We start from the raw sequence: 115,343 nt of genomic DNA on the forward strand, positions 1-115,343 counted from the left end.
GGGTCGCTTCGACGCGACATCGTGTCGCGACGAAGCTCTGGCGGACATCCTGTCCGCCTGCCCCCTGCGCGCGCCACTCCAGCCGGCGCTGCCAGGGGTTGAACGTCAACGGCTATTGGCTCGCTACGCCTCGCTGCTGGTCTTGAATTTAGAGCTGCCCAATGCAGTCCCCTCTCCCGCGTGCGGGAGAGAGTCCCGCCGAAGGCGGGGAGAGAGGGTCAGCCCGATAGAAAAACATGCTGGCCGATGCAAGCCGCCGGGCGCGGTAAAATCCAGCCCGTCACCTCCGAGAGGCTCGCCATGACCACCCCCGCAACCGACCGAGGCCGCAGCGCGATGCTCGGCATGCTGTCCGATTCGCTCGCGCTCAAGCAGCGCATGCTTGCGGATGTCCAGCTGCAGAACACGCTGCTCGACGTGGTCGATCTCTGCATCGAGTCGTTGCAGGCCGGCGGCAAGATCCTGATCGCGGGCAACGGCGGCAGCGCGGCCGATGCGCAGCACATCGCGGCCGAACTCGTCGCGCGCTTCGAGTTCGATCGCCCGGGGCTCGCGGCGATCGCATTGACCACCGATACCTCCGCGCTGACCGCGATCGGCAACGACTACGGCTACGAGCGACTGTTCTCGCGCCAAGTCGAATCGCTGGGCCGCGCGGGCGACGTGTTCATCGGGCTGAGCACTTCGGGCAATTCGAAGAACGTGCTCAAGGCGATGGAGATGGCGCGCAGCAAGCAGATTCATTGCGTGGCGATGTGCGGTGAGGGCGGGCGCATTCACGAACTCGCCGATCACGTGCTCGCTTCTCCGTCTTCGCATACGCCCCGCATCCAGGAGGGGCACGGCCTGATCGGCCACATCCTGTGCGCGCTGATCGAAGAGCGCCTGTTTGCGGCGGAATATCGCAGATAGCGCGAGCGGTTCGAGCCGCGCGTCCTTCGCAATGATCGAATCGAGCTCCGTTTGAATCCTTCATCGAATCGCTCTTCGCGTCTTCGGCGTTTCCTGCCGCGGTGTGCGCTGCTCGTGGCGATGCTGCTCGCGGCCTGCGGCGGTTCGCGCTCCGATGCTCACGAGTCGGCCGAAGCCTGGAAGGACTGGAACCGCTTCGCCGAGCATTACATCCAGGCCGATGGCCGTCTGATCGACTGGACCTTCGAGGAGAAGAGCACGTCCGAAGGCCAGTCCTACGCGCTGTTCTTCTCGCTGGTCGCCAACGACCGTGCGCGTTTCGACCAGGTGCTGCGCTGGACTTCGGAGAACCTCGCGGGCAATGCGCTCGGCGACAAGCTGCCGGCCTGGCATTGGGGCAGGAAGGACGATGGCAGCTGGGGCGTCAAGGACGGCAACTCGGCGGCCGACGGCGATCTGTGGACCGCGTATTCGCTGCTCGAAGCGGCGCGGCTCTGGAGTGCGCCCGAGTACGAGGCGATCGGCCGCAAGCTGCTCGCGCAGGTCGCCGCGCAGGAAGTGGTCATGGGCGTTGTGGGCGGGGCCGTGCTGTTGCCGGCGCCGTATGGTTTTCGCATCGGCGAGCAGCGTTTCAAGTTCGATCCGTGCTACGTGCCGCCGTTCCAGTTCCGCTACTTCGGCACCGTCGATCCGAAGGGACCGTGGTTGTCGATTCTCGACGGCTACATGACGCGCTCGGCGAAGATTTTCCACGCCGGTGTCGCGCCAGACCTGATCACGCTCGACGCCGGCGGCGGCGTCGAGGCCGATCCGGATCGGCCGACCGCGAGCTACGACGCGATCCGCGTCTACCTGTGGGCCGGTATGTCGGAGCGCGACGGTCCCGGGCAGTTGCAGCTGCTGCGCCCGTTCGCCGAGCTGATCCGCAAGAACGGCGTGCCGCCCGAGAAGGTCGATACGCGCACCGGCCAGGCGGTGCCGCAGGATTGGACGCCGAGCGGCTTCATGGCCGCGAGCCTGCCGTTTCTGCGGGCGCTCGGCGAAGACGATCTGCGCAAGCAGGTGCAGTCGCGCATGGAGCGCGAGCGCAGTCGCGCCTGGGCCATGAACAAGGCGAACTACTACGACGAGGTGCTCGTGCTGTTCGGTCTCGGCTGGATCGAGAAGCGCTTCCGCTTCGATCGGGAAGGGCGCCTGCAGCCGGCCTGGGCGAAGCAGCCCGCAGCAGGCTGAGCCCGGCCGGCTCGAAGCACCCGGGACGGCATCCGCTGGCTTGCGCTCGTCGCCAGGACGCGCAAAAAAAACCGGCTCAGCGCGTGGCGGCCAGCACGGTGTTGTGCATGAGCATGGTCACGGTCATCGGACCGACACCACCCGGGACCGGGGTGATGCGGGCGGCGCGCTGGCGCGCGACGTCGAACTCGACGTCGCCGCAGAGCTTGCCGTCGGGCAGCCGGTTGATGCCGATATCGACCACCGTCGCTCCCGGCGCGATCCAGTCGCCCTTGATGAAGCCCGGTTTGCCGACCGCGACGATGACGATCTCGGCGCGCGCGACCTCGTCGGCCAGGTCGCGAGTGAAGCGATGGCAGACCGTGGTGGTGGCGCCGGCGAGCAGCAGTTCGAGGCCCATCGGCCGGCCGACGTGGTTCGAGGCCCCGACGACGATTGCCCGGCGCCCGTAGAAGGTCTCGCCCGAGCGCCGCAGCATCTCGATCACCCCGAACGGCGTGCAGGGGCGCAGCACCGGTTGGCGCTGGGCCAGGCGGCCGAGGTTGTAGGGGTGGAAGCCGTCGACGTCCTTGTCGGGGCGGATCGCCTCGATGATGGCGGTCGAATCGATCTGCGCGGGCAGCGGCAGCTGGACCAGGATGCCATCCACTTCGGGATCGTTGTTCAGGCGCTCGATCTCGGCGAGCAGCTCGGCCTGGCTGATGCCGGAGCCGAATTCCAGCGGCAGGGAGCGAACGCCGATGCGCTCGCAGGCCAGGCGCTTGTTGCGCACGTAGACGTGTGAGGCCGGGTCGGCGCCGACCAGCAGCGTCGCCAGCGCCGGGGCGCGGCGGCCCGAGGCGGTGATTCCGGCCACGCGGCTGCGGAGCTCCTGCTGCAGGGTGTCGGCAATGGATTTGCCGTCGATGAGTTTCGCGCTCATGAGTCCGGAGTTCGGCTGCCTGCAGTGGCCAGATTGCGGGAGTAGATGATGCCCGTGCGGCGCCAATAAAAAAGCCGGCACTGGCCGGCTCTAATGGTACAGACAAGTGGTGGGCTGCCAGGGACTCGAACCCCGAACCTACTGATTAAGAGTCAGCTGCTCTACCATTGAGCTAGCAACCCACTTGTTGAAACTTGCCTCCACCCACTGATTGTGGGGTGACCGACGGGGCTCGAACCCGCGACAACCAGAATCACAATCTGGGACTCTACCAACTGAGCTACGGCCACCGCTGAGGGCGCGCATCATACCAAAACATTTTCGTAAAGAAAGGGGTTCGCGAAAGTTCGTGAGGGTTTTTGCGAGGCGCGGCCGGGTGCCGGGCCGCAGCGGGCGTCGCGAAAAGGGGTGGCTCCCGTCCGACCCCAGGAGCCACCAAAGCGCTCTGTACTCCGGGAGACGGAGAACGGGAGACGGCAGACGCAAAAACTGCATCCTGCTGCGGTCGAGGCGGCGCTCGCACCGCCTGCTTCGACGTCTCCCGTTCCGCGTCTCCCGGCCTCTCAAGCCTTCAGCACGCCCGATGCCTTCGCCACGTGGGTGGAGATCGCGTCCATCAGCGGAGGCGACAGGCAGTCGTAAGGCGTCAGCCCGAGTTCGGTGAGCCGGCTGCGGACCGCGCCCATGTTCGCCGGGTCGGCTCCCGATTCGATGATCGAGGAGACGAAGGCTGCAAAGGTCGGGGCCGACCAGCCCGACTCGGATGACAGCTCGGTGTGCACGAAGTCGAGACCGTAGAACGGATGGTTGGTGTTCTCGATGCGACCGTACAGGTGAACGCCGCAATCCTTGCAGGCGTGGCGCTGGATGGTGGCCTTGCTGTCGACGATCACGAGCTTGTCGGCGTTCTCGATGACTTCGACTTTATCGCGCGGCACCACCGCGACCACCGAGAACAGCGCGCCGGCCGGCTTCCAGCACTTGGTGCAGCCGCAGGCGTGGTTATGCGCGGTCTGCGAGGACAGCTTCACCTTGACCGGATTCTGCGTGCACTTGCAGCTCAGCGTGCCGCCGGTGAAGTTCGGCGAGGTCGGCTTGATGCCGTTGTCGATGGACGGGTGTAGCGAAAGGGCGCCCATGGCTCAGCGTCCCGAAAGATCGGCGTGAGCGCGCTCGGCGCGGGGTGCTCCTGAAATCATGGCAACTCCTCCAATGGATCGTCGTTTGAGTGATCACTTGAGCGATCACTGCGTGGATTGACTGCATTGCAGTCTCCCGGCGCCTGCTTTCGCCAGGGTCTTGCTCGATGGCCGGCACGGATGCGTGGAGGCGCGCACCCATGTCGATAGCATTGGCCGATCGAGCATGGATGCCTCTAGCTGGGCGTGAGCCCGGCTCCGGCGTGAGGGGGGTCGCCTTCCGCGCCCTGAAGCGAATCAAGGCGCTGGCCATGGCGAATCAGGCCGTGGCGATGCATTTTTCGGTAGAGCGTCTTGCGGCTCACGTGCAGGCGTACGGCTGCTTCGCTGACGTTCCAGCGACAGGCTTCGAGCGTGCGCAGCAGTGCGGCGCGTTCGGCGTCGGCGAGCACGTCATCGTCGTCTTCATCGTCCGCGTCGGCTTCGTGATTCAGGCGCGTGACGGCATGGGCTTCGATGCGGGCCTCGGCCGGTGCGCTCGCGCCGAGTAGCCAGCGCTCGTCGAAATCGGTCAGCGAGAGCTCGTCGGTTTCGCTCAGTGCGAGCAGGTTGCGGATCACGTTGCGCAACTGGCGCAGGTTGCCGGGCCAGCTGCAGCGTAGCAGCCGCTGCATCAGCGCATCGCCGATACGGATGCTGCGGTCGCCCGCTTCGAGCTTGATCAGCGCCTGCACCATCTCGGGCAAGTCCTGGCGCTTGCGCAGCGGCGGCATCGTCAGCGTGATGCCGTTGAGACGGTAGTAGAGATCGTCGCGGAACTGGCCGCGCGAGGTCATTTCGATGAGGTCGCAGTGCGTGGCGCTGATGATGCGGATGTCCACCGGAACCGGCTTGCTGCCGCCCAGCGGCATCACCTCTCGATCTTCGATCACGGTGAGCAGTCGAGCCTGCAGCGACAGCGGCATGTCGCCGATTTCGTCGAGGAACAGGGTGCCGCCGTTGGCCTGCAGGATGCGGCCCGAATGGCCTTGTCTGGCCGCGCCCGTGAACGCGCCGGGCTTGTAGCCGAACAGCTCGCTCTCGATCAGCAACTCCGGAATCGCGGCGCAGTTGACCGAGACGAACGGCTTGTCAGCGCGTTCGCTGGCCGCGTGAATGCTCTTGGCGAAAAAGCCCTTTCCGGTACCGGTTTCGCCGAGCAGCAGAATGGAAATGTCACGGTTCATCACCCGCCGCGCGACGTGATGGTTCGAAGCCACCACCGGATCGCGGGACGGCGTCGGATCGGTGTTCCTGAGCGTCAGCACGGGGCTGCCGCTCGGCCTGTTCGCGCCGAAATCGGAGGCCGGAGCCTGCACCACGCCGAACAGGCGCAAATGGCCCAGATGCGCCGCGATCGGCTCGGGCCTCATGCCGGGCCGCGAAGCGAGCTGCATCAGGGTGCCGAGACTCGTTTCGAGGACGCTGCCGATGTTCTCGCCGCAAAGCTCGCCATGTTCTCGATAGTTGAGCAGGTCGAGTGCCGCGCGATTGCAGCCGACGATCAGGCCGGCTTCGTCGAAGGCGATCACGCCTTCGCCGGGTGTGCTGACGAACTCCGGAAACGGATGGAAGCGCAGCGCGTGATACCCGCGCGCCGCTTCGAGCACCGCGCGGTTCTCGATGTTCTTGGCTGCGATCTCGACGAGCGCGAGCGTGTGCATCTGCGGCTCCGACGAGCTGCCCGAAATATCGAGCGCCGCGAGCAGCTTGCCCTGCATGTCGAAGATCGGCGCGGCGGTGCAGGTCAGCGCGGTGTTCTGCAGCAGGAAGTGCTCTGAGCGATGGATGATGATCGAGCGCCGCATCATCAGGCAGGTGCCCATGCCATTGGTGCCGAGTTCGCGCTCGCTCCAGACCGCGCCTTCGCGAAAGCCGCTGCGGCGCGCGGTATCGGCAAACGCCGGGTCGCCCGTGTAGCAGAGGATCACGCCGTCAGCGTCGGTCAGCATGATGCCGAATTCGGAATGCTGCATCTGTCGCGCAAGACCGAGCATCTCGATGCGTGCGATCTGCAGCATCGTGCCGAGGCGTTCGCGCCGGGCTTGCAGATCCACGCGTTCGACCACGATCGGCTGCTTGGTCTTGAGCGGATCGAGCGAGTAGTTGCCCAGACAGCGGCTCCACGAGTGGCGCACGCTCTGGTCGATGTCGATCGCGGTGGGCTGTCCTTTGACGGCCGATTGGATCAGGCGTGCATGGCCCGTTCCGTCCTGTCTCAGAACCATGATTTTCTCCTCCATCATGTGGTCCTCATGCAATCCTGCACGGGATCGGTCTTGCCGATGGAGAAAACCGCGCGATGCGGGTCTGCGGCCCGCTTCGGGTACGCGCGGCAGCACCATCGCTGCCGAGCGCTGAGACTACTGAACAATTGCGCCGCAGAAAAGCGGCCGGTAAGTGGCCGTTCCCTGAAAAATTCTTCATGAGCGCGCACGGCCCCGCGGCCGAAGCCGCGATGCATGAGTGCAGGGTCGTGCATGTTCACGAAACAGGCGCTCGATCAGTAGCGGATGACCGAGCGGATCACCTTGCCCTCGTGCATGAGATCGAAGGCTTTGTTGATCTCGTCGAGCGGCAGAACCTCGGTGATCATTTCGTCGATCTTGATCTCACCCTTGAGATAGAGATCGACGTAACCCGGCAACTGCGAGCGACCCTTGACGCCGCCGAAGGCCGAGCCGCGCCACACACGACCGGTGACGAGCTGGAAAGGACGCGTACTGATCTCCTGTCCGGCGCCCGCGACGCCGATGATGATCGACTCGCCCCAACCCTTGTGACAGCACTCGAGCGCCGAGCGCATGACGTTGACGTTGCCGATGCACTCGAACGAAAAATCCACGCCGCCATCGGTCAGATCGACGATGACCTGCTGGATCGGCGTATCCGGGTAATCCTTCGGGTTGACGAAATCGGTCGCGCCGAGCGCTTTGGCCATCTCCCACTTCGACGGATTCATGTCGACCGCGATGATGCGCCCGGCCTTGGCCATCACCGCGCCTTGCACGACCGAGAGTCCGATGCCGCCCAGGCCGAACACCGCGACACTGTTCCCGGGCTGCACCTTGGCGGTGTTGAGCACCGCGCCGATGCCGGTCGTGATGCCGCAACCGAGCAGACAGACTTTTTCGAGCGGCGCCTTCTGATTGATCCTGGCGACCGAAATCTCCGGCATCACCGTGTATTCGGAGAAGGTGCTCGTACCCATGTAATGCAAGATCGGCTTGCCCTTGTACGAGAAGCGCGAGCTTCCGTCGGGCATCAGGCCCTTGCCCTGCGTTACCCGAATCTTCTGGCACAGATTGGTCTTGCCCGACAGGCAGAACTTGCATTCGCCGCACTCGGGCGTATACAGCGGAATCACGTGATCGCCGGGCTTGACGCTGGTCACCCCCGGTCCGACCTCCTGCACGATGCCACCGCCCTCGTGGCCGAGAATCACCGGAAACAAGCCTTCGGGGTCGGCACCCGACAGCGTGAACGCATCGGTATGGCAGACGCCGGTCGCCACGATCTTGATCAACACTTCACCGGCCTTTGGCGGAGCCACATCGATCTCTTCGATCGACAGCGGCTTGCCGGCCTCCCAGGCGACTGCTGCTCTTGATTTCATGTCGTCTCCTCTTCGATGTGCTGGGCTTCTGCGACCTTTTGCTTCCGAAGCGCCGCCTTGTTCGGCATTCGATTCAGTTGGTGGCCGGCGCGTCTCCGTACTTCTTCGCCTCGCTGCCGCGATAGTTGGAGCGGATGAAGGTGATGATCTTCCACAGGTCGTCGCTGCTCTTGACGATGGCTCCGTGCGGCGGCATCGGTCCGACCACGTTCTCGCGGCCCTTGCGCGCGTAGCCGTCCTTCTGCAGTGCGTCGGTGCCTTCGGAGATCAGGCGGAACAAGGTGTCGTCGTCACCACCGTAGACCCAGGTTTCGTTCGACAGCGGAGGGCACATGCCGCCACCACCGGTTCCGCCGTGGCAGCCGTTGCAGCTCGTGCGCATGTAGAGCTTGCGGCCCTGTTCGACGATCTCCTTGTCGGTGTCCTGGTAGGGATTCTTGAGCTTGCCCTTGGGCGTCGCCTTGACGGTATCGAGCGGCTTTTCCGCGGCAGCGGAAGCGGGGGCGGCCGAAGCCTCGGCCGGGGCCGCAGCGGCACCATCGCCATCGGCGAGGACGTGGAAGGAAAATGCGCTCGTCAGCAGGGCCAGAGACGCGGACACCAGCTTGAAAGTGGTGCTGCCGAATACGGTGTTGCTCCTCATTGCGGGGTTCCTTTGTATGAAATGAAAGGTCTGGCTGATCCTGCTCAGACTTTGTCGTGCGTATCGGCAACCGAAGCGCCGGCTCTCGATGCTTTTTGCTGCAAGACCTCGACGACGTCGTCGTTGCCGCGCTCCTGCGCGATGCTCAACGCGGTGGCGCCGGCATCGTCGCGCGCATCGAGCTTGGCGCCCGCTGCGATCAGCGCCTTGGCGGCCTCGGCCCGGTTGCTCGCGGCCGCGATCATCAGCGCGGTGATGCCGGCTCCGTTGCGAGCTTCGACGTTGGCTCCGCCTGCGATCAGCGCTTGCACGATCGAGTCCCAGCCGCCGGCGGAGGCCAGCATGAGCGGCGTGTAGCGCGCGCCACCGACGGCGTGGTCGAGGTCCGCACCGGCCTTGACGAGCGCAGCCGCCGAATCGGATTTGCCGTACTGAGAGGCGATCGAGAGCGCGGTCATGCCGCGGCTGTTGCGCGCCTCGCGATCGGCACCCTTGCTCGCGAGCAGGTTCACCGCATGGGCGTTGTCGCGCCAGGATGCATGCATCAGCGGCGTCCATTGATCGCTGTCGCGCACCTCGATGTTCGCCTTGTGATCGAGCAGATAGGCGGTGATCTCGTCGAAGCGCATGCGTACCGCATTGTGCAGTGGAGCATAGCCTTCGCCGTCGAGCCGGTTGATGTCGGCCTGTGTCTGTTCGACCAGATAGCGCACGCGCACCAGATCGCCTGCGAGCGCCGCATTGGCGAGTTCGCGCGTCGGATCGGCGCCGTCCTTGAGCCACTGCTTGAGCTGGGCCAGCGTGGCGTCAGGACCGTAGCCCGCCGGCTGCGCCGCAGTCTGGTAGCGGTGCTCGAACCGGTAAGGACCGTGCGAGGGCAGGCTGCCCTGGATCACGCAGGCCTGGCACTGCACGAGTGGAACACCGTAGTCGTTCAGTATCCGCTCGATCTTGTCTCTGTTGTCCACGAGCGCCTGGTTGAGCCGCTGCTGCAGGCCCTTGTCGCCGCGACGGACCGCGAGCGCCATGTCGAATTCGAGCTGGCGGTCGTCGTCCATGAGATTGACCGGCTGCAGCGTGATGTCGGCCTTCTTGATGGTCTTGTAATAGCCCGCGAACGGGCCCCAGATCGCCGCCATGTCGAGCTTGCCGTCAACGACCTGCTGCACCTGATACGAAGGCTGGTTCTCGGGAACGCGGTCGCCGTCGTAGCTCAGGAAATGCGTGACCGTGTTGTTCTTGACGTCGCGCTGGCCCAGCGACTCGCGAATCGCCGAGGTCTGGTAGACGCCGATCTTGAGCTTCTTGAGCAGCGGGTCTTCGAGGCTGTTGACCTGATAGTGGCGATCGCTGCGATACGCGAGCACGAAGGCGCTCCTGTAGAGCGGCTGGGTGACGAGCACGCGCTCCATGTCGGTGGGCACGTCGAACATCACGTCGCAGGCGTTGGCGTCGAGCGTGCCACGCAGCAGTCCGCGTTCGATCGAGCTGCGCCAGTCATACGAAACGCCGGTGCCGAGTGCTTCGCCGAGCACTTCGGCGATCTTGTTCTGGTAGCCCTCGCCACGCTGGTTCGACAGCGGCATGTTGCCGGGGTCGGCGCAGACGCGCAGGCTGCGGATTTCTCCCGCTTGCGCGGGCAGGGTGAAGAGCGTCGCCACCGCTGCGAATGCAGCCAGGGCGAAGCCTGTGGAAACTCTTGCAGCGATGGTCGATGCGATCTTCTCGTGTCGATTCACGATGATCTCCTTGCGCTGTTGGAACCTCTGGCCGGGATGCTCGTGTCCGCGGCGGAACACGAGCATCCGGCGTTTATTGGCGGTCTATCCGCCTTGTGTGTGCATCTGCAGCGATCAGTTCACGCGGAAGGTATAGAGCGTGCCGCCCTGCGGAATCTTGTCGAGGTTGGCCGCCTTGGTCATGGCGGTTGCACCGATGGCGCCGAACTTGTCTTCGAGATCGAGACCCGCGGTCACCGGCAGGCCGATCCAGCCGCCGATGCCGGACCACACCGACACGTACTGCTTGCCGCCCACCTTGTAGGTGATCGGGTTGCCGATGATTCCGGAGCCGAGCTTGCGCGACCACAGCACCTTGCCGGTCTTGCGATCGACGGCGCGGAAGTCGCCGCCGAGGCTGCCGTAGAAGGCCAGGCCGCCATCGGTGACGAGCGCGCCGCTCCAGTTCGGATACTGATCCGGAATCTCCCAGACGGTCTCGCCGGTCAGCACATTGAACTTCTTGAACTTGCCGGTGGTGCCGGGCTTTTCGGGATACATGAAGACGTTCGCGAACACGTACACGGTGCCCTGCTGCGTGTGCGAGCGCTCCTGCGGTTCCAGTTCCATGCACCAGTTGTTGGTCGGGCAGTAGGCGACGCCGGGTTCGTTCGGATCGAGCGCGCAGGGCTGCTGATCCTTGCCGCCCATGGCGGACGGGCAGGCCTGCACGTTGTTTTCGAGGCCGAACGGAGAGTGCTCCTTGACCTTGACCGGACGGCCGGTCTTCATGTCGATCTTCTCGGCCCAGTTCGCGGTGACGAACTTGTTGGCGCGCAGCAGCGTGCCATCGGTGCGGTCGAGCACGTAGGCGAAGCCGTTGCGATCGAAATGCACGAGCACCTTGCGCTTCTTGCCGTCGATGGTCCAGTCGGCCAGCATGTTCTCGTTGATGCCGTCGTAGTCCCACTGGTCGAACGGCGTCATCTGGTAGGCCCACACCGCTTCGCCCGTATCGATCTTGCGCGCGAAGATCGTCATCGACCACTTGTTGTCCTGCTTGCCGGTGTTGCACTCCTCGTGCGTCTTGAACGAGCAGCGATAGAACGGGCTCCACAGGCCGGGGTTGCCGGTCGAGTGATAGACGAGCTTGAGTTCCGGGTCGTAGCTGTAGAAGCCCCAGCTGGTTCCACCACCGCGCTGCCATTCGTCACCCGGATAGCTCTTGATCGAAGCGTCCGTGGTGCCGTAATGCGGGTTGGCCTTGTTGGTGTTCTTGGTGATGCAGATGTCCTTGTCGGTGCCGGTGGAGCTGCACTCCCAAAGCTTCTTGCCGTCCTTGATGTTGTAGGCGGTGAAGCGGCCACGAGCGGCGAATTCGTTGCCGCCGAAGCCGATCAGCACCTTGTCCTCGGCGATCAGCGGAGCCGGCGTGATGGTCTCGCCCTTGTCCGGGTGCGCGTGCTTGACGACCCAGGCTTCCTTGCCGGTCTTGGCATCGAGCGCGATCAGAAAGCCGTCGAGCGTGCCGAAGATGACCTTGCCCTGCGCATAGGCCAGCCCGCGATTGACGGTATCGCAGCAGGCGCGCGGAACCGCGGATTCGTCGCGGTCGGACTCCTTCACGTATTTCCAGATCGCCTTGGGATTGTCCGGGTCGGACAGGTCGAGCGCCTGCACGATATTCGGCCAGCCGCTGATCATGTACATCATCGGCTTGCCGTCGTCGGTGATCACGAGCGGCTGGCCTTCGTGGCCGCGCAGCGTGCCGCTGGATTGCGACCAGACCATCTGCAATTTATCGACGTTGCCGGTGTTGATGTCGGCCAGCTTGCTATGTCGCGTCGATGCGAGATCGCCGCTGGGCGATGCCCAGTTCGCCGGGTCGCCCTGGCGCTTGATGATCTCCGAATTCCCCGTCGCACTTCCGCAGGCCGCCCCCAAAATCAAGGCGGCACAGACCAGCCTGAATCTCTGGACATTCATGTGCTTACTCCTCGCTACGCGTGTGTGTCGTTCTGTTCTGGTTCGCCCGTCTCCGTTGCGGAGGCGGGCGCCGTTTCCGTTCTTGTGAGTCAAGGTCGAACGGTTCGCGATAGAAGGAGCAGTGGTCGTGCCAGCCTGGGCACTGCTTATATGTATTTAAAAATCAATTATTTGGGGCTGCCATGTTTTGCTGCGCCGCGGCAGGCGGGTGTGCGCGGGTCGCCTGCGCCACGGCCCTTGTGTCGCATGTGACCCATCGGAGCGAGAGCCGACGGCCGCGGCTGCGAATCGCAGGCACAAAAAAAGCCGCAGCCCGGAAGATCGCTTCGGGGCTGCGGCGGGTAGCGGCAAACGCCGGATCGGCGTTGCGGCGCGGTGGCGTGTGGCTGTCGCCTACAGTTTGACTTCGCTGATCTGCAGGATCGGCTGCACGTTCGTGTAGTTCGGAATGTCCGCCATGATCTCGGGCGCGTGCGGGCCGAAATGGGTCTGGAAGGATTCGACCGAATCGAAGTACAGATGGCACAGCGCGACGAACGGCGGCTCGCTGCCCGGTGCGCCACCCGACAGGCCCAGTTCGCCGTCGACCTTGCGCAGCGCGGCGCCGACCTTCCGCTGCACGAGCGGAAGATGCTTTTCGAAGTAATAGGTGGCGTCGAACTTCGTGTCCTTGCCGCCCGGGTACAGCACGTTCACCTTGATCATCTGCGCTCCTCGATTGTTGATTTGTTGCTGGACTGCTTGATGGGACCGAACGCGGTCGCCCGCTACGGTAGCCGTAGTCCGTGCCTCGCACAAACGGAAAAAATCCCGGCCGTCGATCGGGACTTTCGATCGTGCAACAAGTGTTGCAGCGCGCGCCCGCTCAGTGCACGGCCGCTCGCAGATCGCCCTGGTCATAGCGCGCCGCCATCGTGTCGAGCGCGAGTGGGCGGATTCTTGAGGCGTGCCCGGCACTGCCGAAAGCCTCGAAGCGCAGCCTGCAGACGTCCCGGGCCGCGGAGGTCGCTGCCTTCAGAAAAGCCCGCGGATCGAACTCGTCGGGCTTTTGCCCCATCTTCTGCCGCATCGCGCCCGTCATGGCGAGCCGGATATCGGTATCGATGTTGACCTTGCGCACGCCGTGGCGGATGCCCAGGCGTATCTCCTCCACCGGGACGCCGTAGGTTTCCTTGATCCGGCCGCCGAATTCGCGAATCACCGTGAGCCATTCCTGCGGCACGCTCGACGAGCCGTGCATGACCAGATGCGTGTTCGGAATGCGCGCGTGGATTGCCTTGACGCGGTCGATCGCGAGGATCTCGCCGGTCGGAGGCCGCGTGAACTTGTAGGCTCCGTGGCTCGTGCCGATGGCGATCGCGAGCGCATCGACGCCGGTCGCCGCGACGAACTCGGCGGCCTGCCCAGGGTCGGTCAGCAGCTGCGAATGATCGAGCACGCCGGCCGCGCCGACGCCGTCCTCTTCCCCGGCTTCGCCGGTCTCCAGCGAGCCCAGGCAGCCGAGTTCGCCCTCCACCGACACGCCGACCGCGTGCGCCATCTCGGCGACCTTGCTCGTGACCTTGACGTTGTAGTCGTAGCTCGCCGGCGTCTTCATGTCTTCGCGCAGCGAGCCGTCCATCATCACGCTCGAAAAGCCGCTGCGGATCGACGCCTGGCACACCGCAGGCGAGGCGCCGTGATCCTGGTGCATGCAGATCGGAAGATGCGGGTAGCTCTCGACCGCGGCCTCGACGAGACGACGCAGGAAGGCTTCCCCGGCGTACTTTCGCGCCCCGGCGCTGGCCTGCAGGATCACCGGACTGTCGCATGCGTCGGCGGCCTGCATGATCGCCTGGATCTGCTCGAGATTGTTGACGTTAAACGCGGGCAATCCGTAGTCGTGCTCGGCGGCGTGATCCAGAAGCTGGCGCAGCGATATCAAGGCCATGATGCGGTTTCCTCGTGTTGTATCGGAGAGTCGGTCGAGCCGGCATCGCAGCCCTGTGCGGCGCGGGCAACCGAGGACAAATCGTCGATGAGCCGGTCGGGCGCGCAATCGCGAATCGGCACGCCGCCGTTGTAGCCGTAAGGCACCACCCAGCAGCGTACGCCCGAGTTGCGGCCGGTGATGATGTCGATCGTCGAATCGCCGACCAGCAGGGCTCGCCGTGGTTCGACCCCATGCTCGCGCAGGCAATGCATGACCGGCAACGGATCGGGCTTGCGCGCAGTCAGCGTGTCGCCGGCGATCACCGGATCGAAGAAATCCTGCAACTGGTGGCGTTCGAGCACGAGGCGGGCGAAGCGGGTTTCCTTGTTCGTGAGCACGGCAAGGCCGATGCCCAGATCGAGCAAGATCTGCAAGGTTTCGCGCACTTGCGGGAACACGCGGCTGTGCTGGCCGCAGCGCTGTGCATGAAAGCGCGAGAACACCTCCATCAGCGAATCGCCGCCGGCGCAGCGACGTACCGCGTCGAGCGATGCGCCGCTGGCGTGCGAATACGCATGAACCATCAGCTCGCGGCTGCCGTGGCCGATCCAGTTTCGAAGCTGCGCATGCGGCAGCGGTGCGTAGCCGATCGATTCGAGCACGTCGTTGGCGGTGTTGGCGATGTCGGTCGCGGTATCGACGAGCGTGCCGTCGAGATCGAACATCACGAGATCGAACATGTGATTTCCCCTGGCTCCGCCGATGTGGTGGCGTGCGGTTTCATTGATTCGGCGAACTAGTTGCAGGACAGCACGATCTCGAAGTCCTCGACCGGCGCGCGGGGATGGGCCTTGGCGTGTTCGAGCACCAACTCGTGTGCGCTCGTGGCGACGTCGCCCGCGGTGAGCTTGAACCACCGATAAAGCTCGGCCGCCGGTGCGGATTCACCGAAGCGATCGACGCCCATCACCGCGCCGCAGCGACCGACGTACTTGCGCCAGAAATCCGGATGCCCGGCCTCGATCGCGAGCGCCGGAAGCTCGGGCGGCAACACGCGACGGCGGTAGTCCGCGCTCTGGCGATCGAAGCGGCTCGTGCACGGCATCGACACCAGCCGCGAGCCCACGCCCTGTTCGAACAGCAGCTGCTGTGCCGCGCTGGCGATGCCGACTTCGGAGCCGGTGGCCATCAGCAGCACGCGCGCGGTGCCGAGCTCGCGGAGCACGTAGCCGCCACGCGCGATCGAGTCGGCCGCGTCGCCTGCATGTTCGAGCACGGCGGTGTTCTGACGCGACAGCAGCAGGGCGCTCGGCGCCTGGCGTTGCTCGATCGCACAGCGCCAGGCCACCGCGGTTTCGACCGCGTCGGCCGGACGCCAGACATCGAGCCCCGGAATCAGCCTCAGCGAAGCCGCGTGCTCGACCGATTGATGTGTCGGCCCGTCTTCGCCGAGGCCGATCGAGTCGTGCGTGAAGACGTGGATCACGCGCAGCTTCATGAGCGCGGCCATGCGCACGGCATTGCGGCTGTAGTCGCTGAAGGTCAGGAAGGTGCCGCCGTACGGAATGTATCCTCCGTGCAGCGCGATGCCGTTCATGGCCGCGGCCATGCCGAATTCGCGCACGCCGTAGTGCAGATAGTTGCCGGCATGGTCGCGCGTGAGCGAACGGCTGCCCTTGAACTGCGTGAGGTTCGAGCCGGTGAGGTCGGCCGAGCCACCGAGCAGCTCGGGCAGATGAGGGCCGAGCGCATCGAGCGCCTGCTGCGAGGCCTTGCGCGTCGCGGTTTCGGTCGTCGCGGCCAGCTGGCGATCGAGCAGGGCCTGCACCTGATGCCCGAAATCTTCGGGCAGCTCGCCGCGCTGGCGGCGCATGAAGTCTTTCGCAAGCTCCGGATGGCTTTTCTCGTAGCGTGCGAACAGCCGCTGCCACTGCGTCCGGGCATCGGCGCCTCGTTCACGAGCGTCCCAGGCCCGCCGCAGGTCGTCCGGTATTTCGAACGCCGCATGCGGCCAGCGCAGTTGCCCGCGCGTCTGCGCGATCTCGTCGGCCCCGAGCGGCGCTCCGTGCACGGCCTCGGTTCCGGCCTTGTTCGGCGAACCCCGGCCGATGATCGTGCGACAGCAGATCAGCGTCGGCTTGCCGTTCGCATCGCCGGCTTGTGAGCGCGCCTGCCGCAGGGCCGCATCGATGGCGTCCGGATCGTGGCCATCGACATCGGCGATCACGTTCCAGCCGTAAGCCTCGAAGCGGCCCTGCGTGTCGTCGTTGAACCAGCCGTCGACTTCGCCGTCGATCGAGATGCCGTTGTCGTCGTAGACCGCGATCAGCTTGGAAAGCCTGAGCGTGCCGGCGAGCGAGCAGGCCTCGTGGCTGATGCCTTCCATCAGGCAGCCGTCGCCGACGAAGACGTAGGTGTGATGGTCGACGATGGCCAGGCCCGGACGATTGAATTCGGCCGCGAGCAGCTTTTCGGCGAGCGCCATGCCGACCGCGTTGCCGAGCCCTTGCCCGAGTGGCCCGGTGGTGGTTTCGACCCCGGGCGTGATGCCCACCTCGGGATGCCCGGGCGTCTTCGAATGCAGCTGGCGAAAGCGCATGAGCTCGCTGATCGGCAAGTCGTATCCGCTCAGGTGCAACAGCGCGTAGAGCAGCATCGAAGCATGGCCGTTCGACAGCACGAAGCGATCGCGATCGGGCCACTGCGGCTCGCCCGGGTCGTGCTTGAGATGCCGGGTCCACAGCGCTTGCGCGATGTCGGCCATGCCCATCGGGGCGCCCGGATGTCCGGAGCGGGCACGCTCGATCGCATCGACGGTGAGCAGGCGCAAGGCATTGGCCATGCGAGTCTGCAATGCGATGTCGTTCATCGTCTTTCTCCTGGTGTGGCGCGTCTAGGCGCGCCGCTTGAGATCCATCAGCCGCAGGATCATCGGCGTGAAGATCAGCTGCATCGCCAGGCCCATCTTTCCGCCCGGAACCAGAATGGTGTTCGGGCGCGTCATCATCGAGCCGTGCAGCATCGAGATGAGATAGGGGAAGTCGATGCCCTTGGGGTTGGTGAAGCGAATCACCACCATGCTTTCGTCGGGCGATGGAATGTCGCGCGCGATGAACGGGTTCGAGGTGTCCACCGTCGGCACGCGCTGGAAATTCACATGCGTGCGCGAGAACTGCGGGCAGATGTGCGTGACGTAGTCCGGCATGCGCCGCAGGATCGTCTCGACCACCGCTTCCTGCGAATAGCCGCGCAGGTTCTGGTCGCGATGCAGCTTTTGTATCCATTCGAGATTGATGATCGGCACCACGCCGATCAGCAGGTCGGGGTGCCGGGCGATGTCGATGCCGTCGTATTTCGCGGCCCCGTGCAGGCCTTCGTAGAACAGCAGGTCCGAGCTGCCCGGTTCGATATCGCGCCAGGGCGTGAAGGTGCCGGGCGGCTGTCGGTACGGCGCGGCTTCCTCTTCGTCGTGCAGATAGTTTCGCAGGCTGCCGCTGCCGTTTTCGCTGTAGCGCGCGAACAGCTCGTGCAACTCGGGCAGCAGATTGGCTTCGGGGCCGAAGTGCGAGAAATGCGTGTTGTGAGCCGCGTCGGCCTCGCGCATCGCCTCGCGCATGGCCTTGCGATCGTGGCGATGAAACGCATCCCCTTCGACGATCTCGGCGCGAATCTTCTCGCGCCGGAAAATATGCTTGAAGCTCTGCAGCACCGTGGTCGTGCCCGCTCCGGAGGAGCCGGTCACCGCGATGATCGGATGTTGCTTGGACATGGCTGTTTCCCTCAAGCAGGCTCGGGCCGGTACAGCGATCGCTCGTTGAACAGCGGGGAGATGTAGGGACGGTCGGCTCCAGAATCGTGCTCACGGTGATAGCGCTCGATGCGCTCGACCTCGCTGCGCGAACCCAGAATCACGCTGCATCGCTGGTGAATGTCTTCGGGCTCTACATCGGACAGACGCTGGCGTCCCGTGCTCGCCAGGCCCCCGGCTTGTTCGATCAGCATCGCCATCGGCGCGGCTTCGTAGAGCAGCCGCAGGCGTCCGGCGCGCAGAGGTTGGCGGTTGTCACGCGGATACAGATAGACGCCGCCTCGCATGAGGATGCGATGCACGTCGGCCACCATCGCCGCGATCCAGCGCATGTTGAAATCGCGCTCGCGCACGCCGCTGCGTCCGGCCTTGCACTCGGTGACGTAGCGCATCACGGGCGGCTCCCAGAAGCGCTCGTTCGATACGTTGATGGCGAATTCGCCGGTGTCGGCCGGCACCATCAGGTCCGGATGCGTGAGCACGAAATTGCCGGTTTCGCGATCGAGCGTGAAGCCGTGCGTGCCGCGGCCGACGGTCATCACGAGCATCGTCGAAGGGCCGTAGATCGCATAGCCCGCGGCGACCTGCTCGCGACCGGGACGCAGGAACGATGCGGTCGTCGGCGTCGTGGCCTCGCGCTGGTGCAGGATCGAGAAGATGGTGCCGACGGCGGCGTTGACGTCGATGTTCGACGAGCCGTCGAGTGGATCGAAGCTCAGCAGGTAGGCGCCGCGCGGGCGGTCGCCCGGAACCACGAAGGCGTCTTCGAGCTCCTCGGACACCATGCCCGCGAGCAGGCCGCCCCATTCGCATTGGCGCAGCATGATCTCGTTGGTGATGACGTCGAGCTTTTTCTGCTGCTCGCCCTGGACGTTCTCGGTTTCGAGCGTCCCGAGATGATCGCCGAGCGCGCCCCTGGATACGACGGCCGAAATCGCCTTGATCGCAGCCGCGATGTCGACGAGCAATGCCGACAGGTTCTTGCTGTCGGCGTTGCCGTCGAGTTGTTCGATCAGGAATTTCGACAGCGTGGTCTTGGCTTTAAACATGTCCGTTCTCCTCCGGCCATGGACTACTTGAGTGTCTACATCGGCGTCATCGCTCCGCTGTCGCCGTGACCGGATTCGAGAACACGCGGCTCGCACGGATGTCGCGGCCCTCGATCGTCATGAGCGCTTCGCGTCCGGCGTCGCCGCTGCGCGCTTTCATCGCCGAGCGGAACAGGCGCGCGGCCTGGCGCAGGCGTGCGCGATCGAGCGCGTTGCGGATCGAGCGTGCGTTGGCGAAGTGCGCCTGTCGCATGCGCCGTTCGATGTAGTCGCGCATCGCGCTCGCGGCATCCGCGTCGAAGCGATAGTCGATGCGCGAGACCATCAGGTTCGCGATCTCGAGCAGTTCGTCGGCCGAGTAGTCCGGAAAGTCGATGTGATGCGCAATGCGCGAGGCCATGCCCGGATTGCTCTGGAAGAACACGTCCATGCGCGACTTGTAGCCGGCCAGGATCACGACGAGATCGTCGCGCTGGTTCTCCATCACCTGCAGCAGGATCTCGATCGATTCCTGCCCGTAATCGCGCTCGTTCTCGGGGCGATAGAGGTAGTAGGCCTCGTCGATGAACAGCACGCCACCCATCGCCTTCTTGAGCACTTCGCGCGTCTTGGGCGCCGTGTGGCCGATGTACTGGCCGACCAGATCGTCGCGCGTGACCGAGACGAGCTGATGGTTCCGGATGTAGCCGAGCCGGTGCAGGATGTCGGCCATGCGCTGCGCGACCGTGGTCTTGCCGGTGCCCGGATTGCCGGTGAAGCACATGTGCAGGCTCGGCGCACCCGTACGCAGGCCTTGGGCCCGACGCGCCTTGTCCACGATCAGATAAGCCGCGATCTCGGCGATGCGCTCCTTCACGGGCGCAAGGCCGATGAGCTCGTCATCGAGCTGCGCGAGCACCTCGGCGATGCCGGTTTGCTCGTAGAGCGCGCGCAGGTCTTGGGCGTTTTCTCCGCTCGCGGGTTCGAGATTCGTACTTGATTGCCCTCTCCCGCAAGCGGGAGAGGGGACGGCCGATCGATGGTGGTGATCGACATGCGTACGCTCAATACCGCTCGCCGGCCGGCTTGTCGGCCGCGTACGAATGCACCGAATAGCGCTGCACGCGGCCGGCCATCTCGGTGCGATCGAGCCTGAAGCCGGGCTCTTCGACCGGGCGATTGACGATGAAGGACATGCGCGGCGTCTCCCAGCCTCGCGTCGCGTCGAAGGCGGTCACGCGCACGTAGTGGTTCGCGAAAGTCTTGCGGCAGGCGTCGATTTCCATCATCACGCCGGCCGGATCCTTGAGGTCGAACATCGGCAGGCCGAACATTTCCCAGTAGGTGTTGCGCGGATGCGGATCGTCGGTGTACTCGACGTTGACGGCCCAGCCCTGATGCAGCGCATACGCCACCTGAGCCTTGATCTGCGCATCGCTCAGGTCGGGCAGGAACGAGAACTGGCCCTGCGTGAGGCGGTTGCCGTAGTTGGTCATCATGATGTGTTCTCCTTACGCGCTCGCGGTGGCGGTCGGAACGAAATCGGCCGTGTCGGTCGATTCGTAGTTGAAGGTGATGTCGCCCCAGGTATCGAGCGCGGCCTTGAGCGGCGAGCAGTGGCGCGCCGCGGCCTGCAGGATTTCCGGGCCTTCGCGCAGATAATCGCGGCCTTCGTTGCGCGCCATGATCATCGCTTCGAGTGCCACGCGATTCGCCGTCGCGCCGGCCTGGATGCCCATCGGATGGCCGATGGTTCCGCCGCCGAACTGCAGCACCACGTCTTCGCCGAGATAATGGATGAGCTGGTGCATCTGTCCGGCATGGATGCCGCCCGAAGCCACCGGCATCACGCGGTTGAGCGAGGCCCAGTCCTGCTCGAAGAACAGGCCATGCTCGAGCGACTGCCGGGTGTGCGATTCGCGCAACGTGTCGTAGAAGCCCTTGATCATCAGCGGATCGCCTTCGAGCTTGCCGACCACGGTTCCTGCGTGAATGTGATCGACGCCGGCCATGCGCATCCACTTGCAGATCACGCGGAAGTTCATGCCGTGGTTCTTCTGCCGCGAGTACGTGGAGTTGCCCGCGCGATGCAGATGCAGGATCACGTCGTTCCTGCGCGCCCACTTGGCCATGCTTTGAATGGCCGTGTAGCCGACCACGAGGTCGATCATGATGATGCCGGTGCCGAGTTCCTTGGCGAAATCGGCGCGCTCGTACATGTCCTCCATCGTGCCCGCGGTCACGTTGAGGTAATGGCCTTTGACTTCGCCGGTTGCCGCGCTGGCCTTGTTGACCGCTTCCATGCAGTAGAGGAAGCGATCGCGCCAGTGCATGAACGGCTGGCTGTTGATGTTCTCGTCGTCCTTGACGAAATCGAGTCCGCCCTTGAGCGCCTCGTAGACCACGCGGCCGTAGTTGCGGCCCGACAGGCCGAGCTTGGGCTTGGTGGTGGCGCCCAGCAGCGGACGGCCGAACTTGTCGAGTCGCTCGCGCTCCACGACGATGCCGGTCGCCGGTCCCTGGAAGGTTTTCAGGTAGGCGACCGGAATGCGCATGTCTTCGAGGCGCAGCGCCTTCACGGCCTTGAAGCCGAACACGTTGCCGATGATCGACGCGGTGAGATTGGCGATCGAGCCGGGCTCGAACAGGTCGAGGTCGTAGGCGATGTAGGCGAAGTACTGCGCCTCGGTCTTGGTTCCCGGTCCGGTGTTCGGCACGCGGTCCACGCGATACGCCTTGGCGCGATACAACTCGCAGGCCGTCAGGCGATCGGTCCAGACCACCGTCCAGGTCGCGGTGGACGATTCACCGGCGACCGCAGCGGCGGCTTCTTCCGGATCGACGTTTTCCTGCGGCGTGATCCGAAACAGCGCGATCACGTCGCTGTCCTTGGGCACGTAATCCGGCTGCCAGTAGCCCATCTTCTTGTAGGGGATCACGCCGGACTTGTAGCGGGCGTTGGTATTGCCGGTCACGCGTTGGCTGGTCGCTGCACTCATCTGATGTCTCCTCTCCGTGCGGTACGCGATGTCGTTGTGGAGCCATCCTTGCGTTCGGCGTATCCAAAGTAAATTCAAACTTTCTTTCGTTTTATTAAGCGATCGCTTATGGTTTGATCGTCATGAAACTCACCCGGCGCATCACGCTGCGGCAGCTCGAGGTGTTCTGCGAAGCTGCGCGCCAGCTCAATTTCTCCGATGTCGCGGAGACGCTGTCGCTGACGCAGCCGGCGATCACGATGCAGATTCGGCAGCTCGAAGACGCGATCGGTCTGGCGCTGTTCGAGAGGAACGGGCGGCGCAAGACCTTGACCGAAGCGGGCAGGCGCATGCTCGAGCATGCGTCGCGCATCCTCGGTGAAGTGCGCGACACCGAGCAGTCCCTGCTCGCGCTGAAAGGCCTGTCGGACGGCAGCATCACCGTCGGTCTCGTGAGCACCGCGAATCACTTCGCCCCGAGGTTGCTGGCTGCCTTCAGCCAGTTGCATCCGGGCATCGAGGTGCGCTTCGTCGTCGGCAATCGCGAAGCGCTGGTGACGATGCTCAAGGAGAACCAGACCGACCTCGTGGTGATGGGCCGGCCACCGGAGGAGCTCGAAACCGTTTCGGAAGCGCTCGCGAAGAATCCGCATCTGCTGGTTGCGCCGCCGACGCATGCGCTGTGCGGCAAGCGGCGCCTCGCTTTGCAGCGCTTGCGCGACGAGACTTTTCTGCAGCGCGAATCCGGGTCCGGAACGCGCGGCGTGATGGAGGAGTTTTTCGCCGCGCAGGGCTTCAGGCCCCGGCGGATCCTGTCGCTGGGCAGCAACGAGACGGTGAAGCAGGCGGTGATGGCGGGTTTGGGACTCAGCGTGCTGTCGCTGCATACGTTGGCCCTGGAACTGCGGTCCGGTGAGATCGCATCGCTCGACGTGGCGGGCCTGCCGCTGCAGCGCACCTGGCATGTGGTGCATTTGCGAAGGCGGCCCTTGTCGCCGGCGGCGGCTGCGTTTCGGCAGTTTCTGATTGCGGAGACGGCGCGCTATCTGAAGCGCGAGTTCGCGGAGTTGCTCTAGCGGCTTCGGCCGCGGGGTGTCGCGGCGGAGAGCCCGCAGCAAGTGGCCTATCGCCGCTCCGGAAACGCCTCGCTCACCGTCATCACGGTTCCGGCCTGCATGCCGTCGTATCCCGCGAGCGCATTGATCGCAGCCTTGAGTTCCGGGCTGCGCAAGCTCGCGAGCACTCTGGTCATCGTTGCGCTCGACAGGAACTCCGCGCTGCAGGCGAAGAAGTAACGCTCGCTCGCGAGCGGCAGGAACTCCAGCCCGAAGCGCTTGGCCGGCGTTTCGACGCCGAATCCGGCGTCGGCCATCCCGCTCGCGACGAAGGCGGCGACCGCGGCGTGGGTGTATTCGCTGGTGTCGTAGCCTTCGATGTGCTGGGCCTGCAGTTGCTCTTTGCGCAGCAGAAGGTCGAGCAGCATGCGCGTGCCGGAACCGGTCTGGCGATTGACGAAGCGAACGTCGCCGCGCACGAGATCGGCAAGGCCGCGTACGCGCTTGGGATTGCCGGGCGCGACCATGAGTCCCTGGCGGCGCGTGGCGAGCAGCACGAGCCGATGAGTGGGCTGCAGCCACTGGCTGTACTGCTGCAGGGCCTCGCGCTGGAACTCACCGAGGGGCACGTGAAAGCCGGCGAGGTCGCAAGCGCCCGCGTTCAGTGCGGCGAGTGCCTCAAGGCTGCTGCGGTACTTGAGATCGAGCGGAATCTGCTGGCGCGCGAACCAGTCGCGCAGCAGCTCGACCGCGAAGCCGTGGCTGGCCTGCAGCCGCAGGATGCCCTGCGCATCGGAGAGCGCGCGTTCGAGTTCGACTTCGAGCTCGGAGGCGAGGCTGTCGAGCACCGGCGACAACCTCGCGGCGATGCGACGGTCGGCCCAGACCAGTTTTTCGCCGAGCGGCGTCAGCGCCGCGCCGCGACCGCGACGACTGTCGACCAGCGGCACGCCGAAAGCCTGATGCCCTTCCTGGAGAATGCCCCAGGCGTAGCGATACGAGAGGTTCATGCGCTCGCAGGCGCCGACCAGCGTGCCGGTCTCGTCGATGCCGACGAGCAGCTCGACGACGCGCGGCAGCAGATGGCGGGCGTCGCCACGCACCAGTTGCCACTGCGGCTTGATCGAGAGCTTGAACATCGGCCTTGAGGGTCTCCAGGTGCGCAGATTAGGCTTTTATGAGCCGATTTAAATGGATATTGAAAGCCGATTGTTCTGGCTATCGGCTCCCCAATGCTAGCGTATCCACCACCAAAGTCTGCTTCGCTTGTCCAGCTTCATATGTTCTAGTCAACCTATAAGGCTAGAGCCGGTCCGGCAAGGCCGCCCGTGCGACGACGCCGTGCGAAAACTGAGGAGCGAGAGCAGACATGGCCAGCCCATCCAACGCCAGCCGAGATGTCGACAGCACAACGCCAGCGCCCTTCCTGTCACGACTTCTGTCGAAGGAAGCCAGCATCGCCGGGCCGGGCTACAGCCGCTGGCTGGTGCCGCCCGCGGCGCTGTGCATTCATTTGTGCATCGGCATGGCCTACGGTTTCTCGGTGTTCTGGCTGCCGCTGTCGAAGGCGGTCGGCATTGCGCAGCCGATCGAATGCGAGGCCGGCATGAGCTTCGGCGCGCTGCTCGTCGCCACGCATTGCGATTGGAAGATCAGCCAGCTCGGCTGGATGTACACGCTGTTCTTCGTGTTCCTGGGCTGCTCGGCCGCGATCTGGGGCGGCTGGCTCGAACGGGCAGGGCCGCGCAAGGCCGGCGTGGTGTCGGCGCTGTGCTGGTGCGGTGGCCTGCTGATCTCGGCGCTCGGCGTGTATCTGCACCAGCTCTGGATGCTGTGGATCGGCTCGGGCGTGATCGGCGGCATCGGGCTCGGCCTCGGCTACATCTCGCCGGTGTCGACCTTGATCAAATGGTTTCCGGATCGGCGCGGCATGGCGACCGGCATGGCGATCATGGGCTTCGGCGGCGGCGCGATGATCGGCGCGCCGCTGGCCGACCAGCTCATGGCGCATTTCGCGAGCGCGCATTCGGTCGGCGTCTGGCAGACCTTCGTCGCGCTCGCCGCGATCTACTTCGTCTTCATGATGGCCGGTGCGCTCGCATACCGCGTTCCGCCAGCGGGCTGGCAGCCGCCGGGCGCAGCGCCGCCCGCGAACGCGGCGGGCGCGATGATCACGCGCCGGCCCGTGCACCTGCGCGATGCCCACAGGACGCCGCAGTTCTGGCTGGTCTGGGCGGTGCTCTGCCTCAACGTCAGCGCGGGCATCGGCGTGATCGGCATGGCTTCGCCGATGCTGCAGGAGGTATTCGGCGGCCGGCTCATCGGCATCGATGCCGGCATCAACGAACTCGGCGCCGGACAGAAGGCGCAGATCGCGGCGATCGCGGCCGGTTTCACCGGCTTGCTGAGCCTGTTCAACATCGGCGGCCGGTTCTTCTGGGCCTCGATGTCCGATCGCATCGGTCGCAAGGCCACGTACTGCGTGTTCTTCGCGCTCGGCATCGCGCTGTACGCAGCCGCCCCGTGGGCAGGACATGCGGGCAGCGTGGCGGTTTTCGTCGCGATCTTCTGCGTGATCCTGTCGATGTACGGCGGCGGCTTCGCCACCGTGCCGGCCTATCTGGCCGACCTGTTCGGCACTCAGTTCGTCGGCGCGATACACGGGCGCCTGCTCACGGCCTGGGCCACGGCCGGCATTCTCGGGCCCGTGCTCGTCAACTACATCCGCGAATACCAGCTCGCGCACGGCGTCGCCAAGGCGCAGGCCTACGACAGCACCATGCTGATCCTCGCCGCGCTGCTCGTGCTGGGGCTCATCTGCAACCTGCTCGTGAAACCCGTCGACGCACGCTTTCACATGAGCGATGCGGACATCGCCGCGGCCAGGCAGGCGGCGCATGAGACGCGCCCCGCGCTGCTGGCGCAGCCCGGCGCCACCGCTGCGCAATCGAGCCTCGCGATCACGCTGGCCTGGCTCGCCGTCGGCCTGCCGCTGCTGTGGGGCGTGTGGATCACGCTGCAGAAGGCGGCGCTGCTGTTTCATTGAACAAGAAAGCAAAGGACCCGCTCATGAAAGCGCGAAGCATCATTCCGATCCAGCCCGAGCCCGGCTCGAAGCTGCTGCCCGCGCAGCGCGCCGCCGTGCGTGCGGCCGTCGATCGCCATCGTGAAACGCCCGGCGCCTTGCTGCCGGTGCTGCACGCGGTGCAGGACGCGCTCGGCCATGTGCCGAAGGATGCGGTGCCGCTGATCGCGTTCGAACTGAATCTGTCGCGCGCCGAGGTGCATGGCGTGGTGAGCTTCTATCACTACTTCCGCCAGCAGCCGCCCGGCCGCCATGTCGTGCATCTGTGCCGCGCGGAAGCCTGCCAGTCGGTCGGAGCCGTCGCGCTCGAAGCGCATGCCAAGCGCAGCCTCGGCGTCGACTACCACGAGACGACGCCAGACGGCGCGATCACGCTCGAACCGGTTTACTGCCTCGGCAATTGCGCGCTCGGCCCTGCATTGATGATCGACGGCCAGCTGCAAGGCCGGGTGACGCCGCAGCGTTTCGATCAGCTGATGGCGCGGGCTCGCGTTGATGCGGAGGCCAGCGCATGAGCATCGTTCGGATTTACGTGCCTTGCGATGCGTCGGCGCTGTCGGTCGGGGCGGACGAGACTGCGGACGCGATCGCGCTCGAAGCGTCCAGGCGCGGCATTGCGATCGAACTCGTGCGCAACGGAACGCGCGGCATGCTCTGGCTCGAGCCGCTCGTCGAAGTGCAGACGCCGCACGGACGCATTGCCTACGGCCCGGTGCTGAGCGAAGACGTCGGCTCGCTGTTCGATGCGGATTTCCTGCAGGGCGGAGCGCATGCGCTGAGTCTCGGCGTGACCGAAGAGATCGCCTACTTCAGAAACCAGCAGCGGCTGTGCTTCGCGCGCGTGGGCTTGAACGCGCCGACCGATATCGAGGCGTACCGGGCCAATGGCGGCTACGAGGGCCTGCGCAAGGCGCTCGCGCTCGAGCCCGCCGAGATCGTCGCGGCGGTCAGCGAATCGGGCCTGCGTGGTCGCGGCGGCGCGGCGTTTCCGACCGGCATCAAGTGGAAGACCGTGCTCGATGCGCAGGCCGATCGGCCAGATGACCAGAAGTACATCGTCTGCAACGCGGACGAGGGCGATTCGGGCACGTTCTCGGACCGCATGCTCATGGAAGGCGATCCATTCACGCTCGTCGAGGGCATGACCATCGCCGGCATCGCGGTCGGCGCGACGCAGGGCTATATCTATCTGCGCTGCGAGTATCCGCATGCGCGGCGCGCGCTCGACGCGGCGATTCTGAAAGCCTACGAACACGGTTTTCTCGGCGACAACGTCGGCGGCAGCGGCAAGCACTTTGATCTCGAAGTGCGGCTCGGCGCGGGCGCCTACATCTGCGGCGAAGAAACCGCGTTGCTCGAATCGCTCGAAGGCAAGCGCGGGCAGGTCCGCTTCAAGCCGCCGTTGCCCGCGCTCAAGGGCCTGTTCGGCAAGCCGACCGTCATCAACAACGTCATCACCTTCGCCTCGGTGCCGGTCATCTTCGAGCGCGGCGCGGACTGGTACAAGAACTTCGGCATGGGCCGCTCGCGCGGCAGCTTGCCGATCCAGCTCACGGGCAACATCAAGCACGGCGGCCTCGTCGAACTGGCATTCGGTGCGACCTTGCGCGAGCTGCTCTACGACTACGGCGGTGGAACGCTGAGTGGCCGGCCGATTCGCGCGGTGCAGGTCGGCGGTCCGCTCGGTGCTTACCTGCCCGAATCGACGTTCGACACGCCGCTCGACTACGAAGCTTTCGCCGCGATCAAGGGCATGCTCGGCCACGGCGGCATCGTCGTGTTCGACGACAGCGTCGACATGGCCGCGCAGGCGCGCTACGCGATGGAGTTCTGTGCCGCCGAATCCTGCGGAAAATGCACGCCCTGCCGCATCGGCTCGACGCGCGGCAGCGAGGTGATCGACCGGCTCGTCGCCGGGCTCGATGCGCCGAAGCAGGAGCAGCTGCTGCGCGATCTTTGCGAAACCATGACCTACGGCTCGCTGTGCGCGCTGGGCGGACTCACGCCGTATCCGGTGCTTTCCGCGCTGGATCATTTCCCCGAAGATTTTCAGCCGAAAGTCGCGCCCGTGCGCGTCGCCGGCTAGGAGCAGACATGCAATCGATCGCCGAAAAGGATTTGGGAACGCCGGCTCCGCGTTGGAAGAATGTAGGTCTCAAGACTTCCATCGCAGAACCCGCGCACAAGACCGTCACGCTGAACATCGACGGCCAGGAATGCACGGTTGCCGAAGGCACTTCGGTGATGCGCGCCGCCGCGCTCGCCGGCATCAGCATTCCGAAGCTCTGCGCCACCGATCAGCTCGAGGCCTTCGGCTCCTGCCGCCTGTGCCTCGTGCAGATCGACGGCATGCGCGGCTATCCGGCCTCATGCACGACGCCGGTCGCGCCGGGCATGAAGGTGACGACGCAGAACGCCAAGCTCGCCGAGTTGCGCCGCGGCGTGATGGAGCTCTACATCTCCGATCATCCGCTCGACTGTCTCACCTGTCCGGCCAACGGACATTGCGAGCTGCAGGACATGGCCGGCGCCGTCGGCCTGCGTGAAGTGCGCTACGGCTATGAAGGCGACAATCACGTCCACGCCAGGCGCAATGGCGAGGTCAACGAGCGCTTCGTCGCCAAGGACGAAAGCAATCCGTACTTCACGTTCGATCCGTCCAAGTGCATCGTCTGCTCACGCTGCGTGCGCGCCTGCGACGAGCAGCAGGGCACGCTCGCGCTGACGATCCAGGGACGCGGATTCGATTCCAAGGTGTCGCCGAGCGCGGCCGAGAATTTCCTCGAATCCGAATGCGTATCGTGCGGCGCCTGCGTGCAGGCTTGCCCGACCGCGACGCTGTCCGAGAAATCGCTGATCGCAATGGGGCAGGCCGAGCATTCGGTGGTGACGACCTGCGCGTACTGCGGCGTCGGCTGCAGTTTCCGCGCCGAGATGAAGGGCGAGGAGGTGGTGCGCATGGTGCCGAACAAGGACGGCCATGCGAACCACGGGCACTCCTGCGTCAAGGGCCGTTTCGCGATCGGCTACGCAACGCACAGCGACCGCATCACCAAGCCGATGATCCGCGCCAGGATCACGGACCCCTGGCGCGAAGTGAGCTGGGACGAGGCGATCGCCTATGCGGCCAGCGAGTTCAAGCGCATCCAGGCCAAATACGGTCGCGATGCGATCGGCGGCATCACCTCGTCGCGCTGCACCAACGAGGAAACCTATCTGGTGCAGAAGCTCGTGCGCGCCGGCTTCGGCAACAACAACGTCGACACCTGCGCGCGCGTCTGCCATTCGCCGACCGGCTACGGACTCAAGCAGACCCTCGGCGAATCGGCCGGCACCCAGAATTTCGATTCGGTGATGCAAGCCGACGTCATCATGGTGATCGGCGCGAATCCCACCGACGGCCATCCGGTGTTCGGCTCGCAAATGAAGCGTCGCCTGCGCGAAGGCGCCAGGCTCATCGTCGCCGATCCGCGCCGCATCGATCTCGTGCGCACGCCGCACGTGAAAGCCGAGCATCACCTGAAGCTCAGGCCCGGAACCAATGTCGCGCTCATCAATGCGCTCGCGCATGTCATCGTCACCGAAGGCCTGGTGCAGGAAGACTTCGTGCGCGAACGTTGCGACATGGAGTCGTTCGACAAATGGCGCAACTTCGTCGCCGATGCGCGTCATTCCCCGGAGAGCACCGAGTCGATCACCGGTGTTCCCGCCGCGACGATGCGCGCGGCCGCGCGCCTGTACGCGACCGGTGGCAACGCGGCGATCTACTACGGCCTCGGCGTCACCGAGCACAGCCAGGGCTCGACGATGGTCATGGGCATCGCGAACCTTGCGATGGCCACCGGCAACGTCGGCCGCGAAGGCGTGGGTGTGAATCCCTTGCGCGGGCAGAACAACGTGCAGGGTTCCTGCGACATGGGCTCGTTCCCGCACGAGTTTCCGGGCTATCGCCATGTCTCCGACCAGAGCACGCGCGACCTGCTGCAACAGGCCTGGGGCGTCAACCTGCTCGACGAGCCGGGCCTGCGCATTCCGAACATGTTCGAAGCCGCGCTCGACGGCGAGTTCATGGGCCTGTACATCGAAGGCGAGGATATCGCGCAGTCCGATCCGAACACGCAGCACGTCACCGCGGCACTCACGGCGATGGAATGCATCGTCGTGCAGGACCTGTTCCTCAACGAATCGGCCAAGTTCGCGCACGTGTTCCTGCCGGGCAGTTCCTTCATGGAAAAGGACGGCACCTTCACGAACGCCGAGCGCCGCATTTCGCGCGTTCGCAAGGTGATGAAGCCCAAGTCCGGCTATGCGGACTGGGAGATCACGCAGCTGCTCGCGAACGCGATGGGCTACCCGATGAACTACGCGCATCCGGGCGAGATCATGGACGAGATCGCGCGGCTCACGCCGACGTTCCAGAACGTGAGCTACCGACGTATCGATGAACTCGGCAGCATCCAGTGGCCCTGCAACGACGAGCATCCGCTCGGCACCCCGACCATGCATGTCGATGCCTTCGTGCGCGGCAAGGGCCGTTTCATGGTCACCGAGTACGTGCCGACGCAGGAGAAGGTCAACGCGCGCTTTCCGCTGATCCTGACGACCGGGCGCATCCTCTCGCAGTACAACGTCGGCGCGCAGACCCGTCGCACCGACAACGTCCACTGGCATGCGGAGGACAGGCTCGAGATTCATGCGGCCGATGCGGAAGCGCGCGGCATCGTCGATGGCGATTGGGTCGGCGTCGCAAGCCGTGCGGGTGAAACCGTGCTGCGCTCGCGCATCACCGATCGCGTACAGCCCGGCGTGGTATACACGACCTTCCATTTCCCCGAATCGGGCGCCAACGTGATCACCACCGACAACTCGGATTGGGCGACGAATTGTCCGGAATACAAGGTCACGGCCGTGGAAGTCACGCGCGTGAGCCAGCCGTCCGAATGGCAGAAGCGCTATCGCGAGTTTTCGCAGCGGCAGGACGAGTTGCTCAAGGCCAGAGACGCGGCCGATGCAAGCTGAGCCTTCGATCGCAAGCGTGCAGCCCGGGCTGGTGCGTCGTAGCGTTCGGCGTCTGGTCGGACGCGAGCTCATCGAGCGTGAGGAATGCATCGCCGAGGAGGTGGCGGTGGCGCTCGTGTACAACGAGCAGCCGCACGCGGTGATGATGCTCACGCCGCTCGATCTCGAAGCATTCGCGCTCGGGTTTTCGTTGAGCGAAGGCATCATCGAAAATGCGGACGAACTCCTCGAGGTTCGCGTGGTGCCGCTCGAGCAGGGCCTGCAGCTGGCGATGCGCATTGCGCCGCGGCGCCTCGAACGCCTGCTCGCCCGTCCGCGTTCGCTCGAAGGGCGCAGCGGCTGCGGTGTCTGCGGTACGCGGCACATCGGCGATGTCTTGCGCGCGCCCCGGCATGCCTCGGCCGGTTTCGTCGTCGATGCGGTGGCTTTGCGGCGGGCTTTGCAACAGCTTTCCGAGATGCAATCGCTCAACGCGATGACCGGTGCCGTACACGCGGCTGCGTGGGCGACGCCCGAAGGCGACCTGCGCTGGCTTTGCGAAGATGTCGGCCGTCACAACGCGCTCGACAAACTCATCGGCCGGCTCGCACGCGAAGGCGTGCCGGCGGCGCACGGCTTCGTCGTGCTGACCAGCCGCGCAAGCTTCGAGATGGTGCTCAAGTCCGCCAGCGCAGGTATCCCACTCGTGGTCGCGATCTCGGCTCCGACCTCATTGGCGGTCGAAGTCGCCGACGAGGCCGGCATCACCCTCGTCGGCTTTGCGAGAGACGATCGCTTTACGGTTTACACGCGGCCGGCGCGCGTCAGCGTTCCGGCGGTCGCGGTGGCCACGAACGGAGAAGGATCATGAGCGGCGAAGCAGGGCAGCTCGTCAAGATGGCGGACGACATCGCGCGTTTCTTCGCGGCCGATCCGGATCAGTCCGCCGCGATCGAAGGCGTGGTCGGACACATCCAGAAGTTCTGGGACCCGCGCATGAGACGCAAGCTCGTCGCGCATTGGCAACGCCATCCGAACGACTTGTCGCCATTGGCGGCCGCTGCCGCCGAGCGCTTGGCGCATTCGACGACGGCGGCGTAAAGCGCTCGTCGATGAGCCCGCCGCCAAACAGGCCGTCTCGTGCGCGAGGCGGTTGGCGGAGGCTTGCCGGCGTCGCGATGACGCGCGCTGAGCGACCCCTCGACCAGTCTGGAGCTGCGCTGTTCAGCGCTGCGGAAGCCGGCGCGATCTAGCGTTCGCGCACCGCCTGCGCGCAGAGGGTTCTCGATGGACGCACTCGATCTCGACATGTTCGCGAGGCTGGCCTTCGCCACGCTCGCCGGGGGCGTGCTCGGTCTCAATCGCGAACTCAAGAACAAACCCATCGGTCTGCGTACGCTGAGCATCGTTTCGCTGGCCTGTTGCACGCTCACGCTCGCAAGCCTGCGATGGGGTGAGCAGCATGGCGAGGCGCCCGAAACCGTCGGCCGCGCAATCCAGGGCCTGCTGGCCGGCATCGGCTTTCTCGGCGGCGGTGTGATCTTCCGGACCGGGCTCCATGATGTTCGCGGCCTCACGACGGCTGCGATCGTCTGGCTGACCGCGGCGCTCGGCATCGCGAGCGCGCTGGGGTCTTACTGGCTGGTCGGCTCGGCGGTGGCCATTGCGCTGCTGATCGTGATTCTGGGCGGTCCCCTCGAGAAGCTCTTGCACAAGAGCGACGACGATCGATCCTGAATCGAATGCAATCGGTGACTGGCGATGTCCCGATGCGGGCGCCTGGATTGGCTTTGCTGTTGATGCTGTTGGTCAGCCCGATCCGTCGGTTCTCGAATCGGGAGACGGGTTTCTCTTGAACCCGGGCATCGAAGATGGAAATGGTCGGGGTAGACGGATTCGAACCGCCGACATCCTGCACCCAAAGCAGGCGCGCTACCAGACTGCGCTATACCCCGATATACCGCTGAAGACTTGCAAGGCCCGGAACGAGCCGGGGCGCGATTATCCTCGTCGCTGGTGTGAGCGGTCAATCAAAAAGAAGGCCCCGCTCGGCGGGGCCTTCATCGTTTCTGCGTCAGCGGGCGACGATTACTCGACGATCTTGAGCTCCACGCGGCGGTTGAGCTCGCGGCCGTCGTCGGTCTCGTTGTCGGCGACCGGGTGGCTTTCGCCGTAGCCCTTGGCGCTCATGCGACCGGCGTCGATGCCCTTGCCGATCAGGTACTGCATGACCGACTGCGCACGGTTCTCGGAGAGCTTCTGGTTGTAGCTGTCGCTGCCGCGCGAATCGGTGTGGCCGCCCACTTCGACGCGAATCTCGGCGCGGGCGGTCAGCGCGTCGGCGACGCCGTCGAGGATGGTCTTGGCGTTGGCCGTCAAACGGGCCTGGTTGAACTCGAAGGTCACGCCCTGCAGCACGATGGTGTCGCCGGCCGCGCAGCCTTCGAGCGTGATCGCCTCGCCCGGCGCCGGGGTCTTGCAGCTCGGCGGCGGGGCGACCGGGGCCGGCAGCGGGCAGCCGTTCTCGTCGACCGTGGTGCCCGGTGCGGTGCCCGGGCAGCGGTCGAGACGGTCGACCACGCCGTCGCCGTCCTCGTCGCCTTCGGCCGCGACCGGAACCACCGCCGCCGGTTCGGTGTTGGAGGCGGTGACTTCGGGCTGCGGCACGCCGCCGAACGGAATCATCAGGCCGATGTTGCCGACGATGTCGCCGAAGTCCTTGTAGCCGGCGTCGCCGTCGTCATGAGTGTCCCAGCGGTACAGCACTTCCGTGCGCAGGGCGGTGCCGGCGTCGGTGAGCTTGTACAGGTAGCCCAGGCCCGCGCCGTAGACCACGCTGTCGTAATTCTTGAGCGAACCGGGCAGGTCGTCGGTGCGGCCGTACTGCACGCTGCCGATCGCGTAGAGATCGCGCAGGCCGCTGAACGGGGAGACCAGCAGCGACAGGCCGCCGCCGTAAAGGGCGGCCGAGCCGTTGCCCTGCACATTGTTCGAGAAGCGGTTGTAGTAGCCGTTCAATTCGATCGCCAGGGCCGAGCCGAGCTTCTTGCCGAGGGCCAGCGTGGCGCCGTAGCCGTCGTCGGTCGGTCGATCCTTGTCGCCCCAGACGTAGGTGAACATCGGGGCGACGTACCAGCGGTCGCCGATCGTGTCGTTGGCTCCGTTGCGGCCGCTGCGGCTTTCCTCGACAGGCGGATTGGCCGATGCCTCGTCGCTCGCGACGGTTTCGGCCGCGGGCGCTTCGGGCGCAGCCTCCATCGGCGCGGCTTCGGTCGCGGTGGCTTCGACCGGAGCGGTTTCGACGGGGGCCACGACGGCGGCGTCGGCCGGCGGGACCTCGGCTGCGAGCGTTTCCGCCGGAACGGATTCGGTGGCCGGCACGGCATCCTGGGCAAGCGCCGGTGTGGCGACGGACAAGGCGGCCAGGCCGCCCAGCAGTACGGAACGGATCATGTGTTGTTAACTCCCCTCGGAGGGTTTTAGTTCGTGTCGACGTTGGTGATGCTTTCTGAACGACCGCCGCGTCTACGGTCGCCCACCCTGATATGACGTTTTGTTCACGTCCGCCGGGCTTGTAGCACGCAGGCCCAGGCCCCTCAACCGCGGCCCCGGCGATCCGTCATGTCCCGATCGTGCGTTTAGCGAACGCGCGCCGGTATACTGCGCGCCCTCTGAAGTACCCCTGAATCCCCTTCCGCACACGCTCCCCAGCGAGCCCCGAGTGATCATGGAACTCAACCAGATCAAAAGTGAGATTACGGCCCTGCGAGCGCGTTTCGACGCGCTCCGGGGCTATCTTTGACTACGATGTGAAGAAGGACCGGCTCGTCGAAGTCAATGCCGAGCTCGAGTCCGCCGATGTCTGGAACAAGCCCGAATACGCCCAGAACCTCGGCCGCGAGCGCGCCAAGCTCGAAGCGGTCATCGAGCCGATCGACAAGGTCACGGCCGGCCTGAAGGATGCCGAGGAGCTGCTCGAACTCGCCGAGATGGAGAACGACACCAGCCTGATCGCCGGTGTCGAGCGCGACGTGCTCGCGTTCATCGCCATCGCCGAGGACATGGAGTTCAAGCGCATGTTCTCGGGCGAGCAGGACACCAGCAACGCCTTCCTCGACATCCAGGCCGGCGCCGGTGGCACCGAGGCGCAGGACTGGGCCGAAATGCTGCTGCGCATGTACATGCGCTGGGCCGAAGGCAAGGGCTTCAAGGTGGAACTGCTCGAGCGCTCCGACGGTGAAGTCGCCGGCATCAAGAGCGCGAGCATCAGCGTCGAAGGCCCGTATGCCTACGGCTGGCTGCGCACCGAAACCGGCGTGCATCGCCTCGTGCGCAAGTCGCCGTTCGACTCGGGCAACCGCCGCCACACGAGCTTCTCGGGCGTGTTCGTGTCGCCCGAAATCGACGACAACATCGAGATCGACATCAACCCGGCGGACCTGGAAGTGGACACCTTCCGGAGTTCCGGCGCGGGCGGCCAGCACGTCAACAAGACCGAGTCGGCGATCCGCATCAAGCACGTGCCGAGCGGCATCGTGGTGGCCTGCCAGACGCAGCGCAGCCAGCATGCGAATCGCGACAAGGCGATGAAGATGCTGCGCGCCAAGCTCTACGAGCAGGAGCTGTCCAAGCGCACGGCCGCCGCCAAGGTCGTCGAAGACAGCAAGGCCGACATCGAGTGGGGCAGCCAGATCCGCAGCTACGTGCTCGACCAGTCGCGCATCAAGGATCTGCGCACCGGTGTCGAAATCGCCGATACGCAGAAGGTGCTCGACGGGCACCTCGATCCGTACATCGAAGCCAGCTTGAAGCAGGGTTTGTGATGTAAAACCCCTCTCCCTCCGGGAGAGGGCGGGGTGAGGGCCTGGCCGTGACGGCGAACGTCGTTTTCGCGGCAAAGGGGGGGGGGGGGGGGGTCTTGGCCGTGACGGCGAACGTCGTTTTCGCGGCAAGGCCCTCATCCGGCGCTACGCGCCACCTTCTCCCGGAGGGAGAAGGCAACAGCGTTACGAGACAGACAGATGAGCGAAGAACACGCACCGCAGCCGGCTCCGGCCGCTGAAGAAAACCACATCATCGCCGGCCGACGCGACAAGCTCGCCAGGCTGCGCGCCGCCGGCAATGCCTTCCCGAACACCTTCCGCCGCGACACGCTCGCCGAGCAGCTGCACGGCTTCTACAGCGAGCGCGACGCCGCTTCGCTCGAAGGCGAAACGCAGGAATACAAGCTCGCGGGCCGCATCATGGCCAAGCGCGGGCAGGGCAAGGTGTCCTTCGTCGAGATCCAGGACAGCTCGGGCCGCGTGCAGCTGTTCGTGCAGATGAACGCCATCGGCGCCGAAGCCTACGAAGCCTTCAAGAGCTGGGACATCGGCGACATCGTCGGCGCCACCGGCACCGTCATGCGCACCAAGGCCGGCGAGCTGTCGCTGCGCGTAAGCCAGCTCGAGCTGCTGACCAAGGGCCTGCGTCCGCTGCCCGAGAAGTGGTCGGGCCTCACCGATACCGAGACGCGCTATCGCCAGCGCTATGTCGATCTGATCGTGAACCCCGAAGTGCGCACGGTTTTCGCCAAGCGCACGACGACGCTGCGTTTCATCCGCCAGTTCTTCGATGCGCTGGGCTTCATGGAAGTGGAAACGCCGATGCTGCAGCCGATCGCGGGCGGCGCTACCGCGCGGCCGTTCGTGACGCATCACAACGCGCTCGATCGCGATCTGTTCCTGCGCATCGCACCGGAGTTGTACTTGAAGCGCCTGGTGGTCGGCGGCTTCGAGCGCGTCTACGAGATCAACCGCAATTTCCGCAACGAAGGGCTGTCCACGCGGCACAACCCCGAGTTCACGATGCTCGAGTTCTACCAGGCCTATGCGGACTACAAGGACGCAATGGATCTGGTCGAAAACCTGATCCGCGACACCGCGATCGTCGTCAACGGCAGCGGCAAGCTGCGCTATGCGGATCGCGATTACGATCTCGATGCGCCGTTCAACCGCTGGACGATGAAGGAGGCGGTGCTGCGCTTCAATGCGGACGTGACAGCCGATCAGCTCGAAGACCCGGCCTTCCTCGCGAGCTTCGCGAAGAAAGTCGGCGGCGATGTGAAGCCCGCTTACGGTCCCGGCAAGCTGCTGACCGAGATCTTCGAGAAGACCGTCGAAGCCAAACTGCTCGATCCGACCTTCATCACCGAGTACCCGACCGAAGTCTCGCCGCTGGCGCGCCGCAACGATCACAACCCGGAGGTCACCGATCGCTTCGAGTTCTTCGCGGGTGGCCGCGAGGTGGCGAACGGCTTCTCCGAGCTCAACGACGCCGAAGACCAGGACGCGCGCTTCAAGGCGCAGGTCGCGGCCAAGGACGCCGGTGACGACGAGGCCATGCATTACGACGGCGACTACATCCGCGCGCTCGAATACGGCCTGCCGCCGACCGCGGGCGTGGGCATCGGCATCGATCGGCTGGTGATGTTTTTGACCGACTCGCCGAGCATTCGCGACGTGCTGCTTTTCCCGCAGATGAAGCCCGAGCATTGATCAGACCTTGCACGAGCGAGCCTTGAAATCCCCGGCTCACTCCCGCAGATGAGGCCCGAACATTGATCGAGCCGAACTAGGCACCCGGTTCGGCTCGCAACAAGCAGCCGGAGCTTGAGCGCTCACGCGCAAAGCTCCGGCACCGATGGAATCATGAAAGACCAGGCGGCGCATCGCCGTTTCATTCTGTCGCTGGGCGCGATCATCGCGCTCGGCCCGCTGTCGATCGACATGTATCTGCCGAGCCTGCCTGCGATCGGGCGGGCGCTCGCGGCCGATGCGGCTTCGGTGCAGATGTCGGTGTCGGCTTATTTCGCCGGCCTGGCGATCGGCCAGCTCGTGTACGGCCCGATCACCGATCGCTTCGGACGCAAGAAGCCGCTGCTGTTCGGGCTGGTACTGTTTTCGATCGCCTCGTTCGGCTGCGCGCTCGCGGGCAACATCGATCAGCTCATCGCGTTTCGCGGCCTGCAGGCGCTCGGCGGCTGCGCGGGTATCGTCGTGAGCCGTGCGCTCGTGCGCGATCACTACGCGGGCAACGAGATGGCGCGCGTGCTGTCTTCGCTGATGCTGGTGATGGGCGTCGCGCCGGTGCTCGCACCGATGCTTGGCGGCAAGCTGCAGCTCTGGTTCGGATGGAACAGCATCTTTCTGCTGCTCGCCGTGTTCGGCGTGGCGTGCCTGCTGATCACCGCGTTTCGGATCGCCGAGCCGCAACGCGAGCGTGCTCCACCGCTCAGCGTGGCGGGCATCGCGCAGGATTACGTGCGCATCCTCAAGCATCGGCGCTTCATGGGCTATTCGCTCGCGGGGGCCTGCGGCCAGGCCGGCATGTTTTCGTACATCACCGCATCGCCGTTCGTGTTCATCGACTATTACGGGCTGGCACCCGATCGGTACGGCATGCTGTTCGGAGCCAATGCCTGCGGGCTCATCCTCTGTACGCAGCTCAACGCGCTGCTGTTGAGGCGGCTGCGCGCCGAGAAGGTGATGCGCGGCGCCCTGCGGGTGCATCTGTTCGGAGCTGCGGTGATGGCGGTTTCGGCTTTCACCGGCTTGGGTGGAATCTGGGGCGTGGTGATTCCGCTGATCGTGGTGTCGAGCTGCATCGGTTTCACGTTCCCGAACGCGCAGGCCGCGGCGATGGAACCTTTCGGCGGTCGCGCCGGAACCGCTGCGGCGATGCTCGGGACTCAGCAGTTCGTGCTCGCGGGCTTTTCGAGCCTGGTTGTCGGCCAGCTGCATACGCCCGGTGCTTCAGGCATGGCGATCGCGATCTTCTGCTGGTCTCTGCTCGCGCAAGTGGCCTTGCGCGTTCTGGTCAAGCCGCCCCAACAGGCGGTTTGATCTTCAAGCTTCAGGCGGCTTCGCGCCCGTCTCTTGCAGCGGTCGGTGGTGCTGTCCGCCGCGCGGTCTTGCGGTAGAGGCTGATCTCGCCATCGGGCCGGCGCTTGAAGCGCATGTAGCCCCACCAATACTGCTCTGGATGCGCCCGCACGCAGGCTTCGGTGCCTGCATTGATCGCGGCGGCCGCCCGCTGCAGATCCTCGCTGTCGTAGCCGGCCGGCGGTTCGACGAAGTGCATGACGAAGCCCCGCGCCTTCGGCAAGCGCTCGCCGTAGCAGATCAGCACGCGCGCACCCGTGGCCTGCACGAGCTTGGGAATCAGCACCGGCGAATGCGCCTCGATGCCGAAGAACGGTGCGAACACGCCCTGACCACGCGGCGGATCGCGATCGGGCACCGCATAGATGATTTCGCCGCGCTTGAGCGCACGCAGCAGCTGGCTGCCGACCGCTCGCTTGCCGTTGCGCTTGACGATCGGCACCACCTGGCCGCCGAAGCGCGAGCGCCCCTTGAGCGCCAGATCGGACAGCGCCGCATACTTCACCGGCTTGAACAGGCCCGTCATCGTGTAGCGCTCGGACATCGGAATGGCGCTGACTTCGAACGAGCCGAGATGCATGGCGGCCAGGATCACGCCCTTGCCTTCGGCAAGCGCCTGATCGAGCAGATCCTGCCCGCGAATCTCGACCGTGAGTGCGCGCAGCCGGTCGGCATCGCCGAGATAGATCAGCGGGTACTCGGACAGGGTCTTGTAGTAGTGCCCGAACGAGCGGTAGACGATGCGCCGGCGTTCGGCGGCGGAAAGTTCGGGAAAGCACAGATCGACGTTGAGCAGCGACAGGCGCTTTCTCTCCCCGCCGAGGTGCCAGGCGAACCAGCCGACGATCGCGGCGAGTCCGTGCACGAGGCGCAAAGGCAGGCGAGCGACCAGCCTGAGGATGAAGTTCAACACGGTGGATGCGGTTCCGGGGCGGGGCGCCCCATGACGACGGCGGGAAAGCTAGTTTGCCAGCCTGTCATGCAATCGCAAACTGCCGCCGACTCTGGACGATGCGGGGATGCTTTGCGGCGTCGCGAGTCGCATGCGAGCGCCCCCGCAAGCGCCGTGGCCGGGATGCAGCCCGGGCGTCATGCTCTGGGCTGGGAGTTCCGTTCCGTCAGCCATGGCGCGCGCGCTCGCGATATTCCGCCGGCGCGTTCGGCACCACGTCTTCGAGCGTGCGCCGCGGCGTCGAGCCTGCGCGCAAAACGGCCGGAGACTCGGTCGGGGATGCAAGCGGAAATACGCTGAACTGGTTCAGGCGCAGGCGCACGTGCGCTCCGGCCAGCAGCGCGGGCACGTCGCGATGCAGATGCGGAAGCTCGATTTCGAGCTTGGCGCCCGAGGCGCTCGCGATGGCCTCGCTGCGTACGATCGGCCCGGTACGCTGGGTGCTCGAAACGATGGCTTCGATCCCCGGATCGCCGGGCTCGGCCAGGCGCAGATCGCTGGGGCGCACGTAGATTTCGACGGCCTCGTCGGCCTGAGTGCGCGCGCTCGCGATCGAAGGAATCAAGCCGTCGACATGCACCTTGCCGTCGCGAACCTGGCCGGGCAGCACGTTGGTGTTGCCGAGAAACTCGAACACGAACGGGGTCGCCGGCTTTTCGTAGACCTCGTCGGTGGTGCCGACTTGCTCGATGCGCCCGCGATTCATCACCACCACGCGATCGGCGAGCTCCAGCGCCTCTTCCTGATCGTGCGTGACGAAGATCGTGGTGTAGCCGGTCGTCTCGTGCAGCTCGCGCAGCCAGCGGCGCAAGTCCTTGCGCACCTTGGCGTCGAGCGCGCCGAACGGCTCGTCGAGCAGCAGCACGCGCGGCTCGATCGCGAGCGCCCGTGCGAGCGCGACGCGCTGGCGCTGGCCGCCCGAAAGCTGCGAGGGATAGCGCTTTTCGAGCCCGCCGAGCTGCACCAGATCGAGCAGTTCGAGCGCCTTCTTGCGGATCGCCTCCGCCGACGGCCGCTCCGAGCGCTTCTGCACGCGCAGCCCGAACGAAATGTTGTCGAGCACGGTCATGTGCCGGAACAGCGCGTAATGCTGGAACACGAAGCCGACGCGGCGCTGCTGCACCGGCAATCCAAGCGTGTCTTGGCCGCCGAACAGAATCCGCCCCGAGTCGGCGAACTCGAGCCCCGCAATCGTGCGCAGCAGCGTGGTCTTGCCCGAGCCCGACGGGCCGAGCAGCGCGATCAGCTCGCCCGAGGCGATGTCGAGATCGACGCCGGCCAGTGCCGGGAAATTGCCGAAGCCTTTGTGAATGCCGCGGATTTGGATGTCCATGTTCTTACGGGAGAGACGGGAGACGGAGGAAGGGAGACGCAGGAAGGGACCGAGTTTTGTGCTTCTGCGTCTCTCGTCTCCCGTTCCCCGTCTCCCGGCGTTTCAATGCCGCCGCGAGGCCGCGAGTTCGGCGCCATAACGCCATTCGAGCAGGGTCTTGGCGCCGAGCGTGACGAGCGCGAGGATCGCGAGCAGCGAGGCCACCGCGAACGCGGCCGCGAAGCTGTATTCGTTGTAGAGGATCTCGACGTGCAGCGGCAGGGTGTTGGTGAGCCCGCGAATGTGGCCGCTGACGACCGACACCGCGCCGAACTCGCCCATCGCGCGCGCATTGCAGAGCAGCACGCCATAGAGCAGGCCCCATTTGATGTTCGGCAGGGTCACGTGCCAGAACACCTGCCAGCCCGACGCGCCCAGCGACAGCGCAGCCTGCTCGTCGTCGGTGCCCTGTGCCTGCATGAGCGGAATCAGCTCGCGCGCGACGAACGGAAACGTCACGAACACGGTCGCGAGCACGATGCCGGGCCAGGCGAACAGAACCTTGATGCCGTGATCGGACAGCCAGGGCCCGGCCCAGCCCTGGGCGCCGAAGATCAGCACGTAGATCAAGCCCGAAACCACCGGCGAGACCGAGAACGGCAGATCGATCAAGGTGACGAGCAGCTGCTTGCCGCGAAAGCTGTGCTTGGTGATCGCCCAGGCCGCGACGATGCCGAACACGACGTTGAGCGGGACCGCGACCGCGCAGACCAGCAGCGTGAGCCGGATCGCGGCCATCGCATCGGGCTCGACGATGGCGTCGAAGTAGGCGCCGATGCCGTTGCCGAGCGCTTCGTAGAACACCGAGACGAGCGGCAACAGCAGAAAGCCAAGCAGGAACAACAGCGCGAACGCGGTCAGCGTGCGACGCAGCCACGGCGCTTCGGTGATGACCGCGTTCTTCTGGATCAGCGGCTCGAACGGGAGTTTGGGCGGGTCTTGCAGGCTGTGGTCGGTGGTGGTCATGAAAGAAGCTCACCGCTGGTTGCCGTTGCTCTCTCCCGCTTGCGGGAGAGAGTCCCTGCGAAGCAGGGGAGAGAGGGGTTGTGGGGAAGGAGCGCGCACTTTTCGGGCTGGCCCTCTCCCGGCGCTACGCGCCGCCCTCTCCCACCAGTGGGAGAGGGGACAGGCATGGAAGCGCTCACGCCTTCGCCCCCTGCCGCTTGCGCGTCCACGCCTGCAGCAGATTGATCAGCAGCAGCAGCCCGAACGAAATCACCAGCATCGTCGCGGCCACCGTGGTCGCGCCGGCGTAGTCGAACTCTTCGAGCTTGATGATGATCAGCAGCGGCGCGATCTCGGATATTCCGGGCAGGTTGCCGGCGATGAAGATGATCGAGCCGTATTCGCCCACCGCTCGCGCGAACGCGAGCGTGGTGCCGGTGAGCAGCGCGGGCAGCACGGCGGGGAGAATCACGCGCGTGATCGTCTGCCAGCGCGTCGCGCCGAGCGAGGCGGCGGCTTCTTCGAGCTCTTTTTCGGCTTCTTCGAGCACTGGCTGCACGGTGCGCACGACGAAGGGAAGGCCGATGAAGGTCATCGCCACGATCACGCCGAGCGGAGTGAAGGCCACCTTGATGCCGAGCGGTTCCAGAAACTGGCCGACCCAGCCGTTGCCGGAATACAGCGCGGTCAGCGCGATGCCGGCGACCGCGGTCGGCAGTGCGAACGGCAGGTCGATCGTCGCATCGAGCAGTTTCTTGCCGAAGAAGTCGTAGCGCACGAACACCCACGCCACGAGCAGGCCGAAGAAGGCATTGACCGTCGCCGCGACCAGCGCGGCGCCGAAGCTCAGTTGCAGCGCGGAGGCCACACGTGGCGAGGTGACCACGTTCCAAAGCTGCTGCGGCCCGAGATCGGCGGCCTTGAAGAACACGCCGGCGAGCGGAATCAGCACGATCAGGCTCAGGTACAGCAGCGTGTAGCCGAGGCTCAGGCCGAAGCCCGGCATCACCGAGCGCTGCCGGGGCGTCGATCGGTCGATGATCGACTCAGGTGCCGCCAAAAAGGTCATGGATCTGAGGTCCGTAGAAGCGGCCCGAAGCGAAAGCCGGTCGAATGGAGGCGAACTAGATGAATCGCAAATGCTCGGTCAGCAGGCTGCGCTCCTGGCGTTGTGGCGCCGCCGGAACCGCGAAGTGACGCTCGTCGATCCAGCGCGTGCTGCTGCACCAGAGCCCGTCGATCTCGGCTCCGTGCCGGCGATTGAACACGTGGATGCGACGGCTCGGCGCATGCAGCAGCACCGCGCGGTTCTGCGGCCCGAGCGCGAGTTCGACGAGCTGCGTGAACGCGGGCTGCTCGATCAGCGCCGGATCGCGTTTCAGCAGCGGACGCAGCACCGAAGTCGCCAGATGCCAGCTGTCCGAGCGCCCGCAAACCGGCGTCTCGAGTCCGTCGACGGTGCCGTTGTGCATCAGCAAGCTGTGCTCGTCGACCGGCAGCGGATGGAGGTTCGCCGCATGCGTGGAGCCGCGCGTGAGCATGCGCAGGTGCATCACGATCTCGACGTCGCGGTAGCGCTGCTCGGCTTCGAGCAGCTCGGCGACATCGACGCGTGGATTGCGCTCCAGCAGCAGGCCGCCGGTCGCATCGAAGCCCATCAATCCCCAGCCGTCGCGATTGAGCGAGGCCGAGGCGGCCAGCAGCGCGGGCGGAATCGCGACGCCGGCCGGTTTGTGGATGATCACGCACATCGCGAGAAGCGCCTTTGCAGTCGCCTGCGACTCAGCCCAGCTTGGCGACGAGCACGTCGGTGGCCTTGAACATGGCCAGCGCTTCTTCGCCGACCTGCAGGTTGATCAGGTCGATCGACGAGGTGGTGACGACCGCCGAGATGATGCCGTTGGGCGTCAGCACTTCGATCTCGGAGACGACGGAACCGCGGCGAATGTTGGCGACTTTGCCGCGGAACTGGTTGCGCGTGTTGACAGCTGCGATAGACATGGGATGAAGAACCTTCAGTCGTTATTGCGTGTGGCAGTAAAGGAAGAGGGCGCGGCCTGAAGCGTTATCTGGCGCCGTAGATCTGGTCGAACACGCCGCCGTCGGAGAAATGCGTGGCCTGCGTCTTGGTCCAGCCACCGAGGTCGGCGATGGTCTTGAGCTCGATCTTCGGGAACTTGTCGGCGTACTTGGCCGCCACCACCGGATCGATCGGGCGGTAGTAATTCTTGGCGATGATCTCCTGCGCTTCGGGCGTGTACAGAAACTTCAGATACGCCTCGGCGGCCTTGCGCGTGCCGTGCTTGTCGACCACCTTGTCGACCACCGCGACCGGCGGTTCGGCGAGCACCGAAATCGACGGCGCGATTATGTCGAACTTGTCGGCGCCGAATTCTTCGAGCGACAGGAACGCCTCGTTTTCCCAGGCCAGCAGCACATCGCCGAGACCGCGCTGGGCGAACGTGGTGGTGGAGCCGCGAGCGCCGCTGTCGAGCACCGGCACGTTCTTGTAGAGCGCCTTCAGGAAGTCGCGCGACTTGGCTTCGTCGCCGTTGTACTTCTGCAGCCCGTGCACGTAGGCGGCCAGGTAATTCCAGCGCGCGCCGCCCGAGGTCTTCGGGTTCGGCGTGATCACGCTGATGCCCGGCTTGATGAGATCGTCCCAGTCCTTGATCTTCTTCGGGTTGCCCTTGCGCACCAGAAACACGATCGTCGAGGTGTACGGCGAGCTGTTGTGCGGCAGGCGCTGCTGCCAGTTCGCCGGCAGCAGCTTGCCCTTGTCGGCGAGTGCGTCGATGTCGGCTGCGAGCGCGAGCGTGACGACATCCGCCTCCAGGCCATCGATGACCGCGCGGGCCTGCTTGCCCGATCCGCCATGCGACTGCTGGATCTTGAGGGTGTCGCCGCTTTGCTGCTTCCACTGGGCGATGAACGCCGAATTGATGTTCTTGTAGAGCTCGCGCGTCGGATCGTATGAGACGTTGAGCAGTTCGCTGGAGGCCGCCTGGGCGACCACCGGCAGGGCCGCGATGAGTCCAGCCGCGATGAGTTTCTTGAGCATGGTTGTCTGTCGTTTGGAAGGCGGACGCCGCGATTTCAGCGGCGTGGCGTGGTTGATTCTTCGTTGCGATCGAAGCGCACGCGTTCACGGCGCTCGAACTGCACCACCCGGCCGTCGTGGACCACGATTTCCACCGAGCCGTAACGCAGGCCGCGAATGGCTTGGACGATGCGCTCCGCGAGACGGGCTTCGGTTTCGTCCAGACGATGGATTTGAGCGTTCATGAAGGCAGCTTCTTCGGCGGGTGCACCCGGGATTGGCCTGCATCCTAGAAGGCTGGGGTTATTTCTAAAAAGAATATGTGGAGATTTAAAAAGGCCCTAAATGCATATGAAGGCCCGAATAGCACAACGCCCGCGCGAGGGCGGGCGTTGGCTTGCAAAACGGGCAGCGCGTGACGCGGCGACCCAGCCTTCGATGCTTACTGTGGTGGCGGCGCGGCGTCGTTGTCCGCACCCGACGCCTTGCCGACCTTGGCCAGCACGCCCAGACGAGGGCTGTCGAGGTGATGAATCTCGTCGCGGCGCATGCGGCGACGCTCGTCGAGCGCCCAGGCGCTGCCGTCCTCGACGTACTGCAGGTCGACATCGAGGTGCAGGTAGCGGCTCAGCAACAGGGCCACCGAGCCCTGGACTTGCGGGCCCGAGCCCGCCGAATCGACGGCGGCTGCGCTGGTGTCGCCACCGCCAGCTGCTCCGCCGACCTGGATGCGGATCGCCGGGCCGCGCTCGGTCGGCGGGTTCCTCTGCGTCCAGGCCAGCCGTACGAGCGGCTTGAACTGCTTGCTGTAGCGCAGGTTCTTCCACTCGGCGTCGAGTCCGAACTGCTCGTCCGGCAAGACCTCGATGCCGGCCGCACGCAGCGCGGCGACGTCTTCGAGCCGGATCGCGTTACTGAGGTTGGGCGAGCCGGGCGCAATGCCGGCTTCGTCGCCCGAATGCCAGAGGTCGACGAACACGATCAGGTCGACGCGATAGGTGGCGTCGGCGGCGATGGCGAAGTGGGGCAGCAGCGTCATCAGGCCGAGCAGGGCTGCGGCCAGCTTGCGTCTCACGTCTCTCGTCTCCCGTCTCTGGGTACTCGTCACGGCTTGTCGCCGAGTGTAGTCAGCAGGGCCGCGATCTGGTCGCCGCGGGCTTCGGGCGCTTCGAGCGGGGCGTTGATGTTGAGCCGCTTCTGGCCTTCGAGCTTGTAGACCTTGGGCTGCTTCTGGATCAGCTTGATGAGCTTCATCGGATCGATCTTCGGCTGCGTGCCGAAATCCAGCGTCGCGCCCTTGGCGCCCGCGCGGATGCGCGTGATGCCGAGCGCTTCGCCAATCACGCGCAATCGCGCGGCATCGAACAGGCGCTCGGCCGCCGGCGGCAGCAGGCCGAAGCGATCGATCATCTCGATCTTGAGTTCCTTCAGGCGCTCGTCGTCGCCGGCCTCGGCGACGCGCTTGTAGAACACCAGGCGCGTGTGTACGTCCGGAATGTAGTCGTCCGGCAGCAGCGCGGAGACCGCGAGGTCGACTTCGCAGGCCGCGACGCCGAAGGGCTGATCGTCGAGCTTGCCCGAGCGCAGCGCCTTCACCGCGCGCGCGAGCAGCTCGGCGTACATGGTGAAGCCCACTTCCTCGATCTGGCCGGACTGGCCTTCGCCGAGCAGCTCGCCGGCGCCGCGAATTTCGAGATCGTGGGTGGCGAGCGCGAAGCCCGAGCCGAGATCGCCGAGCGTTTCGATGGCCTCGAGGCGCTTCTCCGCATCGGCCGACAGCGCGCGCTTGCTCGGCACCAGCAGGTAGGCGTAAGCACGATGATGACTGCGGCCGACGCGACCGCGCAGCTGATGCAGCTGCGCGAGGCCGAGGTTGTCGGCGCGATCGATCAGGATCGTGTTCGCGGTCGGCAGGTCGATGCCCGATTCGATGATCGTCGTGCTCACCAGCACGTTGAAGCGCTGGTGATAGAAATCGAGCATCACCTGCTCGAGATCGCGTTCGCGCATCTGGCCGTGGGCGAAGCGCACGATCGCCTCGGGCACCATCTTCTGCACGTCGTCGGCGATGCGCGCGATGTCGGCGACTTCGTTGTGCAGGTAATACACTTGGCCGCCGCGACGCAGCTCGCGCTGGATCGCCTCGACCACCAGATTGCGTTCCCACTCGGCGACGAAGGTCTTGATCGCGATGCGCGACGCTGGTGGCGTGGCGATGATCGACAGGTCGCGCAAACCGGACATGCTCATGTTGAGCGTGCGCGGGATCGGCGTGGCCGTCAGCGTGAGCATGTCCACTTCGGCGCGCATGTTCTTGAGGCGCTCCTTGTGGCGCACGCCGAAGCGATGCTCTTCATCGACGACCACGAGGCCGAGGTTCTTGAAGCGCACGTCCTCCTGAAGCAGGCGATGCGTGCCGATGATGATGTCGAGCGAGCCTTCCTCGATCTGCTTGAGCAGCGCGGTCTGTTCCTTGGCGGTGCGCATGCGCGAGAGCGCGGCGACGCGGATCGGCCAGTCGGCGAAGCGGTCGCGGAAGTTCTTGGCGTGCTGCTCGACCAGCAGCGTGGTCGGGGCGAGCATGCAGACCTGGCGGCCCGAGCGCGCCACCGCGAAGCAGGCGCGCAGCGCGACTTCGGTCTTGCCGAAGCCGACGTCGCCGCAGACCACGCGGTCCATCGGCTTGTCGAGCTTCAGGTCGGCCAGCACGGCGTCGATCGCGGACTGCTGGTCGGGCGTGGTGTTGAACGGAAAGCCCTCGCAGAAGCGGCGGTAGTCGTCCTCCTCGAGCTCCAGCGCCATGCCGGGCTTGGCCGCGCGGCGCGCCTGGATCTGCAGCAGTTCGGCGGCGACGTCGTGCGCCTTTTCGCGCGCCTTGCTCTGCACCTTTTCCCAGCGATCCGAGCCGAGCGAATGCAGCGGCGCGGCCGCTTCTTCGGCGCCCGTGTAGCGGTGGATCATCTGCAGCGATCCGACCGGCACGTAGAGCTTGTCGCCGCCCGCGTATTCGAGCAGCAGGTACTCGGATTCGATGCCGCCCGCGTCGAGCCGCTGCAGGCCGCGGTAGCGGCCGACGCCGTGCTGCGCGTGCACGACCGGCGAGCCGATGGCCAGGCTCGACAGATCGCGCAGGATGGTTTCCGGGTCGCGCACCTTGGCGCGGCGTGCGCGCGATTCCACCGGCGCGCGGCGGCCGAACACCTGCGCCTCGGCGATCAGCGCGAGCTTTTCGCCGGCGAGTTCGAAGCCGAGTTGCAGCGGGCCGATGACGATGCCGTAGCGGTTCTTGTCGGTCTCGAAATCGAGCCAGCTTTCGTGCACGCGCGGCAGCACGCCGAAGCCCTTGAGCCAGCCGAGCAGCGATTCGCGGCGGCCGGCGGATTCGGCGACGAACAGGATGCGATCTTGCGTGGCCTTGATCCATTCCTTCAGATCGGGCTCGCCGGCCGGCAGCGGTTTGCTGAGCGTATTCGCACTGCCGCGCAGCGCGAGCGGCGCATCTACATGCGGCAGCGTCGCCAGTCGCGCCAAAGCCTGCGCAGGCTCGACGTACAGGTCGGCCGGCTTCATCAGCGGGCGTTCGATGTCGCCGCGATGGCGCTCGTAGCGCTCGTCGATCTGCGCCCAGTCGGCCGCGGTGGCGTGAATCAGATCCGCCAGTTCGACCACCTGGGTTTTCGCCGGTAGGTAATCGAACAAGGTCGCGGTCTGGCCGAAGAACAGCGGCAGCCAGGCCTCGATGCCGCCCGGCATGAGTTTCTTGCTGACTTCGCTGTAGATGCGCGAACGCGCCGGATCGCCCGGAAAATATTCGCGATAGCGGCGGCGGAAGGTATCGACGCCTTCCTTGTCGGTCGGGAAATCGCGCGCGGGCAGCAGGCGCACTTCGGGCACCTTGTCGATGCTGCGCTGGGTTTCCGGGTCGAAGCTGCGGATCGACTCGATCTCGTCGTCGAACAGATCGATGCGGTATGCGGTGTCCGAGCCCATCGGGAACAGGTCCACCAGCGCGCCGCGCACCGCGAATTCGCCCTGCGTCTGCACCTCCGAGACGCTGGTGTAGCCGGCGGCGACGAGCTTGTCGCGGAAGGCCTGCAGGTCCAGCTTCTCGCCGGCCTTGAGCAGGAAGGTGCGGCCCTCGATGTAGCTGCGCGGCGGGAAGCGCTGCAGCAGCGCATCGGCCGTGATCAGCAGAATGCCGCGCTTCTGCTGCGGCAGCCGGTACAGCGCCGCCATGCGGTTGCTGAGGATTTCCTGGTGCGGCGAGAACTGCTCGTAGGGCAGCACCTCGGAATCGGGCAGGTGCAGCACCTCGATCTCGCCGCCGGCGAAGAAGCGCAGCTCGTCTTCGAGCCGATAAGCCTCCTGCTCGTTGCCGGCGACGGCCAGGATGAGCCCGTCGTGCGCCTGCGCCGCGCGCACGGTGGCGAGCGCGGCGACGGCGAGGGGCGGAAAGGTCGGGTCCGTCGCGTTCGTAGTCATCGGGGCGTCAAATGCGAAGGGCGCCGCTGGCGCCCTTCAATGAGCCGCCATTTTACATGCGGACGCCCGGCTGTCGGTTCCGCGCCCTGCCCAGGCGCGAACCGACAGCCGGGCGGGGCGAGCCCCGTATCTGTTCATGCGCGCGAAACCGGCCGTGAAAGGGCGGGGTCACGACCTGCCCACCATTTCATCGGAGTGGCCGGCCTGATTCGTGGGAAAGCGGCGGGCGATACAAAAATTTTATCGCCAAAATATACACTGATGTATATTTCAGTAATGTAATATTTTGCGATGAAACCGAAAGCTCTCATCGCCGCGCTCTGCGCTTCGTCGCTGTTCGCGGCCTGTGCCGACACCGGCGGCATCGCCCCGCACCGCAAACCCGTGGAAATTTCGAGCCTCGACGGCGGCCGGGTGCTGAGTGCCTCGCTGCCTGCGGCGGGCTGGCCGCAGGAGCGTTGGTGGACTACGTTCGGCGACGCCCAGCTCGACGCGCTCGTCGCGCGTGCCGTCGCCGGCAACCCGAGCCTCAAGCTCGCGATGGACCGCGTCGAACAGGCGCGAGCCGCGGCCGAAGGGGCCGAATCGGCGATCGGCTGGGACCAGGACATCGAAGCGCTGAGCCGTCGCACGCATTACTCGGCCAATCACATTTTTCCGGCCCCGCTCGGCGGCGGATCGTTCTGGGAGAACCAGGCCAATCTCAAGCTGCGATACGCCTTCGATCTCTGGGGCGGCGATCGCGCGGCCTGGGATTCGGCGCTCGGCCGCGAGCGGGCGAGCGAACTCGAAGCGCGCACCGCCCGCCTCGCGCTCGAGAGCGCGGTGGTGCGCGCCTACGTGAACTACGCGCTGGCCTGCGAGCTGCACCACGAGCTGCAGGCCGAGGTCGAGCAGCGCCAGCAGATCATCGACATCACGCTCGAGCTGCGCGCGGCCGGCATGGTCGCCGAGTTGCAGCTGAGCCAGGTGAAAGCCCAGCTGCCGCTGCTCAAGGCGCGACTCGATGCGAGCCAGAGCGCGATCGATCGCGCGCGCTACGCGCTCGCCGCACTGGCCGGCGAAGGTCCGGGCGCGGGCGAGTCGCTGAAGGCGCCCGAACTCGCCCTCGACCGCGCGATCGAGCTGCCGCAGGCGGCTCCGGCGATGCTGATCGGCCGCCGCCCGGACGTGGTCGCGCATCGCTGGCGCGTCGAGGCGGCGAGCCGCGGCATCGATGCGGTGCAGGCGCGGTTCTACCCGAACGTGGATCTGCATGCGCTGATCGGCTTGCAGTCGCTCTCGTTCAACAAGTTCCTGCTCGCCGATTCGGCGGCCTGGGAAGTCGGCCCGGCGGTGAGCCTGCCGATCTTCCGCGGCGACGAACTGCGCGCCCAGTTGCACGGGCAAACCGCCGCATTCGACGCTGCGGTCGACGCCTACGATGCCTCGGTGATCGCGGCCCTGCATGAAGCCGCCGACGCGCTGTCGCAGCGCCGCAGTGCCGAGGCGCAGGCGCAGGACACCAACGAAGCGGTGGCGGCGGCGCAGCGCGCATTCGACCAGGCGCATGCCGGCTTCAAGGCCGGGCTCACCGGCTATCTCGACGTGCTGCAGGCGCAGACCGCGCTGTTCCTCGCGCGCGAAGCGCTGGTACGCAGCAGCGCGCAGCGGCTGGCTTCGCAGGCCGCGCTGATGCAGGCGCTCGGCGGAGGCTTCGATCCGGCCGAAGAGCCAGCAGGCGAAGTGTGGAGCAGCGTCGCCAAGCACGCCGACGCGCCGCCTCCGGCAACCGAGACGACCCGGAACGGAAGCGCCTCATGAGCACGAACGACGACATCGACGGCAAGGGAAACGAAGACAGCTTCAGCCCGATCGAAGCGCGTCTGCGGCATCGGCGCCAGCAGCTCGGCCGGCTGCCGTACGAGCGGCTCGCACTCATGCGCCTGCTCACGCATCTGCACAAGCGCACGCAGGAGGCGCTGTCGGTGGTGCTCGCTGCGCACGGGCTCACGCCGGCGACATACGAAGTGGTGATGGCGCTCTACGACCAACCCGATCAAACCCTCACCGCGAGCGAGCTTTGCCAGGCCAGCGGCGAAAAACCGGCGAACCTCACGCGCATCTGCGACGGTCTCGTCGCGGCCGGCTGGATCGTGCGCAAGCCCGACGATGCCGATCGCCGCGCGGTGCGCGTGAGCCTGACGCCCGCCGGTCACGAGCATGTGAGCCGGGTGCAGCCCGAGGTCTGGCCGGTCATCGAAAACCTCACGGCGATGCTCGACGCGCAGGACGTGCTGCGGTTGACCCGGCTGCTGCGCCCGATGGTCGCGCGGCTCGATAGCACGCGCGCGCCGAGCCGGGTCAGGTGAGCCGGCGATGAGCTCCGCATTACCTGGCCACTCGATCGCGCAACTGCGCCGTCTTGCGCAAGAGGCGCTCGCGGACTGGCGCAGCCGCGATGCCCTGCGGTTGCTGTTCGTGCTGCGCACGGTGCTCGCGGCGATCGTCGCGCTCGGTGTGTCGATGGCCTTGAGTCTCGGCGCGCCGAGCACCGCGATGGTGACCGTCTTCATCGTTGCCGCTCCGCGCTCGGGCGATGTGATCGCGAAAGGCTTTTATCGCATCAGCGCCACGCTGGTCGGTGCCGTCGCCGCGGTCACGCTGGTGGCCACGCTGGTCGAACATCGCACGAGCTTTCTGGTCGCGCTGTCGCTCTGGATCGGCCTGTGCACGACGGGCGCGGCCTACGTGCGCGGCTATCGGGCCTACGGCTTCGTGCTGGCCGGCTACACGGTGACGATCATCGCGGTGCCGGCGATCGCGGCACCCGACCTGGTCTTCAACATCGCGGTGATGCGCGCCACCGAAGTGCTCGTCGGCATCGTCAGCACCGCCCTGATCGCCGATCTGCTGCTGCCCGAATACGCCTCGCACACGCTGCGCGATGCGGTGAGCAAAGCCTACGCAGACCTGGCTGCGCACGCGCGTTCGGTCGCGAGCGGACGCTGGCAGCCACAGCAGCGGCTCGCGCGCGGACTCGCGCTCGCCGAAACCGCGATCGCGCTCGAACTGCGTCGCGAAGCCGCGAGTTTCGAAAGCGCGGAAATTCGCCTGCACGGCCCGCAATTGCGCCGTTTCGCCGATGCGATGAGCCGCGCCGATTCGGAGCTGCATGGCTGGAGCCTCGCGGTCGATCGCCTGCGCGCGGCGCAGGCGCAAACGCCCAACCCGGCCGCGATGACCGCGCTGAATCTGCTCGGCGGTCTCGCCGAAGAATTCGGCCGGCTCATCGCGCCGAACCAGAGGCTGCCGCGCTCGTCCGTCGATGCCGCCGCGATCGAGCCCGCACTGGCGGGCTGGCGCGAGCAGCTGAGCGAGCGCGCCGAACTGCTGCGTCCGCTGGTCGCCGATCCGCAGAACGACGAAGCGTCGAACCTGCGGGCGAGCATGGATTTCGATGCACTCGCCGAGCGGCTCGCGACCCTGGTCGATCGCTACATCGAGTTCACCAGCAGCTACGCGGATTTCACGCGCGTGCAAGCCAGAGCCAAGGGCGCGGGCATCGGCTGGCTGCCGCATACCGATGGCATCGAAGCGATCTTCATGGGCCTGCGCGGGGCGGTCGGCATCGGTCTGATGTCGATGTTCTGGATCGCCACCGACTGGCCGCGCGGGCCTTCGGCGCTCGTGCTGACCGCGGTGAGCTGCACGCTGTTCGCCACTTTGCCGCAGCCCAAGGCTGCGGTGCGCGGCCTGATGATGTCGGTCGTGCTCGCCGGCGTCCTCGCCGTCGTCGTCAAGTTCGGCATGCTGCCGCATGCGGATGACTTCGTCTCGATGGCCCTGGTGCTCGCTCCGTTCCTCGCGTTCTGCGCCTGGATCACGGTGATTCCGAAGACCGCGACGATAGGCCGCGGCGTCGGCATGTTCTTTCCGGTGCTGCTGGGCATGCAGTCCGCTCCGGACTATGACCTGGCTGGCACGATCAACGAAGTGCTCGGCGCGCTGACCGCCTGCGCGCTCGCGATCGCGGCGTTCACCGCGATCGTGCCACTGGCGACGGACTTCTCGGGCCGCCTGCGTCGCAGCCTCTGGCGCTATGCGGCGCGTACCTGCGACGGCGATATCGATCGGCGTCGCCATCGTCTCGATCACGGGGTGCGCGAACTGCTGACGATCCTCGTCGGCCGCAATGGCCCGCAACGCCCGGAGTTGCGTCCGCGCCTGACGGCCTGCGCGCTCGCGGTGCTCGAAGCCGGACATGCGGTGCTCGCGGTGCGCGAGGCGGCCGCGCGGCGCGTCGCTGCCGGCCTGTCAGCCGCCCTGCTCGAAGGGCTCGCCGAGTTTCTCGCCGACCCTCGCAACCGATCGCGCGCCCGCAGCATCGTCGAGCTCGAAGCGCAGGAGCAGGCGCTGCTGCGCTCGCAGCCGACCGATGCGTCGAAGCGGGGGGCGGCCCACGAGCTGCCTGCCGCGCTGCGTCAGTTGCGCCTGCTGCTCAGCGACGAGCGCTGGTACGCGGATCTGTGTGCACGATCCAGTCGCGATGCCGCCGACGCGCTGCACAGTCCTCTCGCCCACGACACTCAAGCCATCGGAGCCCCTCATGGCGCCTGAACTCGCATTCGACGGCGTGCTGTTTCCGTCGCTGCTGCCGGTCTTTCTGATCAGCGCGCTGATCTTCTGGCCGCTCGAAACCCTGCTCACCCGGGCAGGTGTCTATCGCTGGCTCTGGCATCCGTCGCTGGCCCGGCTGAGCCTCTTCATTCTGCTGTTCGCTGGCCTTGCGCTCGCGCGTGGTTTTTCCGGAGTTTGATGATGAACGCTTTGAAATGGATGCTGCGTCTGGGTTTGACCGCTGCGCTGGTCGCGGTTGCGGCGATCGCCGGGCTGCGGCTCTGGCAGCATGAGATGAAAGAGCCGTGGACGCGCGACGGACGCGTGCGCGCCGATGTCATCAATCTCGCGCCCGACGTCTCGGGCCTCGTCGCCGAAGTGGCGGTGCACGACAACCAGTTCGTGCGCAGGAACGAGGTGCTCATGCGCGTCGATCCGGAGCGCTACGAGCAGGCGGTCGCTCAGGCCCGGGCGACACTGGCCTCGCGGCGTGCCGAACTCGCGCAGCGCCAGGACGCTGCGCGTCGCCGTGCATCGGTACAGAGCATCGTCGTCGCCGAAGAGCAGGTTCAGGCCGCCAACTTCGCGCTGACCGCCGCACAGGCCCAGGTCGCGCAGGCCGAGGCCGCACTCGATGCGGCCGAGCTCGATCTGCAACGCACCCAGGTGCGTGCACCGGCCGACGGCTATGTCACCAACCTCACGACTTTCACGGGCGATTACGCGAGCGCGGGTCGTCCGGCGCTCGCGCTCGTGCGTGCAGATTCGTACTACGTCTACGGCTATTTCGAAGAAACGCGGCTCGCGCGCATGAACATCGGCGATGCGGCCGAGATTCGCCTGCTCGATGGACGCAAGCTGCAAGGCCACGTCGACAGCATTTCGCGTGGCATCACCGATCGCGACAATCCGAATGGCCCGGCGCTGCTGTCGAACGTGAATCCGACCTTCGACTGGGTGCGTCTGGCCCAGCGCGTGCCCGTGCGCGTCGCACTCGATGCGGAGTCGCTGAAGGCCACTCTCGTGGCCGGAACGACCTGCTCGGTGATCGTGCATCCGGGCGCCGGAGTATCTACGGCGCGGGCCGCGAGCGAGAAGCGCAAGAGCTGACGTTCTCAGTCAGCGGGCAATCGCTACACTCGGCGCTCCCATGCAAGGAGATGCGCCGACGTTTCGCTCGATGCCTTGGATTCTTGCTGCCGGCCTGCTCGGCTTCAGCGCCTTCGCGATGGCCGACGCGGTGGCCTTGCGCCATGTTCGCGTCATCGACGGGCAGGGCGGCGCGCCGGTCGAAAGCGCGACCCTGCTCATCCAGGATGGCCGCATCGCCGCGCTCGGTTCCGATGCGGGCGTGAGCATCCCCAAAGGCGCGCGCGAGATCGACTTGAGCGGCAAGAGCGTGCTGCCCGGCCTGATCTCCAATCACTCGCACGTCGGCCTGACCGACGGCGTCGTCGTCGGTCCGCAGAACTACACGCGAGCCAACGTCGAGCGCCAGCTCAAGCAATGGCAGCGTTTCGGCGTGACCACGGTGACTTCGCTCGGCATGAATGCGCCGGCCTTCCTATCCATGCGTGAAGCCGCGCACGAAGGCCGCATGCGCGGTGCCGATCTGTTCGGGGCAGACCGTGGCTTCGGCGTCGAACAGGGCGCCCCGCCGGTCAAGGTCGGCGCCGACCAGCTCTATCGTCCGCGCACGGTCGAACAGGCGCGCGCCTTCGTGCGCGACAGCGCCAGGCGCAAGCCCGATGTGCTCAAGATCTGGGTCGACGATTTCAATCACACGCTGGCCGCGAAGATGAAGCCCGAGATCTATACCGCGATCATCGACGAGGCGCACCGGCTCGGCCTGCGCGTGGCCGCGCACGTCTACTACCTCGACGATGCGCGCAAGCTCGTGGATGCGGGCGTCGACATTCTCGCGCACGGCATCCGCGATCGGGACGTGGATGCGGCGCTGATCCAGGCGATGAAAGCCAATGGCACCTGGTACATCGCCACGCTCGATCTCGATGAAGCGTTCTACATTTACGCGCAGCAGCCCGAGTGGATGCGCAGCGCGTTCTTCAGGGAAAGCCTGCAACCGGCGCTTTCGGCGCAATTCGACGATGCGGGCTGGCGGCAGAAGATTCTGGCCGATACCAACATGATCGAGCACGAGCGGGCTTCGCTGGCGACCAACCAGCGCAATCTCAAGGCGCTGTTCGATGGTGGTGTGAAGATCGGCTTCGGCACGGATTCGGGTGCGAATCCGCTGCGCATTCCGGGCTTCGCCGAGCATCGCGAATTGCAGTTGATGGTGGCGGCCGGATTGACGCCGATGCAGGCGATCGGGATCGCCACTAGCCAGGCTGCAGCCTTGCTGGGTCTGGACGATCGCGGCGTACTCGCGGTGGGCAAGCGCGCCGATCTGCTCGTCGTCGATGGTGATCCGAGCAAGCGCATCGAGGACTTGCAGCGCATCGATTCGGTCTGGCAGCGCGGAGCGCAGGTGGCGGTGCCGATTGCGCCGTAGTTGTTGCGCCTTGGTTGTGGTGGGGCGCTGTCGCACTTGAGCGGAATCGTTGTTCCTCTCTCCCGCGTGAGGGAGAGAGTCCCTCGCGAAGCGAGGGGAGTGAGGGGAGCGGATGGGAATGTGTGCGCTGCCGGAGTGTGCTCCCTCACCCGGCGCTGTCGCGCCACCCTCTCCCGCGCGCGGGAGAGGGCAAGGCAAGCCGCGTAGGTTGCTGTGAGTTCAGCCCTTCGTCGCACTCCGCGTGAACTGCCGCCCTGCCGCCTTCAGCGCCGGAGTCAACGACAAATCCACACGCAGGCCGGCGATGAACGCATTCGGCAAATCCTGCGTGCGATCCGGTTCGGCGAACTGGTCCGGATGGATCGCGTAGATCAGGTTCGGGGCGATGCGCAAGGCGGGCGTGAGCTGGATGCCGTAGCTCAGCTCCATCATGGTCTGTGAATGATGCGGACTTCCGCTGCCTCCATTGGCGGCGCGCGTGAGGCGCAGATTGTCGATGGCTTCGTCGCTGTAATGCTGCTGGGTGATCACGAAGGCGACACTGTCGAGCGGGCGGTTGCGGAAGGTGCCCTTCTGCACGAAGCCGAGGTCGATGAAGTAGTCCTCTATCGCTTCGCCGTCGACCTGCCGGAGTGCGTTGCCGAACACGATCAGGCCGCGATCGTCGTTCACCGAGGGCCGCGTGAGCTGTTGTTCGAAGCGCAGGTAAACGCCGCTGCGCCGGTCGTGCATCGCATACGGCAGGCCGCTGCTCTGCGCCGGATCGCCGTTGGCGTCGGCGAGCGGATCGGTGTAGTCGGAGCGATCGTGCCAGCCGCCGAATTCGACCATGGAGGGCAGGCGAGCGGTTTCGGGCGTGGTCTTGTAGCCGAGCGCGAACGGCAGGATCACGCCGGTGCTGTCCTTCGTGTTCCAGGTCAAGCCATGCTGGCCGTTGTCGGCCTGATGCGGGTTCACTTCATAGGCGCCGAGGTGCGCGTAGACCGTCGGCGTGATCCAGGCCTTGGCGTGCGCGCCCCAGCTCGACACCGGCCACCAGGTGAAGCTGCTGGTGCGGAACACGAAGGTCGGATTGCCGCAGGCCGCGTTGAGCTGGAAGTAGCTGCACAGATCAGAGCCGAGAAAGTGGATGTTCGCGACCGTGCGGCCACCTTCGAGCACGAGGCGGTCATCGAACAGTTTCTGTTCGAGCGTCAGATTGGCGAGCCGCTCGCCCTGTCCGCCGAAGATCTCCTGCACCGAGGTGCTGTTGCCGATTTCGTCGGTCGCCAGATTGTCTCCGTGGCGCGATGAAATGTTCAGGTGCACCGCCGCTCCGTTCCAGCCTGCCAATCTGGCGAGGTCGAGATCGGCCCCGACATGGAATTGCCCGGCGTAGGCATCGCCTCGATCCTCGCCTCCATCGAGCAACACGGCGAATTCGCCGGTGTAGCCGGCCTTGGGCGTGAGACTGTCGGCCAGCGTGGCCGCGAATGCGGAGCCAGGAAAAGCGGAGCAGGGGACGCAGAACGCCAATGCCGCCAGCGCGTGGCGACAAAACCGGGACGATGACATGGGGCACTCCTCGTGCGGATCGCGGTCCGCGTCAGCAGCAAAGCAAATGATTCAGGTGGTGGTGCCTGCGACGATCGGCGCAGGTTTCTTGAGCAGGCGCAGTGCAACGGCGGTCAACACCGTGCCGACGACGAGCGCGACGAGATAACCGCCCAGATGCGTGACCGCATTCGGAATCGGCAGCACGAACACGCCGCCATGCGGAACCTTGAGTTCGGCTCCGACAAGCATCGAGATCGCGCCGGACACCGACGAGCCGAGCACGAGGGCCGGAATCACGCGAAGCGGATCACGCGCCGCATACGGAATCGCCCCTTCGGTGATGAAGGCCAGGCCGAGCACCGCTGCGGCGTTGCCGGCTTCGCGCTCTTCTATCGTGAAGCGATCGGCGAAGACCTTGGTCGCGAGCGCGACGCCCAGCGGAGCGGTCATGCCGGCCATCATCGTCGCCGCCATCGGGCTGTAAACCTCGCTCGCGAGCAGGCCCGTGGAGAACGCATACGCGGCCTTGTTGATCGGCCCGCCCATGTCGAAAGCCATCATGCCGCCGAGCAGCAGGCCGAGCAGGATCGCGCTGCTGCCTTGCATGTCGCGCAGCCAGGCCGTCATCGCGGCGAGCGCTTCGGCCACCGGAACGCCGACGACGTAGATCATCAGCAGGCCGGTGAGCAGCGTGCCGAGCACGGGCAATATCAGAACGGGCTTGAGTCCTTCGAGATTGCGCGGAAGCTGGATCGCCCGGTTGAGCCAATACACCCCATAGCCCGCGATGAAACCGGCCGCGATGCCGCCGAGAAATCCGGCGCCGAGATTGGCCGCGACGAGCCCGCCGATCATGCCGGGCGCAAGGCCTGGACGGTCGGCGATCGAGAACGCGATGTAGGCCGCGAGCGCGGGCACCATGAGCACGAAGCCGGCCTTGGCGCCGATCTGGAACAGCGACCAGCCGAGCGTGCCTTTATGGGCGTCGTCGAACACGTAGATGCCGCCGATCGCGAACGCGAGTGCGATCAGCAAACCGCCGGCGGTCACGAACGGCAGCATGAACGAGACGCCGGTCATCAAATGCTTGTACGGGCCGCTCCTGCTCGTGGCTTGTTTGGGCGCACTGGAGCCGGTATTTGCAGCAGTGGCTTCGGCGCGATACGGCTGCGCCTCGGCGAGCGCTTTGACGATGAGCGCCTTGCCGTCGTTGATCGCCGGCTTGGTGTTGCTCTTGAACAGCGGCTTGCCGGCGAAGCGCGACAGATCGACTTGCGTATCGGCCGCGATCAGTACGAGATCGGCTTCTCGGATCTCGTCGGCCGTGAGCGTGTCGCGCGCACCGACCGAGCCCTGCGTTTCGACGCGGACCTGATGGCCGAGTGCTTTGGCCGACTGCTGGATGCCTTCGGCCGCCATGAAGGTGTGCGCGATACCGGTCGGGCAGGAGGTGATCGCGACGATGCGCTTGGGCCGGTCGCTGGTGGCCCCGCTCACTGCCGGGCTTTGCGTCGCCGCACGCAGCACCGCTCGCGCATCGGCCAGCGCTTGTTCCAGCGAAGCTTCGCTGCGCGGCAGGCCGGCGAATCGCTCGGCCTCGAAATCGCCATCGCCGATCAGCAGCAGATGCTGCGCTTCGGATGCCGAGCCGGTGTCGCCCAGGGTGCCGAGCGCGGTGCGGACTTCCACTGCCAGATCGAGCGCCGCGTCGGCCGCGGCCCGGCGCAGCGCTTCGGCCGCGAGTACCGCTTCGGTGCTGCGTTCGCCTGCGGAAATCACGGCGATCAGCCGGGTGGTCGATGAGCTCATGATGGTTCTCCTCGTGATTCTTCTGTTCAGCGCAGGCGTTCGATGCGCGTTGCGTCGGCGAGCGCGAGCACCTGCTCGCGCGCCGGCAGGTTCGGGCCCGCAAGGCCGAGCTTGGCGGCGGCGAATGCGGTCGCGAGCCGGGCGAGCGATTCCGGATCGCGCCGCTCGATCATCGCCGCCGCGATGCCGGCGACCATCGCATCGCCCGCTCCGACGGTGCTCTGCGTCCGGATCGCCGGCGGCCGGGCGATCAACGCCTCGCGATCGCTGCCGACGAACAGTGCGCCTTCCGCGCCCATCGAAATCACCACGAGCACGATGCCGAGGCTCTGCAGCTCACGCGCGGCCGCGAGCAGCCTGGCCGGTGTGTCGAGTTTGCGCCCGCACCAGCCTTCGAGCTCGTGGCGATTGGGTTTGATCGCGTAGGGGACGGTTTCGCTTTGCAGGGCGGCCGTGAGCGGAGCGTCGCTGGTGTCGAGCAGGCTGCGCATACCGCAGGCTGCGGCTTGCCGCAGCAGGGTGACGTAGGCATCGGTGTCGATTCCAGCCGGCAGGCTGCCTGCGAATACCGCGATGCCCTGGCGATCGCAGAGTTCGCCGACGGCGGCATGCACCTGCGCGAACGAGTCTGCGTCGGCCTGTGCGCCAGGCAGGTTGATGTCGGTGGTGTCTCCGCAGTCGGCGGCGACGATCTTGAGGTTGGTGCGCGTCTGGCCGGCGATGCGCACGAAGCGATCGGCGATGCCCTTGCGCGCGAACAGCTTTTCGAACTCGCTCGTGTTGTCGCGCCCGAGCAGGCCGGTGGCGACCGTCGGCAGGCCCCAGTCGGCCAGGCACGAGGCCACGTTGACGCCTTTGCCGCCCGCATCGAGGCGCACCGAATTCGCGCGATTGACCGCGCCGGGCCGCAGGCTGTCGAGCAGCACGGTCTGATCGAGCGCCGGGTTCAGCGTGACGGTGACGACCGGCGCGCTCATGAGCTCGGCTCCGCTGCGAGGTCGAGCTTGCGCACGTCGGCAGCGGTTTCTGCTTTCAATGCCCGTTCGGCGAGTTCGCGCAGCTCCGACAGCGTGCTCGCACGCAGGCGTGCCTTGACGGCCGGAATATCGCGCGGCGTCATCGACAGCTCGCTGACGCCTAGGCCCGCGAGCAGTGCGGCGCCGAAGGCATCGCCGGCCAGCCCGCCGCAGACGCCGACCCAGCGGCCATGGCGTTCGGCGCCGGCGACGGTCTGTCGGATCAGCCGCAGCACCGCCGGATGCAGGCTGTCGGCTTCGGCCGCGAGCTCGGGGTTCTGGCGATCGATCGCGAGCGTGTACTGGGTGAGATCGTTGGTGCCGATCGAGAAGAAATCGACATGCTGTGCGAGCGCATCGGCCTGGATCGCGGCCGCGGGCACCTCGATCATGATGCCGAGCGCAAGCGCGGGGGCATCGAGTTCGGCGCGAATGCGTTCGCAGGTTTGGCGCAGGGCGATCACTTCGGACACCGAGGTGATCATCGGAAACATGATCGAAAGCCGCGCACCGTCTTTTGCCGCGCGATACAGCGCGCGCAGCTGCGGCTCCATCAGGTCGGGCCGGCGCAGCAGCAGGCGAGCGCCGCGCACGCCGAGGAAGGGGTTCTCCTCGCGCGGCAGCTCCAGATGCGCCACCTGCTTGTCGCCGCCGATGTCGAGCGCGCGCACGATCAGCGGACGGCCTTCGAGCGCCTGAGCCATCGCCTTGTAGGTTTCGTACTGCTCGTCTTCGCTCGGCGTGCTGCCGCGTTCGAGGAACAGGAACTCGGTGCGCATCAGGCCGACGCCTTCGGCGCCTTGCGAAAGCGCGAGCGCGGCCTGATCGGGCAGGTTGATGTTGGCGGAGACTTCGACGCGATGGCCGTCGGTGGTCTGCGCGGGCAGCGCGCGCTGCTCGGCTTCGCGGGCCCGGATCGTCTGCTGTTCGGCGATCCAGGCGCGGGCCGAGTCGAGATCGGCCGGCGACGGGTTCAGGTACAGCCGGCCGTTCTGGCCGTCGATGATCGCGGCCGAACCCTGTTTGAGATCGAGCAGGGCCGCACCACCTGCGACCAGCGCGGGCAGCCCCAGCGTGCGCGCGAGGATCGCGGTGTGCGAAGTCGGCCCGCCCTGGGCGGTAGCGATGCCGGCGACGCGCTCGGGATCGAGCGTCGCGGTGTCCGAGGGCGACAGGTCGGCGGCGACGAGGATGCTGTTGTCGGGCAGCTCGCCGGTGGCGACCTGGCGCAGGCTCGGGTCGATGTTCGCGAGCACGCGGCGACCGACGTCGCGCAGATCGGCTGCACGCCCCGCGAGCACTGCGTTGCCGAGTGCCGACAGCTTGCCGGCCATGCGCTCGACGGCCTGGTTCCAGCTCCAGGCCACGCCATGGCCTTCGACCATGAGCTGGCAGGTCAGCGTGATCAGGTCGGTGTCGGCGAGCAGTTCGCCGTGGGCCTTGAAGATCGCCGCATCGGCCGCGCCGAGCCGGCGCGCGGTGTCGTCGGCGACGGCCTTGAGCTGCAGCCGGGTCGCGGTGATCGCCTCGTGCAGCTGGGCGCCGCCTTCGGTCAGTGGAACCGGATGATCGGGCACTTCGGCGTCGTGGCTCGCGAGCCGGTGGACGATGCCGATCGCCAGCCCCGGGCTTGCGCCGATACCGACGATCGCGGCCTTGGCCTGCGGAGGCGTCCAGCCGCTGCTCGGCGCGGCGGCGCGCTGGGCGGCGAGTTCGGCGTCGCGCTTTTCCTGCGCGCTCAGGCTCTCGACGACGCTGCGCAGCTTGGCGAGCGCGGCCGCGGCATCGCGGCCTTCGGCCGAGAGCATCGCCACGTCGCCGGCGCGCAGGCCGAGCTGCAGCAGCGAGACCAGGTTCTTGGCATCGGCCACCTGATCGCCGTTGCGCACCTGGATGCGCGCCGAAAAGCCGCGCGCCGTTTCCACCCAGCGCGCGGCCGGGCGCGCATGCAGGCCGGACGGATAGCTCACGGTCCAGCGGAAACGCTCGGCCAGATCGGTGGCCGGGCCGCTGGAGGCGGCGGCCGGCGCGTCGTCGGACAGCGCGGCGACGATGTCCTGGGCGTTGTCGGTGACGAACAGGCTCACCAGTCGCGATTCGTCCTGAATCAGCCGCGTGAGCCGGCGCAGGATGGCGATGTGCGCGTCCGATTGCGCGGCGATGGCGACCGCGATATGCGCGGTCTGGCCCGGGTTCCATTCGACGCCGCGCGGTATCTGCAGCACCGCGATGCCGTTGCGCCGGACCAGATTGCGATCCTCGCCGAGCCCGTGCGGAATCACCACGCCGTGGCCCAGGAAGGTGTTCGCCACCGCCTCGCGGCGCAGCATGCTGGCCTCGTAGCCCGGGTCGATGCAGCCGGCGGCGATCAGCAGCTGCGCGGCCTGGCGGATGGTGGCTTCCTTGTCGGCCGGCGCGGCGCCCAGGCGCACGAGTTCGGCGGACAGCAGGGCGGGAGTGGTGGTGACGGACATGGATGCTCCTCCGGGTGTCGTCTTTCTTTATGCTGCTATGAAAACGTTTTCAAGCGCTCTCGTCAATACCCCTCGACCCACTATCTGCACCGCAATGATCGTTTGCAGAGCGAGAACGGCATGCTGGGCGCATTGCGTTAACCTCGCCTGACGGTAAAGAATGCTGTCTGGAGTGGAAACGTTTTCCAATATTTTCATCGAGGTGCGCATGGGCGTTGGAATCAAGGATGTCGCCAAGGCCGCCGGGGTTTCGCCGGCGACGGTGTCGCGCGCGCTCGGCAAGGGGCCGGTCAGCGAGGAGCTGCGCGCCCAGGTCGAGGCCGCGGTCCGCGCGACCGGCTACCGGCCGAATCTGGCGGCGCGGCGCCTGCGCTCGCAGGATTCGGGAACCATCGGGCTGGTCGTCGCCGACATCCGCAACCCGTTCTTCACCGCCGTGAGCCGCGCGGTGGAAGACAGCGCCTACCGCGCCGGCATGCGCGTGATCCTCTGCAACACCGGCGAGGATCCCGAGCGCGAGGCGCTGTACCTGCGGCACATGCAATCCGAGCGCATCACCGGCCTGATCTTCGCGCCCACGCGGAGCACGCTCGATCAGCTGTCGAAGAAAGCGCTCGATTTTCCGGTGGTCTTCATCGATCGCTGCGGCCCCGGCGGCCTGCACGACGCGGTGGTGCTCGACAACCGCGAGGCGATGGGCGAACTGGTCGCGCATCTGGTCGAGCGCGGCTACCGGCGCATCGGCGGCCTGTTCGGCAATTCGAGCAGCACCGGAGCGCAGCGGCGTGACGGTTATCTGGAGGCGATGGCGCGCTTCGGCCTGAAGCCCGAGTTCAGGCTCGTCGCGCCATCCGCCGAAGCGGCGCAAGCCGAGGCGCAGGCCTGGCTTGCCGCGGACGAACGGCCCGAGGCCCTCGTCGTCAGCAACAGCCTGCTGCTGATCGGCGTGCTGCGCGCCGCGCGGGCTCGCGGGCTTGCCATTCCGGGCGATCTCGCGCTCGCCGGCTTCGACAACGAAAGCTGGACCGAACTCGTCGAGCCGGGCATCACCGTGATCGAGCAGCCGGTCGAGGAAATCGGCCGCGCCGCGATGAACCTGCTGTTCGAGCGGCTCAAGACGCCGGGCTTGCCGGTGCGCAAGGTGGTGTTGAGCGGCCGCTGCGTGCTGCGCGGTTCCACTGCAACGAGAACCCCATGAAAAAACCGCCGATCGGCAGGGACACGAAGCTCTGCATGTCGCTGTCCGCGCGTCCCGGGAACTTCGGCTCGCGCTTTCAGAATCATCTCTACGAAGCGCTCGGGCTCGACTACGTCTACAAGTCGTTCACGACCACGGATTTGCCTGCCGCGATCGGCGGCATCCGCGCGCTCGGCATTCGCGGCTGCGCCATCTCGATGCCGTTCAAGGAAGCCTGCATCGCGCTGATCGACGAGCTGATGCCGTCGGCGAGCGCGATCGATTCGGTCAACACCATCGTCAACGACGACGGCCTGCTGCGCGGCTACAACACCGACTATGCGGCGGTCGTGCAACTGCTCGAGACGCATGCGCTGCCGACGCGGACGCGCTTCGTCGTGCGCGGCAGCGGCGGCATGGCCAAGGCGGTGGTCGCGGCGCTGCGCGACTCGGGCTTCGGCGACGGCCTGATCGTCGCGCGCAACGCAGCGGCCGGGTGCAAGCTCGCTGCGACTTACGGTTTCGACTGGCGGCCGGAGTTCGATGTGGCGTTCAAGGCCGGCCTGCTCGTCAACGTCACGCCGATCGGCATGGTCGAAGGCGCGGACAGCGAGGCGCTCGCGTTTCCGCGTGAGGCGATCGAGGCCGCCCATACCGTGTTCGACGTGGTGGCGCGGCCGCCCGAAACGCCGCTGATTCGTGCGGCACGCGCCGCGGGCAAGCCCGTCATCACCGGAGCCGAGGTGATCGTGCTGCAGGCGCTCGAACAGTTCGTGCTCTATACGCAGCGGCAGCCGACGCCTGAGCAGGTACAGGCTGCGGCGGCGTTCGCGCTCGCGGGCGGTTGAGCGAGCCGATCGATCGATGCCACGCAAGGCCTACATCGGTGGCGATGGCCTGGTGTACGCGCAATCGTCCACGGGCCAGCGCGTGCGTTATCGCTGCCGCGGCGTGAAGGCTCCGCTGTAGCGGGCGCTGCGAAGCTTTACCGAACGTGATCGATGAGGCGCGGGTTTTTCGCCATCGCGGCCGATGGCGCGGCACAATCCGCACTCTTCGCCGGATCAAGGAATTTTGGGATGTTCTGGGTCGCTTCTTCGCTGCGGCAGTCGCTTGGGGGCCTGCTGGTCGCGAGTCTTTTTCTGTTGCCGGCGAGCGCGTTCGCGCTCGATGCGGCGCTGGTCGACAGCTACCTGCAGCGGCTGCGCCAGGAATCGGGCGCACCGGGTGTGTCGGCGGCCGTGATGGTCAAGGGCGAGCTGGTGTATTCGGGCGGCGCCGGCTTTGGCGATCTCGAGGCCGGCACGCCGCAGAACGGCCTGTCGGTGCACAACATCGGTTCGATCTCGAAGACCCAGGCCGTCATCGCGGTGATGCAGCTCGTCGAGCAGGGCAAGGTGAATCTCGATGCCGAGATTCAAACCTACGTGCCGTGGTTTCCGCGCAAGCAGGCGCCGATCACGCTGCGCCAGATCCTCACTCACACTTCGGGCATTCGGCACTACAAGAGCGGTGAATTCGGCGAAGGCGATGTGCTGCGCTATCAGCAGTTCGACGACATCGAGCAGGCTTCGAAGCGCTGGATGAACGATGAGCTGGTGTTCACACCGGGCCAGCACTGGCTGTACTCCTCGTACGCGACCAACCTGCTGCAGGCGCTCGTCGAGCGCGTGAGCGGCGAGCGCTTCGAAACCTATCTGCGTCGTCACGTCTGGGAGCCTGCGGGCATGCTCGACACGCAGTTCGACGTGCCGTCCCGCATCGTGCAGCGTCGCAGCCGCGGCTACGTGCTCGACAAGAGCGGTGGCCGGCTCGTCAACGCGCAGCAGGAAAACGTCAGCTACAAATACGCGGGCGGCGGCGTGATCTCGACCAACGAAGACATGCTGCGTTTCGGCGATGCGCTCAACCGCGGCCTGCTGCTCCAGCCGGCGACGATGCGCGAGATGCTGCGCGCCCAGCTGGCGCCCGACATCGAATATCCGTCGGTGGCCATCGAAGAAGAAAAACTGCTCGATCCGCTCAAGGCGCCATCGAGGCCGCCCGTGCAGGCGCTGATCTGGCGGCTCGGTACCGACCCTTGGGGCGGTCGCTACATCGAGCATTCCGGCAGCGTGAAGGGCACGTATTCCGAGCTCGTCGATTATCAGGACGACGAGATCATCGTCTCGCTGCACGTCAACGCCTGGGCCACGAAGCCCGACCTCAAGCAGGCGGCCGAAGCGCTCGCGCGTCTCGCCAAGCTCGATTTTGCGATCGAGACGAAGAAGAAATAAGCGAGCGAGCTACGGCTGACGGAGGGCCTGCGCCGATGCAGGCTTCCGTGGCGCGGGTCGGGGGCGTTTGTTCAAGGCCCGATCTGCCGCCGCAACTGCGCGACCAGGATGTCGACGTAGTCTTTCAGTGCGGACTGCTGATCGGCCGATAACGCAGTGGTCTGCAACGGCTGCAGCAGGTTGGGGACCGTCGACAGGGCGGCGATGCGCGGTCGATCGCTGTCACCGGTCACGCGGCTCTTGATCTCGAGCTGGCCATCGACGAACCCGTAAACCTCGCCGATCGCCGTATCCCATCCCGCGGTGCCGCCGCAGGCGTACGCGCCGGTCTGGGGTGCCGCGCCGCCGGCGCGGACCTCCATCGCGATCGCATAAGCCTTAGCGCCGACCGCATCCAGGAACAGGTGCATGACCAGATGGTCGAGCCCCGAATGGGTCCACGGCTGGCCCCAGGGCATGGTCGCCTCGGTATCGCGATGGCTGCCCGGTTCGCTGCTCGGTTCGATCAGCACCCGGAGCAGCGGATCGCAGCGTCCCTTGGGGCCGGCTTCGGCGAGCTTGGCGCGGAACAGGTCCAGGGTGTCGTCCGTCATCTGGCGGACATGTTGTTTGAAGGCGTCGGTGGTCATCGTGCTGGCCGTGCTGCAGGCATAAAAAAGGGCCTTCTTTGCAGAAGGCCCTGATTTATCTGGCTCCCCGAGACGGGCTCGAACCGCCGACCCAGTGATTAACAGTCACTTGCTCTACCGACTGAGCTATCGGGGAATGGGCCGCGAATTCTAGGGACTTGTTCCGGGGGGTGCAAGCTTTTCTTTCGAAGAACGTGGTTGAGGAAAAAATGACCGGCAGTCAAGCAGTTCCGTCATGCGGAGCGTGCTCCGCATGGATTCGTCCGAGGGCGTTTGCTTGCGGCATGATGGCGGCAGGAACGCCGCATGCCGGCCTTCCGATCACACAAAAGATAACGAGGAGACGTAGATGATTGCTTACACCACGTTGGGCACCAACGACCTGCAGCGCGCCGGGGCTTTCTACGACGCCTTATTCGCCGAACTCGGCGCCCAGCGTGTGCTGGATATCGGCCGGCTGGTGCTGTGGGGCTCGAGCCCGAAGGCGCCGATGTTCGGTGTCTGCACGCCTTACGACGGCAAGGAAGCCTGTGTCGGCAACGGTTGCATGGTCTCGCTCGGTATGGCCGGTCAGCAGCAGGTCGATACGATCTACAACAAGGCGCTCGAACTCGGCGCCAGCAGCGAAGGCGCTCCCGGCCTGCGCGTGCCGGGCTTCTATCTGGCCTACGTGCGTGACCTCGACGGCAACAAGCTCGCGCTGTTCGCGGCCGTCTAGTCGGGTCTGGCGCTCATCATCGCCGCGAGCAAGTCGTAGGCGACCGGCAGCGTGGTGAAGCCTTCTCTGCCGAGAAAGTGACCGCCTTCTTCGACCGTCGACAGCTGCGCCTGCAGCTGTCGGCTCAAGTCCACCGTCAGCGCATACGGCACGGCGTCGTCGTTGCGCGAGGCGATCACCGCGCGCTGGTTCGACAGGCCGATGATGCGATCCGCATCGAGCGCCGGCGAGCGGGTGAATGTATCGAGCTGCGGAATGGTGGGCAGCGAGGCGGAAAAGCCCGCGACCAGCAGCAGTCCGCCGATATGCGTGTCGGCCGGAAGCGATTGCAGGTAGTGCAGCAGGGCGATGCAACCGAGGCTGTGCGCGACGAAGTAGCTGTCGCTGTCCTGGCGCTCGACGCTTTGCTGCAAATGACGCTGCCAGGCGGCCGGATCGGGATCGCTCGAATCGGGCATCGCGAGGATCGTCACGCGCGCTCCGCGCGCTTCCAGCTGCGACTTCAGCCAGCCGAACCAGTGATCGCCCGGCGAGGCCATGTAGCCGTGGACGATGTAGACCTGCTTGCCGCCGAGATCGCCACTCATGTTTTCAGTCGTCCTTGGTGCAGGTTGCCACAGCATGACGAGCGCACAGATCACTGCGAGCACGCCCAGCAGCACGAAGCGCGGCCACAATTTCGGTGGCGGAGCTTCGCGCTGCCGGCGTCGCATTGTCCGGCCCGACGACTTACTTCTCGACGAACGCGCGTTCGATCACGTAATCGCCGGGCTGGCCGATATGCGGCGAAATGCGCAGGCCGTGGGCGTCAAGCAGGGCGCTGCTGTCCTTGAGCATGCTCGGGCTGCCACAGATCATCGCGCGGTCCACCGCCGGATCGAAGCGCGGCAGGCCGATATCGCTGAACAGCTTGCCGCTCTCGATGAGGTCGGTCAGGCGGCCGGTGTTCTGGTAGTCCTCGCGCGTGACCGTCGGGTAGTAGATGAGCTTTTCCTTCACCTGCTCGCCGAGGAATTCATGCTCGCGCAGCTCTTGCCGGAAGAACTGCTGGTAGGCGAGTTCGTTGACGTAACGCACGCCGTGGATCAGCACGATCTTCTCGAAGCGCTCGTAGGTTTCCGGATCCTTGACGAGCGACAGGAACGGCGCGAGCCCGGTGCCGGTCGACAGCATGTACAGATGCTTGCCGGGCTTGAGGTCGTGCAGTACCAGCGTGCCGGTGGGCTTGCGCGACACCAGCAGCTCGTCGCCGACCTTCAGGTGCTGGAGGCGCGAGGTCAGCGGGCCGTCCTGCACCTTGATGCTGAAGAACTCGAGATGCTCTTCGTAGTTGGCGCTCGCGATCGAGTAGGCGCGCATGAGCGGCTTGCCGTTGACTTCGAGGCCGATCATGACGAAGTGGCCGTTCTCGAAGCGCAGCGCCGGATCGCGCGTCGCGGTGAAGCTGAACAGCGTGTCGTTCCAATGACGAACGCTGAGGATCTTTTCTTTGCCGATGGCGGCCATGGCTTGCTGCGCCTTTCTGTAAAAAGGGATCAACGTTGCGGCCGATGATCCGGTGATGTGATACCTGGCGACGGCTGGGTGCCGATGATGATGCGGTGATTCCGGCGATGCATCCCGGGTGCAAGCCCGGGATGCATCACTTGTTCCGACCTCGGGAGCGGGCGCTTCAGACCAGCGCGCGAATGCGCTCGACCGAGCCCTTGAGCACCTTGTCGCTGGTGGCGAACGACAGGCGCACGTGGCCCGGCGTGCCGAAGGCCGAACCTGGAACCAGGGCGACGAGGGCCTTCTGCAGCAGCAGGTCGGACAGCTCCAGGTCGTCCTTCACGCCGAGCCTGGCGATCAGGCCCTCGACGTTCGGGAACACGTAGAAGGTGCCGTCGCCCGCGGCGCAGGAGACGCCCGGAATGGTGTTGAGGTCGGCGACGAGGTGGTCGTGGCGCTGCTTGAATGCCTTGACCATCTCGGTCACGCAGCCCTGGTCGCCGTTGAGCGCCGCTTCGGCCGCGACCTGGGCGATCGAGGTCGGGTTGGAGGTGCTCTGCGACTGGATGTCGGCCATCGCGCCGATCAGCTTGGCCGGGCCGCAGGCCCAGCCGATGCGCCAGCCGGTCATCGAATAGGTCTTCGACACGGCGTGGATGATCACCGTGCGGTCGTAGAGGTCCGGGCAGGCGTTGACGATGTTCGCGTAGGGCTCGCCGGTCCAGAGGATCTTCTCGTACATGTCGTCCGAGGCGATCACGATCTGCGGGTGCTTGCGCAGCACCTCGCCGAGCGCCTGCAGTTCGGCCTTGGAATAGGCCATGCCGGAGGGGTTCGACGGCGAGTTCAGCCAGATCATCTTGGTGCGCGGGCTGATCGCGCGCTCGAGCTGCTCCGGCGTGATCTTGAAGCGGGTTTCCTGCGTGGTGTTGATGAACACCGGGGTGGCGTCGGCCAGCAGCACCATGTCCGGGTAGCTGACCCAGTACGGGGCCGGCACGATCACTTCGTCGGTGGCGTTGAGCAGGGCCTGGCAGAGGTTGTAGCAGGCCTGCTTGCCGCCCACGGAGACCACGACCTGGTTCGGCTTGTAGTCCAGCCCGTTGTCGCGCTTCATCTTGGCGATGATCGCGGCCTTCAGGCTCGGCGTGCCGCCGACGGCGGTGTACTTGGTGAAGCCCTTGGCGATGGCGCCGCGAGCGGCTTCCTTGATGTGCTCGGGCGTGTCGAAGTCCGGTTCGCCGGCGCCGAGCGACAGCACGTCCTTGCCGGCCGCCTTGAGTTCATTGGCCTTGGCGGTGACGGCCAGGGTGGGAGAGGGCTTGATGCGGCCCACGCGTTGGGCGAGCGACAGTTCCACGGCGTTTCTCGGTTGCGTCAGGGGGTATGCGATTACGGTTCAGGCCGAATCGAAAATTCGGGCGCGCGATGATACGGCACCTTAGGGAAATTACCCAGACGAGCTGCTAGCCTGCGGCCTCCCAGGACGCCAACCGCACCGCCGACCCGCCGATGAGCCTGCGCAGCCTGCTATCGCCCCAGCCGCGGCTGCGCATTTTCGGCCAGCTGCTGCTGGCGTTTCTGCTCGTGGCCCTGCTGCCGCTGGCCCTGTTCTGGCAGTTCGAGCGCCTGCGCATCACCGAGAGCGGGCAGGCCGCCGCCGAAAGCCAGCTGAGCCTGTTCTCGCAGCGCGTGGTCCAGCAGGTCGACGACTGGACCGCGCTGAACCTGTCGGTCATGAAGCTCGCGGCCGACCAGCCCGGCATGCGCTCCTTCGATGCGGCCGCCCAGCGCCGGGTGATCGCCTCGGTGGAGCCCCGGCTGCCCTGGGCCTACCTGATCCATACCGCCGGGCTCGACGGCAGAAATCTCGCGCGCAGCGACGACGGTCCGCTGTCGAACTACAGCGACCGGCATTACTACGGCGAGATCCTCGCCGGAGCCTCGCAGTCGGTGGAAATCGGCCTGGGCCGGACTTCGCACCGGCCGGCGTTCCTGGTCGCGGTGCCGATCAAGAGGGTCGACGGAAGCCTCGGCGGCCTGCTGATCCAGGCGGCGCAGCTCGACGAGGTGACGCGCGCGGTCAGCTCGGCCGCGCTCGGCAGGACCGGCCACGGCTTCCTGATGACCGCCGAGGGCCGGCTGATCGCCCACGCCGACGAGCAGCTCAACCGCGAGCTCAAGGATTACAGCCGGCACCCGGCCTTCATCGCCGCGCGCGATCACGGTGATGGCCTGCAGCGCTACAGCATCGACGGCGTGGCCCGCATCGCCGACATCCGCCACACGCGGCTCGGCTGGATCGCGGTGGCCGAGCAGGACGAGGCCGAAAGCCGCGCCGTGGTCGACCGCGCCAACCGCAATGCGCTCGCGCTGCTGGGCCTCACGGCCGCGCTCGTGAGCCTGCTGTCGCTGGCGGTGGCGCGCGGCTTCGCGGCGCCGATCGAGCGCGTCACGCGCGTGGCCGAGCAGATCAGCCGCGGCGATCTCGACGTGGAGGTCGAAGCCAGCGCGCGGCGCGACCAGATCGGCGAACTGCAGCGCGCCATGCTCGGCGTGCGCGACACCCTGCGCCGCTTCATCGACAGCCAGGGGCGCATCGCGAGCGCGGTCGCACGCGGGGATTTTTCGCAGCGCGCGGACGAATCGGCGTTCACGCGCGTCTACGCCGACATGGTGCGCCAGCTCAACCAGATGACCGAAACCGCCGATCGCGGTCTCTCCGAATTCGCGCGCGTGCTCGCGGCGGTGGCGCGCGGCGAACTCGACGTGGCGGTGGAAGGCGAGTTCGAAGGCACCTTCGCGCAGTTGCAGCGCGATACGCGCGTGACGGTGGAATCGCTCGCGCACCTGATTGCGCAGCTCGAACTCAATCGCGGCCTGCTGCGCGCCGCGCTCGAACACCTGCCGCAAGGCGTCAGCGTGGTCGACCTCGATCTGCGCCTGATCGCGTGGAACCGGCGCTACGCCGAAATCTTCGACTATCCGCCCGAGCTGCTCGCGGTGGGCACGCCGATCGAATCGCTCATGCGCGTCAACGCCGGGCGCGGACTCATGGGTCGCGGCGATGCGGAGTGGCAGGTGCAGCGGCGCCTGCAGCATCTGCAGAGCGGCAACCAGCACGTCAACGAGCGCGAGCTGCCGGATGGCACGGTGCTGGAGATTCGCGGCAGCGCGCTGCCGGGCATCGGCTACGTCACCTCGTTCTCCGACGTCACCGCGTACAAGCAGACCGAAGCCGAGCTGCGCGCGCTGACCGCGACGCTCGAGCGCCGCGTCGACGCGCGCACGCGCGACCTGGCGAGCGCGACCGCGGCGGCCGAGCGCGCCAATCGCTACAAGACGCGCTTCGTGAGCTCGGCCGTGCACGACCTGCTGCAGCCGCTCAACGCCGCGCGCATGTTCGCCTCGGCCCTGCTCGCGCAGCTGCAAGACGCGCAGGCGCAGCAGCTCGCGCGCAGCATCGACGGCGCGCTCGCCGCGCAGGATCAGATTCTCTCGAGTCTGCTCGATATTTCGCGGCTCGAATCGGGCACGCTCGAAGTGCAACTGCGCGATTTCGTGATCGCGCCGCTGCTCGATGCGCTCGCGCGCGAATTCGGCGTGCTCGCGCAGGCGCGCGGCCTGATGCTGCGGGCGCGCAGTTCGAAGGCGATCGTGCGCAGCGATCCGATCCTGCTGCGCCGCATCCTGCAGAACTTTTTGTCGAACGCGCTGCGCTACACGCCGCGCGGTCGCATCGTGTTCGGCTGCCGTCGCGTGCCGGGCGCCTTGCGCATCGAAGTCTGGGACACCGGGCCGGGCATTCCGCAGCACCAGCAGCAGCTGATCTTCGAAGAATTCCGCCGTCTCGATCCGGGCCCGGACGTGCACGAGCGCGGATCGGGGCTCGGGCTTGCGATCGTCGATCGCATCGCCAGGCGGCTCGAACACCCGATCACGCTGCGCTCGCAGCCCGGACGCGGCAGCGTGTTCGCGGTGAGCGTGCCGCTCGGCGATGCGAGCCGCGTCGAGGCCGAGCCTGGCGATGCGCCGCTCGTGAAGCACGACGACGACAGCGCCTCGCTGCGCGATCGGCTGATCTGGTACATCGATGACGATGCGCACGTACGCGAGGCCAATCGCAGCTTGCTGCGGGCCTGGGGTTGCCGCGTGCAGCTGTTCGACGGCCCGGCCCAGGCGCTCGCGCAGGCCAATGCGCAAGACGTGCCCGAGCTGCTGCTGCTCGACAACCGGCTCGGCGAAACGCGGGGCCCCGATCTGCTGCCCGCGCTGGTCGAGCGCTGGCAGGCACAGCCGCCGGTGATCCTCGTCACCGCCGATGCCGATCCGGCCTTGCGCAGCGCGGCGCGCGAAGCGGGTTGGGGCTTTCTGGCGAAGCCGGTCAAGGCGCCCGCCTTGCGTGCCTTGATGACGCGTTTGCTGAGCTTGCGCGGCTTCGATCGCTGAACCGCGGTGGCTTGCGGCCGCAGGCCTATAACTCCCTGCGAATCCCGGCGAAAACCCGGGCCTGGCGCGCCTACGTAGAACTACTAACTCCATCGGGTTATTTCGCCTGCGGCGACGCACGGTGATGATGCGCCAACCCGAAAACGGTGCGGCGCCCAGACGCTTGCGCCGACTTTTGAGAAGACGATTCCAGCTCGATCGCACAGCTCCGTTTAGCGGGGCGGGGCGAAGCCTTGCCGGAGCAAATCGCAGCACAACATTGCGAGGAGAGCCGCATGATGCCGTCGATGAAAAGCGCCTTGCACGGTGTCGCCGCCGTGGCCTGCGTGAGCGCGTCCGGCGCGATGGCGCAGACCGATCCCGCCGATTCCACCGTCGCTCGTGTCGAGAAGCAGCCGTACACGCCGGCCGCTCCGGCCAAGACCAGTTATCCGGCCGCGGCCGCCGGCTATGGGGCGACCGCCAACGGCTACAACCCGGCGCGCTGGGTGGAGGACTGGAGCCGCATGCGCGATCCGCAGCAGCGGCGCGATTTTCTCGACCGGCTCAAGTACCTGCCGCTCGGCAGCGACGAGGTGTACCTGACGCTGTCGGGCGAACTGCGCGGGCGCATCAACTACACCGAGCATCTGCAGCTCAGCGGCGATGCGCAGCGCCAGGACATCTATCGAATCTTCGGCGGTGCCGACCTGCATCTGGGCAAGCACGTGCGGCTCTATGGCGAGCTCGCGCGCGGTGTGATCGAAGGCCGGAACATCGGCACGCCGTCGGGTTCTTTTCGCAACGACCTGTTTGTGCAGCAGCGTTTCATCGACGTCAACGACCGTTTCGCCGGGCTGGATTTCGGCCTGCGCTACGGACGCCAGATCTTCATCGACGGCCCGAACCTGCTGGTCGCCTCGCGGGACAACAACACCCTGCTGTTCACCGTCAACGGAACGCGCGCCTGGCTCAGCAGCGGTCATCTGCGCGCCGATTTCTTCGACTTCGATTTCAACAAGCTCGGCAACGAAGGCACGCACGACGACGAGATCGATCGCGATCGTCGCTTCTCGGGCGTGACCACCGGTACCTGCCTGCCCACGACCTGGTTCGGCTCATCGAAGCTCTATCTCGAACCGTTCCTGTGGCGTCAACGCCAGCGCGCCGTGGCCTGGGGCGACAGCCGGCAGCGCGAGGAGCGCTATTACGGCGGCACGCGGCTGTGGGGCGATGTCGGCGCGCTCGCGATCGACTGGACCGTCGATCATCAGTGGGGCGATTACGGCGATCGCGAGATCGACGCCTGGCAGCTTCTGTTCGCGCAGAGCTGGAGACTCGGCCGCGATGCGGGCGCTCCGCGCATCGGCGCGCACTTCGATTACGCGAGCGGCGGCGCCTACGAGGGCGGCACGCTCGGCAACGCGGGCACGCCCTACGGCAACAACATCTACTACGCCTACGGCCTGTTCCTGACGCCGACCAACCTGATCGCGTTCGCGCCGAACTTCAGCTTCGCGCCGCTGCCGGACCTGCGCCTGACGCTCGAATATCAAATGACCTGGCGCGAGGACACGGACGACGCCATCTACCGATCGAACGGCACCGCCTACGCGGGCACGCCGGGCTCCGGCGGCAGCAAGACCGGTGACGTCGCGCGCCTGCAGGCGGTCTGGACGATCACGCCGCGGCTTTCGATGACCCTGCGGCTGGAGCACCTCTCGGCCGATGGCGGCCTGCGCGACAACGGCTACCGCAGCTCGGATTTCGCCGCGGCGCTGGTCAACTACCGGTTCTGAGTCCGGGCGGCGCGAGCCTTGCCGGCCCGGGCCGCCCGAAAGCGTCCGCCTACTGCCGCAGGCCCAGTTCGAAGCTCGGCTGGGCCGCCGCCGTCGTGCCCGGAACGAATCCATACAGTCCCGCGCCCTGCAGCAGATACCCGGTGAACGCGCCGGTGGCCTGGGCGACGCCGGACACCGGGCTGTCGTAGCTGAGCGTCGCCGCCGCGCCGTTGCGGTTCAGGCTGGTGCCCGACCAGGTCGCGGTGCCATTGATGCCGTCGCTGTCGACACTCGTGTAACTGCCGTCCGCATCGCCCGCGACGAGCGCGCTCTGCGCGGTGTACAGCAACAGGCCGTAGCGGCTCGCCGATTCGCGGATCAGCTGCAGCGGAACCGCCGTGCTGCCAACCATTCCGATGATCATCGAGCCGCTCAGCGTGCCGCCTGTGGTCACCGCGCCGCCGCTGGCCGGCGTGGTGTAGACATCGAAGGCCGCGTGCGCGCCGTTGTAGCTCAGATAGCCTTTCGCGGTCTGCGCGCAGGCGGCGTCGTAGACCATGAAGCCGCCGTTGGCGGCGTCCTGGCAGAGCTGGAAGGTGCCGGCGTTGCGGATGCGGCCGGAGCCGCCGTAGCTCGATTCGACACTGCCGGCGGTTTGCGCGCCGATGGTGTTGAAAATCGCGGCGATGTCGTTGAAGCGTGTCGGATCGGCGCTGTTCTCGAACTGGCTCGCGAACGCGATCATCGGCACGAAGCCGCTGCCCACGACCTCGCGCACGCCGCCGTGCACGACACCGTTGGCGCCGATCGTGAAGACCGCGCCGGATTCGTCACTCGCGTACGTGCAGCCGTCGAGTGCGACGAGCGTGCCGGCGAGTTCGGTGCCGGCGCTGCGTTGCAGGCTCGCATCGACGCGCAGCGTGTAGGCCAGCGTGGAAGGATTCAGCGTGAGGCTCAGCTCTTCGCCGAGCGTATCGCCGCCCTTGTAGGTCGTGCTTTGCGGGGGCAGCCGGCTGCACGCGCCTGGGGTGCCGCCGCCGCCGTCGCCACCACCGCCCTCGTCGGCGGGCTTGTCGCGATCGATGCAACCGGGCAGGGCGAGCGCGGCCATCACGGTGAACGCGAACGGTCGTGCGAAGGAGCGGCGAAGCTGCGTTTGCATGGAATTCATCTGCATGGGATTCGTCCTTGTCGTCATGGCGCGTGCAGGCTCAGAACACGACCTGGGCACGGAAGCCGAAGGAGTTGCCGGCGTCGAAGCCCCGATAGCTGCCGACGCGGTTGTCGGTGGTCCAGTTGACGTAGTTGAACATCAGGCGCGACCAGTCGTTGATGTACCAGTTGAGCCCGACCGTATCGCTGCGGCCATCGCCGCCGTTGGGCGCGTCGCGGAAGTCGTAGCGATCGAAGCGCACCGCGATTTCCCAGGCGCCCCAGCCGCCCGAGGTCACCGGGCTCAGCACGCGCGTCGAACCCCAGATGCCCGAGCGGGTCGAGAACCCGGGCTTCTCGCCGGTGATGAGCCAGCCGGCCGAGATCGAGGTGGCGGTGCGCTCGACCACGTCGATGCTGTCGGAATCGATGCGCCGCTTGGTGTATTCGCCGAAGCTCCAGAAATTGCGGAACACGCCACCGACTTCGTAGCCCCAGGCTTCGTCGCGCGTCGGATCGGCGATCGCGCCGGAGGACACGCGCAGGTTGTCGTTGAAGCTCTGGCCGATGCGCGGCGCATTGTTGATCGTCGCGACGTCGTCGCCGAGCGTCTCGTAGTAATACCAGCTGCCGAGGTGCACGAAGCCCTGCCGCGCCTTGATCGGGTTGACGTGCCCACGGATCGAATAGGTGATCGAATCGCTGGCCGTGCCTTCGTTGTCGACACCGTCGCCGGTGATGCTCGCGCCGAGGTGCCAGTTGTTGCCGAAGGTGCGCACGTAGCCGCCGAGTCCGAAGTAGCCGTTGTACGCGGCGCCGACGGCGGCCACCGCGTTGCGCTCCATGAACGGCTCGCGCGCGAGCATGCCGGAGCCTTCGATGCTGCGATCGCGCAGGCGGTTGCCGAGGTAGTACTCGGTCGGCAGGCCGAACAGCGTGGTGTCGTACGACAGGTAGGCTTCGCGCACGCCGGCGGCGTTGTCGGCGAAGGTGACGTCGAGCTTGTAGCCGAGCTTGCCGATGGTGCCTTCGGCGCCGAGGCGCAGGTCGGTGGCTTCGGTGCCGTAGATGTTGCGCGCATCGAAGCGTGAACCGTCGGTGCCGGACCAGTCGAGGCTCAGGCGGCCGCGTGGCTTGAACGTGAAGTAGCCGTCGGCGCTGCGGAACACCGGCGCTCCGCGCCAGCGCAGGTTGCCGGAGCCGCCGCCACCGTTGCCGCCGCCGGCGTTCCCCAGCGCGGACAGCTGCGCGAGCTGGGCTTCGAGCAGGCCTTGCTGGGTGTCGGCGATGGCGGCGCGGACTTGCATGGACTTGTCCGTTGCATTGCCCGTTGCATTGTCCGGAGCCGGACCGGCGGCCTGCTGCGATTGCGCGTCGCCGATCGTTTCATCGGCCGTTGCGGTCGCGGTGGTCGCGGCGGTGGGTGATGCCGGTTGCTGGCCTTCGAGCGTGGCCAGGCGTTGCTCGAGCTTCTTGATCAGCTCGGCCTGCTGCTTGAGCAGTTGCAGCAGTTCGGCGTTGCTCGCCGAATCCTGTGCGGCGGCGATGCCGGCGTTGAGCAGCAGCGGGCTGCCGACGGCCGTGGCTAGCACGGCCATGCGTAGACGATTCATGGCGTTTCTCGAAAAGAAAAAGGGAGCGCGAGCGCGCGACAGTTCAGACGTCGCTGTCTTCGGCGTGATCGTCCGGGTCTTCGGCGCGATCGTCCGCACGGTTGGCGGCGGGCGCTCGCGGTGCGTGCTGGATCATCGACGGTGGCAGGATGGGCCGCTGGTCGAGCAGGCGATGCTGGCGCGCCCACAGCGCGAACAGTCGCGGCCATGAAGCGGCGAGCGTTCCGGGCCGCCCGAGCGTCCAGCCGTGGCCGCCGTTTTCGAACACGTGCAGTTCGGCGGCGACGCCGTGCTCGCGCAGCGCGGAGAACATCAGCAGGCTGTGTCCGACCTTGGCGATCGGATCGTCGGCCGCATGCACGATGAAGGTCGGCGGTGTGGCCTTGGTGACGTGTTTCTCGGCCGAATAGGCTTCGACCGCATCTTTCTGCGTGCCGAGTTCGCGGCGCGTACGCGTGGTGTCGTACGGAGGCTGCAGCGACACCACCGGATAGATCAGCGCCGAGAAATCCGGGCGCGACGAGACCTTGTCGGCCTCGTCGACGGCCTGATAGAAATCGGTGTCGAAGCGGGTTTCGGCGATCGCCGCGAGATGGCCGCCCGCGGAGAGGCCGAGCACGCCGATGCGCTGCGGATCGATGCCGTGATCGGCCGCGTGGCTGCGCAGCAGGCGCAGCGCGCGTTGGGCATCCTGGAACGGCGCTTCGGCCTTCCAGCCGTCGACCGGCAGGCGGTAGTAGAGAATCACCGGCGTGATGCCCATCGCGGCGAGCCATTCGGCCACCGGACGGCTTTCGTTGGCGATCTGGATGCGGAAGTAGCCGCCACCGCCGAGGATCAGGACCGCGGTGCCGTTGGGCTGCGCGGGCCTGATGATTTCCATGCGCGGCCGGCTGATGTTGGACACCGCGCCGATGCCGTTGCCGTCCTGGCCGAGTCGTTCAGGTCCGCGAACCGGGTTGTCCGTCAATGCGCCTTGCGGCCACAGATCGACCACGCTCGGTCCCGCATGGCCAGCGCTCGCCTGCTGCGCCTGCGCCGGAGCCGCGAGCAGCAGCCACCACAGCGCGCACAGCGCCATTCCTCGAATCGTCATCGGTGCTTCTCCTCCACAGGGTGTCGTCGCGATCGGGTGAGCGCTCTCACCGTCCGCCCGTCCTGCGCGATTCGAAAGCGGGGCTTTCGTCGTGCGATGGCGGGTCGATCGCCTGTGCACTTGTACCGCAGGTGTTTCAGGACACCAATAACCCGATGGTGTTAGTGGCCTGCGCCATCGTCCGCAAAGTCACCGATCACTCAGGCAGCGTCGCAGCGTCGTCTCCGCCCTCGGCCTGCAGCGCTTTGACGAGCACTGCGGCCTGGGTGCGGCTATGGCATTCGAGCTTACGCAGAATTGCGGTGACGTGGACCTTGACGGTGTTCTCGGCGAGTCCGAGTTCGTGCGCGATCTGCTTGTTGAGCAGGCCGTCAGCCATGCACATGAGAACGCGGAACTGCTGGGGCGTGAGCTGCGCGAGGCGGGCGGCGAGCTGCGCGTCCTCTTCGCTGCGCTCGGCCTTTTGCGCGGGGAACCAGGCGCCGCCGTCCATGACGGCCTGCACGGCCTCGCGGATCACCGCGACCGGGGACGATTTGGGCACGAAGCCTGCTGCACCGAACTGCTGCGCGCGCCGGATGGTGCGCGGATGATCGTTGGACGAGATGACCACGACCGGCACTTCGGGCCGTTCGCCGCGCAGGAAGACCAGCGAAGAAAAGCCGTTGGCGCCCGGCATGCTGAGGTCGAGCAGCACGAGATCGAGCGTGTCCTGCTCGCGCACCATCGCTTCGAGCGTGCTGAAGCTCGAGGCTTCCAGCGTACGGCATCCCGGCAGCGAGGCCTGCAGAGCCAGTACGATCGCATCGCGGAACAGCGGGTGATCGTCGGCGACGATGATCTGGAGCGCGTCGGGCATGAGCTGCCTGGGGTTTTGAGCGGTCGCCGGAGTTTCTCACGAGCCGGCCCGCGCGTAGTTCCAATTGGTTATGGGCAGCGCGCGGGCGGGCTGACAAAGTCGCTTTATCGGAAGAATTCGAGTCGAGACATGCAAGAGCATTCGAAGAAGGGGTCGGGGTCGCGGTTCTACCTGCTGGTGCTGGCGGCGATCGTGCTTGGCGCCTGCATCGGCCATTTCGCTCCGGACGTCGGCGTGGCGCTCAAGCCGCTCGGCGATGGTTTCATCGCGCTCGTCAAGATGCTGATCGCGCCGGTGATCTTTTTGACCGTGGTGCTCGGTATCGCGGGTGTTTCGGACGTGAAGAAGGTCGGCCGCGTCGGCGCCAAGGCGATCCTCTATTTCGAAGTGGTGTCGACCTTCGCACTCGCCATCGGCCTGCTCGTGGTGAACCTGCTCAAGCCCGGGGCGGGCTTCAACGCGGACCCGGCGACGCTCGATGCGGGCGCGGTCGCCAAGTATGCGCAGGCGGCGCACGAGCAGGGCACCGTGCAGTTTCTGCTGCACATCATCCCCAAGACCTTCACCGACGCGTTCACGGGCGGGGGCGACCTGCTGCAGGTGCTGCTGCTCGCGGTCATGTTCGGCTTCGCGATGATGGCGATCGGCGACAAGGCCAAGCCGGTCATGACGTTCTTCGAAGCGGCCTCGCAGATCTTCTTCCGCATGATCGGCATGGTCATGAAGCTAGCCCCGATCGGGGCGGGCGGCGCGATGGCCTTCACGATCGGCAAGTACGGCATCGACAGCCTCGGCCCGCTCATGAAGCTCATGGGCAGCTTCTACCTGACCTGCGCGCTGTTCGTGCTGATCGTGCTCGGCACGATCGCCAGGTTCACGGGTTTTTCGATCCTCAAGTTCCTGGCCTACATCCGCGAGGAACTGCTGCTCGTGCTCGGCACCTCGTCGTCGGAGTCGGCGCTGGTTCCGCTGATGCAGAAGCTCGAACGCCTGGGCTGCTCCAAGGGCGTGGTCGGTCTCGTCGTGCCGAGCGGTTATTCGTTCAACCTCGACGGCACCAACATCTACCTGACGATGGCCGCGATCTTCGTCGCCCAGGCGCTCAACGTGGAACTCACGCTGACGCAGGAGATCACCCTGCTCGCGGTGGCGATGCTGACCTCGAAGGGCGCCTCGGGCGTGACCGGCGCGGGCTTCATCACGCTCGCGGCGACGCTGGCCGTGGTGCCTTCGGTGCCGGTCGCGGGCCTGGCGCTGATTCTCGGCGTCGATCGCTTCATGAGCGAGGCTCGCGCGATCACCAACATCATCGGCAACGGCGTGGCGACCATCGTCGTCGCCAACTGGGAAAAGGAGCTCGACAAGGGCGCGCTGCATCGCGAACTCGCGGCCGGCCCGGCGTCGACCGTCGAAACCCTGAACGAGGCGCAGACCTCGGCCTGATCCGGACCCGAAACTGAACGCGATCGGCGAAATATTGCGTAGCGCCGCGCATTGAAAAACCGGCGGTCCGGGCGCATCGTGAGGGGATGAAAGAAGCCCCCAGAGACGAACTCAAGGACCGCCGGCTCAAGCATCGTCGCGAGGAGATGTTTGGCCTCGCGGCGGACTGGGCACCCGCGGGCGACCAGCCCACCGCCATCGCCTCGATGGTCGACAACCTCGAAGCCGGCGTCGCCCACCAGACCCTGCTCGGCGTGACCGGCTCGGGCAAGACCTTCAGCATCGCCAACGTGATCTCGAAGGTGCAGCGTCCGTGCCTGGTCATGGCCCCCAACAAGACGCTCGCGGCGCAGCTCTACGGCGAGTTCAAGGAGTTCTTCCCGAACAACTCGGTCGAGTACTTCGTCAGCTACTACGACTACTACCAGCCCGAGGCCTACGTGCCGAGCACCGACACCTTCATCGAGAAGGACAGCTCGGTGAACGACCACATCGAGCAGATGCGGCTGTCGGCGACCAAGGCGCTGATGGAGCGTCGCGATGCGATCATCGTCTGCTCGGTCTCGGCGATCTACGGTCTGGGCGATCCCGAGAGTTATTTCAAGATGGTGCTGCACCTGGTCAAGGGCGATCGCATCAGCCAGCGCGATCTGATCCGCACGCTCACGACGATGCAGTACACGCGCAACGAAATGTCGCTGGACCGCAGTACCTACCGCGTGCGCGGCGATGTCATCGACATCCATCCGGCCGAATCCGACGCCGAGGCCGTGCGCGTGGAGCTGTTCGACGACGAGATCGAGAGCATCAGCCTGTTCGATCCGCTGACCGGCGAAGTGCGCCAGCGCGTGCCGCGCTACACCATCTACCCGAAGAGCCACTATGTGACCCCACGCGAGCGCGTGGTCGCGATGTTCGACGACATCAAGAACGAGCTGCGCGACCGCCTCGAATACTTCCGCGCCAACGGCAAGCTGCTCGAAGCGCAGCGGCTCGAGCAGCGTACGCAGTTCGACCTGGAGATGATCCAGGAACTCGGCTACTGCAACGGCATCGAAAACTACTCGCGCTACCTGTCGGGCCGCGGTATCGGCGAGCCGCCGCCTTGCCTGTTCGATTACCTGCCGCCCGACGCGGTGGTGGTGCTCGACGAATCGCACGTCACGGTTCCGCAGATCGGCGCGATGTACAAGGGGGACCGGGCGCGCAAGGAAACGCTGGTCGAATACGGCTTTCGCCTGCCGAGCGCGATGGACAATCGCCCGCTCAAGTTCGAAGAGTGGGAGCGCCTGGTTTCGCAGGTGATCTACGTCTCGGCAACGCCGGGGCCTTACGAACTCCAGCATTCGGGATCGGCGATCGTCGAGCAGGTGGTGCGGCCGACGGGCCTGGTCGATCCGCCCGTCGAGATTCGTCCGGCGCGCAGCCAGGTCGATGACGTGCTCGGCGAGATCCGCATCCGCGTCGAGCGCAAGGAGCGCGTGCTGATCACCGTGCTGACCAAGCGCATGGCCGAGGACCTCACCGACTACCTGCACGAGAACGGCGTGAAGGTGCGCTACATGCATAGCGACGTCGATACCGTGGAACGCGCCGAAATCATTCGCGACCTGCGCCTCGGCGTGTTCGATGTGCTCGTCGGCATCAACCTGTTGCGTGAAGGTCTCGATCTGCCCGAAGTCTCGCTGGTCGCCGTGCTCGATGCCGACAAGGAAGGCTTCCTGCGCAGCGAGCGCTCGCTGATCCAGACCATCGGCCGCGCCGCGCGCAACCTCAACGGCCGCGCCATTCTGTACGCGGATTCGATCACCGGTTCGATGCGCAAGGCGCTCGACGAAACCGATCGCCGCCGCACCAAGCAGCAGGAATACAACACCGCGCACGGCATCACCCCCAAGGGTGTGCAGAAGCGCATCGCCGATGTCATGCGCCTGGGCTACGAGGACGGCGTCGCCGACATCAAGGCGCTCAAGGCGGCCGAGACCAAGAAGGCCTACGAGTCACTGGCCTCGCCGGAACTCGTCGGCAAGCGGATCGCCAAGCTCGAAAAGGAGATGAAAGCCGCGGCGACCAATCTCGAGTTCGAGAAGGCCGCCAAGCTGCGCGACGAAATCCGCAGGCTGCGCGAGGCCGCGCTGGTCAGCCCGATCTAGTTGCGAAGCTGCGTATGAAGATCGCCGTGATGGGCGCGGGCGCGGTTGGCTGCTACTTCGGCGCCCTGCTGGCGCGCGCCGGGCACGAGGTCGTGCTGATCGGACGGCCTGCGCTGGTCGACAAAGTGCGTCGCGACGGCCTGTGGCTGGAATCGGCCGCTTACACCGGCGCCGTGTCCTTGCAGGCCGACACCGACGCCGCAGCGGTCGGCACAGCGCAGCTCGTGCTGTTCTGCGTGAAATCGGGCGACACGCAAAGCGCGGGCGAGGCGATCGCCCCGCATCTTTCAAACGACGCGTTCGTGCTGAGTCTGCAGAACGGCGTCGACAACGCGCAGCGCCTGTCCGCCGTGCTCGGGCGCGAAGCCGTTGCCGCGGTCGTCTATGTTGCGACCGCGATGGCCGGCGACGCGCATGTCGTGCATCACGGGCGTGGTGAATTGCTGATCGGCGCGTCCCGGCACAGCGCCGGGATCGCGACGCTGCTCACGCAGGCCGCGATCCCGACGCAGGTTTCCGGGCGCGTCGTCGAAGCACTCTGGAACAAGCTCGTCGTCAACTGCGCCTGGAATGCCTTGTCCGCGATTTCGCGGCAGCCTTACGGCCGCCTGCTCGAAAGCGAAGGTGTGATACCCCTGATGCGCCAGGTCTTCGACGAATGTCTCGCGGTCGCGGGCGCCTCGGGCATCCCGCTCGGCGAGCCGCTGTGGAAGGCCGTGCTCGACATCGGCATGAGCATGCCCGGCCAGCACTCGTCGACTGCCCAGGATCTCACGCGCGGCAAGCGCAGCGAGATCGATCACTTGAACGGCCACGTCGTGCGCCTCGGCAAAATCCACGGCATCCCCACGCCCGTCAACGCCACGCTGCATCGGCTCGTGAAGCTGCTCGAGGAGGAGCGCGACGGGCGCTGAGAGCGACGCTCAATGCGTGCGCGCAGGCTGTTGCGCGATGCCCGCCAGCCTGCGAGCCGGCAGCGGTCGCGCGCCGAATACCGATGACTGCGGCGCCGGCAGCATCGGATCGCGGCCTTCGGCTTCGCGCGGGGGGACGCAGATCAGCAGGCAGGGCGAATCGGCAAGCTTGCTGTTGAACGAAGCCTGCATCAGGCGCTTGCGCATCACCGCGCCGCGATCGACCACCAGGATGCTCGCCTGCGTGCGTTTGAGCAGTTTCCTGAGCACGCTTTCGGGTTCGCCGGTACCGATATGCAGACGTATCGGCAGCTCGTTCCCGAGCTGCGATGCGATGTCGGCGAGGCGCTGGCCCGCCACCGATTCGGACAGCGGACGATCCGAATACAGCGCCTCGATCAGCATGCCCTCGCTGACTTCGGGCAGGGCATGCATCAGGTGCAGTTCGGCACCGCGGCGCTGTGCGAGCGCGGCGGCTTCGCGCACGTGATCGAGCCGGGTTTCCTGGCCCGAAATCCAGCAGGCGACGTGGCCGCCGGTGCTCGGCGGCTCCGGAATCCGATCGGTGTGCGGCAAGGTGAGCATCGGCGTGATCACATCGTGCAGCACTTTCGCGCGCAGCGAGGAATGCAGCGGACGCGGCAGGCTCGAGCGCGTGCTCGGCGGCATCACCAGCAGCGAATTGGGCTGGCTGCGGCAGTATTCGGCGATGGCTTCGGCCGGCTTGCCGCTGCGCAACACGCGCTCGCTGTTCGGATAATGCGCGGCTTCGGCGAAGAACGAATCGAGCGAGCGCTTGGCCTGCAAATGCGTTCCGGCCGCGTGCACGTGCAGCAGCGTGAGCTTGGCCTGCAGCGAGTCGACCCACTGCGCGACGAGCGGAATCGCGGCGTGGCAGGCCTCGGAGAAATTGGTCGCGAAGACGAGCTGGCGCGGGAAGGGATGCTGATGCAGGGCCGAGTTGAGCGTGGTCATGTCGTTCTCCTTAGCGGGTAGGTCAGTAGACGAAACCGTCGATGGCGGTCACTTCGGGCAGCGCCTGGCGCTGGTTGATCATTTCGCGCAGCGTCAGTTCGATGCCGCGCGAGAGGGCGGTCATGGGGGTGTCGTTGACGGTGTTCTCGAACGGGTCCTCGATCGCGCCGCTCGAAGCGTCGAGCGCGATCAGAATGAAGCTGATCAGCGTCGAAGCCACCGGCGTGACCAGGCCCATGCCGGCGACCAGGCCAAGCGGCACCAGCCAGCAGAACGCGTCGACGAGCACGCTCGGCAGGAAGCTGAACTGGCGCGGCAGCGGCGTGTTCTTGATGCGCTCGCAGGCGCCCTGGATGTTCGCGAGCGTGGTCAGGCTGCCGTCGAGCGCGGTCCAGCGCAGGCTGTCGATCATTCCGCGCACGCGCGCTTCCTGCAGCAGCTCGCCGATGCGCAAGGTCAGCACGTTCGGAATGTTCTTGTAGAGACGCAGCGCATCGGCGCGCTCGGGACCGAGCAGGCCGTAGAGCTCGGGCAGCGGATTCTGCTTGCGCAGGTGGCAGCGCAGCGCATGCACGAAGGCCACCTGGTGGATCACGATGTCGTCGCGCAGTTTCTTCTGCTCGCCATCGTGCGGATCGACGTCGAGCGCCGTGAGCGCCTGGCGGGCGAGGGCGCGCGAGGTGTTCACGAGCGAGCCCCAGAGCTGGCGAGCCTCCCACCAGCGCCCGTAGGCCGCGTTCGCGCGAAACGCCAGGAAGATCGCGAGCGCCGAGCCGAGCGTGCCGATCGGCAGCGCGTCGAGCGACAGCCATTTCCAGTCCCGGAACACGTAGAGCCCGGCAACCGCGCAATCGAAGGCGAGCAGCACGAGCAGGCGCTTGTAGGTGCGGGGCCACAGACGTTTCAGCGGGAAGCTGTCACGCAGGATCATCGATCGGAACTCCAAGTCGGTGAGGCATTAACCTGGCTCCATTACATCGGTGCGGCGGTGGCTTGTCTGCCTATCGATCCGCCATCGGTCGTCGGCTCGCGGATGGCCGAACGGCTGCGGAAATCTATCTTTCGATAGCTTGGAAACTCCGCGCCAGAACCGCATGTCACTACCCGAATAACGACGAACAGCGGCGACGCGCATGGAACGATTGAGACTGCCCTTCAGGGTCAGCGGGCAGGTGGTCAAGCTCAGCAAGCGCACGACGCTGTGGACTTCGGCGACGATGCTGGCCGCGCTGGTGCTCGCCGAATGGCTGTCCAAGCTCAGCGTGTCGCTCGGGCTGCTCTACATCCTGCCCGTGGTGTTCGCGGCCACCGTGCTGTCGCGCTCGCAGATCCTGCTCGCCGCCATCGCCTGCGCGGGCCTGCGCGGGCTGTTCGTGACCCACGAGAGCCTGCTGGAGCAGGCGCTGCGCTTTTCGATGGCGACGGTCGCCTATGCCGGCTGTGGCTTGCTGATGGCCGAGATCAGTCGCACGCGGCGCGTGGTGCTCGGCCACTACGCGCGCCTGCGCGCGGAGCAATGGCTGCGCCGGCGCGCCGAGCGCCAGCTGCGCCTGCTCGCGGAGAGCAGCCCGGCCGCGATCCTGACCGTCGGCAACGATGGCCGCATCCTGGCGGCCAACCGCGCGACCCAGGAGATGCTCGACTTGCCCGAGAACGCGACGCTGATCGGCCTGCCGGTGCGCGAATGCCTGCCGGTGCTCGACGACGCGCTGTCGGCGAGCGCCAACCTCGGCGACATGCGCACCTCCACCTCGACCTGGGGGCGCCGGCTCGACGGCAGCCCGTTTCCGGCGACCACCTGGTTCTCGGTCTACGCCGATCGCAGCGGACGCAAGCTCGCGGCGATCGTCGTCGACACCTCGGAAGAAGTTCGCGAGCGCGAGCACGCGCATTTCCAGGATCTGCTCAAGTACAACCGCCTGCTCGCGGGCGCGGTATCACACGAGATCCGCAACCTGTGCTCGGCCGCGAGCGTGGTGAGCTCGAACCTCGCGCGTCACCCGGCGATGCAGAGCGACCCGGATCTCGCGGCTCTGCGCAGCCTGGTCGCCGCGCTGCTCGAAATCGCGTCGTTCGACCTGCGCAAGCAGGCCAAGCCGAGCATCAGCGCCACTTCGCTGCAGACGCTCTGCACCGAGCTCGACGTCATCGTCGGCCCCGACTGGGCCGACCTCGACGGTGAAGTGATCGCGCAGATCCCGCAGGATTTTCCGCCCGTGCGCTGCGATCGCCACGCCCTGCTGCAGGTGCTGCTGAACCTTGCGCAGAACGCTTTGCGCGCGGTCTCCGCGCAGCCGCGGCGCCAGCTCACGCTGAGCGCGCGGCTCGAGAGCGGTCGCGCCGTCCTGAGCGTGCGCGATTCCGGCCCCGGCGTCGCCGAGCCCGAGCATCTGTTCCAGCCGTTCCGCACCGGCGCCGACGGCTCGGGCCTGGGCCTCTACATCTCGCGCGCGCTCATGCACAACCAGGATGGCCAGCTGCGCTATGTCGCGGGTGGTCCGGGCGGCTGCTTCGAGCTGCACCTGCCGCTCGCACACGAGCAGGCGATCGAAGCCGAGGCCGCGAATGGCTGATTCGATCTTCGATCCGATCCGGCTCTACCTGCTCGACGATCACACGCTGTTCCGCGAAGGCCTGCTGCGCCTGCTCACCGCGGACACGCGCTTCGTGGTCGTCGGCCAGTCCGGCACGCTCGCGCAGGCGCTCGGCGAGATCGAGACCCTCAGGCCGGACGTGGTGATCCTCGATCACGACCTCGGCGAGCACACCGCGCTCGATTTCATGCGCGAGCGACCTTCTGCGCGCAAGAGCGCGGTGCTCGTGGTCACGGCCGGCCTGCCCGAGCGCGATGCGCTCGAGTTGATCCGCCTCGGCGTCTCGGGCATCTGCCGCAAGGAAGTCTCGCCCGACGAGCTCAAGAACAGCATTCACGCGGTCGCGCTCGGACGCGTGCTGATCGAGCAGCGCTATCTGCAGGCGATCGTGGCCACCAGTTCGCAACCGGATCGCGTGAGCTTCACCGAGCGCGAGCGCGCGGTGCTGCGCGGGCTGCTGCAGGGGCTTTCGAACAAGCTCATCGCGCGCCAGCTCGGAAGCTCGGAGAGCGCGGTGAAGGCGATCTTCCAGCAGCTCTTCAACAAGCTCGACGTGCGTTCGCGCAGCCAGCTCGTGCTCGTGGTGATCCAGAGCTATCGCGATCTGCTGTAGCGATCTGCTGTAGCGATTTGCTCTTGGATTAACCTTGTCTAGAGCCGCTTAAAGCAACAGGAACGCGGCGACCGTCACGAGTGTCGGCCCGAGCGCGGCGACGAACAGCCCGCCCGCGCTGATCGCCCCATCGTCGAAGTGATCCTTGAGGATCGAGAAGCCCGCCGGGTTCGGCGCGTTGGCGATCACCGTGAGGCCGCCGCCGGTCACTGCGCCGGCGACCAGCGCGTACTTGAAAGCATCGTCGATGCCCTGCACGAGCGAGCCCAGATAGGTCAGCGCCGCGTTGTCGGTGATGGCGGTCAGCGCGGTTGCGCCGAAGAACAGCACCGTCGGGTCCAGGCCCGTCAACAGATCCTGAAGCCACCAGCGCTGCTGGGCTCCGAGCGTGACCAGGCCGGCGAGGAAGAACGCGACGAGCAGGCCTTCGCGCAGCATGAGCCGATCGTTGTGGCGCTCGTAGGCATCCGCCACGCCGAGAAAGAACAGGAACATGGCGATGAACACCGTCGGGTGATGGGCGAACACGACGACACCCGCCAGGAATGCCAGATGCACGAGGATCAGCAGGACCGGTACCCGCGCTCCGATCCTGCCGGCCAACGGCAGGCCCCGCAGTTCGCCGCGAAACAGCAGCGTGGCGGCGGCGGCGTTGACGACGACGGCGATCGCCGCCTTCCAGCCGAAGGTGCTCATCATGTGCGTGATGTCCCAGCCCCACACGCCCGCCACCATGAGGACTGGCGGCGCCGCGTAAGGCGTGAGCGTTCCGCCGATCGAGACGTTGACGAACAGCACGCCGAGCGTGGCGTACTTCAAACGAGCCGAAACCGGCTGCGAATAGACCTGGTCACGCAGCATCAGCGCCGCCAGCGTCATCGCCGCGGGCTCGGTGATGAACGAGCCGAGCAGGGGCACCACGGACAGCAGCACGAAATAGGTCGCCACGTTCGTCGGCATCGGCAGCACGAACGACAGCATGCGCACGAGCGCACCGGCGGCCACCAGAATCGGCCGGCTCGCCGCGATCACCATGATCACGAAGACGAACATCGCCTCGGTGTAGTTGAGGCCTTCGAGATAGTGCGTGGCCGATTCGGAGCCCGCGTAGAGAACCAGGAACAGCGTGAAGACGAGCGCCCAGAAACCGAATACCGCCTCCACCTCGCCAAGCAGATGCCAGATGCCCGCATTGGCCGGATTGCGCTCCGCGAGCTTCTCGAATCTGGAGGCCAGGAACGTGTGCAGGATGGCGACGGCAAACAACGCGGTGCCGATGATCTCGGGGAGGCTGGGGTTCATCAGTCTCGGTCGTGGCGTGAAGGAGGGGGCATTATTCCACAGTGCTTGCGTATGCCGGCGCGGCCTTGTATCTTTCGCGCCCCTGCAGTTTCGCAGCAGGTTCTTCAGCAGTTCAGCAGGCGCGTAGCTCAGCTGGTTAGAGCACTACCTTGACATGGTAGGGGTCGGAGGTTCGAGTCCTCTCGCGCCTACCAATTCGATGAGTCGACGACTCTTGGGTTGGTAGATCGAAACAAGCCATCCAACTTTCTCCTGGCAACGCTCATAGTGCCGCACGGTCTTGCGCGTGCTCGGCAGCGCTTGGCGCGGCGCTTGCGCGTCCGGTGGCGGGCTCCGGCAAAATGGCCGGCGTCGGAGGATGGGCAGGTAAGGTTTTCCGACATACATCCGGCAAGGGGCAGGGCCAGAATGCGGGGCCGTGGCGCCTGGGTCGGTTCATGGCCGATCTGCGGTGCGGAGGTTCCAGGCGCTGCGGCGAGCCGGACGGGCTCGGTCCGGCGTTCGTTATTGAGGGGTTCGGCATGCTCGATTCCATTTCCTGGCGTCTGCTCGGCAAGGGCCAGCAGAAGCACGCGGATCATCCGCGACGTGCTTTCGTGCACGCCTTGCTCGATATCTACGAGCGCTTCGGCGTTTACGTGGGTGGCCAACTGCTCTACAGCGACCTGGTACGCGAATGGCCGCTCACCAATTTCCGCCGCGGCGACCTCGAAACCGCGCTCGACGATTCGCTCGAGTGGCAGCTGGTTTCGCTCGCCGATGGGGCGGGTGGTCCGGCGGTGGTGCTGTTGTCCACTGATGTTCCGGCCGACCCGGACGCCAGCATGGGGCAGCGCCTGCGCGAAAAGGCGGCCGACCGGGCGCTGCGCCTGCAGCGCGCCCGTCTGTCGAACAAGCAGCCCTGGGATGGCGTCGAACGCCGCCGCCCGCACCAGAAACCGACCGAAGGCTGAGCTGTTTTTACCCTGGCCGATGGCCTGGGCTGTCACGAGGCGGTGATCTGGGCTTCCGAGACTGGGCGAAGACCTTTTCTTCGCGCCGTCCATGCCGCCTTTCTCCCGACGCGAGCTGCTGCTCGCCGCCGTTTCCGTGCCGTTGCTGGCTGCCTGCGGCGCCGATAGTGATGAAGATTCCGCCGCTGCCCTCGACGAGGCGCAATTCACGCACGGCGTCGCGAGCGGCGACCCGCTAGCCGACGCGCTGATCCTGTGGACGCGCGCACAACCGGCTTCGGGCACGGTGACGCGAGCCCGGGTTCGCTACGAAGTCTCGCTCGATCCGTCGTTCGCGAGCCTCGCCGCGCAAGGCACGGCGCTGGCCGAGGCCGCGGCCGACTACACGCTCAAGCTCGACCTGAATGGCCTGCGCCCGGACACTGCGTACTACTACCGCTTCGTCTCGGCGAGCCAAACGTCGCCGGTCGGGCGTACGCGCACGGCTCCAGCCGCGGGGTCGACGATCGACCGCCTGCGCCTGGCCTTCGTCACCTGCTCGAACTATGTCGCCGGCTACTTCCACGCCTATCGCCGCGTGGCCGAGCGCCATGACCTGCAGGCCGTCGTGCATCTCGGCGACTACATTTACGAGAATGGCTCGACCGATCGCGTGAGGCCCCACGAGCCGCCGCGCGAGATCGTCACGCTCGCCGACTATCGCCAGCGCTACGCGCAATACCGGGCCGACGAGGACCTGCAGGAGCTGCACCGCCAGCATCCGATGATCTGGGTCTGGGACGATCACGAAATCTGCAACAACGCCTGGAAAGACGGCGCCGAGAGCCACGATCCGGCGCTCGGCGACTACGCGGCGCGCCGGCTCGACGCGGCACGGGCGGCCTTCGAATGGCTGCCGATCCGTACACCGGACCCGTCCGATCCGATGCGCGTCTACCGCGCTTTCGGGTTCGGGGATCTGGCCGATCTGACGATGCTCGATACTCGCCACATCGGCCGCGACCGGCAGCTGCCGCCGAATACGCTGTTCGAAGAGGCGGTGCCGGTGTTCACGCAGAGCGGCGATTTCGTCGAGCCGGCGCGCCAGCTGCTCGGCGAGGCACAGGAGGCGTGGTTCGCCGAGACCCAGCCGAAGCGCAGCGCGACCTGGCAGCTGATCGGCAATCAGGTGTATTTCTCGCCGATCAAGCTGCTCGGCGCTCCGCGTGCGGCCGGTGGCGGCGGGCTGTACCTGTCGAACGACAAGTGGGACGGCTACGAGCCGGCACGCGATCGCCTGCTCGCGCAGCTGGCCGGCCAGCGCAACCTGGTGTTCCTGACCGGCGATGCGCACGAGGCCTATGCGTTCGAAGTCACCGCCGACCCGAACGGCCCGGGTTACGGCGCGCTGACCGGCGAGGGCGCCCTGGCGGTGGAGTTCGTCGCCACCTCGATCACCTCGCGCGGCGATCCGGACAGCGGCGGCGGGCTCTCGTCGGTACTCGATGGCCTGGCGACCCATGCCGAGCAATTGCTGCGGCTCAGCAATCCGCACCTGAAGTACTACGAGAACATCCACAACGGCTATCTGCTGCTCGACCTGACGCCCGCGCGCCTGCAGGCCGAGTTCTGGATGGTGCCGAGGGTGTCGGTGCGCAGCGACGAGCAGTGGCTGGATCGGGCGTTTTCGGTCGCGAGCGGCCGCTCGCGGCTCGTCGCTGCGAGCGCGCCGACCGAGGCGATCGCCCGGGCCCCTGCGCCGGCGCCCTGAGCGGGCGTCGGCGCCGAACCGCGATCAGGGCGTGAACCAGGGACCTTCGACCGCATAGGTGATGCCGGCGGAGCCCGCGCCTTTGCCGTCTCCCGGGCCGCGCTGGGAGCTGAAATAGAAGAAGCGCCCGTCCGGCGAGAACGCCGGGCCGGTGACTTCCGAGCCCATGTGGCCGACCAGCTGGATCATTGCCGCGATGCTGCCGTCGGCCTTGATCGCGACCGCCTGCTGGTTCGGCTCGCCCTTGTCCTCGACCACGATGATGTCCCCGCCCGGCGTCATGACGACGTTGTCGACCGAATCGAGGATCGGGTCGGGCTGATGGAAGGCGTCGTCGTAGAGCACTTCGAGGGTCTGCGCAGCGATATCGAGCGCCCAGACGCGGCGGTCGCCCTTGGTCGTGAAATAAACCATGCCGGCCTGGTACCAGATGCCTTCGCCGCCGTTGAACGCGGTGGTCTGCTCCACCTGGTAGCGCGTCTGCTGCTGCAGCACGGTGCCGATCGCGCCCGGATTCGGTCTTGGAATGTCGTGCCAGTCGACTGGCCAGGGGCCGCGGGCGGTTTCGAGGTTGAGGTCGTCGCCGGTGATCACGCGCAGGGCCTGCAGCTTGCCGGTTTCGCTCGGCCGGCCGCCGACGTTGGCGGCGTCCGGGACGAAGCGGTAGAAGCGGCCGTCGGGGCGATCTTCGGTTTCGTAGAAGACGTTGGTGGTGTCGTCGACGGCCACGGCCTCGTGATAGAAAGTGCCGAGCCCGCTCCAGCGCGTGACGTTGCGTCCGGTGGTATCGAAGGGATCGCACTCCCAGACCACGCCGAGATCGTATTCCTCGCCCGACAGCCAGGTGCCCCAGGGCGTGACGCCGCCGCCGCAGTTCAGGCGAGTGAGCCGACCCGGCAGGATGTTGTAGGCCGAGACGATTTCGCCCTGGGCATCGAAGCGGATCGCATTGACGCCGCCGACGAGGAACTCGCGATTGCTCGCGTAGACCCAGCCGCCGTCCGGCGCCGCGAACACCGCCGAGCCGTCCGGGTCGGTGTGCCAGCGAAACCCGGTGCTGCCGACCGCCTGGTTGGCCTGCGCGATCACGCGGCTCTTGAAGCCCTTCGGAATCAGCAGGCCATTTTCGTCGGGCGTACTGTCGAGCTCGGGAAAATCGAGTCGTCCCTTGATCGGCGTGACGCTGCCGCCGCCTTCTCCGTCCCGCGTGCCGCTGCTGCCGCAACCCACGAGGCCTCCGCCGATGCCCATGAGCCCCAGGCCCATGAAGCTCGATTGCAGAATCTCGCGACGCGTAAGGCCGCGGCGCTGACTGCGCCGGAAGTTGGAGGGCTTGGGCATGGACCTGGCTCGGGAGGAAAAGGCTGATCGAGTGCCGATGCTAGGCAGGCGCGATGTCGTCGATGTGACGACGGAGCGGCCCTAGCCGATCGAATGCTCGGCGTAGCGTGCCGGCTCGACGTGGATGGTCGCGGTTACCTGCCCATAGCGATCGGCGAGCTTTTGCTCGATCTGCTCGGTGATCCGGTGCGCGGTGTCGAGATCCGGCGTCGACACCGTCAGGTGCATTTCGACGAAGACCTGGCGGCCGACCAGGCCGCGGGAATGAATCGCGTGGCAATCGATCACGCCCGGGATCGAGGTGGCGATCGCCTCGATTTCGGCGGGCTGGATCGCGGTCTCGTCGACGAGCCAGGGCACGTTGCTGCGCACCACCGTCCAGCCGCTCCAGAGCACCGCGAGGGAGACCGGAACCGACAGCGCCACGTCGATCCACCAGGCCCCGGTCAGCCAGACGCCGGCCGCGCCGGCGATGACGCCGAGCGTGACCCAGATGTCGCCGAAGGTCTGCTGGGCATCGGCGAGCAGCAGGTTGCTCTTGAGCCGTTGGGCGGCGCGCCGTTCGTAGACGGCGACGAACAGGTTGATCGCGAGCACCAGCACCAGCAGGGCCAGCGAGAGCGGGGTGATTTCCACCGCCGCGGCCGAAGGGTCGAGCAGGCGTCCGACCGCGGACTGGAGCACCTCGAAGCAGGCGATGCCGAGCATGGCGGCGATGCCGAGCGCGCCGATGGCCTCGAACTTCAGGTGCCCATACGGATGCTCATGATCGGGCTTGGGCGTGGCCCAGCGCATGATCAGCAGGCCCATCACGTTGTTGAGACTGTCGGTGAGGCTGTGCATCGCGTCGGCGATGATCGCCAGCGATCCGCTGGCCAGGCCGACTCCCGCCTTGATGGCGCAGACCAGCAGGTTGAGTGCCAGCGTGAGCCACAGAATCCGGCGCACTTCGCGCTCGTAGGGCACGGCTCCAGGGAGAGGGTCGATCATCGAGTCAGTGTTGCATGCCGATGCCAGCGACAGAAGCGGGTCATTCCGATTCCGCATGAGGGCTTCGCTTGGCGGAAAGTGGTATTGACTTGTCGAAGCGGTCTTGATTCGGTTGGCCGACGATAAACCCAGATGGCGTGCCGATCAGTAAACATGTGGGGGGTCATCCAAAAACCGGAGCGCCCACTTGTCTGCCGAAGCTATATACTCCGGCGGATTCGCGGCGCCCGTCCGTGTACCTGGCTGGCAGACCCGTGCGATTCGTCGCCGGTGTCGTCACGCTACAAGCCGGTGCTTATCGGGCTCCACAACACCCCGAAGGGCCGAGCTCGTAAGCAGCAAAGACGCTGCTTCCGCCAGGAGCAGAGAGGCGTTTGCCGATGATCACTTCGCCAGAATTCTGGTCAACCGTCGTTTACGTCGTCGCCGTGTTCGGCCTGTGCGCCGTGATGCTGGGACTCTCCGTCCTGCTCGGTGGCCGAAGCGCCGCCCGGGCGCGCAACGAGCCTTTCGAATCGGGCGTCGTCTCCGCGTCTCCCGAGCGCCTGCGCTTTCCGGCCAAGTTCTATCTGGTGGCGGTGTTCTTCGTGATCTTCGACGTCGAGGCGCTGTTCCTGTACGCCTGGGCCGTCAGTGTTCGCGAAGCCGGATGGGTCGGCTTCGTCGAAGCCCTCGTCTTCATCTTCATCCTCGTCGCGAGCCTGGTGTATCTGGCCCGCATCGGGGCGCTCAGCTGGGCGCCGGCCTATCGTCGCCAGCTGAATCCGAATCGTCTTCTCAACAAGACTGTTGCGCCTGACGTGCGCTGATCACGCGCCCGTCGCCAGCCTGAGGCCAGCATGGAATACAAACTCACCCGTCTCGACCCGTACCGTCCGACCGGCGTCTCGCCGCTGAATCGCGACATGGTCAAGGAAGACAAGCCGCAGCTCGGCGACACCTTCACCGAAGAGCAGATCAGCCGCAACGTGATGACGGCCAAGCTCTCGGACATGGTCAACTGGGGACGCAAGAACTCGATCTGGCCGTTCAATTTCGGGCTGTCGTGCTGTTATGTCGAGATGGCCACGGCCTTCACCTCCGTGCACGACATGGCGCGCTTCGGCTCCGAGGTCATTCGCGCCACCCCGCGCCAGGCCGATCTCATGGTCATCGCCGGCACCTGCTTCATCAAGATGGCGCCGGTCGTGCAGCGGCTCTACGAACAGCTGCTCGAGCCGCGCTGGGTCATCTCGATGGGCTCCTGCGCCAACTCCGGCGGCATGTACGACATCTATTCGGTAGTGCAGGGCGTCGACAAGTTCCTGCCCGTCGATCTCTACGTGCCGGGCTGCCCGCCTCGTCCGGAAGCCTTCCTGCAGGGTCTGCTGATGCTGCAGGACTCGATCGGCAAGGAGCGTCGCCCGCTTTCGTGGGTGGTCGGCGACCAGGGCGTCTACAAGGCGCAGATGCCGGTCGAGCGCGACCGCAAGCTCGCCGAGCGCCAGGCGCAGACCATTCTGCGTTCGCCCGACTCGCTCTAAGAGCCAAGAGAGAGACATGGCCGACGGAACTCCCGAGATCCTGCCGGAGATCGTGCGTGAGCTGATCACGCGCTTCGGCGAAAACCTCTTCACCGTGCAGAAGACGGTCGATCGCATGCCCACGCTGTGGGTGCCGGCCGATCGGCTGCACGAGGTGCTGCGCTTTCTCAAGAACGAAATCGCGAAGCCCTACAGGATGCTGTACGACCTCACGGCGGTCGACGAGCGTCTGCGCAAGCATCGCGCGGGTCTGCCGAAGGCCGATTTCACGGTCGTCTACCAGCTGCTGTCGATCGACCGCAACGCCGACATCCGCATCAAGGTCGCGCTGACCGGCGAGTTCCCCAAGCTCAAGACCATCGTCCCGATCTACGCGAACGCCAACTGGTACGAGCGCGAAGTCTGGGACATGTTCGGCATCGTCTTCGAAGGGCATCCGCACCTGCGGCGCATCCTGCTGCCGCCGACCTGGGAAGGCCATCCGCTGCGCAAGGAATACAACGCGCGCGCGACCGAATTCGATCCGTTCCAGCTCGATGCGCTGCGCCAGGACCAGGAGCAGGAAGCGCTGCGCTTCGTGCCCGAGGACTGGGGCATGGCGCGCAGCGCCGGCGATCACGATTTCATGCTGCTCAACTTCGGCCCGAACCACCCGGCCGCGCACGGTGCCTTCCGCATCGTCGTGCAGCTCGATGGCGAAGAGGTCGTCGATTGCGTGCCCGACATCGGCTACCACCACCGTGGCGCCGAGAAGATGGGCGAGCGCCAGAGCTGGCACAGCTACATTCCGTATACCGATCGCATCGACTATCTCGGCGGGGTGATGAACAACCTGCCGTACGTGATGGCGATCGAGAAGCTCGCCGGCATCACCGTGCCCGATCGCGTCAAGACGATCCGCGTGATGCTCTGCGAGTTCTTCCGCATCACCTCGCACCTGCTGTTCTACGGCACCTTCGCGCAGGACGTCGGTGCGATGTCGCCGGTGTTCTTCATGTTCGTCGACCGCCAGAAGGCCTACGACGTCATCGAAGGCATCACCGGCTTTCGCATGCACCCGGCCTGGTTCCGCATCGGCGGCCTCGCGCACGATCTGCCGATCGGCTGGGAAAAGAAGGTCCAGGAATTCCTCGACTGGATGCCCAAGCGTCTCGACGAGTACCGCAAGGCCTGCCTCGAAAACGCGATCCTGATTTCGCGTTCGCGCGACGTTGCCGCCTATACCACGGCCGATGCGCTCGAGTGGGGCGTGTCGGGCCCGGGCCTGCGCGCCACGGGCTGCAACTTCGACCTGCGCAAGGCGCGTCCGTATTCGGGTTACGAGAACTTCGACTTCGAAGTGCCCGTCGGCCATCTCGGCGACGTCTACGATCGCGCGCTGCTGCGCGAGGAAGAGATCCGCCAGTCGCTGCGCATCATCGAACAGTGCATGAAGAACATGCCGTCGGGCCCGTACAAGGCCGACCATGCGCTGACCACGCCGCCGCCGAAGGAACGCACGCTCAAGGACATCGACACCTTGATCCCGCACTTCCTCGGCGTGTCCTGGGGGCCGGTGATGCCGGCCGGCGAAACCTCGCAGATGATCGAGGCGACCAAGGGCTTGAACAGCTATTACCTGACCAGCGATGCCAACACCATGAGCTATCGCACGCGCATCCGTACCCCGAGCTTCGCGCATCTGCAGCAGATTCCGAGCGCGATCCGCGGCCAGATGATGCCCGACCTCATCGCTTACATCGCGTCCATCGATTTCGTGATGGCCGACGTGGATCGCTGACATGTCCGAGACTTCGAATCAAACGGTCATCAAGCTCGCTGACCTCGTCAAGCCCGCCGAGCCCTTCGTGCTCAGCGAGCAGGAGCGCCACGAGATCGAGCACGAGCTGCATCACTATCCCGATTCGCGCGCCGCGAGCATCGAAGCGCTCAAGATCGTGCAGAAGCATCGCGGCTGGGTTTGCGACGAGGCGATTCCGGTGATCGCGCAAGCCATCGGCATCAGCGCGGCCGATCTCGAAGGCGTGGCGACCTTCTACAGCCTGATCTTCCGCCGTCCGGTCGGACGCAACGTGATCAAGGTCTGCGACAGCATTTCCTGCCATCTGACCGGCTACGAAGAACTGCGCGACGCCTTCGTCAAAGAGCTCGGCATTCGCTACGGCCAGACCACGGCCGACAACCGTTTCACGCTGTTGCCGATCTGCTGCCTCGGCGCCTGCGATCGCGGCGCGACGGTGATGATCAATGACGACCTGCATGGCCCGGTCGAACCGGCCGATGTCGCCAAGCTGCTGGAGGCGTACGTATGAGCCACCGGGCGAGGGCCCCGCGCAGCGGGATCGACCGCAAGGTGAGTGCGTGCCATCACCGTAATGCATCGCTCTCAGTCACCGCGAATTCTTGGAAGGTGATCGCATGACACTTCGCAGTGCAGCCGACCCGCAGTACCAGAAGCCGCTGACGCGCCTGATCGATCGCGCGGCCGGTCCGCTCGCGATCGATGCCTACGAAGCCGAGGGCGGTTACGCCGCGCTCAAGAAGGCGGTCAAGGAACTCGAACCCGCTGCCGTGCAGGCCGTGGTCAAGGATTCGGGCCTGCGCGGTCGCGGCGGCGCGGGCTTCCCGACCGGCGTGAAGTGGAGCCTGATTCCGATGGGGCCGGACGCCGGCGAGAAATATCTCGTCTGCAACGCCGACGAAATGGAGCCCGGCACGTTCAAGGATCGCCTGCTCATGGAGCAGGCACCGCACCAGCTCATCGAGGCGATGGCGACCGCGGCGTTCGCGATCCAGGCCACGCGCGGCTACGTCTTCCTGCGCGGCGAATACGTGGTCGCGGCCGAGCGCCTGAACGCGGCGCTCGCCGAGGCGCGCGCCAGAAACTACATCGGCAAGAACATTCTCGGTGGCGCGTGGAGCTTCGAGCTGTTCGTGCACACGGGCGCGGGCCGCTACATCTGCGGCGAAGAAACCGCGCTGATCAACTCGCTCGAAGGCCGTCGCGCGAACCCGCGCGCCAAGCCGCCGTTTCCGCAGATCGCGGGGCTCTGGGGGCGTCCGACCATCGTCAACAACGTCGAGACGCTGTGCAACATTCCGCACATCGTGTTGAACGGTGGCGATTGGTACAAGGCGCTCAACCAGGGCAAGAGCAAGGACGCGGGCACCAAGCTGTACGGCTGCTCGGGCCCGGCCAACAAGAACGGCATCTGGGAACTGCCGATCGGCACCACGGCACGCGAGCTGCTCGAAGTGCATGCCGGCGGCATGCGCAACGGCAAGAAGCTCAAGGCCTGGCTGCCGGGCGGCGCGTCGACCGACTTTCTGACGCCCGATCATCTGGATCTGGCGATGGATTTCGACACCATCGCCAAGGCCGGTTCGCGCATGGGCACGGGCCTGATCACGGTGGTCAACGAAGACCAGAGCATGGTCTCGGCCGTGCGCAATCTCGAAGAATTCTTCGCCCGCGAATCCTGCGGCTGGTGCACGCCGTGCCGTGACGGCCTGCCGTGGAGCGTGAAGATCCTGCGCGCTTTCGAAGCCGGGCAGGGCACGCCCGAAGATCTCGAGGTGCTCGCCAAGCTCACGCGCTGGCTCGGCCCCGGCAAGACGTTCTGCGCGCATGCGCCGGGCGCGATGGAACCGCTGCAGTCGGCACTGAAGTACTTCCGCCACGAGTTCGAGGCGGGTTTGGCGAAGCCGGCACAGGCAGCCTGAGGAACACATGGCAACCATTCACGTAGACGGCAAGCAGTACGAGGTCGACGGCTCGGACAATCTGCTCCAGGCCTGCCTCTCGCTGGGCCTCGATATTCCTTACTTCTGCTGGCACCCGGCGCTCGGCAGCGTCGGCGCCTGTCGCCAGTGCGCGGTCAAGCAGTTCGCCGACGAGAACGACAAGCGCGGCCGTCTGGTGATGTCGTGCATGACCCCGGCCTCCAACAACGCCTACATCTCGATCGAAGATGAAGAGGCCAAGGAGTTCCGCGAGACGATCGTCAGCTTCTTGATGACGAATCATCCGCACGATTGCCCGGTCTGCGAAGAAGGCGGCCACTGCCACCTGCAGGACATGACGGTCATGACGGGGCATCACAGCCGTCAGTACCACTTCACCAAGCGCACGCACCTCAACCAGGAGCTCGGCCCGTTCATCGCCCACGAGATGAACCGCTGCATCGCCTGCTATCGCTGCGTGCGCTACTACCGCGACTACGCGGGTGGCACCGACCTCGGCGTGTTCGGCTCGGCCGCCAACGTCTACTTCGGCCGTGAAAAGCCCGGCACCTTGCAGAGCGAATTCTCGGGCAATTTGTCCGAGGTCTGCCCGACCGGCGTATTCACCGACAAGACCCATTCCGAGCGCTACGTGCGCAAGTGGGACATGCAGTTCGCACCGAGCATCTGCACGGGCTGCGCGGTCGGCTGCAACATCTCGCCGGGCGAACGCTACGGCGAAATCCGCCGCATCGAGAACCGCTACAACGGCGAGGTCAACGGCTACTTCCTGTGCGACCGCGGCCGCTTCGGCTACGGCCACGTGAACCTCAAGGATCGGCCGCGCAAGGCGCAGATCAAGCGCGCTGGCGTATTCGCCGAAATCGAAGCCAATGAGGCCGTCGCCCACGTGCGCAGCCTGCTCGCCTCCGCGAGTTCGGTGCTCGGCATCGGCTCCACGCGTGCGAGCCTCGAGTCGAACTTCGCGCTGCGCGCCCTCGTCGGCGCCGACAACTTCAGCAATGGCCTGTCCGCGCAGAACGCAGCGCTGACGGCCTTCGCGCTCAAGGTGCTGCGCGAAGGCGCGGTGCCGGCGGCGACGATCCGCCAGATCGAGCAGGCCGACGCCGTGCTCGTGCTCGGCGAAGACGTGCTCGCCACCGCCTCGCGCGTGTCGCTCGCGCTGCGCCAGGCCGCCAAGGGCAAGACGCTCGAAATGACGCGCGAGAAGCGCGTGCCTGATTGGCAGGCCTACTCGGCCGCCGACATCGGCCAGCACGAGCGTTATCCGATCATCATCGCCACGCCGGCGGCGACGCGCTTCGACGACATCGGCAGCACCGTGCTGCGCCTGGCTCCCGATGCCATCGCCGCACTCGGCTTCGCGGTCGCGCATGCGATCGACGGTTCCGCTCCGGCGGCATCGGGCCTGTCGGATGCCGATGCGGCGCAGGTCGCGAAGATCGCCGAGACGCTGGCCAAGGCCAAGCGTCCGCTGATCGTGTCGGGCACCGGCTGCGGCTCGCTGGCCGTGATGCAGGCCGCCGCGAACCTCGCGACCGCGCTGCACAGGCAGAACGCCGAAACGCTCATCAGCCTGGCGATTCCGGATTCCAACAGCATGGGCATGGCGCTGTTCGAAGCGAACGATCTCGAAGCTTCGCTCGCCAAGCTGCCGTCTTCTGGCGCTGTCGTCGTGGTGCTCGAAAACGACCTCACGCGCCGCCTGCCGGCTGCCGCGCTGAAGAAGCTCGAAGGCGCCACGCTGATCGTCGTCGATCACCAGATGACCGCCACCGCGCAGGCCGCCGACGTGATCCTGCCGGCCGCGAGCTTCGCCGAAGGCGACGGCACCGCGGTGAACTTCGAAGGCCGTGCCCAGCGCTACTTCCAGGTCTTCGATCCGGCTTACTACGACCGCACCGTCGACACGCTCGAATCCTGGCGCTGGCTGTCGCTTCTGGCGGACGGCAACGACGTGATCCTCGACGACGTGCTCGCCGATGCCGAAGCCGCACTGCCGCAGCTGGCGGGCATCGCCGCGGCCGCGCCGGATGCGACGTTCCGCGTGCAGGGCATGAAGATCAACCGCGCTCCGCCGCGCCAGTCCGGCCGCACCGCCGCGCGTGCCAACGTGTTCGTGCACGAGCCGCGTGCCACGCAGGACAAGGATTCGGGCCTGGCCTTCTCCATGGAGGGCTACAACGGTGTGGGCAGCCAGGATCGTCCGGCCGCCGTGGTGCCGTACGCCTGGGCTCCGGGCTGGAACAGCCCGCAGTCCTGGAACAAGTTCCAGGACGAAGTCGGCGGCGCGCTCAAGGGTGGCGACGCGGGTGTGAAGCTGTTCAAGCCGGCCGCTTCCGGGCTGGCCTATTCGCCGGCCGCTCCGGCGATCGGCGGCAACGGCCTGGTGGCGTTCCCGCTGTACCAGACCTTCGGCTCCGAAGAGCTGTCGGGCAAGGCCAAGCCGATCCGCGAGCGCAGCAACGCGCCGTTCGTCGAGCTTTCGCTGGCCGACGCGCAGCGCCTGGGCATCGAGCACGAAGCCAGGGCGACCGTGAAGGCCGGCGACGTCAGCGTGACCTTGCCGGCCAAGGTTCGCGTGGACTTCCCGGTCGGCCTGGTCGGCCTGCCGGTCGGTCTTCCGGGTGTGCCGACGATCGCTTCGGGCGCCGCCGTCGATGTCGTGAAGGGGGCCTGATGATCGAGCAGATCTACTCGCTGCTTCCGCCGTTCGTCTGGGAGATTCTCTGGGCGGTCGTCAAGGCCGTGATCATCCTGCTCGGCGTGGTGATCTCCGCCGCCTGGATGATCTGGCTCGAGCGTCGCCTGCTCGGCCTCTGGCAGGACCGCTACGGACCGAACCGCGTCGGCCTCTGGGGCCTCGGCCAGGTCATCGCGGACATGCTCAAGATCTTCTTCAAGGAAGACTGGACGCCGCCGTTCGTGGACAAGTTCACGTTCACGCTCGCGCCGGCGATCGCGATGAGCATGATGCTGCTGCCGTTCTGCCTGATTCCGATCACGCCGAACTGGGGCGTCTCCAACGCCAGCCTCGGCCTGCTGTTCTTCTTCGCCACCGCAGGCCTTGCGGTCTACGCGGTGATGCTCGGCGGCTGGTCGTCCAACAGCAAGTATTCGCTGCTCGGCGGCCTGCGCTCGACTGCGCAGACGATCAGCTACGAAGTGTTCATGGGCATTTCGCTGATGGGTATCGTGGTGCAGGCGGGCAGCTTCAACCTGCACGAGATCGTGCGCTGGCAGCAGGAGCACGTCTGGTTCATCTTCCCGCAGTTCTTCGCGTTTCTGACCTGGGCGCTGGCCGGCGTCGCGGTCACGCACCGCACGCCGTTCGATCTGCCCGAAGCCGAATCCGAACTCGCCGCCGGTTATCACACCGAATATTCGGGCATGAAGTTCGGCATGTTCTTCGTCGGCGAATACGTCGGCATCGTGCTGGTTTCGGGCCTGACCACCGCGCTGTTCTTCGGTGGCTGGGAAGCGCCGTTCGGCGACTACCTGCCGTTCCTCAACGCGGTGCCTTTCGTCTGGTTCGCGTTGAAGTCCTTGTTCTTCATGTCGTCGTTCATCCTGCTGCGCGCGGCGCTGCCGCGTCCGCGCTACGACCACATGATGTCCGCCGCCTGGAAGGTCTGTTTGCCGATGTCGCTGCTGAATCTGATCGGCACCGCGGCCGTCGTGCTGTGGACGGGAGCCTGATCCGATGAAAACCTTCTTCGCCGTGCTGCACGGCATTTGGACCCAGTTGCGGTCCATCGGCATGATCTTCATGCACTCGTTCCGTCCGCGCGACGTGATCCTGTATCCGGAAGTGAAGCCGCCGGTGCCGCCTCGCTATCGCGGCCGCATCGTGCTGACGCGCGACCCCGACGGCGACGAACGCTGCGTGGCCTGCAACCTCTGCGCGGTGGCCTGCCCGGTGGGCTGCATCTCGCTGCAGAAGGCCGAGCGCCCCGAGGATGGCCGCTGGTATCCGGAGTTCTTCCGCATCAACTTCTCGCGCTGCATCTTCTGCGGCCTCTGCGAAGAAGCCTGCCCGACCAACGCGATCCAGCTGACGCCCGACTACGAGCTCTGCGAGTACGACCGCCAGAACCTCGTCTACGAGAAGGAGCATCTGCTCATCTCGGGCGTCGGCAAGTACCACGACTACAACTTCTACCGGGTGTCCGGCATGGCCATCAAGGGTAAGGGCAAGGGCGAGGCGCTCAACGAATCGGCGCCGGTCGACGTCAAGTCGCTGCTGCCATAAAGGACTTGGGACGCATGATCGAACCACTCGTTTCCGCTGCTTTCTACGTCGCCGGATTCGTCGCGCTGTTCTCGACGGTGATGGTGGTCGTCAACACGCACCCGGTGCACGCGCTGCTGTACCTGGTGCTGTCGCTGCTATCGATCGCGATGGTGTTCTTCACGCTCGGCGCTCCGTTCGCGGGCGTGCTCGAGATCATCGTCTACGCGGGCGCCATCCTGGTGCTGTTCGTGTTCGTGGTGATGATGCTGAATCTGGGCAAGGCCACGGTCGAACAAGAGAAGAAGTGGCTCAAGGGCTCGGGCTGGATCGGTCCGGTGGTGCTGGCCGGCGTGCTGCTCGCCGAGCTCGTGCTGATCCTGTGGCCGCAGGCCGGCCTGACGCCGATCAGCGGCAAGGTCGTGGGCGCCAAGGAAGTCGGCGTGGCCATGTTCGGGCCCTATCTGCTCGCGGTCGAACTCGCCTCGACGCTGCTGCTCGCCGGCCTCGTGGCCGCCTACCACCTGGGACGTAGCCAAGACTCATGACCACCATTCCCATGGAGCATGGGCTGCTGCTCGCCGCAGCGCTCTTCACGCTGGGCTTCGCCGGCCTGGTGGTTCGCCGCAACGTGCTGTTCATGCTGATGTCGGTCGAAATCATGATGAACGCGACCGCGCTGGCCTTCGTCACCGCCGGCGCGCGCTGGGGCAACGCGGACGGGCAGGTGATGTTCGCGTTCGTGCTCTCGCTGGCCGCCGCCGAAGCCTGCGTGGCGCTCGCGCTGGTGATCCAGCTCTACCGTCGCTTCCGCACGCTGGACGTGGATGCGGCCAGCACGATGAAGGGGTAAGACGGCATGCTGAATCTGCTACCGCTCGTTTTCGTCTTCCCGCTCGTCGGCTTTTTGCTGCTCGCGTTCTCGCGCGGCCGCCTGTCCGAGAACGCCGCCGCCACCATCGGTGTCGGCGCGATGGGCTTGTCGGCGCTGACCGCGCTCGTGGTCGGCTACGACTTCCTGGCGCATCCGCCGGAAGGCCACGCGTACACGCATCTGCTGTGGACCTGGATGGACGTCGGCAACTTCGCGCCGACCTTTGCGCTCAAGCTCGACGCGCTGTCGCTGACGATGCTCGGCGTGATCACCGGCGTGGGTTTCTTCATCCACCTGTTCGCCTCGTGGTACATGCGCGGCGACGACGGCTACGCGCGCTTTTTGAGCTACATGAACCTGTTCGTCGCGAGCATGCTGTTCCTCGTGCTCGGCGACAACCTGCTGTTCCTGTACTTCGGCTGGGAAGGCGTGGGCCTGTGTTCGTACCTGCTGATCGGCTTCTGGTACAAGGACCCGGCCAACGGCGCCGCGGCGCGCAAAGCCTTCGTGATCACGCGCGTGGGCGACACCTTCATGGCGATCGCGCTGTTCATCCTCTATCGCGAATTCGGCACGCTCAATATCGATGAGCTCGCTCGCCTGGCGCCCGAAGCCTGGGCGGTCGGCAGCACGGTGGCGACCGCGACGGCGCTGCTGCTGCTCGGCGGCGCGGTGGGCAAGTCGGCGCAGCTGCCGCTGCAGACCTGGCTGCCGGACGCGATGGCCGGCCCGACGCCGGTTTCCGCGCTGATCCACGCGGCGACCATGGTCACCGCCGGCGTGTACCTGATCGCGCGTACGCACGTGCTGTTCGAGCTGTCTCCCTTCGCGCTCGAATGCGTCGGCGTCATCGGTGCGATCACGCTGCTGCTCGCCGGTTTCACGGCGCTCATGCAGACCGACATCAAGAAGATTCTCGCCTACTCGACCATGAGCCAGATCGGCTACATGTTCCTGGCCGAAGGCGCCGGCGCGTATCAGCCGGCCGTGTTCCACCTGATGACGCACGCCTTCTTCAAGGCGCTGCTGTTCCTGTCGTCGGGCTCGGTGATCCTGGCGATGCACCACGAGCAGGACATCTTCCGCATGGGCAACCTGCGCAAGCACATTCCGTTCGTGTTCTGGTGCATGCTGATCGGCACGCTCGCGCTGTGCGCGTTCCCGTTCACCTCGGGCTTCTACTCGAAGGACGAGATCCTGCACGAGGCCTATCTGGCCGGGCACTACGAGCTCTGGCTCGCGGGCCTGTTCGGCGCGTTCTTGACCGGTGTCTACAGCTTCCGACTGATCTTCATCGTCTTCTTCGGCCCCGAACGCTGGCGCCAGGTTGCACATCATGCGCACGGTCACGATGACCACGCGGACGATCACGCGCATCACGGCCTCGGTCCGAAGGACGAGCCGCATGGTGCGAAGACGCTCGATCACCACCTGCCGCTCGCGGTACTGCTGATCTTCTCGATCCTCGGCGGCTTCATCCACCTGCCGCTCGAGACCGTGCTGCCGGCTGCGGGCCACGGTTTGGAAGCGGGGGCGGACCACGGCCCGGCCTGGATCGCCTATCTGCCGATTCCGGTGTCGCTCGCGGGCATCCTGGTGTCCTGGCTGCTGTTCGTGCAGGCCCCGCAGATTCCGGCCGCGCTCAAGAACGGCGCCGCCACCGCCTGGCTCGGCAAGCTCTGGAAGAACGCCTGGGGCTTCGACTGGCTCTACGACGTGCTGTTCGAGCGCCCGTTCGTGTGGATTTCGCGCACCAACCGCAATGACTTCATCGACCAGCTGATCGGCCTGATTCCGGCCAGCCTGCGCGCTGCGAGCACGCTCGCGACGACCACGCAGACCGGCGGCCTGCGCTGGTACGCGGCGGTGGCCGGCGCCGGCATCTGCGTGCTGATCGCCGTCGTGGCGCTGCACTGATCAAAGCCCCAGGAAACTAGAGAACGACACGATGATTCTGGCCTGGCTCATCCTCATTCCCTTCATCGGCGGTCTGCTGAGCTGGCAGAGCGAACGCTCCTCGCGCGGCACGCCTCGCTGGATCGCGCTGATCACCATGCTGTCCACGCTCGGCATTTCGCTGTGGCTGTGGGCGACTGGCGACTATTCGATGACCGGTACCGGCTTCGCGGCCGCCGCGGGTCAGGCTCCGCAGTGGACCGTCGAGTTCAAGGTTCAGTGGATTCCGGCGATCGGTGCGAGCATCCACCTGGGCCTCGACGGCCTGTCGCTGCTGCTCGTGGTGCTGACCAACCTGATCGGCGTGCTCGCGATCGCCTGCTCGTGGAAGGAGATCGAGCGCAACGTCGGCTTCTTCCATCTGAACCTGCTGTGGAACCTCGGCGGCGTGGTCGGCATCTTCCTCGCGCTGGATCTGTTCCTGTTCTTCTTCTTCTGGGAAATGATGCTGGTGCCGATGTTCTTCCTGATCGCGCTCTGGGGCCACAACATGCCCGGCGGAAAGGGCAGGGTCCACACGGCGATCAAGTTCTTCATCTACACCCAGGCCTCGGGCTTCCTGATGCTGATCAGCATCCTCGGCCTGGTGTGGTTCAACCACCAGGCCACCGGCGTCTGGAGCTTCGACTATCACGATCTGCTCGCCACCAAGCTGTCGGCGAACGCCGAATGGTGGCTCATGCTCGGCTTCTTCCTGGCCTTCGCGGTCAAGATGCCGCTGGTGCCGCTGCACAGCTGGCTGCCCGATGCGCACAGCCAGGCGCCGACGGCCGGCTCGGTCGACCTCGCGGGCATTCTGCTGAAGACCGCGGCCTACGGCCTGCTGCGCTTCGGCATTCCGTTCTTCCCGAACGCCTCGGCCGAGTTCGCGCCGGTGGCGATGTGGCTGTCGGTGCTCGGCATCGTCTACGGCGCGGTGGTGGCGTTCTCGCAGACCGACATCAAGCGCCTGGTCGCCTACAGCAGCGTGAGCCACATGGGCTTCGTCGTGATCGGCATCTACGCGGGCACCGAGCAGGCGCTGCAGGGCGTGGTCGTACAGATGATCGCGCATGGCCTGTCGGCCGCGGGCCTGTTCATCCTCTGCGGCGAAATCTACGAGCGCCTGCACACGCGTGACCTGACCAAGATGGGCGGCCTGTGGGCTCGGTTCCCGAACCTGCCGCCGATCATGCTGTTCTTCTGCGCGGCCTCGCTGGGCCTGCCGGGCCTTGGCAACTTCGTCGGCGAATTCCTGATCCTGGTCGGCAGCTTCCCGGTCGCGCCGGTGGTGACGATCATCGCGGCCTCCGGCCTGATCCTGGCGGCGGTCTACTCGCTGATCATCGTGCAGCGCGCCCTGCACGGCGCTCCGCAGGAGCTGCCGCCCGGCGCGCATCTGCACAACGGCAAGCTCAAGGACCTGTCGCGTCGCGAACTCGTGATGATGTTCTCGCTGATGATCCTGCTGCTCGGCCTGGGCCTGTATCCGCAGCCTGTCATCAACGCCGCCAAGGCGCCGGTGCAGGCCGTTCACGCCATCTATAGCGCAGCCGGGAAGCCCGTCGCCGGCCCTGTCGCAGCCAGCACCGGAGTCGCCGAATGAACAGCAGTCAACTCTGGGCACTGACTCCATTGTTGCTCGCTACCGCGACCGTCGTCGCGGTGATGCTGACGATCGCGGTCAAGCGCCATCACCGCCTGTGCGCGCTCGTTGCCGTGATCGGTACCAACCTCGCGCTGTTCTCGGTGCTGCCGGCCGTGTTCGGCGGCAACACCGAAGCCATCGCCGTGACCGGTCTCATGCAGATCGACAGCGCCGCCCGCTTCGGCATGGCACTGGTGCTCGCGACCACGCTCGGGGTGCTCACGCTGTGCCACGCCTACTTCGAAGGCTTCAAGAAGAACCGCGAAGAGATCTACCTGCTGATCAGCCTCGGCACGCTCGGCGCGCTGACGCTGGCCTGTGCCTCGCATGCCTCGACCCTGCTGCTCGGCGTGGAACTGCTGAGCCTGCCGATGGTGGCCGGCGTCGCGTATGCGTTCGACGATCGTCGCTCGATCGAAGGCGGCCTCAAGTACCTGATCCTGTCGGGCGGCGCCTCGGCCGCGCTGCTGTTCGGCATCGCGCTGGTCTACGCGCAGATCGGTTCGCTCGATATCGGCGCGATGGCCAATGCGATCGTCGGCGCGAGCGCCGATCAGCCGCTGGTGCTCGCGGGCACCGCCATGATGCTCTCGGGCCTCGCGTTCAAGCTCTCGCTGGTGCCGTTCCACCAGTGGACGCCCGATGTCTACGAAGCGGCGCCAACGCCGGTCACGGCCTACATGGCGACGGTGTCCAAGCTCGGTGTGTTCATCGTCATGCTGCGCCTGTTCCATGCCGACAGCGGAGCCGCCGCGTCTCCGTTCATCCTGAGCGCGGTGGTGGTGATCGCGGTCGCCTCGATGCTCGTCGGCAGCGTCCTCGCGCTGCGCCAGAACAATCTCAAGCGCCTGCTCGCGTACTCTTCGATCGCGCACTTCGGCTATCTGGCGATCGTGCTCGTGGTGCCCGGCGAGGCTTCGCTGCGTTCGGCCGGTGTATATCTGGCGACCTATCTGGTCACCTCGCTCGGCGTGTTCGGCGTGATGGCGCTGGTGTCGAGCCCGATGTCGGATCGCGACCAGGAGGATATCGCCGACTATCGCGGGTTGTTCTGGCGCCGTCCGTACCTGACTTCGATCCTGACCGCGATGCTGCTGTCGCTCGCGGGCATTCCGCTGACTGCGGGCTTCATCGGTAAGTTCGCGGTCATTGCAGTCGGCACAAACTCGGCGCAGTGGCTGCTTGTCGGCAGCCTCATCGTCTCGAGCGCCATCAGCATCTATTACTACCTGCGCGTGCTGAGCGGTCTGTTCAGTGCGGTCGACAAAGGCTCCGAACGGGTCAGCGAGTCGCTCGGCTGGGCGCAGAGCGCCGGTGGCATCATGCTGCTGCTGGCGATGATCGCGATGCTCTGGATGGGCGTTTACCCGCAGCCGCTGTTCGAACTCAGCGGACAACTCGCACTGCACTAGCAAGGACCGTTGAATGGCCACGACCGCCCCCGCTCCGACCAACGCCACCCGCGAAGTCACCGAGCTCGGGCGCATCCTGCGTCAGCTCGATGTTCCGGAGTTCTGGCAGGCCTGGCTCGAACCGGCTATCCGTCTGCTGCTGATCCTGGTCGTCGGGTGGACACTGCTGCGGCTGCTCAAACTGTTGATCAGTCGCTTCGAGAAGCGATTGATCGCCGCAGCCGATCACAATATCGAAACGCAGTTCGATGCGCGCAAGCGCATCGGCACCCTGGTCGGTCTGCTGCGCCAGGTCGTCAACATCGTGATGTTCGTGATCCTCGGGCTCATCGTGCTGACGCAGCTCGGGGTGCAGATCGGCCCGCTGATCGCGGGTGCCGGTATCGTCGGCGTTGCGGTGGGTTTCGGTGCGCAGTATCTCGTGCGCGACATCATCACGGGCTTCTTCATCGTGCTCGAAAACCAGATCCGCGTCGGCGACGTGGTGACGATCAACGGCACCGGCGGCCTCGTCGAGGCGCTGACGATCCGCACCGTGGTGCTGCGCGACGGCAACGGCGTCGTCCACGTGTTCACGCACGGCAACATCAGCACGCTGAGCAATGCGACGCGCGACTGGTCGGCCTACATCTTCAACTTCGCGATCCAGCTCAAGGAAGATCCCGAAGAAGTCATGCAGGCGATTCGCGATGCGGTCGCCGAGCTGCGCCAGGATCAGGTCATCGGCCCCAAGATCATCGCCGACGTCGAGCTCTGGGGCGTCGACAAGCTCGACGGCGGCGGCTTCACGATCCAGGGACGCATCAAGAGCCGGCCCGGCCAGCAGGCCGACGTCGCGCGCGCTTTGCTGCGCAAGCTGCGTGTGCTGTTCGGCGAGCGCTCGATCGAAATGTCCTCGAGCACGCCGACGATCCAGTTGTTGCCCGCTCCTCAGCCCGTCAAGCCCTGAGCTATCAGGCGGGCAGGCGCGCGTCCGGATTCAGCGCGAGCTTGGCGAGTCCGAGCAGCGAGGGATTCGGATGGTGGATGCGAAACACCGGCACCGCGCCGATGTCCGCCGCCATCGGTGATTTGTCTTCCATGCCTTTGCGGAACGCCGGCTCATCGAGCGCATCTTCGAGTTCGTCGAGCACGCTGCCGACCAGATAGACCCCGTTCCAGGCTCCATAGGCAAGCGCCAGGTTGCCGACCGCCCGGCCTAGCCAGGTCGAGAACACGATCATCGCCTTGCGTGCCGCCGGCTCGCCAGCAAGCGCGCGCTGGCCGATCGTTCGCGCGCTTTCGTCGGGCAAGCCGCTGCAGATCTCGTAGAGGCGGGCGAGGCCGCCGACGGACAACAGACCGTCGACTGACAAACGACCCAACGGAGCGAGCCGGTTGAGCCACTGGCGCTCATCCGCGCTGACCGCGGCCAGATCGAGCTGTCCGGCTTCGGTCTCGAGCAGTGAGCCTTCCGTCGTCAGCACTGCGGCGCCGAAGCTGGCCCCGACTCCGACCACCAGTCGAACGCCGGTGCGCTCGGGCCGCGCGATGCCGAAGGCCACGCGCTCATCGGGCCGCAGCAAGGGCAGGGCGGCGGCAACGGCGGCGAGATCGTTGACGAGCATCACGCGCGAGGCGCCCGTGGCCCGGCTCAGATCATCGAGTTCGATCGTCAGCTGGGCACTGCCCATGCGCACCACGCTGCGTTCGGGCAGGCGCACGACACGTCCGGCCGCGGCGACCGCGCAGGCGTTCACCGATTGCAGGCCGGCGTTGTGCAGCTGTTCGGATAACGCGGGTTGCAGGCGACCGTTCGGCGTGGGCAGCGGTCGCAGGGCTTGCAGATGAGGCCTCGCATCGCCGTTCAGGTGGGCGAGCGCTGCGTGGAGTTCGGTGCCGCCAACATCGGCGACGAGTGCTACCCGAGTCGAATCCAAAGCCAAAATTGATTCCTCTCTCTCATTCCGTTGTAAGTGCCTCGAGGAAGCGGCGGGACCATTGGGCGACGTCGTTTTCCAACAGGCCGCGCATGAGGCTCTGGTGGCGGCGCCGACGTTCGTCGACCGCCATGGTCCGCGCGGTTTCGAGCGCGGTGGCGACTTCTTCCGTGTCGTAGGGGTTGACCAGCAAGGCGTCGCGCATTTCCTGCGCGGCGCCGGCGAAGCGAGACAGGATCAACACCCCCGGATCGGCCTCGTCCTGGGCTGCGACGTATTCCTTGGCCACGAGGTTCATGCCGTCGCGCATCGGCGTGACCAAGCCGATGCGGCTCGCGCGATACAGACCGGCGAGCCGGCGGCGCGGGATCGCCTCGTTGACATAGCGCACGGGTACCCAATCGACCCTGCCGAAGCGTCCGTTCATGGAGGCCGCGTGCTGCTCGAGCTCGCGGCGAAAGTCGCGGTACGCGGTGACTTCGCCACGACTGATCGGCGCGACCTGCAGGTAGGTTACGCGTCCATGCGATTCCGGGTGCCTGTCGAGCAGGAGCTCATAGGCATTCATGCGCCGGACCAAGCCCTTGCTGTAATCGAGCCGGTCGACGCCGATGATCTGGTCGCGATCGCGCAGAAACTCGCGCATGCGCTGGTATTCGCGTTCGCCGTGAGTCGAGAAGCCGAAATCGTGGAAGCGCGCCGTGTCGATGCCGACCGGAAACGCCTGGATGCGCAGGCGCTTGCCGAAGGCTTCCATCCAACCATGACCGACTTTGCCGCCGAGATCCTGTTCGACGTACGCAGCGAGACGCTTGACGTCGTCCTCGATCTGGAAACCGACCAAGTCGTACTCGAACAGGGCTTTGACGAGCGAAAGATGCTGCGGCAGCGTCGTCAGCAGCTCGCGCGGCGGAAACGGGATGTGCAGGAAAAAACCGAGTCGCTGCTTCGCTCCGAGCTTGCGTAGCTCACGCCCGATGGGGAACAGGTGGTAGTCGTGCACCCAGACCAGATCGTCTTGCTCGAGTAGCGGCAGCAGCGACTGCGCGAAACGCAGGTTGACGCGCTTGTAGGCTTCGTAATGCGCCCGGTCGTAGCCCGTCAGGTCGAGCCGGAAGTGAAACAGCGGCCACAGGCAGCGATTGGCGAATCCCGAGTAGTAGGCGTCATGATCTTCCTGCGTCAGATCGACGGTTGCCGAAGTCACTTCGCCTTCGCGTGATACGTGCGGCTCGTCGTTCGCGACATCGACCGTCTTGCCGCTCCAGCCGAACCAAAGTCCGCGGTTTTCACGCAGCGCGTCGGCCAGCGCCACGGCCAGCCCGCCCGCGAGCGGGGCCGCGCGCAATGAGCTCACGCGGTTCGAAACCGCAACCAGCCGCCTCATGGAGCCACCGCCTCGAATCGATCGAGACTGGCGCGCAGCCAGTCGAGGACAGCGGAGACATCTGTCAGCCGGTGACGCGCAGCCGTCTGGGCCGCGCCGACACGAATGCCCACACCGCCCAGACCCTGCACGGCTCGGATCGCATCCTCGTCGGTGGTGTCGTCGCCGATGAAAAACAGCCTGCGTCCGGCGAACGGCTCGGTCTCGGCGAGTTCTCGAAGCGCAGTGCCCTTGTCGATGCCGGCCGGCCGGGCCTCGAAAACGCAATGCCCACTCAGCAGGCTGAATCCGAGATGCCGGGCGACGTCACGCATCGCCTGTCGGCATTCCTCGCGTCGATCTGGTGCGAGCCGGTAGTGCAGAGCGATCGCAGCCCCTTTGTTCTCGACCAGAATGCCGGGCACGTCGGCGTACCGGGCCTCCAGCTCGGCAACTTGCGCGACCAGTTCCGGAGTGACCCGTGGAGAGGGCGCCGGGCCGGCGCTCAACCGCATCTGGGTTCCATGCAGGCCGCCGCCGGGAAGCTGCAGGGGCGCGAGCCAGCGATCGATCGATTCGAGCCTGCGCCCCGAAATCACACCGAGTGCGCCGCCCAGTCGATGACTGAGAGCCTGCAGCAGGCCAACGAGATCGTCGGCCGGTTTCAATTGTTCCGGACTTTCCGCAAGCTCCACGAGCGTACCGTCGA

At 66.1% G+C, this 115,343-nt stretch carries 94 protein-coding genes and 5 tRNA genes (1 of these 99 running past the window's edge); 47 read left to right on the top strand and 52 right to left on the bottom strand.

Going from position 1 to position 115,343, the window contains the following annotated elements:
- Positions 1-300: 300 nt before the first annotated feature.
- The gene (locus WQQ_RS16545; protein ID WP_272942422.1) at positions 301-912 is read left to right on the top strand and encodes a D-sedoheptulose 7-phosphate isomerase; all 612 of its coding nucleotides are present in this window, start codon (positions 301-303) and stop codon (positions 910-912) included.
- Positions 913-1,032: 120 nt separating this feature from the next.
- On the top strand, positions 1,033-2,145 hold the full coding sequence (bcsZ, locus tag WQQ_RS16550; protein ID WP_040454759.1) for a cellulose synthase complex periplasmic endoglucanase BcsZ: 1,113 nt from the start codon (positions 1,033-1,035) through the stop codon (positions 2,143-2,145).
- Positions 2,146-2,221: 76 nt separating this feature from the next.
- Here the strand turns inward: bcsZ and folD are convergent, their stop codons facing one another.
- From folD to WQQ_RS16640, 18 genes are all read right to left on the bottom strand, one after another.
- Positions 2,222-3,067 (bottom strand): bifunctional methylenetetrahydrofolate dehydrogenase/methenyltetrahydrofolate cyclohydrolase FolD, encoded by an 846-nt coding sequence (folD, locus tag WQQ_RS16555; protein ID WP_007186387.1) that lies wholly within the window; start codon positions 3,065-3,067, stop codon positions 2,222-2,224.
- Positions 3,068-3,174: 107 nt separating this feature from the next.
- Positions 3,175-3,249 (bottom strand) — tRNA-Lys (locus WQQ_RS16560).
- A gap of 32 nt (positions 3,250-3,281) precedes the next feature.
- Positions 3,282-3,357, bottom strand: a tRNA-His gene (locus tag WQQ_RS16565).
- A 273-nt stretch (positions 3,358-3,630) separates the two neighbouring features.
- Complete coding sequence (gene gfa, locus WQQ_RS16570) at positions 3,631-4,206, bottom strand: S-(hydroxymethyl)glutathione synthase (protein ID WP_007186388.1); 576 nt, start codon at positions 4,204-4,206, stop codon at positions 3,631-3,633.
- A gap of 236 nt (positions 4,207-4,442) precedes the next feature.
- Positions 4,443-6,473 (bottom strand): sigma-54-dependent Fis family transcriptional regulator, encoded by a 2,031-nt coding sequence (locus WQQ_RS16575; protein WP_192812988.1) that lies wholly within the window; start codon positions 6,471-6,473, stop codon positions 4,443-4,445.
- A 275-nt stretch (positions 6,474-6,748) separates the two neighbouring features.
- Positions 6,749-7,861, bottom strand: coding sequence for an S-(hydroxymethyl)glutathione dehydrogenase/class III alcohol dehydrogenase (locus WQQ_RS16580; protein ID WP_007186390.1), 1,113 nt, complete (start codon positions 7,859-7,861; stop codon positions 6,749-6,751).
- A gap of 73 nt (positions 7,862-7,934) precedes the next feature.
- Positions 7,935-8,504, bottom strand: a complete 570-nt coding sequence (locus tag WQQ_RS16585; RefSeq protein WP_007186391.1) for a c-type cytochrome — start codon at positions 8,502-8,504, stop codon at positions 7,935-7,937.
- A gap of 44 nt (positions 8,505-8,548) precedes the next feature.
- Entirely contained in the window at positions 8,549-10,243 is a 1,695-nt protein-coding gene (locus tag WQQ_RS16590; RefSeq protein ID WP_007186392.1) for a quinoprotein dehydrogenase-associated putative ABC transporter substrate-binding protein, read from the bottom strand.
- A gap of 114 nt (positions 10,244-10,357) precedes the next feature.
- On the bottom strand, positions 10,358-12,208 hold the full coding sequence (locus WQQ_RS16595) for a PQQ-dependent dehydrogenase, methanol/ethanol family (protein WP_007186393.1): 1,851 nt from the start codon (positions 12,206-12,208) through the stop codon (positions 10,358-10,360).
- 393 nt (positions 12,209-12,601) lie between these two features.
- Complete coding sequence (locus WQQ_RS16600; protein ID WP_007186395.1) at positions 12,602-12,913, bottom strand: EthD family reductase; 312 nt, start codon at positions 12,911-12,913, stop codon at positions 12,602-12,604.
- Between the two features lie 160 nt (positions 12,914-13,073).
- Positions 13,074-14,138 carry a class II fructose-bisphosphate aldolase gene (gene fba / locus WQQ_RS16605; RefSeq protein WP_007186396.1) on the bottom strand — a complete coding sequence of 355 codons (1,065 nt, stop codon included), beginning with the start codon at positions 14,136-14,138 and terminating at the stop codon, positions 13,074-13,076.
- Positions 14,129-14,860 (bottom strand): HAD-IA family hydrolase, encoded by a 732-nt coding sequence (locus tag WQQ_RS16610; RefSeq protein WP_007186397.1) that lies wholly within the window; start codon positions 14,858-14,860, stop codon positions 14,129-14,131. Before WQQ_RS16610 ends, fba begins: the two co-directional genes overlap by 10 nt.
- A gap of 56 nt (positions 14,861-14,916) precedes the next feature.
- Complete coding sequence (gene tkt, locus WQQ_RS16615) at positions 14,917-16,989, bottom strand: transketolase (RefSeq protein ID WP_007186398.1); 2,073 nt, start codon at positions 16,987-16,989, stop codon at positions 14,917-14,919.
- 24 nt (positions 16,990-17,013) lie between these two features.
- Positions 17,014-17,889, bottom strand: coding sequence for a phosphoribulokinase (locus tag WQQ_RS16620; protein ID WP_007186399.1), 876 nt, complete (start codon positions 17,887-17,889; stop codon positions 17,014-17,016).
- An 11-nt stretch (positions 17,890-17,900) separates the two neighbouring features.
- Positions 17,901-18,977, bottom strand: a complete 1,077-nt coding sequence (locus WQQ_RS16625) for a class 1 fructose-bisphosphatase (protein WP_007186400.1) — start codon at positions 18,975-18,977, stop codon at positions 17,901-17,903.
- 46 nt (positions 18,978-19,023) lie between these two features.
- A complete protein-coding gene (gene cbbX / locus WQQ_RS16630; RefSeq protein ID WP_050997733.1) occupies positions 19,024-19,911 on the bottom strand; it encodes a CbbX protein in 888 nt (295 codons plus the stop codon).
- 109 nt (positions 19,912-20,020) lie between these two features.
- Positions 20,021-20,455, bottom strand: a complete 435-nt coding sequence (locus WQQ_RS16635) for a ribulose bisphosphate carboxylase small subunit (RefSeq protein ID WP_007186403.1) — start codon at positions 20,453-20,455, stop codon at positions 20,021-20,023.
- Positions 20,456-20,467: 12 nt separating this feature from the next.
- On the bottom strand, positions 20,468-21,955 hold the full coding sequence (locus WQQ_RS16640; protein WP_007186404.1) for a ribulose-bisphosphate carboxylase large subunit: 1,488 nt from the start codon (positions 21,953-21,955) through the stop codon (positions 20,468-20,470).
- Between the two features lie 122 nt (positions 21,956-22,077).
- Between WQQ_RS16640 and WQQ_RS16645 the strand changes: the two genes are divergently transcribed.
- Positions 22,078-23,010: a LysR family transcriptional regulator gene (locus tag WQQ_RS16645; RefSeq protein WP_040454913.1), complete on the top strand. Its 933-nt coding sequence runs from the start codon at positions 22,078-22,080 to the stop codon at positions 23,008-23,010.
- A gap of 47 nt (positions 23,011-23,057) precedes the next feature.
- Here WQQ_RS16645 and WQQ_RS16650 read toward each other — a convergent pair whose 3' ends face one another.
- Complete coding sequence (locus tag WQQ_RS16650) at positions 23,058-24,128, bottom strand: substrate-binding domain-containing protein (RefSeq protein WP_007186406.1); 1,071 nt, start codon at positions 24,126-24,128, stop codon at positions 23,058-23,060.
- 287 nt (positions 24,129-24,415) lie between these two features.
- Here WQQ_RS16650 and WQQ_RS16655 point away from each other — a divergent pair, with 287 nt between their 5' ends.
- The 7 genes from WQQ_RS16655 (at position 24,416) to WQQ_RS16685 (ending at position 32,809) form a co-directional block, all read left to right on the top strand.
- A complete protein-coding gene (locus WQQ_RS16655) occupies positions 24,416-26,035 on the top strand; it encodes an OFA family MFS transporter (protein WP_050997768.1) in 1,620 nt (539 codons plus the stop codon).
- 23 nt (positions 26,036-26,058) lie between these two features.
- Positions 26,059-26,589 (top strand): formate dehydrogenase subunit gamma, encoded by a 531-nt coding sequence (locus WQQ_RS16660; RefSeq protein ID WP_007186408.1) that lies wholly within the window; start codon positions 26,059-26,061, stop codon positions 26,587-26,589.
- Positions 26,586-28,160: a formate dehydrogenase beta subunit gene (locus WQQ_RS16665; RefSeq protein WP_007186409.1), complete on the top strand. Its 1,575-nt coding sequence runs from the start codon at positions 26,586-26,588 to the stop codon at positions 28,158-28,160. The genes WQQ_RS16660 and WQQ_RS16665 overlap by 4 nt, the downstream gene beginning before the upstream one ends.
- A gap of 8 nt (positions 28,161-28,168) precedes the next feature.
- Positions 28,169-31,093 carry a formate dehydrogenase subunit alpha gene (gene fdhF, locus WQQ_RS16670; protein ID WP_007186410.1) on the top strand — a complete coding sequence of 975 codons (2,925 nt, stop codon included), beginning with the start codon at positions 28,169-28,171 and terminating at the stop codon, positions 31,091-31,093.
- Complete coding sequence (gene fdhD, locus WQQ_RS16675) at positions 31,083-31,943, top strand: formate dehydrogenase accessory sulfurtransferase FdhD (RefSeq protein ID WP_007186411.1); 861 nt, start codon at positions 31,083-31,085, stop codon at positions 31,941-31,943. The genes fdhF and fdhD overlap by 11 nt, the downstream gene beginning before the upstream one ends.
- Positions 31,940-32,173, top strand: a complete 234-nt coding sequence (locus tag WQQ_RS16680) for a formate dehydrogenase subunit delta (protein WP_007186412.1) — start codon at positions 31,940-31,942, stop codon at positions 32,171-32,173. Before fdhD ends, WQQ_RS16680 begins: the two co-directional genes overlap by 4 nt.
- 186 nt (positions 32,174-32,359) lie before the next feature.
- Entirely contained in the window at positions 32,360-32,809 is a 450-nt protein-coding gene (locus WQQ_RS16685) for an MgtC/SapB family protein (RefSeq protein ID WP_007186413.1), read from the top strand.
- Positions 32,810-32,950: 141 nt separating this feature from the next.
- Here the strand turns inward: WQQ_RS16685 and WQQ_RS16690 are convergent.
- A tRNA-Pro gene (locus tag WQQ_RS16690) sits at positions 32,951-33,027 on the bottom strand.
- A gap of 133 nt (positions 33,028-33,160) precedes the next feature.
- Positions 33,161-34,525: an OmpA family protein gene (locus WQQ_RS16695; RefSeq protein ID WP_007186414.1), complete on the bottom strand. Its 1,365-nt coding sequence runs from the start codon at positions 34,523-34,525 to the stop codon at positions 33,161-33,163.
- A 274-nt stretch (positions 34,526-34,799) separates the two neighbouring features.
- Here WQQ_RS16695 and prfB point away from each other — a divergent pair.
- From prfB to WQQ_RS16710, 3 genes are all read left to right on the top strand, one after another.
- Positions 34,800-35,895, top strand: a protein-coding gene (prfB, locus tag WQQ_RS16700; RefSeq protein WP_192812989.1) for a peptide chain release factor 2 whose coding sequence is annotated in 2 segments (ribosomal slippage) — positions 34,800-34,871 and positions 34,873-35,895 — 1,095 coding nt in all. Because the reading frame shifts where the segments join, the coding sequence is not laid out codon by codon here.
- Positions 35,896-36,093: 198 nt separating this feature from the next.
- Complete coding sequence (gene lysS, locus WQQ_RS16705) at positions 36,094-37,608, top strand: lysine--tRNA ligase (protein ID WP_007186416.1); 1,515 nt, start codon at positions 36,094-36,096, stop codon at positions 37,606-37,608.
- Between the two features lie 153 nt (positions 37,609-37,761).
- A complete protein-coding gene (locus WQQ_RS16710) occupies positions 37,762-38,955 on the top strand; it encodes a Bcr/CflA family multidrug efflux MFS transporter (protein ID WP_007186417.1) in 1,194 nt (397 codons plus the stop codon).
- Positions 38,956-38,965: 10 nt separating this feature from the next.
- On the opposite strand, the gene WQQ_RS16715 is transcribed toward WQQ_RS16710, so the two are convergent.
- From WQQ_RS16715 to mfd, 10 genes are all read right to left on the bottom strand, one after another.
- The gene (locus WQQ_RS16715) at positions 38,966-39,907 is read right to left on the bottom strand and encodes a lysophospholipid acyltransferase family protein (RefSeq protein ID WP_007186418.1); all 942 of its coding nucleotides are present in this window, start codon (positions 39,905-39,907) and stop codon (positions 38,966-38,968) included.
- Between the two features lie 205 nt (positions 39,908-40,112).
- Positions 40,113-41,279 (bottom strand): sulfate/molybdate ABC transporter ATP-binding protein, encoded by a 1,167-nt coding sequence (locus WQQ_RS16720; protein WP_007186419.1) that lies wholly within the window; start codon positions 41,277-41,279, stop codon positions 40,113-40,115.
- Positions 41,280-41,381: 102 nt separating this feature from the next.
- Positions 41,382-42,284: a sulfate ABC transporter permease subunit CysW gene (gene cysW, locus WQQ_RS16725; RefSeq protein WP_007186420.1), complete on the bottom strand. Its 903-nt coding sequence runs from the start codon at positions 42,282-42,284 to the stop codon at positions 41,382-41,384.
- A 175-nt stretch (positions 42,285-42,459) separates the two neighbouring features.
- Entirely contained in the window at positions 42,460-43,332 is an 873-nt protein-coding gene (gene cysT, locus WQQ_RS16730; RefSeq protein WP_007186422.1) for a sulfate ABC transporter permease subunit CysT, read from the bottom strand.
- A 55-nt stretch (positions 43,333-43,387) separates the two neighbouring features.
- Positions 43,388-44,014: a class II glutamine amidotransferase gene (locus WQQ_RS16735; protein ID WP_007186423.1), complete on the bottom strand. Its 627-nt coding sequence runs from the start codon at positions 44,012-44,014 to the stop codon at positions 43,388-43,390.
- A 31-nt stretch (positions 44,015-44,045) separates the two neighbouring features.
- Positions 44,046-44,264: a TOBE domain-containing protein gene (locus WQQ_RS16740; RefSeq protein ID WP_007186424.1), complete on the bottom strand. Its 219-nt coding sequence runs from the start codon at positions 44,262-44,264 to the stop codon at positions 44,046-44,048.
- A gap of 64 nt (positions 44,265-44,328) precedes the next feature.
- A complete protein-coding gene (locus WQQ_RS16745; RefSeq protein ID WP_007186425.1) occupies positions 44,329-45,324 on the bottom strand; it encodes a sulfate ABC transporter substrate-binding protein in 996 nt (331 codons plus the stop codon).
- Positions 45,325-45,359: 35 nt separating this feature from the next.
- Complete coding sequence (locus tag WQQ_RS16750) at positions 45,360-45,548, bottom strand: YezD family protein (RefSeq protein ID WP_007186426.1); 189 nt, start codon at positions 45,546-45,548, stop codon at positions 45,360-45,362.
- Positions 45,549-45,745: 197 nt separating this feature from the next.
- Entirely contained in the window at positions 45,746-46,378 is a 633-nt protein-coding gene (locus WQQ_RS16755; RefSeq protein WP_007186427.1) for a CsiV family protein, read from the bottom strand.
- Between the two features lie 29 nt (positions 46,379-46,407).
- Entirely contained in the window at positions 46,408-49,785 is a 3,378-nt protein-coding gene (gene mfd, locus WQQ_RS16760; protein WP_007186428.1) for a transcription-repair coupling factor, read from the bottom strand.
- 291 nt (positions 49,786-50,076) lie between these two features.
- On the opposite strand from mfd, the gene WQQ_RS16765 reads away from it, so the two are divergent.
- The 6 genes from WQQ_RS16765 (at position 50,077) to WQQ_RS16790 (ending at position 56,899) form a co-directional block, all read left to right on the top strand.
- Positions 50,077-51,588 carry an efflux transporter outer membrane subunit gene (locus WQQ_RS16765; protein ID WP_007186429.1) on the top strand — a complete coding sequence of 504 codons (1,512 nt, stop codon included), beginning with the start codon at positions 50,077-50,079 and terminating at the stop codon, positions 51,586-51,588.
- Positions 51,585-52,136 carry a MarR family winged helix-turn-helix transcriptional regulator gene (locus tag WQQ_RS16770; RefSeq protein ID WP_007186430.1) on the top strand — a complete coding sequence of 184 codons (552 nt, stop codon included), beginning with the start codon at positions 51,585-51,587 and terminating at the stop codon, positions 52,134-52,136. The genes WQQ_RS16765 and WQQ_RS16770 overlap by 4 nt, the downstream gene beginning before the upstream one ends.
- 7 nt (positions 52,137-52,143) lie before the next feature.
- Positions 52,144-54,384 (top strand): FUSC family protein, encoded by a 2,241-nt coding sequence (locus tag WQQ_RS16775; protein ID WP_007186431.1) that lies wholly within the window; start codon positions 52,144-52,146, stop codon positions 54,382-54,384.
- Positions 54,374-54,583, top strand: coding sequence for a DUF1656 domain-containing protein (locus tag WQQ_RS16780; RefSeq protein WP_007186432.1), 210 nt, complete (start codon positions 54,374-54,376; stop codon positions 54,581-54,583). The genes WQQ_RS16775 and WQQ_RS16780 overlap by 11 nt, the downstream gene beginning before the upstream one ends.
- Positions 54,583-55,494 (top strand): efflux RND transporter periplasmic adaptor subunit, encoded by a 912-nt coding sequence (locus WQQ_RS16785; RefSeq protein WP_007186433.1) that lies wholly within the window; start codon positions 54,583-54,585, stop codon positions 55,492-55,494. The genes WQQ_RS16780 and WQQ_RS16785 overlap by 1 nt, the downstream gene beginning before the upstream one ends.
- A 70-nt stretch (positions 55,495-55,564) precedes the next feature.
- Positions 55,565-56,899, top strand: a complete 1,335-nt coding sequence (locus tag WQQ_RS16790) for an amidohydrolase family protein (protein ID WP_040454931.1) — start codon at positions 55,565-55,567, stop codon at positions 56,897-56,899.
- Positions 56,900-57,118: 219 nt separating this feature from the next.
- Here the strand turns inward: WQQ_RS16790 and WQQ_RS16795 are convergent, their stop codons facing one another.
- From WQQ_RS16795 to ptsP, 4 genes are read right to left on the bottom strand one after another with little or no spacing between them, the layout of a single operon-like run.
- Positions 57,119-58,453 carry a carbohydrate porin gene (locus WQQ_RS16795; protein WP_007186435.1) on the bottom strand — a complete coding sequence of 445 codons (1,335 nt, stop codon included), beginning with the start codon at positions 58,451-58,453 and terminating at the stop codon, positions 57,119-57,121.
- A 51-nt stretch (positions 58,454-58,504) separates the two neighbouring features.
- Positions 58,505-60,244, bottom strand: coding sequence for a PTS fructose transporter subunit IIC (locus tag WQQ_RS16800; RefSeq protein ID WP_007186436.1), 1,740 nt, complete (start codon positions 60,242-60,244; stop codon positions 58,505-58,507).
- A 26-nt stretch (positions 60,245-60,270) separates the two neighbouring features.
- A complete protein-coding gene (gene pfkB, locus WQQ_RS16805; protein ID WP_007186437.1) occupies positions 60,271-61,221 on the bottom strand; it encodes a 1-phosphofructokinase in 951 nt (316 codons plus the stop codon).
- Positions 61,218-63,734, bottom strand: coding sequence for a phosphoenolpyruvate--protein phosphotransferase (gene ptsP / locus WQQ_RS16810; protein WP_007186438.1), 2,517 nt, complete (start codon positions 63,732-63,734; stop codon positions 61,218-61,220). The genes pfkB and ptsP overlap by 4 nt, the downstream gene beginning before the upstream one ends.
- 208 nt (positions 63,735-63,942) lie before the next feature.
- On the opposite strand from ptsP, the gene WQQ_RS16815 reads away from it, so the two are divergent.
- From WQQ_RS16815 to WQQ_RS16825, 3 genes are all read left to right on the top strand, one after another.
- On the top strand, positions 63,943-64,932 hold the full coding sequence (locus tag WQQ_RS16815) for a LacI family DNA-binding transcriptional regulator (RefSeq protein WP_040454934.1): 990 nt from the start codon (positions 63,943-63,945) through the stop codon (positions 64,930-64,932).
- The gene (locus WQQ_RS16820) at positions 64,929-65,759 is read left to right on the top strand and encodes a shikimate 5-dehydrogenase (RefSeq protein WP_007186440.1); all 831 of its coding nucleotides are present in this window, start codon (positions 64,929-64,931) and stop codon (positions 65,757-65,759) included. The genes WQQ_RS16815 and WQQ_RS16820 overlap by 4 nt, the downstream gene beginning before the upstream one ends.
- Before the next feature lie 231 nt (positions 65,760-65,990).
- Entirely contained in the window at positions 65,991-67,187 is a 1,197-nt protein-coding gene (locus WQQ_RS16825; RefSeq protein ID WP_007186441.1) for a serine hydrolase domain-containing protein, read from the top strand.
- Positions 67,188-67,258: 71 nt separating this feature from the next.
- Here WQQ_RS16825 and WQQ_RS16830 read toward each other — a convergent pair whose 3' ends face one another.
- Both WQQ_RS16830 and WQQ_RS16835 read right to left on the bottom strand, forming a co-directional pair.
- Positions 67,259-67,816: a hypothetical protein gene (locus tag WQQ_RS16830; RefSeq protein ID WP_007186442.1), complete on the bottom strand. Its 558-nt coding sequence runs from the start codon at positions 67,814-67,816 to the stop codon at positions 67,259-67,261.
- Between the two features lie 60 nt (positions 67,817-67,876).
- A tRNA-Asn gene (locus WQQ_RS16835) sits at positions 67,877-67,952 on the bottom strand.
- Between the two features lie 213 nt (positions 67,953-68,165).
- On the opposite strand from WQQ_RS16835, the gene WQQ_RS16840 reads away from it, so the two are divergent.
- Positions 68,166-68,534, top strand: a complete 369-nt coding sequence (locus tag WQQ_RS16840) for a VOC family protein (protein WP_007186443.1) — start codon at positions 68,166-68,168, stop codon at positions 68,532-68,534.
- Here the strand turns inward: WQQ_RS16840 and WQQ_RS16845 are convergent.
- The 3 genes from WQQ_RS16845 to WQQ_RS16855 all read right to left on the bottom strand — a co-directional run bounded on the left by WQQ_RS16845 (position 68,531) and on the right by WQQ_RS16855 (position 71,385).
- Entirely contained in the window at positions 68,531-69,121 is a 591-nt protein-coding gene (locus WQQ_RS16845) for an RBBP9/YdeN family alpha/beta hydrolase (RefSeq protein ID WP_040454935.1), read from the bottom strand. The two genes, WQQ_RS16840 and WQQ_RS16845, sit on opposite strands and share 4 nt — an antisense overlap.
- 142 nt (positions 69,122-69,263) lie before the next feature.
- Complete coding sequence (locus WQQ_RS16850) at positions 69,264-70,040, bottom strand: ferredoxin--NADP reductase (RefSeq protein ID WP_007186445.1); 777 nt, start codon at positions 70,038-70,040, stop codon at positions 69,264-69,266.
- Between the two features lie 166 nt (positions 70,041-70,206).
- A complete protein-coding gene (locus WQQ_RS16855; protein WP_007186446.1) occupies positions 70,207-71,385 on the bottom strand; it encodes a pyridoxal phosphate-dependent aminotransferase in 1,179 nt (392 codons plus the stop codon).
- A gap of 152 nt (positions 71,386-71,537) precedes the next feature.
- On the opposite strand from WQQ_RS16855, the gene WQQ_RS23215 reads away from it, so the two are divergent.
- Together WQQ_RS23215 and WQQ_RS16865 are read left to right on the top strand one after the other, a co-directional pair.
- Positions 71,538-74,474: a PAS-domain containing protein gene (locus WQQ_RS23215; protein WP_007186447.1), complete on the top strand. Its 2,937-nt coding sequence runs from the start codon at positions 71,538-71,540 to the stop codon at positions 74,472-74,474.
- Between the two features lie 275 nt (positions 74,475-74,749).
- On the top strand, positions 74,750-76,252 hold the full coding sequence (locus tag WQQ_RS16865) for an alginate export family protein (protein WP_007186448.1): 1,503 nt from the start codon (positions 74,750-74,752) through the stop codon (positions 76,250-76,252).
- A gap of 49 nt (positions 76,253-76,301) precedes the next feature.
- Here WQQ_RS16865 and WQQ_RS16870 read toward each other — a convergent pair whose 3' ends face one another.
- The 4 genes from WQQ_RS16870 to WQQ_RS16885 form a co-directional block, all read right to left on the bottom strand.
- Positions 76,302-77,411 (bottom strand): hypothetical protein, encoded by a 1,110-nt coding sequence (locus WQQ_RS16870; RefSeq protein ID WP_007186449.1) that lies wholly within the window; start codon positions 77,409-77,411, stop codon positions 76,302-76,304.
- A 34-nt stretch (positions 77,412-77,445) separates the two neighbouring features.
- Positions 77,446-78,999, bottom strand: a complete 1,554-nt coding sequence (locus WQQ_RS16875) for an OprO/OprP family phosphate-selective porin (protein WP_040454763.1) — start codon at positions 78,997-78,999, stop codon at positions 77,446-77,448.
- 43 nt (positions 79,000-79,042) lie between these two features.
- Positions 79,043-80,095, bottom strand: a complete 1,053-nt coding sequence (locus WQQ_RS16880; RefSeq protein ID WP_007186451.1) for an alpha/beta hydrolase — start codon at positions 80,093-80,095, stop codon at positions 79,043-79,045.
- Positions 80,096-80,291: 196 nt separating this feature from the next.
- Entirely contained in the window at positions 80,292-80,954 is a 663-nt protein-coding gene (locus WQQ_RS16885; protein ID WP_007186452.1) for a response regulator, read from the bottom strand.
- A 129-nt stretch (positions 80,955-81,083) separates the two neighbouring features.
- Here WQQ_RS16885 and WQQ_RS16890 point away from each other — a divergent pair, with 129 nt between their 5' ends.
- The 3 genes from WQQ_RS16890 to WQQ_RS16900 all read left to right on the top strand — a co-directional run bounded on the left by WQQ_RS16890 (position 81,084) and on the right by WQQ_RS16900 (position 85,464).
- Positions 81,084-82,397, top strand: a complete 1,314-nt coding sequence (locus tag WQQ_RS16890; protein ID WP_007186453.1) for a dicarboxylate/amino acid:cation symporter — start codon at positions 81,084-81,086, stop codon at positions 82,395-82,397.
- A gap of 146 nt (positions 82,398-82,543) precedes the next feature.
- Positions 82,544-84,550 carry an excinuclease ABC subunit UvrB gene (gene uvrB, locus WQQ_RS16895; protein WP_040454939.1) on the top strand — a complete coding sequence of 669 codons (2,007 nt, stop codon included), beginning with the start codon at positions 82,544-82,546 and terminating at the stop codon, positions 84,548-84,550.
- A gap of 14 nt (positions 84,551-84,564) precedes the next feature.
- Positions 84,565-85,464 (top strand): ketopantoate reductase family protein, encoded by a 900-nt coding sequence (locus tag WQQ_RS16900; protein ID WP_007186455.1) that lies wholly within the window; start codon positions 84,565-84,567, stop codon positions 85,462-85,464.
- A 9-nt stretch (positions 85,465-85,473) separates the two neighbouring features.
- Here the strand turns inward: WQQ_RS16900 and WQQ_RS16905 are convergent, their stop codons facing one another.
- Both WQQ_RS16905 and WQQ_RS16910 read right to left on the bottom strand, forming a co-directional pair.
- Positions 85,474-86,439: a universal stress protein gene (locus tag WQQ_RS16905; protein ID WP_007186456.1), complete on the bottom strand. Its 966-nt coding sequence runs from the start codon at positions 86,437-86,439 to the stop codon at positions 85,474-85,476.
- Positions 86,440-86,461: 22 nt separating this feature from the next.
- The gene (locus WQQ_RS16910; protein WP_007186457.1) at positions 86,462-87,370 is read right to left on the bottom strand and encodes a bestrophin family protein; all 909 of its coding nucleotides are present in this window, start codon (positions 87,368-87,370) and stop codon (positions 86,462-86,464) included.
- 202 nt (positions 87,371-87,572) lie between these two features.
- On the opposite strand from WQQ_RS16910, the gene WQQ_RS16915 reads away from it, so the two are divergent.
- The gene (locus WQQ_RS16915) at positions 87,573-89,012 is read left to right on the top strand and encodes an ATP-binding protein (RefSeq protein ID WP_007186458.1); all 1,440 of its coding nucleotides are present in this window, start codon (positions 87,573-87,575) and stop codon (positions 89,010-89,012) included.
- Positions 89,005-89,646, top strand: coding sequence for a LuxR C-terminal-related transcriptional regulator (locus WQQ_RS16920; protein ID WP_007186459.1), 642 nt, complete (start codon positions 89,005-89,007; stop codon positions 89,644-89,646). The genes WQQ_RS16915 and WQQ_RS16920 overlap by 8 nt, the downstream gene beginning before the upstream one ends.
- Before the next feature lie 48 nt (positions 89,647-89,694).
- Here the strand turns inward: WQQ_RS16920 and WQQ_RS16925 are convergent, their stop codons facing one another.
- Positions 89,695-90,948, bottom strand: coding sequence for a putative Na+/H+ antiporter (locus WQQ_RS16925; protein ID WP_007186460.1), 1,254 nt, complete (start codon positions 90,946-90,948; stop codon positions 89,695-89,697).
- A 117-nt stretch (positions 90,949-91,065) separates the two neighbouring features.
- On the opposite strand from WQQ_RS16925, the gene WQQ_RS16930 reads away from it, so the two are divergent.
- The 3 genes from WQQ_RS16930 (at position 91,066) to WQQ_RS16940 (ending at position 93,651) form a co-directional block, all read left to right on the top strand.
- Positions 91,066-91,142, top strand: a tRNA-Val gene (locus WQQ_RS16930).
- 327 nt (positions 91,143-91,469) lie between these two features.
- On the top strand, positions 91,470-91,901 hold the full coding sequence (locus tag WQQ_RS16935) for a hypothetical protein (protein ID WP_007186461.1): 432 nt from the start codon (positions 91,470-91,472) through the stop codon (positions 91,899-91,901).
- A 91-nt stretch (positions 91,902-91,992) separates the two neighbouring features.
- Positions 91,993-93,651 (top strand): alkaline phosphatase D family protein, encoded by a 1,659-nt coding sequence (locus WQQ_RS16940; RefSeq protein ID WP_007186462.1) that lies wholly within the window; start codon positions 91,993-91,995, stop codon positions 93,649-93,651.
- Between the two features lie 24 nt (positions 93,652-93,675).
- Here the strand turns inward: WQQ_RS16940 and WQQ_RS16945 are convergent, their stop codons facing one another.
- On the bottom strand, positions 93,676-94,992 hold the full coding sequence (locus WQQ_RS16945) for an alkaline phosphatase PhoX (RefSeq protein WP_007186463.1): 1,317 nt from the start codon (positions 94,990-94,992) through the stop codon (positions 93,676-93,678).
- Positions 94,993-95,073: 81 nt separating this feature from the next.
- Entirely contained in the window at positions 95,074-95,982 is a 909-nt protein-coding gene (locus WQQ_RS16950) for a cation diffusion facilitator family transporter (protein WP_050997736.1), read from the bottom strand.
- Between the two features lie 380 nt (positions 95,983-96,362).
- Here WQQ_RS16950 and ndhC point away from each other — a divergent pair, with 380 nt between their 5' ends.
- From ndhC to WQQ_RS17020, 14 genes are all read left to right on the top strand, one after another.
- Positions 96,363-96,791: an NADH-quinone oxidoreductase subunit A gene (gene ndhC / locus WQQ_RS16955; RefSeq protein WP_040454766.1), complete on the top strand. Its 429-nt coding sequence runs from the start codon at positions 96,363-96,365 to the stop codon at positions 96,789-96,791.
- A gap of 96 nt (positions 96,792-96,887) precedes the next feature.
- Positions 96,888-97,505, top strand: coding sequence for a NuoB/complex I 20 kDa subunit family protein (locus tag WQQ_RS16960; protein ID WP_272942424.1), 618 nt, complete (start codon positions 96,888-96,890; stop codon positions 97,503-97,505).
- A 16-nt stretch (positions 97,506-97,521) separates the two neighbouring features.
- Entirely contained in the window at positions 97,522-99,285 is a 1,764-nt protein-coding gene (gene nuoC / locus WQQ_RS16965; protein WP_007186467.1) for an NADH-quinone oxidoreductase subunit C/D, read from the top strand.
- Between the two features lies 1 nt (position 99,286).
- The gene (gene nuoE / locus WQQ_RS16970; protein WP_007186468.1) at positions 99,287-99,817 is read left to right on the top strand and encodes an NADH-quinone oxidoreductase subunit NuoE; all 531 of its coding nucleotides are present in this window, start codon (positions 99,287-99,289) and stop codon (positions 99,815-99,817) included.
- A gap of 106 nt (positions 99,818-99,923) precedes the next feature.
- Positions 99,924-101,228 carry an NADH-quinone oxidoreductase subunit NuoF gene (nuoF, locus tag WQQ_RS16975; protein WP_007186469.1) on the top strand — a complete coding sequence of 435 codons (1,305 nt, stop codon included), beginning with the start codon at positions 99,924-99,926 and terminating at the stop codon, positions 101,226-101,228.
- 7 nt (positions 101,229-101,235) lie between these two features.
- Positions 101,236-103,929: an NADH-quinone oxidoreductase subunit NuoG gene (gene nuoG, locus WQQ_RS16980; protein WP_007186470.1), complete on the top strand. Its 2,694-nt coding sequence runs from the start codon at positions 101,236-101,238 to the stop codon at positions 103,927-103,929.
- The gene (gene nuoH, locus WQQ_RS16985) at positions 103,929-104,948 is read left to right on the top strand and encodes an NADH-quinone oxidoreductase subunit NuoH (RefSeq protein WP_007186471.1); all 1,020 of its coding nucleotides are present in this window, start codon (positions 103,929-103,931) and stop codon (positions 104,946-104,948) included. Before nuoG ends, nuoH begins: the two co-directional genes overlap by 1 nt.
- Before the next feature lie 4 nt (positions 104,949-104,952).
- Positions 104,953-105,501, top strand: coding sequence for an NADH-quinone oxidoreductase subunit NuoI (gene nuoI, locus WQQ_RS16990; RefSeq protein ID WP_007186472.1), 549 nt, complete (start codon positions 104,953-104,955; stop codon positions 105,499-105,501).
- 14 nt (positions 105,502-105,515) lie between these two features.
- On the top strand, positions 105,516-106,028 hold the full coding sequence (nuoJ, locus tag WQQ_RS16995; protein ID WP_007186473.1) for an NADH-quinone oxidoreductase subunit J: 513 nt from the start codon (positions 105,516-105,518) through the stop codon (positions 106,026-106,028).
- Positions 106,025-106,333 carry an NADH-quinone oxidoreductase subunit NuoK gene (nuoK, locus tag WQQ_RS17000; RefSeq protein ID WP_040454767.1) on the top strand — a complete coding sequence of 103 codons (309 nt, stop codon included), beginning with the start codon at positions 106,025-106,027 and terminating at the stop codon, positions 106,331-106,333. The genes nuoJ and nuoK overlap by 4 nt, the downstream gene beginning before the upstream one ends.
- Positions 106,334-106,342: 9 nt before the next feature.
- Positions 106,343-108,271, top strand: a complete 1,929-nt coding sequence (gene nuoL / locus WQQ_RS17005) for an NADH-quinone oxidoreductase subunit L (protein ID WP_040454944.1) — start codon at positions 106,343-106,345, stop codon at positions 108,269-108,271.
- A gap of 31 nt (positions 108,272-108,302) precedes the next feature.
- Entirely contained in the window at positions 108,303-109,895 is a 1,593-nt protein-coding gene (gene nuoM, locus WQQ_RS17010; protein WP_007186476.1) for an NADH-quinone oxidoreductase subunit M, read from the top strand.
- Positions 109,892-111,349 carry an NADH-quinone oxidoreductase subunit NuoN gene (gene nuoN / locus WQQ_RS17015; RefSeq protein WP_007186477.1) on the top strand — a complete coding sequence of 486 codons (1,458 nt, stop codon included), beginning with the start codon at positions 109,892-109,894 and terminating at the stop codon, positions 111,347-111,349. The genes nuoM and nuoN overlap by 4 nt, the downstream gene beginning before the upstream one ends.
- A 13-nt stretch (positions 111,350-111,362) precedes the next feature.
- The gene (locus WQQ_RS17020) at positions 111,363-112,298 is read left to right on the top strand and encodes a mechanosensitive ion channel family protein (RefSeq protein ID WP_007186478.1); all 936 of its coding nucleotides are present in this window, start codon (positions 111,363-111,365) and stop codon (positions 112,296-112,298) included.
- A gap of 4 nt (positions 112,299-112,302) precedes the next feature.
- On the opposite strand, the gene WQQ_RS23220 is transcribed toward WQQ_RS17020, so the two are convergent.
- The 3 genes in view from WQQ_RS23220 to otsB are tightly spaced (at most 16 nt apart) and all read right to left on the bottom strand, a layout consistent with a single transcriptional unit that may run on beyond the window.
- The gene (locus WQQ_RS23220; RefSeq protein WP_007186479.1) at positions 112,303-113,274 is read right to left on the bottom strand and encodes a glucokinase; all 972 of its coding nucleotides are present in this window, start codon (positions 113,272-113,274) and stop codon (positions 112,303-112,305) included.
- 16 nt (positions 113,275-113,290) lie between these two features.
- On the bottom strand, positions 113,291-114,655 hold the full coding sequence (locus WQQ_RS17030) for an alpha,alpha-trehalose-phosphate synthase (UDP-forming) (protein ID WP_007186480.1): 1,365 nt from the start codon (positions 114,653-114,655) through the stop codon (positions 113,291-113,293).
- Positions 114,652-115,343, bottom strand: partial view of a trehalose-phosphatase gene (gene otsB / locus WQQ_RS17035; RefSeq protein ID WP_040454768.1) — the 3' portion only. The gene runs 34 nt beyond the window's last position; only the last 692 of its 726 coding nucleotides appear in the window; its start codon lies off the right edge, out of view; the stop codon is at positions 114,652-114,654. The genes WQQ_RS17030 and otsB overlap by 4 nt, the downstream gene beginning before the upstream one ends.

The sequence above is a fragment of the Hydrocarboniphaga effusa AP103 genome, assembly GCF_000271305.1.
In the GTDB taxonomy this organism is placed as follows: Bacteria; Pseudomonadota; Gammaproteobacteria; order Nevskiales; family Nevskiaceae; genus Hydrocarboniphaga; species Hydrocarboniphaga effusa.

Bases quoted from the DNA above. Each gene is read 5' to 3' on its own strand.
- WQQ_RS16545 (WP_272942422.1), top strand. From the start codon at position 301: ATGACCACCCCCGCAACCGACCGAGGCCGCAGCGCGATGCTCGGCATG.
- bcsZ (WP_040454759.1), top strand. From the start codon at position 1,033: ATGCTGCTCGCGGCCTGCGGCGGTTCGCGCTCCGATGCTCACGAGTCG.
- folD (WP_007186387.1), bottom strand. From the start codon at position 3,067: ATGAGCGCGAAACTCATCGACGGCAAATCCATTGCCGACACCCTGCAG.
- gfa (WP_007186388.1), bottom strand. From the start codon at position 4,206: ATGGGCGCCCTTTCGCTACACCCGTCCATCGACAACGGCATCAAGCCG.
- WQQ_RS16575 (WP_192812988.1), bottom strand. From the start codon at position 6,473: ATGGTTCTGAGACAGGACGGAACGGGCCATGCACGCCTGATCCAATCG.
- WQQ_RS16580 (WP_007186390.1), bottom strand. From the start codon at position 7,861: ATGAAATCAAGAGCAGCAGTCGCCTGGGAGGCCGGCAAGCCGCTGTCG.
- WQQ_RS16585 (WP_007186391.1), bottom strand. From the start codon at position 8,504: ATGAGGAGCAACACCGTATTCGGCAGCACCACTTTCAAGCTGGTGTCC.
- WQQ_RS16595 (WP_007186393.1), bottom strand. From the start codon at position 12,208: ATGAATGTCCAGAGATTCAGGCTGGTCTGTGCCGCCTTGATTTTGGGG.
- WQQ_RS16600 (WP_007186395.1), bottom strand. From the start codon at position 12,913: ATGATCAAGGTGAACGTGCTGTACCCGGGCGGCAAGGACACGAAGTTC.
- fba (WP_007186396.1), bottom strand. From the start codon at position 14,138: ATGGCCTTGATATCGCTGCGCCAGCTTCTGGATCACGCCGCCGAGCAC.
- WQQ_RS16610 (WP_007186397.1), bottom strand. From the start codon at position 14,860: ATGTTCGATCTCGTGATGTTCGATCTCGACGGCACGCTCGTCGATACC.
- tkt (WP_007186398.1), bottom strand. From the start codon at position 16,989: ATGAACGACATCGCATTGCAGACTCGCATGGCCAATGCCTTGCGCCTG.
- WQQ_RS16620 (WP_007186399.1), bottom strand. From the start codon at position 17,889: ATGTCCAAGCAACATCCGATCATCGCGGTGACCGGCTCCTCCGGAGCG.
- WQQ_RS16625 (WP_007186400.1), bottom strand. From the start codon at position 18,977: ATGTTTAAAGCCAAGACCACGCTGTCGAAATTCCTGATCGAACAACTC.
- WQQ_RS16635 (WP_007186403.1), bottom strand. From the start codon at position 20,455: ATGATGACCAACTACGGCAACCGCCTCACGCAGGGCCAGTTCTCGTTC.
- WQQ_RS16640 (WP_007186404.1), bottom strand. From the start codon at position 21,955: ATGAGTGCAGCGACCAGCCAACGCGTGACCGGCAATACCAACGCCCGC.
- WQQ_RS16645 (WP_040454913.1), top strand. From the start codon at position 22,078: ATGAAACTCACCCGGCGCATCACGCTGCGGCAGCTCGAGGTGTTCTGC.
- WQQ_RS16650 (WP_007186406.1), bottom strand. From the start codon at position 24,128: ATGTTCAAGCTCTCGATCAAGCCGCAGTGGCAACTGGTGCGTGGCGAC.
- WQQ_RS16660 (WP_007186408.1), top strand. From the start codon at position 26,059: ATGAAAGCGCGAAGCATCATTCCGATCCAGCCCGAGCCCGGCTCGAAG.
- WQQ_RS16665 (WP_007186409.1), top strand. From the start codon at position 26,586: ATGAGCATCGTTCGGATTTACGTGCCTTGCGATGCGTCGGCGCTGTCG.
- fdhF (WP_007186410.1), top strand. From the start codon at position 28,169: ATGCAATCGATCGCCGAAAAGGATTTGGGAACGCCGGCTCCGCGTTGG.
- fdhD (WP_007186411.1), top strand. From the start codon at position 31,083: ATGCAAGCTGAGCCTTCGATCGCAAGCGTGCAGCCCGGGCTGGTGCGT.
- WQQ_RS16680 (WP_007186412.1), top strand. From the start codon at position 31,940: ATGAGCGGCGAAGCAGGGCAGCTCGTCAAGATGGCGGACGACATCGCG.
- WQQ_RS16685 (WP_007186413.1), top strand. From the start codon at position 32,360: ATGGACGCACTCGATCTCGACATGTTCGCGAGGCTGGCCTTCGCCACG.
- WQQ_RS16695 (WP_007186414.1), bottom strand. From the start codon at position 34,525: ATGATCCGTTCCGTACTGCTGGGCGGCCTGGCCGCCTTGTCCGTCGCC.
- lysS (WP_007186416.1), top strand. From the start codon at position 36,094: ATGAGCGAAGAACACGCACCGCAGCCGGCTCCGGCCGCTGAAGAAAAC.
- WQQ_RS16710 (WP_007186417.1), top strand. From the start codon at position 37,762: ATGAAAGACCAGGCGGCGCATCGCCGTTTCATTCTGTCGCTGGGCGCG.
- WQQ_RS16720 (WP_007186419.1), bottom strand. From the start codon at position 41,279: ATGGACATCCAAATCCGCGGCATTCACAAAGGCTTCGGCAATTTCCCG.
- cysW (WP_007186420.1), bottom strand. From the start codon at position 42,284: ATGACCACCACCGACCACAGCCTGCAAGACCCGCCCAAACTCCCGTTC.
- cysT (WP_007186422.1), bottom strand. From the start codon at position 43,332: ATGACCTTTTTGGCGGCACCTGAGTCGATCATCGACCGATCGACGCCC.
- WQQ_RS16735 (WP_007186423.1), bottom strand. From the start codon at position 44,014: ATGTGCGTGATCATCCACAAACCGGCCGGCGTCGCGATTCCGCCCGCG.
- WQQ_RS16740 (WP_007186424.1), bottom strand. From the start codon at position 44,264: ATGTCTATCGCAGCTGTCAACACGCGCAACCAGTTCCGCGGCAAAGTC.
- WQQ_RS16745 (WP_007186425.1), bottom strand. From the start codon at position 45,324: ATGCTCAAGAAACTCATCGCGGCTGGACTCATCGCGGCCCTGCCGGTG.
- WQQ_RS16750 (WP_007186426.1), bottom strand. From the start codon at position 45,548: ATGAACGCTCAAATCCATCGTCTGGACGAAACCGAAGCCCGTCTCGCG.
- mfd (WP_007186428.1), bottom strand. From the start codon at position 49,785: ATGACTACGAACGCGACGGACCCGACCTTTCCGCCCCTCGCCGTCGCC.
- WQQ_RS16765 (WP_007186429.1), top strand. From the start codon at position 50,077: ATGAAACCGAAAGCTCTCATCGCCGCGCTCTGCGCTTCGTCGCTGTTC.
- WQQ_RS16770 (WP_007186430.1), top strand. From the start codon at position 51,585: ATGAGCACGAACGACGACATCGACGGCAAGGGAAACGAAGACAGCTTC.
- WQQ_RS16775 (WP_007186431.1), top strand. From the start codon at position 52,144: ATGAGCTCCGCATTACCTGGCCACTCGATCGCGCAACTGCGCCGTCTT.
- WQQ_RS16780 (WP_007186432.1), top strand. From the start codon at position 54,374: ATGGCGCCTGAACTCGCATTCGACGGCGTGCTGTTTCCGTCGCTGCTG.
- WQQ_RS16785 (WP_007186433.1), top strand. From the start codon at position 54,583: ATGATGAACGCTTTGAAATGGATGCTGCGTCTGGGTTTGACCGCTGCG.
- WQQ_RS16790 (WP_040454931.1), top strand. From the start codon at position 55,565: ATGCCTTGGATTCTTGCTGCCGGCCTGCTCGGCTTCAGCGCCTTCGCG.
- WQQ_RS16795 (WP_007186435.1), bottom strand. From the start codon at position 58,453: ATGTCATCGTCCCGGTTTTGTCGCCACGCGCTGGCGGCATTGGCGTTC.
- WQQ_RS16800 (WP_007186436.1), bottom strand. From the start codon at position 60,244: ATGAGCTCATCGACCACCCGGCTGATCGCCGTGATTTCCGCAGGCGAA.
- pfkB (WP_007186437.1), bottom strand. From the start codon at position 61,221: ATGAGCGCGCCGGTCGTCACCGTCACGCTGAACCCGGCGCTCGATCAG.
- ptsP (WP_007186438.1), bottom strand. From the start codon at position 63,734: ATGTCCGTCACCACCACTCCCGCCCTGCTGTCCGCCGAACTCGTGCGC.
- WQQ_RS16815 (WP_040454934.1), top strand. From the start codon at position 63,943: ATGGGCGTTGGAATCAAGGATGTCGCCAAGGCCGCCGGGGTTTCGCCG.
- WQQ_RS16820 (WP_007186440.1), top strand. From the start codon at position 64,929: ATGAAAAAACCGCCGATCGGCAGGGACACGAAGCTCTGCATGTCGCTG.
- WQQ_RS16825 (WP_007186441.1), top strand. From the start codon at position 65,991: ATGTTCTGGGTCGCTTCTTCGCTGCGGCAGTCGCTTGGGGGCCTGCTG.
- WQQ_RS16830 (WP_007186442.1), bottom strand. From the start codon at position 67,816: ATGACCACCGACGCCTTCAAACAACATGTCCGCCAGATGACGGACGAC.
- WQQ_RS16840 (WP_007186443.1), top strand. From the start codon at position 68,166: ATGATTGCTTACACCACGTTGGGCACCAACGACCTGCAGCGCGCCGGG.
- WQQ_RS16845 (WP_040454935.1), bottom strand. From the start codon at position 69,121: ATGAGTGGCGATCTCGGCGGCAAGCAGGTCTACATCGTCCACGGCTAC.
- WQQ_RS16850 (WP_007186445.1), bottom strand. From the start codon at position 70,040: ATGGCCGCCATCGGCAAAGAAAAGATCCTCAGCGTTCGTCATTGGAAC.
- WQQ_RS23215 (WP_007186447.1), top strand. From the start codon at position 71,538: ATGAGCCTGCGCAGCCTGCTATCGCCCCAGCCGCGGCTGCGCATTTTC.
- WQQ_RS16865 (WP_007186448.1), top strand. From the start codon at position 74,750: ATGATGCCGTCGATGAAAAGCGCCTTGCACGGTGTCGCCGCCGTGGCC.
- WQQ_RS16870 (WP_007186449.1), bottom strand. From the start codon at position 77,411: ATGCAGATGAATTCCATGCAAACGCAGCTTCGCCGCTCCTTCGCACGA.
- WQQ_RS16875 (WP_040454763.1), bottom strand. From the start codon at position 78,999: ATGAATCGTCTACGCATGGCCGTGCTAGCCACGGCCGTCGGCAGCCCG.
- WQQ_RS16880 (WP_007186451.1), bottom strand. From the start codon at position 80,095: ATGACGATTCGAGGAATGGCGCTGTGCGCGCTGTGGTGGCTGCTGCTC.
- WQQ_RS16885 (WP_007186452.1), bottom strand. From the start codon at position 80,954: ATGCCCGACGCGCTCCAGATCATCGTCGCCGACGATCACCCGCTGTTC.
- WQQ_RS16890 (WP_007186453.1), top strand. From the start codon at position 81,084: ATGCAAGAGCATTCGAAGAAGGGGTCGGGGTCGCGGTTCTACCTGCTG.
- uvrB (WP_040454939.1), top strand. From the start codon at position 82,544: ATGTTTGGCCTCGCGGCGGACTGGGCACCCGCGGGCGACCAGCCCACC.
- WQQ_RS16900 (WP_007186455.1), top strand. From the start codon at position 84,565: ATGAAGATCGCCGTGATGGGCGCGGGCGCGGTTGGCTGCTACTTCGGC.
- WQQ_RS16905 (WP_007186456.1), bottom strand. From the start codon at position 86,439: ATGACCACGCTCAACTCGGCCCTGCATCAGCATCCCTTCCCGCGCCAG.
- WQQ_RS16910 (WP_007186457.1), bottom strand. From the start codon at position 87,370: ATGATCCTGCGTGACAGCTTCCCGCTGAAACGTCTGTGGCCCCGCACC.
- WQQ_RS16915 (WP_007186458.1), top strand. From the start codon at position 87,573: ATGGAACGATTGAGACTGCCCTTCAGGGTCAGCGGGCAGGTGGTCAAG.
- WQQ_RS16920 (WP_007186459.1), top strand. From the start codon at position 89,005: ATGGCTGATTCGATCTTCGATCCGATCCGGCTCTACCTGCTCGACGAT.
- WQQ_RS16925 (WP_007186460.1), bottom strand. From the start codon at position 90,948: ATGAACCCCAGCCTCCCCGAGATCATCGGCACCGCGTTGTTTGCCGTC.
- WQQ_RS16935 (WP_007186461.1), top strand. From the start codon at position 91,470: ATGCTCGATTCCATTTCCTGGCGTCTGCTCGGCAAGGGCCAGCAGAAG.
- WQQ_RS16940 (WP_007186462.1), top strand. From the start codon at position 91,993: ATGCCGCCTTTCTCCCGACGCGAGCTGCTGCTCGCCGCCGTTTCCGTG.
- WQQ_RS16945 (WP_007186463.1), bottom strand. From the start codon at position 94,992: ATGCCCAAGCCCTCCAACTTCCGGCGCAGTCAGCGCCGCGGCCTTACG.
- WQQ_RS16950 (WP_050997736.1), bottom strand. From the start codon at position 95,982: ATGATCGACCCTCTCCCTGGAGCCGTGCCCTACGAGCGCGAAGTGCGC.
- ndhC (WP_040454766.1), top strand. From the start codon at position 96,363: ATGATCACTTCGCCAGAATTCTGGTCAACCGTCGTTTACGTCGTCGCC.
- WQQ_RS16960 (WP_272942424.1), top strand. From the start codon at position 96,888: ATGGTCAAGGAAGACAAGCCGCAGCTCGGCGACACCTTCACCGAAGAG.
- nuoC (WP_007186467.1), top strand. From the start codon at position 97,522: ATGGCCGACGGAACTCCCGAGATCCTGCCGGAGATCGTGCGTGAGCTG.
- nuoE (WP_007186468.1), top strand. From the start codon at position 99,287: ATGTCCGAGACTTCGAATCAAACGGTCATCAAGCTCGCTGACCTCGTC.
- nuoF (WP_007186469.1), top strand. From the start codon at position 99,924: ATGACACTTCGCAGTGCAGCCGACCCGCAGTACCAGAAGCCGCTGACG.
- nuoG (WP_007186470.1), top strand. From the start codon at position 101,236: ATGGCAACCATTCACGTAGACGGCAAGCAGTACGAGGTCGACGGCTCG.
- nuoH (WP_007186471.1), top strand. From the start codon at position 103,929: ATGATCGAGCAGATCTACTCGCTGCTTCCGCCGTTCGTCTGGGAGATT.
- nuoI (WP_007186472.1), top strand. From the start codon at position 104,953: ATGAAAACCTTCTTCGCCGTGCTGCACGGCATTTGGACCCAGTTGCGG.
- nuoJ (WP_007186473.1), top strand. From the start codon at position 105,516: ATGATCGAACCACTCGTTTCCGCTGCTTTCTACGTCGCCGGATTCGTC.
- nuoK (WP_040454767.1), top strand. From the start codon at position 106,025: ATGACCACCATTCCCATGGAGCATGGGCTGCTGCTCGCCGCAGCGCTC.
- nuoM (WP_007186476.1), top strand. From the start codon at position 108,303: ATGATTCTGGCCTGGCTCATCCTCATTCCCTTCATCGGCGGTCTGCTG.
- nuoN (WP_007186477.1), top strand. From the start codon at position 109,892: ATGAACAGCAGTCAACTCTGGGCACTGACTCCATTGTTGCTCGCTACC.
- WQQ_RS17020 (WP_007186478.1), top strand. From the start codon at position 111,363: ATGGCCACGACCGCCCCCGCTCCGACCAACGCCACCCGCGAAGTCACC.
- WQQ_RS17030 (WP_007186480.1), bottom strand. From the start codon at position 114,655: ATGAGGCGGCTGGTTGCGGTTTCGAACCGCGTGAGCTCATTGCGCGCG.